Origin of the sequence: Thermomonas alba, assembly GCF_022419205.1 — a bacterium.
Lineage (GTDB): Bacteria > Pseudomonadota > Gammaproteobacteria > Xanthomonadales > Xanthomonadaceae > Thermomonas > Thermomonas alba.
On record NZ_JAJOZU010000002.1, the window covers coordinates 397,603 to 507,931 of the forward strand.

The 110,329-nt window shown below is 70.1% G+C and carries 109 protein-coding genes, 3 tRNA genes and 1 pseudogene (2 of these 113 running past the window's edge); 48 read left to right on the plus strand and 65 right to left on the minus strand.

Annotation, left to right across the window (positions count from 1 at the left end):
- The 5 genes from ML342_RS04295 to ML342_RS04315 form a co-directional block, all read right to left on the minus strand.
- Positions 1–297, minus strand: the 5' end (the start) of a protein-coding gene (locus ML342_RS04295; protein ID WP_240125693.1) for a S9 family peptidase. The gene continues 1,827 nt to the left of window position 1, outside the view; 297 of the gene's 2,124 nt are visible here — the first part of the coding sequence; its start codon is at positions 295–297; its stop codon lies off the left edge, out of view.
- A 56-nt stretch (positions 298–353) separates the two neighbouring features.
- A complete protein-coding gene (locus ML342_RS04300; protein WP_240125694.1) occupies positions 354–2,444 on the minus strand; it encodes a prolyl oligopeptidase family serine peptidase in 2,091 nt (696 codons plus the stop codon).
- Between the two features lie 72 nt (positions 2,445–2,516).
- On the minus strand, positions 2,517–2,756 hold the full coding sequence (locus ML342_RS04305) for a hypothetical protein (protein ID WP_240125695.1): 240 nt from the start codon (positions 2,754–2,756) through the stop codon (positions 2,517–2,519).
- Between the two features lie 74 nt (positions 2,757–2,830).
- The gene (locus ML342_RS04310; protein WP_240125696.1) at positions 2,831–3,766 is read right to left on the minus strand and encodes a patatin-like phospholipase family protein; all 936 of its coding nucleotides are present in this window, start codon (positions 3,764–3,766) and stop codon (positions 2,831–2,833) included.
- Complete coding sequence (locus tag ML342_RS04315) at positions 3,763–4,740, minus strand: helix-turn-helix transcriptional regulator (RefSeq protein ID WP_240125697.1); 978 nt, start codon at positions 4,738–4,740, stop codon at positions 3,763–3,765. The genes ML342_RS04310 and ML342_RS04315 overlap by 4 nt, the downstream gene beginning before the upstream one ends.
- 99 nt (positions 4,741–4,839) lie before the next feature.
- Here ML342_RS04315 and ML342_RS04320 point away from each other — a divergent pair, with 99 nt between their 5' ends.
- Entirely contained in the window at positions 4,840–5,472 is a 633-nt protein-coding gene (locus ML342_RS04320) for a DUF481 domain-containing protein (RefSeq protein WP_240125698.1), read from the plus strand.
- 25 nt (positions 5,473–5,497) lie between these two features.
- Here the strand turns inward: ML342_RS04320 and hemC are convergent, their stop codons facing one another.
- From hemC to dtd, 7 genes are all read right to left on the minus strand, one after another.
- Positions 5,498–6,412 (minus strand): hydroxymethylbilane synthase, encoded by a 915-nt coding sequence (gene hemC / locus ML342_RS04325; protein ID WP_240125699.1) that lies wholly within the window; start codon positions 6,410–6,412, stop codon positions 5,498–5,500.
- Positions 6,413–6,457: 45 nt separating this feature from the next.
- Entirely contained in the window at positions 6,458–7,192 is a 735-nt protein-coding gene (locus ML342_RS04330; protein WP_240125700.1) for a LytR/AlgR family response regulator transcription factor, read from the minus strand.
- A gap of 64 nt (positions 7,193–7,256) precedes the next feature.
- Entirely contained in the window at positions 7,257–7,928 is a 672-nt protein-coding gene (locus ML342_RS04335; protein ID WP_240125701.1) for an alpha/beta hydrolase, read from the minus strand.
- A 96-nt stretch (positions 7,929–8,024) separates the two neighbouring features.
- Positions 8,025–8,510 carry a cupin domain-containing protein gene (locus tag ML342_RS04340; RefSeq protein WP_240125702.1) on the minus strand — a complete coding sequence of 162 codons (486 nt, stop codon included), beginning with the start codon at positions 8,508–8,510 and terminating at the stop codon, positions 8,025–8,027.
- A 27-nt stretch (positions 8,511–8,537) separates the two neighbouring features.
- A tRNA-Ile gene (locus ML342_RS04345) sits at positions 8,538–8,613 on the minus strand.
- A 75-nt stretch (positions 8,614–8,688) separates the two neighbouring features.
- On the minus strand, positions 8,689–10,548 hold the full coding sequence (gene rpoD / locus ML342_RS04350) for an RNA polymerase sigma factor RpoD (protein WP_240125703.1): 1,860 nt from the start codon (positions 10,546–10,548) through the stop codon (positions 8,689–8,691).
- A 93-nt stretch (positions 10,549–10,641) separates the two neighbouring features.
- Positions 10,642–11,082, minus strand: coding sequence for a D-aminoacyl-tRNA deacylase (dtd, locus tag ML342_RS04355; protein ID WP_240125704.1), 441 nt, complete (start codon positions 11,080–11,082; stop codon positions 10,642–10,644).
- Between the two features lie 28 nt (positions 11,083–11,110).
- On the opposite strand from dtd, the gene ML342_RS04360 reads away from it, so the two are divergent.
- Positions 11,111–12,037 carry a lauroyl acyltransferase gene (locus tag ML342_RS04360; RefSeq protein ID WP_240125705.1) on the plus strand — a complete coding sequence of 309 codons (927 nt, stop codon included), beginning with the start codon at positions 11,111–11,113 and terminating at the stop codon, positions 12,035–12,037.
- Positions 12,038–12,049: 12 nt separating this feature from the next.
- Here ML342_RS04360 and ML342_RS04365 read toward each other — a convergent pair whose 3' ends face one another.
- Entirely contained in the window at positions 12,050–13,657 is a 1,608-nt protein-coding gene (locus ML342_RS04365; protein WP_240125706.1) for an ArnT family glycosyltransferase, read from the minus strand.
- 74 nt (positions 13,658–13,731) lie between these two features.
- Here ML342_RS04365 and galE point away from each other — a divergent pair, with 74 nt between their 5' ends.
- Entirely contained in the window at positions 13,732–14,721 is a 990-nt protein-coding gene (gene galE / locus ML342_RS04370; protein ID WP_240125707.1) for a UDP-glucose 4-epimerase GalE, read from the plus strand.
- A 21-nt stretch (positions 14,722–14,742) separates the two neighbouring features.
- Here the strand turns inward: galE and ML342_RS04375 are convergent, their stop codons facing one another.
- Genes ML342_RS04375 through def form a run of 8 tightly spaced genes read right to left on the minus strand, consistent with a single transcriptional unit; the run spans position 14,743 to position 23,117 of the window.
- Positions 14,743–15,888, minus strand: a complete 1,146-nt coding sequence (locus ML342_RS04375; RefSeq protein ID WP_240125708.1) for a glycosyltransferase — start codon at positions 15,886–15,888, stop codon at positions 14,743–14,745.
- A complete protein-coding gene (locus tag ML342_RS04380) occupies positions 15,885–16,688 on the minus strand; it encodes a glycosyltransferase family 25 protein (RefSeq protein WP_240125709.1) in 804 nt (267 codons plus the stop codon). Before ML342_RS04380 ends, ML342_RS04375 begins: the two co-directional genes overlap by 4 nt.
- Positions 16,685–17,518, minus strand: coding sequence for a DUF707 domain-containing protein (locus ML342_RS04385; RefSeq protein WP_240125710.1), 834 nt, complete (start codon positions 17,516–17,518; stop codon positions 16,685–16,687). The genes ML342_RS04380 and ML342_RS04385 overlap by 4 nt, the downstream gene beginning before the upstream one ends.
- Positions 17,515–18,654, minus strand: coding sequence for a UDP-galactopyranose mutase (gene glf / locus ML342_RS04390; RefSeq protein WP_240125711.1), 1,140 nt, complete (start codon positions 18,652–18,654; stop codon positions 17,515–17,517). The genes ML342_RS04385 and glf overlap by 4 nt, the downstream gene beginning before the upstream one ends.
- Complete coding sequence (locus ML342_RS04395) at positions 18,651–20,357, minus strand: glycosyltransferase family 39 protein (RefSeq protein ID WP_439655144.1); 1,707 nt, start codon at positions 20,355–20,357, stop codon at positions 18,651–18,653. The genes glf and ML342_RS04395 overlap by 4 nt, the downstream gene beginning before the upstream one ends.
- Before the next feature lie 39 nt (positions 20,358–20,396).
- Positions 20,397–21,683, minus strand: coding sequence for a 16S rRNA (cytosine(967)-C(5))-methyltransferase RsmB (gene rsmB, locus ML342_RS04400; RefSeq protein WP_240125712.1), 1,287 nt, complete (start codon positions 21,681–21,683; stop codon positions 20,397–20,399).
- Positions 21,680–22,597: a methionyl-tRNA formyltransferase gene (fmt, locus tag ML342_RS04405; protein WP_240125713.1), complete on the minus strand. Its 918-nt coding sequence runs from the start codon at positions 22,595–22,597 to the stop codon at positions 21,680–21,682. The genes rsmB and fmt overlap by 4 nt, the downstream gene beginning before the upstream one ends.
- A gap of 4 nt (positions 22,598–22,601) precedes the next feature.
- Complete coding sequence (gene def, locus ML342_RS04410; protein ID WP_240125714.1) at positions 22,602–23,117, minus strand: peptide deformylase; 516 nt, start codon at positions 23,115–23,117, stop codon at positions 22,602–22,604.
- Positions 23,118–23,275: 158 nt separating this feature from the next.
- Between def and ML342_RS04415 the strand changes: the two genes are divergently transcribed.
- The 7 genes from ML342_RS04415 (at position 23,276) to ML342_RS04445 (ending at position 30,647) form a co-directional block, all read left to right on the plus strand.
- The gene (locus ML342_RS04415) at positions 23,276–24,472 is read left to right on the plus strand and encodes a LysM peptidoglycan-binding domain-containing protein (RefSeq protein ID WP_240125715.1); all 1,197 of its coding nucleotides are present in this window, start codon (positions 23,276–23,278) and stop codon (positions 24,470–24,472) included.
- 77 nt (positions 24,473–24,549) lie between these two features.
- The gene (gene dprA, locus ML342_RS04420) at positions 24,550–25,710 is read left to right on the plus strand and encodes a DNA-processing protein DprA (protein ID WP_240125716.1); all 1,161 of its coding nucleotides are present in this window, start codon (positions 24,550–24,552) and stop codon (positions 25,708–25,710) included.
- A 63-nt stretch (positions 25,711–25,773) separates the two neighbouring features.
- Complete coding sequence (locus tag ML342_RS04425; RefSeq protein WP_240125717.1) at positions 25,774–26,262, plus strand: DUF494 family protein; 489 nt, start codon at positions 25,774–25,776, stop codon at positions 26,260–26,262.
- Between the two features lie 144 nt (positions 26,263–26,406).
- Positions 26,407–28,905, plus strand: a complete 2,499-nt coding sequence (locus ML342_RS04430; protein ID WP_240125718.1) for a DNA topoisomerase I — start codon at positions 26,407–26,409, stop codon at positions 28,903–28,905.
- A 32-nt stretch (positions 28,906–28,937) separates the two neighbouring features.
- Positions 28,938–29,276, plus strand: a complete 339-nt coding sequence (locus tag ML342_RS04435; protein WP_240125719.1) for a YrdB family protein — start codon at positions 28,938–28,940, stop codon at positions 29,274–29,276.
- 69 nt (positions 29,277–29,345) lie between these two features.
- Positions 29,346–30,011 (plus strand): DUF4124 domain-containing protein, encoded by a 666-nt coding sequence (locus tag ML342_RS04440; RefSeq protein WP_240125720.1) that lies wholly within the window; start codon positions 29,346–29,348, stop codon positions 30,009–30,011.
- Positions 30,012–30,014: 3 nt separating this feature from the next.
- Positions 30,015–30,647, plus strand: a complete 633-nt coding sequence (locus tag ML342_RS04445) for a DUF4124 domain-containing protein (protein ID WP_240125721.1) — start codon at positions 30,015–30,017, stop codon at positions 30,645–30,647.
- A 16-nt stretch (positions 30,648–30,663) separates the two neighbouring features.
- Here ML342_RS04445 and ML342_RS04450 read toward each other — a convergent pair whose 3' ends face one another.
- Together ML342_RS04450 and ML342_RS04455 are read right to left on the minus strand one after the other, a co-directional pair.
- Positions 30,664–33,993: an ankyrin repeat domain-containing protein gene (locus ML342_RS04450; RefSeq protein WP_240125722.1), complete on the minus strand. Its 3,330-nt coding sequence runs from the start codon at positions 33,991–33,993 to the stop codon at positions 30,664–30,666.
- A complete protein-coding gene (locus tag ML342_RS04455; protein ID WP_240125723.1) occupies positions 33,986–34,255 on the minus strand; it encodes a YcgL domain-containing protein in 270 nt (89 codons plus the stop codon). Before ML342_RS04455 ends, ML342_RS04450 begins: the two co-directional genes overlap by 8 nt.
- Before the next feature lie 143 nt (positions 34,256–34,398).
- Here ML342_RS04455 and ML342_RS04460 point away from each other — a divergent pair, with 143 nt between their 5' ends.
- On the plus strand, positions 34,399–36,741 hold the full coding sequence (locus ML342_RS04460; RefSeq protein ID WP_240125724.1) for a prolyl oligopeptidase family serine peptidase: 2,343 nt from the start codon (positions 34,399–34,401) through the stop codon (positions 36,739–36,741).
- 29 nt (positions 36,742–36,770) lie between these two features.
- On the plus strand, positions 36,771–37,166 hold the full coding sequence (locus ML342_RS04465; protein WP_240125725.1) for a DUF421 domain-containing protein: 396 nt from the start codon (positions 36,771–36,773) through the stop codon (positions 37,164–37,166).
- 12 nt (positions 37,167–37,178) lie between these two features.
- Here the strand turns inward: ML342_RS04465 and rpoH are convergent, their stop codons facing one another.
- The 21 genes from rpoH to ML342_RS04570 all read right to left on the minus strand — a co-directional run bounded on the left by rpoH (position 37,179) and on the right by ML342_RS04570 (position 57,312).
- Positions 37,179–38,045, minus strand: a complete 867-nt coding sequence (gene rpoH / locus ML342_RS04470; RefSeq protein WP_240125726.1) for an RNA polymerase sigma factor RpoH — start codon at positions 38,043–38,045, stop codon at positions 37,179–37,181.
- Between the two features lie 134 nt (positions 38,046–38,179).
- Positions 38,180–38,911, minus strand: coding sequence for a uracil-DNA glycosylase (gene ung, locus ML342_RS04475; protein WP_240125727.1), 732 nt, complete (start codon positions 38,909–38,911; stop codon positions 38,180–38,182).
- 5 nt (positions 38,912–38,916) lie between these two features.
- Positions 38,917–39,108 (minus strand): hypothetical protein, encoded by a 192-nt coding sequence (locus tag ML342_RS04480; RefSeq protein ID WP_240125728.1) that lies wholly within the window; start codon positions 39,106–39,108, stop codon positions 38,917–38,919.
- Positions 39,109–39,111: 3 nt separating this feature from the next.
- Positions 39,112–39,873, minus strand: a complete 762-nt coding sequence (gene ubiE / locus ML342_RS04485; protein ID WP_240125729.1) for a bifunctional demethylmenaquinone methyltransferase/2-methoxy-6-polyprenyl-1,4-benzoquinol methylase UbiE — start codon at positions 39,871–39,873, stop codon at positions 39,112–39,114.
- Positions 39,874–39,964: 91 nt separating this feature from the next.
- Positions 39,965–40,132 carry a 50S ribosomal protein L33 gene (gene rpmG / locus ML342_RS04490; protein ID WP_439655156.1) on the minus strand — a complete coding sequence of 56 codons (168 nt, stop codon included), beginning with the start codon at positions 40,130–40,132 and terminating at the stop codon, positions 39,965–39,967.
- An 11-nt stretch (positions 40,133–40,143) separates the two neighbouring features.
- Entirely contained in the window at positions 40,144–40,380 is a 237-nt protein-coding gene (rpmB, locus tag ML342_RS04495; RefSeq protein WP_072755037.1) for a 50S ribosomal protein L28, read from the minus strand.
- Positions 40,381–40,673: 293 nt separating this feature from the next.
- Positions 40,674–41,414 (minus strand): CPBP family intramembrane glutamic endopeptidase, encoded by a 741-nt coding sequence (locus ML342_RS04500; protein WP_240125730.1) that lies wholly within the window; start codon positions 41,412–41,414, stop codon positions 40,674–40,676.
- A 45-nt stretch (positions 41,415–41,459) separates the two neighbouring features.
- The gene (locus ML342_RS04505) at positions 41,460–43,265 is read right to left on the minus strand and encodes a DUF885 domain-containing protein (RefSeq protein ID WP_439655145.1); all 1,806 of its coding nucleotides are present in this window, start codon (positions 43,263–43,265) and stop codon (positions 41,460–41,462) included.
- Positions 43,266–43,358: 93 nt separating this feature from the next.
- Positions 43,359–44,621: a TolC family protein gene (locus tag ML342_RS04510; RefSeq protein WP_240125731.1), complete on the minus strand. Its 1,263-nt coding sequence runs from the start codon at positions 44,619–44,621 to the stop codon at positions 43,359–43,361.
- The gene (locus ML342_RS04515) at positions 44,618–44,920 is read right to left on the minus strand and encodes a DUF3240 family protein (protein WP_240125732.1); all 303 of its coding nucleotides are present in this window, start codon (positions 44,918–44,920) and stop codon (positions 44,618–44,620) included. The genes ML342_RS04510 and ML342_RS04515 overlap by 4 nt, the downstream gene beginning before the upstream one ends.
- Positions 44,917–48,003 (minus strand): efflux RND transporter permease subunit, encoded by a 3,087-nt coding sequence (locus ML342_RS04520; RefSeq protein ID WP_240125733.1) that lies wholly within the window; start codon positions 48,001–48,003, stop codon positions 44,917–44,919. Before ML342_RS04520 ends, ML342_RS04515 begins: the two co-directional genes overlap by 4 nt.
- Positions 48,004–48,010: 7 nt before the next feature.
- Positions 48,011–49,147: an efflux RND transporter periplasmic adaptor subunit gene (locus ML342_RS04525; RefSeq protein WP_240125734.1), complete on the minus strand. Its 1,137-nt coding sequence runs from the start codon at positions 49,145–49,147 to the stop codon at positions 48,011–48,013.
- 314 nt (positions 49,148–49,461) lie between these two features.
- On the minus strand, positions 49,462–50,838 hold the full coding sequence (locus ML342_RS04530; protein WP_240125735.1) for a sensor histidine kinase: 1,377 nt from the start codon (positions 50,836–50,838) through the stop codon (positions 49,462–49,464).
- Positions 50,839–50,845: 7 nt separating this feature from the next.
- Positions 50,846–51,511 (minus strand): response regulator transcription factor, encoded by a 666-nt coding sequence (locus ML342_RS04535; protein WP_240125736.1) that lies wholly within the window; start codon positions 51,509–51,511, stop codon positions 50,846–50,848.
- Between the two features lie 9 nt (positions 51,512–51,520).
- Positions 51,521–51,871 (minus strand): lipid-A-disaccharide synthase N-terminal domain-containing protein, encoded by a 351-nt coding sequence (locus ML342_RS04540; RefSeq protein ID WP_240125737.1) that lies wholly within the window; start codon positions 51,869–51,871, stop codon positions 51,521–51,523.
- Positions 51,868–52,599 (minus strand): glycosyltransferase family 2 protein, encoded by a 732-nt coding sequence (locus tag ML342_RS04545; RefSeq protein ID WP_240125738.1) that lies wholly within the window; start codon positions 52,597–52,599, stop codon positions 51,868–51,870. Before ML342_RS04545 ends, ML342_RS04540 begins: the two co-directional genes overlap by 4 nt.
- Before the next feature lie 22 nt (positions 52,600–52,621).
- Positions 52,622–53,560, minus strand: coding sequence for a ParB/RepB/Spo0J family partition protein (locus ML342_RS04550; protein ID WP_240125739.1), 939 nt, complete (start codon positions 53,558–53,560; stop codon positions 52,622–52,624).
- Positions 53,557–54,351, minus strand: a complete 795-nt coding sequence (locus ML342_RS04555; protein ID WP_240125740.1) for a ParA family protein — start codon at positions 54,349–54,351, stop codon at positions 53,557–53,559. Before ML342_RS04555 ends, ML342_RS04550 begins: the two co-directional genes overlap by 4 nt.
- Before the next feature lie 60 nt (positions 54,352–54,411).
- On the minus strand, positions 54,412–55,053 hold the full coding sequence (gene rsmG / locus ML342_RS04560; RefSeq protein ID WP_240125741.1) for a 16S rRNA (guanine(527)-N(7))-methyltransferase RsmG: 642 nt from the start codon (positions 55,051–55,053) through the stop codon (positions 54,412–54,414).
- A gap of 48 nt (positions 55,054–55,101) precedes the next feature.
- Complete coding sequence (gene xth, locus ML342_RS04565; RefSeq protein WP_240125742.1) at positions 55,102–55,872, minus strand: exodeoxyribonuclease III; 771 nt, start codon at positions 55,870–55,872, stop codon at positions 55,102–55,104.
- A 27-nt stretch (positions 55,873–55,899) separates the two neighbouring features.
- Positions 55,900–57,312 carry a coniferyl aldehyde dehydrogenase gene (locus ML342_RS04570; RefSeq protein ID WP_240125743.1) on the minus strand — a complete coding sequence of 471 codons (1,413 nt, stop codon included), beginning with the start codon at positions 57,310–57,312 and terminating at the stop codon, positions 55,900–55,902.
- A gap of 49 nt (positions 57,313–57,361) precedes the next feature.
- Between ML342_RS04570 and ML342_RS04575 the strand changes: the two genes are divergently transcribed.
- Positions 57,362–57,904 (plus strand): gamma carbonic anhydrase family protein, encoded by a 543-nt coding sequence (locus tag ML342_RS04575; protein ID WP_240125744.1) that lies wholly within the window; start codon positions 57,362–57,364, stop codon positions 57,902–57,904.
- Here ML342_RS04575 and aroE read toward each other — a convergent pair whose 3' ends face one another.
- Genes aroE through ML342_RS04590 form a run of 3 tightly spaced genes read right to left on the minus strand, consistent with a single transcriptional unit; the run spans position 57,905 to position 60,796 of the window.
- A complete protein-coding gene (gene aroE, locus ML342_RS04580) occupies positions 57,905–58,735 on the minus strand; it encodes a shikimate dehydrogenase (RefSeq protein ID WP_240125745.1) in 831 nt (276 codons plus the stop codon).
- Positions 58,736–58,764: 29 nt separating this feature from the next.
- Positions 58,765–59,763, minus strand: coding sequence for a porphobilinogen synthase (gene hemB / locus ML342_RS04585; RefSeq protein WP_240125746.1), 999 nt, complete (start codon positions 59,761–59,763; stop codon positions 58,765–58,767).
- 40 nt (positions 59,764–59,803) lie between these two features.
- A complete protein-coding gene (locus tag ML342_RS04590) occupies positions 59,804–60,796 on the minus strand; it encodes a chorismate transformation FkbO/Hyg5 family protein (protein ID WP_240125747.1) in 993 nt (330 codons plus the stop codon).
- A gap of 120 nt (positions 60,797–60,916) precedes the next feature.
- Here ML342_RS04590 and ML342_RS04595 point away from each other — a divergent pair, with 120 nt between their 5' ends.
- The gene (locus tag ML342_RS04595) at positions 60,917–63,238 is read left to right on the plus strand and encodes a S9 family peptidase (protein WP_240125748.1); all 2,322 of its coding nucleotides are present in this window, start codon (positions 60,917–60,919) and stop codon (positions 63,236–63,238) included.
- Between the two features lie 58 nt (positions 63,239–63,296).
- Here the strand turns inward: ML342_RS04595 and ML342_RS04600 are convergent, their stop codons facing one another.
- A complete protein-coding gene (locus ML342_RS04600; RefSeq protein WP_240125749.1) occupies positions 63,297–63,686 on the minus strand; it encodes a glutathione S-transferase N-terminal domain-containing protein in 390 nt (129 codons plus the stop codon).
- Between the two features lie 74 nt (positions 63,687–63,760).
- Positions 63,761–65,209 carry an MFS transporter gene (locus ML342_RS04605; RefSeq protein ID WP_240125750.1) on the minus strand — a complete coding sequence of 483 codons (1,449 nt, stop codon included), beginning with the start codon at positions 65,207–65,209 and terminating at the stop codon, positions 63,761–63,763.
- A 376-nt stretch (positions 65,210–65,585) separates the two neighbouring features.
- On the opposite strand from ML342_RS04605, the gene uvrD reads away from it, so the two are divergent.
- Positions 65,586–67,787, plus strand: coding sequence for a DNA helicase II (gene uvrD / locus ML342_RS04610; protein WP_240125751.1), 2,202 nt, complete (start codon positions 65,586–65,588; stop codon positions 67,785–67,787).
- A 40-nt stretch (positions 67,788–67,827) separates the two neighbouring features.
- Here uvrD and ML342_RS04615 read toward each other — a convergent pair whose 3' ends face one another.
- The 3 genes from ML342_RS04615 to acnD all read right to left on the minus strand — a co-directional run bounded on the left by ML342_RS04615 (position 67,828) and on the right by acnD (position 71,573).
- The gene (locus tag ML342_RS04615; RefSeq protein ID WP_240125752.1) at positions 67,828–68,277 is read right to left on the minus strand and encodes a hypothetical protein; all 450 of its coding nucleotides are present in this window, start codon (positions 68,275–68,277) and stop codon (positions 67,828–67,830) included.
- A gap of 242 nt (positions 68,278–68,519) precedes the next feature.
- Positions 68,520–68,801, minus strand: a complete 282-nt coding sequence (locus ML342_RS04620) for a DUF2782 domain-containing protein (RefSeq protein WP_240125753.1) — start codon at positions 68,799–68,801, stop codon at positions 68,520–68,522.
- A 141-nt stretch (positions 68,802–68,942) separates the two neighbouring features.
- The gene (gene acnD / locus ML342_RS04625) at positions 68,943–71,573 is read right to left on the minus strand and encodes a Fe/S-dependent 2-methylisocitrate dehydratase AcnD (protein ID WP_240125754.1); all 2,631 of its coding nucleotides are present in this window, start codon (positions 71,571–71,573) and stop codon (positions 68,943–68,945) included.
- Positions 71,574–71,656: 83 nt separating this feature from the next.
- Here acnD and dusA point away from each other — a divergent pair, with 83 nt between their 5' ends.
- From dusA to ML342_RS04650, 5 genes are all read left to right on the plus strand, one after another.
- Entirely contained in the window at positions 71,657–72,658 is a 1,002-nt protein-coding gene (gene dusA / locus ML342_RS04630; RefSeq protein WP_240125755.1) for a tRNA dihydrouridine(20/20a) synthase DusA, read from the plus strand.
- Positions 72,655–73,587, plus strand: coding sequence for an arginine deiminase-related protein (locus ML342_RS04635; RefSeq protein ID WP_240125756.1), 933 nt, complete (start codon positions 72,655–72,657; stop codon positions 73,585–73,587). Before dusA ends, ML342_RS04635 begins: the two co-directional genes overlap by 4 nt.
- A 117-nt stretch (positions 73,588–73,704) precedes the next feature.
- Positions 73,705–74,046 carry a PepSY domain-containing protein gene (locus ML342_RS04640; RefSeq protein WP_240125757.1) on the plus strand — a complete coding sequence of 114 codons (342 nt, stop codon included), beginning with the start codon at positions 73,705–73,707 and terminating at the stop codon, positions 74,044–74,046.
- A gap of 56 nt (positions 74,047–74,102) precedes the next feature.
- Entirely contained in the window at positions 74,103–74,786 is a 684-nt protein-coding gene (locus tag ML342_RS04645; RefSeq protein WP_240125758.1) for a response regulator transcription factor, read from the plus strand.
- Between the two features lie 114 nt (positions 74,787–74,900).
- On the plus strand, positions 74,901–76,256 hold the full coding sequence (locus ML342_RS04650) for an ATP-binding protein (RefSeq protein ID WP_240125813.1): 1,356 nt from the start codon (positions 74,901–74,903) through the stop codon (positions 76,254–76,256).
- A gap of 24 nt (positions 76,257–76,280) precedes the next feature.
- Here the strand turns inward: ML342_RS04650 and ML342_RS04655 are convergent, their stop codons facing one another.
- The gene (locus ML342_RS04655) at positions 76,281–77,039 is read right to left on the minus strand and encodes a M90 family metallopeptidase (RefSeq protein ID WP_439655146.1); all 759 of its coding nucleotides are present in this window, start codon (positions 77,037–77,039) and stop codon (positions 76,281–76,283) included.
- A gap of 13 nt (positions 77,040–77,052) precedes the next feature.
- The gene (locus ML342_RS04660) at positions 77,053–77,355 is read right to left on the minus strand and encodes a hypothetical protein (RefSeq protein ID WP_240125759.1); all 303 of its coding nucleotides are present in this window, start codon (positions 77,353–77,355) and stop codon (positions 77,053–77,055) included.
- A 127-nt stretch (positions 77,356–77,482) separates the two neighbouring features.
- Between ML342_RS04660 and ML342_RS04665 the strand changes: the two genes are divergently transcribed.
- From ML342_RS04665 to ML342_RS04705, 9 genes are all read left to right on the plus strand, one after another.
- Positions 77,483–79,309: a DegV family protein gene (locus ML342_RS04665; RefSeq protein WP_240125760.1), complete on the plus strand. Its 1,827-nt coding sequence runs from the start codon at positions 77,483–77,485 to the stop codon at positions 79,307–79,309.
- A gap of 58 nt (positions 79,310–79,367) precedes the next feature.
- Positions 79,368–79,988 carry a glycerol-3-phosphate 1-O-acyltransferase PlsY gene (gene plsY, locus ML342_RS04670; protein WP_240125761.1) on the plus strand — a complete coding sequence of 207 codons (621 nt, stop codon included), beginning with the start codon at positions 79,368–79,370 and terminating at the stop codon, positions 79,986–79,988.
- Positions 79,985–80,974 carry a bifunctional biotin--[acetyl-CoA-carboxylase] ligase/biotin operon repressor BirA gene (birA, locus tag ML342_RS04675; RefSeq protein WP_240125762.1) on the plus strand — a complete coding sequence of 330 codons (990 nt, stop codon included), beginning with the start codon at positions 79,985–79,987 and terminating at the stop codon, positions 80,972–80,974. The genes plsY and birA overlap by 4 nt, the downstream gene beginning before the upstream one ends.
- Complete coding sequence (locus tag ML342_RS04680) at positions 80,971–81,690, plus strand: type III pantothenate kinase (protein ID WP_240125763.1); 720 nt, start codon at positions 80,971–80,973, stop codon at positions 81,688–81,690. Before birA ends, ML342_RS04680 begins: the two co-directional genes overlap by 4 nt.
- Positions 81,691–81,699: 9 nt before the next feature.
- Complete coding sequence (locus tag ML342_RS04685; RefSeq protein WP_240125764.1) at positions 81,700–82,383, plus strand: hypothetical protein; 684 nt, start codon at positions 81,700–81,702, stop codon at positions 82,381–82,383.
- 43 nt (positions 82,384–82,426) lie between these two features.
- A tRNA-Thr gene (locus ML342_RS04690) sits at positions 82,427–82,502 on the plus strand.
- 50 nt (positions 82,503–82,552) lie between these two features.
- Positions 82,553–83,476, plus strand: coding sequence for an arginase (gene rocF / locus ML342_RS04695; RefSeq protein ID WP_240125765.1), 924 nt, complete (start codon positions 82,553–82,555; stop codon positions 83,474–83,476).
- An 82-nt stretch (positions 83,477–83,558) separates the two neighbouring features.
- The gene (locus ML342_RS04700) at positions 83,559–83,687 is read left to right on the plus strand and encodes an entericidin A/B family lipoprotein (protein WP_439655147.1); all 129 of its coding nucleotides are present in this window, start codon (positions 83,559–83,561) and stop codon (positions 83,685–83,687) included.
- Positions 83,688–83,810: 123 nt separating this feature from the next.
- Positions 83,811–85,130 carry a tryptophan--tRNA ligase gene (locus tag ML342_RS04705; RefSeq protein WP_240125766.1) on the plus strand — a complete coding sequence of 440 codons (1,320 nt, stop codon included), beginning with the start codon at positions 83,811–83,813 and terminating at the stop codon, positions 85,128–85,130.
- Positions 85,131–85,151: 21 nt separating this feature from the next.
- Here the strand turns inward: ML342_RS04705 and ML342_RS12035 are convergent, their stop codons facing one another.
- The 5 genes from ML342_RS12035 to pdhA form a co-directional block, all read right to left on the minus strand.
- Positions 85,152–85,310: a VOC family protein gene (locus ML342_RS12035; protein WP_439655148.1), complete on the minus strand. Its 159-nt coding sequence runs from the start codon at positions 85,308–85,310 to the stop codon at positions 85,152–85,154.
- Positions 85,235–85,540, minus strand: a complete 306-nt coding sequence (locus tag ML342_RS04710; protein WP_439655158.1) for a hypothetical protein — start codon at positions 85,538–85,540, stop codon at positions 85,235–85,237. Before ML342_RS04710 ends, ML342_RS12035 begins: the two co-directional genes overlap by 76 nt.
- A 121-nt stretch (positions 85,541–85,661) precedes the next feature.
- Positions 85,662–86,990: a dihydrolipoamide acetyltransferase family protein gene (locus ML342_RS04715; RefSeq protein ID WP_240125767.1), complete on the minus strand. Its 1,329-nt coding sequence runs from the start codon at positions 86,988–86,990 to the stop codon at positions 85,662–85,664.
- Positions 86,991–87,000: 10 nt separating this feature from the next.
- Positions 87,001–88,002 carry an alpha-ketoacid dehydrogenase subunit beta gene (locus ML342_RS04720; protein ID WP_240125768.1) on the minus strand — a complete coding sequence of 334 codons (1,002 nt, stop codon included), beginning with the start codon at positions 88,000–88,002 and terminating at the stop codon, positions 87,001–87,003.
- Positions 87,999–89,075, minus strand: coding sequence for a pyruvate dehydrogenase (acetyl-transferring) E1 component subunit alpha (gene pdhA, locus ML342_RS04725; protein WP_240125769.1), 1,077 nt, complete (start codon positions 89,073–89,075; stop codon positions 87,999–88,001). Before pdhA ends, ML342_RS04720 begins: the two co-directional genes overlap by 4 nt.
- A gap of 131 nt (positions 89,076–89,206) precedes the next feature.
- On the opposite strand from pdhA, the gene ML342_RS04730 reads away from it, so the two are divergent.
- Entirely contained in the window at positions 89,207–90,085 is an 879-nt protein-coding gene (locus ML342_RS04730) for a tryptophan 2,3-dioxygenase (RefSeq protein WP_240125770.1), read from the plus strand.
- Between the two features lie 143 nt (positions 90,086–90,228).
- The gene (locus ML342_RS04735; protein ID WP_240125771.1) at positions 90,229–91,761 is read left to right on the plus strand and encodes a peptide MFS transporter; all 1,533 of its coding nucleotides are present in this window, start codon (positions 90,229–90,231) and stop codon (positions 91,759–91,761) included.
- 89 nt (positions 91,762–91,850) lie between these two features.
- On the opposite strand, the gene ML342_RS04740 is transcribed toward ML342_RS04735, so the two are convergent.
- The gene (locus ML342_RS04740) at positions 91,851–92,318 is read right to left on the minus strand and encodes a MarR family winged helix-turn-helix transcriptional regulator (RefSeq protein WP_240125772.1); all 468 of its coding nucleotides are present in this window, start codon (positions 92,316–92,318) and stop codon (positions 91,851–91,853) included.
- Positions 92,319–92,394: 76 nt separating this feature from the next.
- Here ML342_RS04740 and hppD point away from each other — a divergent pair, with 76 nt between their 5' ends.
- Genes hppD through nhaA form a run of 3 tightly spaced genes read left to right on the plus strand, consistent with a single transcriptional unit; the run spans position 92,395 to position 96,099 of the window.
- A complete protein-coding gene (gene hppD / locus ML342_RS04745; RefSeq protein ID WP_240125773.1) occupies positions 92,395–93,480 on the plus strand; it encodes a 4-hydroxyphenylpyruvate dioxygenase in 1,086 nt (361 codons plus the stop codon).
- 51 nt (positions 93,481–93,531) lie between these two features.
- Positions 93,532–94,827, plus strand: coding sequence for a homogentisate 1,2-dioxygenase (hmgA, locus tag ML342_RS04750; RefSeq protein WP_240125774.1), 1,296 nt, complete (start codon positions 93,532–93,534; stop codon positions 94,825–94,827).
- A 60-nt stretch (positions 94,828–94,887) separates the two neighbouring features.
- Positions 94,888–96,099, plus strand: coding sequence for a Na+/H+ antiporter NhaA (gene nhaA / locus ML342_RS04755; protein WP_240125775.1), 1,212 nt, complete (start codon positions 94,888–94,890; stop codon positions 96,097–96,099).
- 43 nt (positions 96,100–96,142) lie between these two features.
- Here nhaA and ML342_RS04760 read toward each other — a convergent pair whose 3' ends face one another.
- On the minus strand, positions 96,143–97,039 hold the full coding sequence (locus ML342_RS04760) for a phosphoribosylaminoimidazolesuccinocarboxamide synthase (protein WP_240125776.1): 897 nt from the start codon (positions 97,037–97,039) through the stop codon (positions 96,143–96,145).
- A gap of 71 nt (positions 97,040–97,110) precedes the next feature.
- Here ML342_RS04760 and ML342_RS04765 point away from each other — a divergent pair, with 71 nt between their 5' ends.
- The 9 genes from ML342_RS04765 to ML342_RS04805 all read left to right on the plus strand — a co-directional run bounded on the left by ML342_RS04765 (position 97,111) and on the right by ML342_RS04805 (position 104,723).
- Positions 97,111–97,503: a J domain-containing protein gene (locus ML342_RS04765; protein WP_240125777.1), complete on the plus strand. Its 393-nt coding sequence runs from the start codon at positions 97,111–97,113 to the stop codon at positions 97,501–97,503.
- The gene (gene rpe / locus ML342_RS04770) at positions 97,500–98,183 is read left to right on the plus strand and encodes a ribulose-phosphate 3-epimerase (protein WP_439655149.1); all 684 of its coding nucleotides are present in this window, start codon (positions 97,500–97,502) and stop codon (positions 98,181–98,183) included. Before ML342_RS04765 ends, rpe begins: the two co-directional genes overlap by 4 nt.
- A 532-nt stretch (positions 98,184–98,715) precedes the next feature.
- Positions 98,716–100,122 (plus strand): anthranilate synthase component I, encoded by a 1,407-nt coding sequence (gene trpE, locus ML342_RS04775; RefSeq protein WP_439655157.1) that lies wholly within the window; start codon positions 98,716–98,718, stop codon positions 100,120–100,122.
- A gap of 128 nt (positions 100,123–100,250) precedes the next feature.
- A complete protein-coding gene (locus ML342_RS04780; RefSeq protein WP_240125779.1) occupies positions 100,251–100,937 on the plus strand; it encodes a sensor histidine kinase in 687 nt (228 codons plus the stop codon).
- Positions 100,938–101,006: 69 nt separating this feature from the next.
- On the plus strand, positions 101,007–101,585 hold the full coding sequence (locus ML342_RS04785; protein ID WP_240125780.1) for an anthranilate synthase component II: 579 nt from the start codon (positions 101,007–101,009) through the stop codon (positions 101,583–101,585).
- Position 101,586: 1 nt separating this feature from the next.
- Positions 101,587–102,129 carry a DUF1543 domain-containing protein gene (locus tag ML342_RS04790; RefSeq protein ID WP_240125781.1) on the plus strand — a complete coding sequence of 181 codons (543 nt, stop codon included), beginning with the start codon at positions 101,587–101,589 and terminating at the stop codon, positions 102,127–102,129.
- A gap of 15 nt (positions 102,130–102,144) precedes the next feature.
- Positions 102,145–103,182, plus strand: coding sequence for an anthranilate phosphoribosyltransferase (trpD, locus tag ML342_RS04795; protein ID WP_240125782.1), 1,038 nt, complete (start codon positions 102,145–102,147; stop codon positions 103,180–103,182).
- Positions 103,183–103,215: 33 nt separating this feature from the next.
- Complete coding sequence (gene trpC, locus ML342_RS04800; RefSeq protein ID WP_240125783.1) at positions 103,216–104,004, plus strand: indole-3-glycerol phosphate synthase TrpC; 789 nt, start codon at positions 103,216–103,218, stop codon at positions 104,002–104,004.
- Entirely contained in the window at positions 104,001–104,723 is a 723-nt protein-coding gene (locus ML342_RS04805; RefSeq protein WP_240125784.1) for a haloacid dehalogenase-like hydrolase, read from the plus strand. The genes trpC and ML342_RS04805 overlap by 4 nt, the downstream gene beginning before the upstream one ends.
- An 18-nt stretch (positions 104,724–104,741) precedes the next feature.
- Here ML342_RS04805 and ML342_RS04810 read toward each other — a convergent pair whose 3' ends face one another.
- Both ML342_RS04810 and crp read right to left on the minus strand, forming a co-directional pair.
- Positions 104,742–105,212, minus strand: coding sequence for a GNAT family N-acetyltransferase (locus ML342_RS04810; RefSeq protein WP_240125785.1), 471 nt, complete (start codon positions 105,210–105,212; stop codon positions 104,742–104,744).
- Positions 105,213–105,232: 20 nt separating this feature from the next.
- Entirely contained in the window at positions 105,233–105,913 is a 681-nt protein-coding gene (crp, locus tag ML342_RS04815) for a cAMP-activated global transcriptional regulator CRP (protein ID WP_240125786.1), read from the minus strand.
- Between the two features lie 178 nt (positions 105,914–106,091).
- Between crp and speD the strand changes: the two genes are divergently transcribed.
- Positions 106,092–106,883 (plus strand): adenosylmethionine decarboxylase, encoded by a 792-nt coding sequence (gene speD, locus ML342_RS04820; protein ID WP_240125787.1) that lies wholly within the window; start codon positions 106,092–106,094, stop codon positions 106,881–106,883.
- 105 nt (positions 106,884–106,988) lie between these two features.
- On the opposite strand, the gene coq7 is transcribed toward speD, so the two are convergent.
- Positions 106,989–107,633: a 2-polyprenyl-3-methyl-6-methoxy-1,4-benzoquinone monooxygenase gene (coq7, locus tag ML342_RS04825; RefSeq protein WP_240125788.1), complete on the minus strand. Its 645-nt coding sequence runs from the start codon at positions 107,631–107,633 to the stop codon at positions 106,989–106,991.
- A 190-nt stretch (positions 107,634–107,823) separates the two neighbouring features.
- Between coq7 and rplM the strand changes: the two genes are divergently transcribed.
- The 3 genes from rplM (at position 107,824) to ML342_RS04840 (ending at position 108,813) form a co-directional block, all read left to right on the plus strand.
- On the plus strand, positions 107,824–108,252 hold the full coding sequence (rplM, locus tag ML342_RS04830; RefSeq protein ID WP_240125789.1) for a 50S ribosomal protein L13: 429 nt from the start codon (positions 107,824–107,826) through the stop codon (positions 108,250–108,252).
- A gap of 12 nt (positions 108,253–108,264) precedes the next feature.
- A complete protein-coding gene (rpsI, locus tag ML342_RS04835; RefSeq protein WP_240125790.1) occupies positions 108,265–108,657 on the plus strand; it encodes a 30S ribosomal protein S9 in 393 nt (130 codons plus the stop codon).
- 81 nt (positions 108,658–108,738) lie between these two features.
- A tRNA-Gln gene (locus ML342_RS04840) sits at positions 108,739–108,813 on the plus strand.
- Between the two features lie 77 nt (positions 108,814–108,890).
- Here ML342_RS04840 and radC read toward each other — a convergent pair.
- The gene (radC, locus tag ML342_RS04845) at positions 108,891–109,565 is read right to left on the minus strand and encodes a RadC family protein (RefSeq protein ID WP_240125791.1); all 675 of its coding nucleotides are present in this window, start codon (positions 109,563–109,565) and stop codon (positions 108,891–108,893) included.
- A gap of 98 nt (positions 109,566–109,663) precedes the next feature.
- Between radC and coaBC the strand changes: the two are divergent.
- Positions 109,664–110,329 (plus strand): annotated as a pseudogene (gene coaBC / locus ML342_RS04850) (bifunctional phosphopantothenoylcysteine decarboxylase/phosphopantothenate--cysteine ligase CoaBC) (it continues 545 nt past the right edge of the window).

The window sequence follows — 110,329 nt, forward strand, 5'->3', positions numbered from 1 at the left end:
CTCGAAGCGGCTGTAATACCACCAGCCGTGCTCGCGGAACGGCACGCTGGCATCGTCCTGCTGGATGCGCCCGGTGAACTCGGCGTACAGCGCCTCCTGCAGCGGCGCCAGCGGCGCCAGCACGGCGTCGGCGTAGGCATTCTCGGCCTGCAGGTAGCCGATCACCTCGGGATCCTGGCGCGCGTCATCACGCAGCCAGTAGTAGGGGTCCTCGCGGGTGGCGCCGAACGGCGCGGTCACCGCGTGCGGGCGCTGCGGCGCGACAGGTGGCAGTGCAGTGGCAGGGGGGAAAGCCATCATCGAAGCGGAACCTCGAATGCAGGACGAGACGGGGACGGCGCGCGACCGGCGCCTCAGCGCGCCAGTCGCTGCCACAGGAAGGTGTAGGCCAGCGCGGCCATGTGCGCGGCCTGCGCGTTGTCGGCGGCGCCGCCGTGGCCACCCTCGATGTTCTCGTAGTAGTGCACGTCTTTGCCGGCCGCTTCCATCTTCGCCATCATCTTGCGCGCGTGCCCCGGGTGCACGCGGTCGTCCTTGGTCGAGGTCAGCAGCAGCGTCGGCGGGTACGTGCGCGCCGGGTCGAACAGGTGGTAGGGGCTGAAGGTCTGGATGAACTCCCAGTCCGCGGTGTCGGGATCGCCGTATTCGGCCATCCACGAGGCGCCGGCCAGCAGGTGGCTGTAGCGCTTCATGTCCAGCAGCGGCACCTGGATCACGATCGCGCCGAACTTCTCCGGGTACTGGGTGAGCATGTTGCCCATCAGCAGGCCGCCGTTGCTGCCGCCCATCGCGCCCAGGTGCGCGGGCGAGGTGATCCCGCGCGCCACCAGGTCGTCGGCGACCGCGGCGAAATCTTCGTAGGCCTTGTGGCGGTTGGCCTTGAGCGCGGCCTGGTGCCAGCGCGGGCCGTACTCGCCGCCGCCGCGGATGTTGGCCAGCACGTACACCCCGCCTTTCTCCAGCCAGCCCTTGCCGATCGCGCCGGAATAGGTTGGCGTCATCGAGATCTCGAAGCCGCCGTAGCCGTACAGCAGGGTCGGCGCCTGGCCGTCGAACTTCAAATCCTTCGGTCGCACCAGGAAGTAAGGCACGCGGGTGCCGTCCTGGCTGGTGGCGAAGTGCTGCTCGATCACGTCGCGGCTGGCGTCGAAGAAGGCGGGATTGGACTTCAGCACCTCGGGCGCCTTGCCGACCTCGGCCAGCGAGAGCGTGGTGGGGGTGAGGAAATCGGTGGCGGTCAGCCACACCGCGTTGCTGGCGTCCGGATCGACCGCGCTCACGCTCACGCTGCCGATCGCCGGCGCGCCGACGAAGGCCGAAGCCGTCCATCCGGCCTTGCCGGGCGTCAACACCGACAGGCGGTTCTTGACGTCCTCCATCACGTTGAGGATCAGATGGTCCTTGGTCCACGTGTAGCCGGCCAGCGCGGCCTTGTCGGTCGGCTCGAACAGCGCGCTGAAGTCGCGCTTGCCGGCCATGAAGTCATCGAAGCGGGTGGCGATCAGCGCGCCTGCCGGATAGGTCTTGCCACCTGCGGTGTAGGGCTCGCGCAGCTCCAGCAGCAGCCAGTCCTTGTGCACGCTCTTCTGCGCGCTGTTGGGCGCGTCGATCTTGCGCAGCCGGCCGTTCTCGTCGCGTAGATACAGTTCATCGTTGTAGAAGGCCAGGGTGCGGCTGACGAAATCGCGCTGGTAGCCCGGCGTGTGGTCGCGCAGGGCCGCGATATACATGTCGTCCGGTTTGCCCTCGTACACGACGCTGGCCGCCGCCAGCGGAGTGCCGCGCTTCCACTGCTTGACGATCCGCGGATAGCTGGAGCTCGTCAGGCTGCCAGGGCCGAAGTCGGTGTACACGTACACGGTGTCTTCGTCGATCCAGGCCAGCCCGCCCTTGGCCTCCGGGCGGAAGAAGCCGTCCTTGACGAACTGCTTGGTGGTGAGGTCGAACTCGCGGGTGACGTCGGCATCCGAGCCGCCGGGCGAGAGCGCGATCAGGCAGCGCTCGTATTTCGGACGCAGGCAGTCGGCGCCGTGCCAGACCCACTGGGTGCCTTCGGCGGCGTTCAGCGCGTCGAGGTCGAGCACCGTCTCCCAGCGCGGCGCGGGCTTGCGGTATTCCTCCAGGGTGGTGCGCCGCCACAGGCCGCGCGGATGCTCGGCGTCCTTCCAGAAGTTGTAGTAGTAGGCGCCGATCTTCTCGACCGAAGGGATCTTGGCATCGGAATCGAGGATCGCGCGGATCTGCCCCTCCAGCACCTTGAACGCGGGGGTGCCGGCGATCTCGGCTTCGGTCCTGGCGTTGCGTTCGCGCACCCAGTCCAGCGCCTTGGCCCCGTGTACGTCTTCCAGCCAGAGGTAGGGATCGTCACCGGACGACGTCTGCGCGGAAGCAGCGGTGGTCATGGCCAGGCTGGCGATCAGGGCGGCGTGGGTAAGCTGGGACATACGCAGGAATCTTCCGTTCGGCGTGGGAGCCGAACGCTAGCACAGGCCCACGTGCGTCGATGAACGCAAGGTTCAGCGGCGCCGCGCCAGCCGCCGCGCCTGCGCGCGCCGCGGTCGCGGCAGACGCAGCGAAGGCCGCGGCAAGGGGCACCCGCGCAGGCTCCACCAGGCCGCCAGCGGCATCCCCACCAGCCACAGCGGGTGCCAACCGAACAGGGCGCTGTGGCCGCGCGCGGCAGGCAGCAGCAAAACCATCGACGTGCCAAGGATGACCAGATGGCGCAGGCAGGTATCGAGATCGCGGTGGGTCATGGCAGCGGCTCCGTGGGCGATGACGCACAGGCTGCCGCGCTGCCATCTCACGGATTGCGACCGCCCACCGCTGCTCAGAATCCGGCCGCCGCCAGCGCCTTCTCCGCCTCGCGGCGGCCGATGTCGATCAGCTCGGAGGCGCGCCAGAACTCATAGAACAGGCAGGCATCGCGCGGGATCTGGATCAGCAGGTCGGGCGGATCCAGCGCCAGCTGCACGCGCGAGATGCGCCCCTGCATGGTGTCCAGTGCGCGCGCCACGACATCGGCCAGGCCCAGTCGTTGGCGTGTGCCGGCACGGCTGTCTTCGCCAAGCCGCATCTCCAGCCAGCGGCTGAGCAGCCCCGGCTCGGGTTCGGCTCGCCCGGGTTCGGCTCGCTCGAGTGCGGCGCGTTCGTGGTCGGGCAGATCCTGACGCACCGGCGGAAAGCCGTTGAGATCGACGGCGATCACCCGCCGCGAACCGAACAGGCGCGCTGCAGTGATCGGCAGTGGCGACAGCAGCCCGCCATCCACCAGCGCCATTTCGCCCATCATCAGCGGGGTGAAGATGCCGGGGATCGCGAACGAGGCGCGCAGGGCATCCCAGAGATCGCCCTGGCGTAGCCACACCTCGCGCTGCCGGTACAGGTCCACCGCCACCGCGGTGAAATCGAGCGGCAGGTCCTCGATCCGCGGCTCACCGATCAAGGCGCGCAGGGTTTGCACCAGGCGGCTGCCGGTAAACATCGCCGGCCGGCCGAGACCGGGGTCCAGCAGGCGCAGCATTTCGTTACGCGAGGTGCGGCACATCCAGTCGCGCAACAGTTCCAGCTTGCCGGCCGCGAATGCCCCGCCGACCAGCGCGCCGCACGAAGTGCCGGCGACGGCCTCGATGTACAGCCCATGCGCCTGCAGCACCTCGATCACGCCGATCTGCGCCAGACCGCGCGCGCCGCCACCGCCGAGGGCGAGCGCAACGGCCTGCTGCGGTGGGGTGGCGGGCGCGGGAGCCGATGCGGGATCGCTCATGCCTCGTCGTCCTGATGGTTCGAGAGTGCCAGCTGCAGGTGCGCGCGCAGCTGCTCGCGCAGGGCGCGCGGCTCCACGATTTCGGCGTCGGCGCCATATTGCAGCACGTCCATCAGCAGCTCGCGCGGCACCGAATACGGCAGCTTCAGCTCGTAGCGCCCGTCCGGTAAGAAGCGGCCCTGCTGCTGCGAATGCCAGCGCTCGTCCGCCACCCAGCGCGCAGCCTTGGCCGAGAAGCGGATGGTGGCCCAGCCCTTGGGCGGGCCGGAAAAGATGCCGTAGCCGGCGGCCAGGTGCGCATCCAGGGTTGCTTCGTCCACGTCGCGCGCGGCCTCGTCGAGCCGGCGCGGACTGGCGATGCGGTCGATCGAGAAGCTGCGCAGAGCGTCGCGGTCCTCGTCCCAGGCGTCGAGGTACCAGTTGTCGCGGTAGTGGGTGAGCCGCTGCGGGCTGACCCGTCGCCGGGTCGTCTCGTCGGTGGTGCGCGCGCGGTAGTCGAACGCCAGCTGATGCCGGTCCAGCACCGCCGAGGCGACGATCCGGAACACGTGCTCGTCCATCCGCCGGCCACGGTGAGGAATCACCCGCACCCGCTCCAGGGGCCAGCGCTTGCCGCCGGACTGCGCCTCCAGCAGCTTCTCCACCCGCTGCTGCAGCGGCGCCAGCGCCGACGACAGCATGCCGCCGCTGCTGCGCGCCAGCAGCTGCTGCGCGGCCAGCAGCGCGTGCAGCTCCTCCGAGCTCAGCCACAGTCCCGGCAGCTCGAAGCGCTCGGCCTCGGCCTTGTCGTAGAGAAAGCCGGCCTCGCCGTCGCCGATCACCGGCGCCATCAGCGCATCGCGCAGGAACGCGATATCGCGGTACACGGTGGCGCGCGAGCAGCCCAGGGCGTCCTGCAGATAGGCGACGGTCACCGGCCGGCGCGCGGCGCGCAGGTGACGATCCAGGGCGATGATGCGTTCGTAGCGGTCCATGCCTGGATTATGCGGCAGCCGGCAGTGGGCGCGGGGCTCAGTGGCAGGTGGTCGTGGATTCGCTAGACTCACCGGCAGTTTCCGTCCGTCGCGCGTCGCATGCCACCGCTGTTATGGCTGGTGCTGGCCGCACCGCCGACCGCCCTCGCCGCTCCCCCGTTGCCGGTGCTGCAGCCGGAGGTGGCGCAACGTCTGCTCGATCCACCGGCCTGTCTTGCGCCGCGCTGCGTGAACGGAGAATGGGTGGTGGAGGCGATGCCGGAGATTCCACGCGGCCAGCGCCGGGTCGGCCCGGACGACCTGCCCGGCGGCGGTGGCCGCCTGCACGTGCCCGGCACTGCCCGCGACTGGGTGAAGGCGCAGGGCAGCAATGCGCGGGTGGGCATGCAGTACGGCCTGCAGGCGCTGCAGACGCGCGCCACCAGCGTGAAGCTGGCGCTGGATACCGGCTATCGCCTGAAGCCGTATGCCGACGATGGCATCGCCGGCACCGGTCCGATCCTGCGCGGCCAGCTGGAATGGAGTCAGGCGTTGGGGCAGCGCGCGCGGCTATCGCAGGTGACCCGGCTGGAAGCCGGGCAGCGCGGCGCGTTCCTGCGCAACAGCCTGCTGCTGAACGTGCAGTTGCGGCCGGCGCTGACCCTGAGCTCCGGCGTCGAGCTGCGCCGCGACCGCGACCTGGCCGGGCGCGATCAGACCGACGCCACCGTGAAGCTGAAGTACGCGTTCTGAAGCAGGTGCCGCGGACGCGGTGGCCTCAGCCGACGTCGAGCAGCGCGCGCGCGCCCTGCGCCAGCAGCGCCTGCGCGACCGCCTGCCCGAGCGCCTCCGGCGCGTCCGCCGCGCCTTCCGCCTGCGCCCGCACTTGCCGGCCGTCGTCGGCGCTGCCGACCAGCCCCTGCAACTGCAGGCGGGTGCCGTGCAGGGTCGCCAGCGCCGCCACCGGCACGTGGCAGCTGCCATGCAGGGCGCGGTTCATCGCACGCTCGGCCTCCACGCAGGCGCGGGTGGGCGGATCATCCAGCGCCGCGCACAGCGCCAGGGTGGCGGCATCGTCGGCGCGGCATTCGATCGCGATCGCGCCCTGCGCCGGCGCCGGCAGCCAGTCCGGCGCGCTCAGCCGGGAGCGCACGCGCGCACCCAGCCCGAGACGCTCCAGTCCGGCGCAGGCCAGCACGATCGCGTCGTAGTCGCCGGCATCGAGCCTGGCCAGGCGGGTGTTGACGTTGCCGCGCAGGTCGCGCAGTTCGAGGTCGGGGCGCAGCGCGCGCAGCTGCGCCTGCCGGCGCAGCGAGGAGGTGCCGACCCGCGCGCCCGCCGGCAATGCCGCCAAGTCCGCGAAGCGCGGGCTGACGAAGGCATCGGCCGGGTCGTGGCGGGGCAGGATCGCGCCCAGCGCGAAGCCCGGCTCCAGCTGCATCGGCACGTCCTTGAGCGAATGCACCGCGCAGTCGGCCTCAGAGCGCAAGATTGCCAGCTCCAGCTCCTTCAGGAACAGGCCCTTGCCGCCGATCGCCGCCAGCGAGCGGTCGAGGATCTCGTCGCCGCGGGTGCTCAGCGGGACCAGTTCGATCGCAAGGCCGGGGTGCGCCTGTTGCAGGCGGGCGGCGACGTGCTCGGTCTGCCACAGGGCGAGCGGGCTCTTACGGGTGGCGATGCGCAGGCGGGTCATGCGCGGATTATCGCCCGCCGTCGCGGTTGCTGCCCGCCTTCAGGCTCACGACGGCTGCAGCTGCTGGCGTAGCTGCGCCAGGCAGCGGCGGCTGACGTCCAGCGGCTGCGCCACGTCGCGCAGGATCGCCTGCACGTGGCCATCGGGCGTGCGCCGCAGCTCCACCAGCTGCGCGCGTGCCACCAGGCAGTTGCGGTGGATGCGCAGGAAGCGGCCTTTGAACTCGGTTTCCAGCGCCTTCAGCGACTCTTCGATCAGATCCTCGCCGCGCGCGTGGTGCACGACCACGTATTTTTCATCGGCCAGCAAATAGTGGATTTCGTCCACCGGAATGCGCCGCAGGCTGCCGCGCAGGCGCGCGCACAGATGATCGCGGGACGCGGCGATGCCAGTATCGGCCCGCCCGGCGAGGAAGGTGCGCGCCTTGTCCAGCGCCTGCGCCAGGCGCTCCGCGCGCACCGGCTTGACCAGATAATCCAGCGCCCGGGCTTCGAACGCGGACAGCGCGTGCGCGTCGAATGCGGTGCAGAACACCACCGCCGGCGCCGGGGAGCACGCCGCCAGCCGGTGCGCGGTCTGGATACCGTCCAGGCCGGGCATCGCGATGTCCAGCAGCACCAGATCCGGATGCAGGCGCTGGCACGCCTCCAGCGCGGCCATGCCATCGCCCGCCTCGCCGACCACCTGCACCCCGGGCTGCGCGTCCAGCAGCGTGCGCAGCCGCGCGCGCGCCAGCGGCTCGTCATCGACGATCAAGACCTTCAGCGGTCGCGTGGCCATCCGCCCTCCCTCCGACGCCGATTGCCACTCCCGCGGCGATGGTAGCCGCAGTGCGGCGGAGACGTCATCCGGCGTGCAGGCGGGCCGTCATCCAATCGCCGAGGTCGGCGATCTCCTGCGCGCACACCGCGTGCTGCATCGGGTAGCGGTGGAAGTCGACCCTGAAGCCGAAGCTCTGCAGCGTCTGCGCGGCCTGTTCCCCGGCCGTCAGCGGCACCACCGGGTCGAACCTCCCATGCGCCATGAACACCGGCTGCGTGGTCGCCTGCGGCTGCAGGCGTTCGCGCGCGATCGGCGCCGGCAGCGGCAGGTAGGTGGACAGCGCGATCAAGCCCGCCAGCGGCGCCTGCCGCGCCAGCCCGGCCGCCAGGGTGATCGCCCCACCCTGCGAGAATCCGGCCAGCAGCAGGCGCTGCGGCGGGATCCCGCGCCCCGCCTCGCGCGCGATCAGCGCCTCCACCTGCGCGATCGAGGCCGCCACGCCGTCGAGATCGGCGCGCTGGGCGAGGTCGAGATCGCGGATGTCGTACCAGGCGCGCATGCGCATGCCGCCGTTGATCGTCACCGCGCGCAGCGGCGCGTGCGGGAACACGAAGCGCAGCGGCGGCCAGGTCGCGCGCACCAGCTCCGGCACGATCGGCGCGAAATCGTGGCCGTCGGCGCCCAGCCCGTGCAGCCACAGCACGCTCCACTGCGGATCGGGCGCGGTTTCGAGTTCGACGGTGTCCAGCGGCATGTGTGGCTCCTGCGGTTGCGGCATCTCAGCATGTCGGCGCGGCCAGGCCCGCGGTTGGCCGCGAAGCCATGGCGCTGGCGGCGCTGCGCGGCGGGCTCAATACGGCGTGCCGTCCTTGTGGGTGAACACCCAGTGGCCATCCACCTCGCGGGCGTGCAGATCATCGTCCGGATAGTGCACTTCATCGCCGGGCGTGCGGTCGCCGATTTCCAGATACAGCACGTCCTGGTCGGAGTCGTTCACCAGGTGGTGGGCATCGTTGCTGCCGGCCTTGAACCCGGCGCACATGCCGGGCGCCAGCCGCTGCGCGCCGGCATTGGTGTACAGGGTCGGGTGCCCTTCCAGCACGTAGATGAACTCGTCCTGGCGCGCATGCGCATGGCGCAGCGCGGACTTGGCGCCGGGAGCCAGGCGGGTCAGGTTGACGCCGAAATGGGTGAGCCCGAACAGCGCGCCGAGCATTTTCTTGTCGCGGCCTTCGAAGCCGCTGGCGAACGCAGCGGGGTACACGCTGCGCACGCTGCGGCTTGGGGCGTCGAGTGCGCGGATGGCGGCGGCCGGAGGGATGGCGGAATCGGACATGGTGGCGGCGTGGCGGCGAGGCGACGTTGGTGGGCCCACCAGGACTCGAACCTGGAACCAAGGGATTATGAGTCCCCTGCTCTGACCATTGAGCTATAGGCCCGTGCCGCTGATTGTAAGGGCCACCAATGCGAAACCCGCCAGTGGGCGGGTTTCGCGGGAGCGTCTGGGCGCGCTTTCAGTCGATGTCGAGGAAGCTGCGCAGCATTTCCGATCGGCTCGGGTGGCGCAGCTTGCGCAGGGCCTTGGCCTCGATCTGGCGGATGCGTTCGCGGGTGACGTCGAATTGCTTGCCGACCTCTTCCAGTGTGTGGTCGGTGTTCATGTCGATGCCAAAGCGCATGCGCAGCACCTTGGCTTCGCGCGGGGTCAGCCCGGCCAGCACGTTGCGCACGGTCTCGACCAGATTGATGTCGGTGGTGGCCTCCATCGGGGACATCGCATTGGTGTCCTCGATGAAGTCGCCGAGGTGGGAATCCTCGTCGTCGCCGATCGGCGTCTCCATCGAGATCGGCTCCTTGGCGATCTTGAGCACCTTGCGGATCTTGTCCTCGGGCATGTCCATCTCTTTGGCCAGCTCTTCCGGCGTCGGCTCACGGCCGAACTGCTGGAGCATCTGGCGCGAGATGCGGTTGAGCTTGTTGATGGTCTCGATCATGTGCACCGGGATGCGGATGGTGCGCGCCTGGTCGGCGATCGAGCGGGTGATGGCCTGGCGGATCCACCACGTGGCGTAGGTCGAGAACTTGAACCCGCGGCGGTGTTCGAACTTGTCCACCGCCTTCATCAGGCCGATGTTGCCTTCCTGGATCAGGTCGAGGAACTGCAGGCCGCGATTGGTGTATTTCTTGGCGATCGAGATCACCAGGCGCAGGTTGGCCTCGACCATCTCCTTCTTGGCCTTGCGTGCCTTGGTTTCACCCATGGTCAGCGCGCGGTTGATCTCCTTGAGCTCGGCCAGGGTGACGTGCGTGGTCTTTTCCAGCGCCAGCATGGCCTGTTGCTCGGCGATGATCTGGTCTTTCACGTCGCGCAGCGCGCTGCCCCACTTCTGCTTGCGCTTGAGCAGCTCGTCCACCCATTCGAGGTTGCCCTGATTGCCTTCCCAGGCCTTCAGGAAGTCCTTGCGCGGCATTTTCGCGACATTGGTGCACAGATCGAGGATGCGGCGCTCGTGCTCCTTGACCGCATTCACGGAGTCACGCAGGTTTTTGACCAGCGCATCGGTCAGCGGCAGCGGCAGCTTGAAGGTGACGAAGATGGCTGCCATCTCCTCGCGCGCTTTCAGGGTCGCCTTGGCGGTCGAGCCGCCCTTGGCCCAGGCTTTCTCGAAGCGCGCATAGGCGGCGGCGAGCGCTTCCATGCGGGTGGCGACTTCGGCCGGATCCGGACCGGTCGGCGCCGGCTCCTCGACCTCGCTGGGCGCCTCCTCCTCGTCCTCGTCTTCGATGTCGTCGCTGGCTTCGAGTTCGGCGATCGGGAGGTCTTCCTCCGGCGCCGGCTCTTCGTCATTGAAGCCGACCACGATCTCGACCAGGCGCTTCTTGCCGGCCTTGTGCAGCGCGTAATCCTCCAGCAGCTGCCGGATCGAGGGCGGGTAGCTGGCCAGGGCGGCGTTCATCTGCGCCAGGCCTTCCTCGATGCGCTTGGCAATGGCGATTTCACCCTCGCGGGTGAGCAGGTCCACCGTGCCCATCTCACGCATGTACATGCGCACCGGGTCGGTGGTGCGGCCGCCTTCGGCATCCAGCGAGGACAGCGCCGCTGCCGCCTCCTCGGCCGCGGTTTCGTCCACTTCGCGGCCACCGGTCTGTTGCCCGGTCAGCAGCAGGGTCTCGACATCCGGCGCCACTTCATGGACTTCGATGCCCATGCCGTTGATCATGCTGATGATGTCTTCCAGCTGTTCCGGATCCACCATGTCGTCGGACAGGTGGTCGTTGACCTCGGTGTAGGTCAGGTAGCCTTGTTCCAGACCCTTGCTGATCAGGGACTTGAGGTCGGACTGAGGGGCGGCGGACTGACGGTCGTTGGCCATGGAAGCGATACCCTGTGGACGGTCTGCGGGGACGCAGGAAAGAACCTAGTATTATACTGCGCAGTCGGCGACTTCGCTGACGCAGGCCTGAAATCACGGCCGCAGCAGAAACGTGACGGGGCCGTCGTTGACCAGGCTCACCTGCATATGGGCACCGAACCGTCCGGTTTCCACCCTGGCCGGGTGCAGGGCGCGGCAGAGCGTCACCAGGCGTTCGAACTCGCGGCGGGCCAGCTCCGGCGGCGCCGCACTGCTGAAGCTGGGGCGCATGCCGCCGCGGGTGTCGGCGGCGAGGGTGAACTGGCTGACCAGCAACAAGCCGCCGCCGGTATCGGCCAGCGAGCGGTTCATCCGGCCATCCGCATCCTCGAAGACGCGGTAGCCCAGCAGCCGCTGCGCCAGCCGGCGCGCCTGCGGCTCGCCGTCGCCGGGCTCGATCCCGACCAGCGCCAGCAATCCGGGGCCGATCGCGCCCACGACCGTGTCATCGACGGTCACCCGGGCTTCGGTCACGCGTTGGATCAGGGCCAGCATGCCGGCATTGTAGGCGCGCCCACCTACAATGCTGCCGATGACGGAATATTTGGCAGCCCTGCTATATGCCTCCGCCTGGCTGGCGGCGCGCCTGCCGTGGCCGCTGCTGCGCGCGCTGGCCGACGCCCTGGCCTGGCTGTGGCAGCGCCTGGACGCCCGCGAGGCGCGGGTGGCGCGGCGCAATCTGGAGCTCATCCGCCCGACCCTGGCGCCTGCCGAGCGCGAGCGCCTGGTGGGCGAGATCGTGCGCACCACCACCCGTCAGGCGCTGGAAACCCTGCGGCTGTGGACGCGCCCGCCCGCGCACAACCTGGCCGATATCGTCGAAGTCCACGGCGAGGCGCTGTTCGATGCCGCCCTGCGCAGCGGACGCGGGCTGATCGTGGCCGCCCCGCACCTGGGCAACTGGGAGCTGCTGAACCAGTGGCTGGCGCACAAGACCCCACTGGCGATCCTGTATCGCCCGCCGGAATCGGCCGTGGGCGAAGCCTTCCTGCGCCGGGTGCGCGCGCGCGCCGGCGGCCAGGTGGAGCAGGTCCGCGCCGAAGCGGCGGGCGTGCGTACCCTGCTCAAGCGCTTGCAGAAGGGCGGCGTGGTCGGGATCCTGCCCGACCAGCAGCCCAAGGCCGGGGAAGGCGAGTTCGCGCCGTTCTTCGGCAAGCCGGCGCTGACCATGACCCTGCTCGGGCGCCTGGCCCACCGCAGCGGGGCGCAGGTGCTGCTGGCCTGGTGCCGGCGCTTGCCGGGCAAGGGTGCGCCGCGGTTCGCCCTGCACATCGTCCCGGCGCCGGCGGAGGTGGCGGATGCGGATCCGGCGCGCGCGGTGGCGGCGCTGAACGCTGCGCTGGAGGCGGCGATCGGGCAGGACTTCACTCAGTACCAGTGGACCTACAAGCGCTACACCCTGCGTCCGCCCGGCAGCGGTGAGGACAACCCCTACCGCGACCTATATTGACGGCGACCGCCGTCAGCGCGGCTGATAGCGCAACTGGTGCGCCGCGGGTGGAAGCGGGCGCTGCTGCGCCGGCAGGCGAAGCCAGACCGCGGCCGGCCACACCTGCACCCAGCGCAGCCGCCACGGCTGCTGGAACAGCGGCGTGGGGGACTGCGCGGGCCGATCGGCCTCGATCACCAGCAGCCCCTGCGGATGCCGGCGCGCCCACTGCCGGGCGTCGGCCTCGTCCAGCGCCGCGACCGGCGTTCGCAGGCGGCCAGCGAAATGGAACTGCAGCTGATAGACGCCCACGTAGCCCAGCGGGCGGCCCTGCGCGGCGGCGTCGGCCAGCACGCGCGCGGTCGGGCCGAGGTCATACTGCGCGCGCAACAGGGGCGTCGCCGCCGCGTGGATCACCGCGACCGCCAGCATCAGCCCGGCCGCGTGCGCCGGCAGGCTGCGCCAGCGCCACAGGCCCAGCCCGAGCGCCAGCAGCGCGATGCCGCCCAGCGGCGCGCTGCGCTGCACCTCTGCCGGCAGCGGCGGCCAGCCGAAGGGTGCCGCGACCAACAGCGCGCCCAGCGTCACCAGCAGCAGGCCCGGCATCCAGCCCAGGCGCGGCTGACGCTCGGCGGCGGCCGCCAGCAGCAGCGCGAAGGCCGGGAAATCCGGCAGCAGGTAATAGGCCTGCTTGCCGCTGATCAGGCTGAACAGCAGCAGCACGCCGAGCAGCCAGGCCCATGGCAGGCGCAGCGCCGGATCGCGCCACAGGGCCGGCACCTGCCGCCACCACCAGGCCTGCCACCACCACGGCGCCAGCAGCACCACCAGCACCGGGAGATACCACCACCATGGCTCGGCGTGATCGAAGCTGTGCTGGATGCGTCCGGCCGTCTGGGTCACCAGCAGCGCGTGCCGATACTCGGGATCGCCCAGCAGCAGCGCCGGCACCAGCCACAACATGAACAGCCCGATGCCGCCGAGCACCGCGAGCGCGGCGTTGCGTGCGAAGCGGCGGCCGTCGGCGCGCGCCGCTGGATGCCACAGGCGCGCGGTGAGCAGCGGCACGCCCAGATGCAGCAGCACCACCGGTCCCTTGGCGAGCAGGCCGAGCCCCACCGCTAGCGCCAGGCCGCTCCAGTTCGGGCGCCAGCCATCGCCCTGCCGGCGGCACAGCGCCAGCAGCCCGCCGAGCACGGCCGCGGCCAGCGCCAGCTCGTACATCACCTGCCAGGAGAACAGCACGAAGTACCACAGCCCCGTCATCCCCCAGGCAGTGAAGGCCGCGATGCGTGGACGCTGCGGCAGCAAGCGCTGCGCCAGCAGCCCGCTCTGCACGATCACCAGCCCGGCCAGCAGCACCATCAGCAGGCGTGGCCAGACGTCGCTCACCCCGCCCACCGCCCAGCCGGCATGGATCAGCCACGGCAGCAGCGGAGTCTTGTGCGAGTACGGCGCGCCGTTGAACAGCGGCACCAGGTAGCTGCCGCGCGACCACATTTCCCAGGCCACCGCCAGGGTGCGGGTGGAATACAGCGGGATCGGGCCGTGCAGGAAGACCGAAGGCAGCGCGACCGCGAGCCAGGCCAGCAGCGGCAGCCGTAGGGCGCGCGCCGCGCGCAGTTCGTGCAGGAAGCTCATGCGGCAAAGATACTGCACCCGGGCTGCGGCCTGGGCGACAATCGCGCCGATCCATTCGCGCAAGGAACTCCGCGATGCCCGAATCCATCCTCGTCGTCGGCGGCGCCGGCTACATCGGTTCGCACATGGTCCAGCAGCTCGTGCGCGCGGGCTTCACGGTGGCGGTGGCCGACGATCTCTCCTCCGGCCGGCGCGAGGCGGTGCGCGGCGCCGCGCTGCACGTCGGCGACATCGGCGATGCCGCGTTCGTGGAGCAGGTGCTGCGCGCGCTGCGCCCGGCGGCGGTGATGCACTTCGCCAGCTTCATCCAGGTCGGCGAGTCGGTGGCCGATCCCGGCAAGTACTACCGCAACAACGTCGGCGCGACCCAGGTGCTGCTGGACGGGATGCGCGCGCATGGCATCGACCGCTTCATCTTCTCCTCCACCGCCGCGATCTTCGGCGACCCGCAGTACGTGCCGATCGACGAGGCGCATCCGAAGGCGCCGATCAATCCTTACGGCCGCAGCAAGTGGTTCGTCGAGCAGATGCTGGAAGACTACGACCGCGCCTATGGTCTGAAGTCGGTCTGCCTGCGCTACTTCAACGCCGCCGGCGCCGATCCCGAGGGCGCGCTGGGCGAGTGCCACGAGCCGGAGACGCACCTGATTCCGCTGGTGCTGCAGGTGGCCTCCAACCGGCGCCCGCATATCACGGTGTACGGCGAGGACTACCCGACCGCGGATGGCACCTGCATCCGCGATTACATCCACGTCGAGGACCTGTGCCAGGCGCACCTGCTGGCGCTGCGGCAGCTGCTGGCGGGCGGCGAGAGCGCGCGCTACAACCTCGGCAACGGCAATGGCTATTCGGTGCGCGAGGTCATCGCGGCGGCGCGGCGCGTCACCGGGCACCCGATTCCGGTGCAGATCGGCGCGCGCCGGGCCGGCGATCCGCCGGTGCTGGTGGCCGACGCCAGCGCGGCGCGGCGCGTGCTCGGCTGGCAGCCGCGGTATGCCGATCTCGACACCATCCTCGCCCACGCCTGGGCCTGGGAGCGCCGCCACGCCGAATGGCGGCGCTGAGCCGGCGGTTCGCGCGCCGGCTCAGGCGCTGGCGCCGTCCGCAGCGCCAGCCTGCGCGTCCGGCAGGCGCCCGGCCAGCGCCAGGCACAGCCGTTCGTAGCGGCGATGCATGCGTTCGCGCCCGTACTCGCGCAGCGCGGTCTGCCGCGCCCGTGCGGCCAGCTGCGCGGCGCGCGCCGGATCGCGCAGCAGTGCCTCCAGCACGTCCGCCAGCGCCTGCGCATCGCCTTCCGGCACCAGATGGCCGTCCACTCCGTCGCGGATCACCTCGCGCACGCCCGGCACCGCGCTGCCGACCACCGCGCAGCCGGCGGCCATGCCTTCCAGCAGCGCCAGCGGCATGCCCTCGTAATGGGTGCTGAGCACGCACAGCTGGTGCGCCATGAGCCGCTGCGGCACGTCCTGCACCACGCCCGTGAACTGCACCTGCCCGGCGATGCCCAGCTGTGCCGCCAGCCGTTCCAGCGGTCGCCGGTGCAGGGCCTTGCCGCCGCCGACCAGCTGCACCGGCACGCGCAGCCCGCGCGCGGCCAGCTGCGCCACCGCGCGCAGCAGGGTGGCGTGGTCCTTCTGCTTGGAGAAGCGCGCCACCATCACGATGCCGGGCGTGCGCGCGGCATACGCATGCGCCTCGGCCTGGGCGAAGCGGCCGAGGTCGATGCCGTTGGGGATCGCCAGCGTCCGTTCCGCCGGCATGCCCAGCGCCAGCAGCGCCTGGCGCACGCCCTCCGAACAGCCGACGATGCGGTCGCTGCGGCGCGCCAGCCAGCGGGTCTGTGCCAGTCGCCAGCGGGTGTAGCGCTCGCGCGTGTTGTGTTCGACGTGCACCAGGTGCGGCACCTTCGCCAGCAGGCCGGCGTAGCGGCCCCACAGGTGTTCGGAATAGCCGTGCGCGATCAGCACGTCGGGGCGGAACGCGCGGCACAGCTTGACCAGCGCGAAGACCGTGGCCAGGTGCGACCAGCCCGGCACCAGCGCCAGCGGCACCCCGCGCGCCTGCAGCTGGGCGATCCGCGCCGACGGCGTGCGCCGCTTGCGCCGCAGCACCAGCAGAGGCTCGATCGCCGTGCCCGCGCGCGCCGCCTCGACCAGCTGGATCGCCACCTGGGTCGCGCCGCCGGAGAACCCGCCGGTGACGAAATGCAGCACGCGCAGCGGGGCGGTCATGCGTCGGGCGCTCCCGGCGGGCAGGCGTCGCCGCGCTGCCAGCGGCGCCAGAACAGCGGCCCGTACAGGCGGCTGAAATGGCGCCAGCGCGGCCACAGCCGGCGCGCCTCGTAGCGCAGCTTGGGCCAGGGGTTGCGACTGCGCGGCTTGTGGCCGCCGATGGTGGAAGCCACCGGCTCGGCGCTGACCGGCGCCGGATGCACCGACAGGATGCGCAGCCCGAACTCCCACGGGTGCTGCAGGTCGCAGTCGATCGGGCGCGCCGCTCCGGCAAAGGCCTCCACGAAGCGCTGTGCGCCTTCCCGCGTCCACACCGCGGCGGTGGTGGTGCTGGGCACGCTGGGGCCGTATTCGACCAGGCAGTGGCGGGTGGTCAGTGGCGCCAGCGGTATCCAGCGCCGGCGCGGATTGCATAGCTTGAGCACGTCCCAGCGACGCAGGGGGTTGGTCTCCCGGCGCCGGCGCTCCAGCGCGGCGGTCAGCGCCGGCAGGAAACCGTCCGCGAAGCAGGCGTCGTCTTCCAGCAGCAGCAGGAACGTCGCCGGCGTGGCGAGGAAGGCGCGCAGCGCTTGCACATGGCCGAGATAGCAGCCGACCTCGCCCGCGCGCAGCGGCTTGTAGTAGCGATTGCGGCGGGTCAGCGCCGCCAGCTGCTCCGGCGCCAGCCGTGCTCCGTCCACGCCTTCGGTGCGGGTGAACGCAATCCCCAGCGCGGACAGCCGCGTCTGCATCGCCGCCAGCCGCTGCGGCGCGCGCGCCAGGTTCAGCACCAGGCAGAGGCAGTCGGGTGGCAGCGTCATGGCGAGTCGGCGTCCTGCGCGCGCCGGCGGTCGCGCTGCTGCAGCCGCTGGTAGTTGGCGATACGCGTTGCGCGCGAAATGCGATCTCGCAGCCGCCGCCATGCCGGCAGCTGCACCTGGCGCACGCCGCTGGAGAAGTAGCGCGCTTCCACCAGCACGCGGCGATCGAGCCCGTACTTGGCCATCACCGCCTCTTCGTCCTGCAGCGCCGCCTTCATGCCGGTTTTCTTGTACAGCTCGCCGCCGCCGACCGGACGCGAGTGGTACACGGCGGTGGCGTCGATGATCGCGATCGCCTGCTCGCCGCGCGCGGCCAGCAGGCGCGGCCAGACCGAGTCCAGGCCCCAGCCGCTGGTGCTCTCGGTGAACGTGGGCAGGCAGGTGCGCAGCGCCGCGCGGTCGAAGACCGGCGCCATCACCTCGATGAAGCGGGTGTAGCGCAGGTGGAAGCGCGCATCCTGCAGCAGCAGCGGCCAGGTGTAGTAGGAGTCGCGGGTGAGCGCCGGCTGCGCCAGCGCCAGCCGGTAGGCCGCGGCGAAGTCGAACAGGCGGTTGATGGTGGCGGCATCGGTCACCAGGTCGTCGTCCGGCAGCCAGAAATACTCGTAGCGTTCGATCAGCTCCGGATGCGCCTGCAGCAGCTCGCCCAGCACCGGCCACTTCATGCCTTTACGGTCTTCGTGGTACTCGGCGTGGTCGGCGTAGCGGCCCGGCTGGTTGCCGAAGTAGCTGACGTAGAGGTCGAAGTGGCGGTCTGCGCCGCTCAGCCAGCCCGGGTGCACCGAGTTGTCGCCGGCGCGGACGATCACCAGATTGCGGCGGTGGCTCATGCCGTTTCCTCCTGTGGCTTGCCCAGCAGGCGGTTGCACAGCGCCAGCGCGGCGCCGACCACCTGGTCCATGTTGTAGTAGCGATACTGCGCCAGGCGCCCGACGAAGCTCACATCCGGCGTCTGCTCGGCCAATGCCTTGTAGCGCTGGTACAGCGCCTCGTTCTCCGGGCGCGGGATCGGGTAGAACGGGTCGCCTTCCGCGCTGGGATATTCGCGCACGATCGAGGTGCCGGGCGCGGTCTCGCCGGTCAGATGCTTGAACTCGGTGATGCGGGTGTAGGCGTGGTCGTTGGGGTAGTTCACGGTGCCGGTCGGCTGGAACCGCTCCACCTGCGGCAGGTGCTCGTGCTCGAAGCGCAGGCTGCGGTAGGGCAGCTTGCCGTAGCAGTGGTCGAAGAAGGCGTCGATCGGGCCGGTGTAGATGGTCTGCCTGCGCGGCGGCAGGGTGCGCGCGCGCACGTAGCTGACGCCGGTGCGCACCTCGATGCCGGGATGGCCCAGCATGCGCTCGAACATCCGCGTATAGCCCTCGGCCGGCATGAACTGGAAGCTGTCGGTGAAGTAGCGGTCGTCGTCGTTGGTGCGGGTGGGGATGCGCGCGGCCACGCCAGCGGAGAGCTCGGACAGATCCAGGCCCCACTGCTTGCGGGTATAGCCGCGGAAGAACTTCTCGCACAGGTCCTCGCCCACGCTGTTGAGCACCACGTCCTCGCTGGTCCTGGCGGGCGTGCGGTCGGTGCGGCGCGCGGCCAGGAACGCTTCCACCCCGGCCTCGTCCAGGTTCAGCCCATACAGGCGGTTGATGGTGGTGCGGTTGATCGGGATCGGATACAGCGCACCGTCCACGCAGGCCAGCACCCGGTGTTCGTAGAAGCGCCAGTGGGTGAAGCGCGAAAGGTATTCGAAGATGCGCTTGCCGTTGGTGTGGAAGATGTGCGGGCCGTAGGGGTGGATCAGCAGGCCGGCGGCATCGCGGGTGTCGAAGGCATTGCCGCCGATATGCGGGCGCGCGTCCACCACCAGCACCCGCCAGCCGGCGTCCGCCAGCTGACGCGCGCACACGCTGCCGGCAAAGCCGGCGCCCACCACCAGCGCATCGAAATCGCGCGCATCCAGGAGCGGAGTTTCGGTCATCGTTCGGAGTCCTTTGCCGGAGGAGAGGAAACGGGCCGCCTGCCGCAGGCGGCCGTGGCTTGGCCGTCCAGCAGCCACCAGCGGCGGCCATTGGCCAGGCCCATGTCGCGCGCCCGCGTGCGATCCACGCAGGCAGGCAGGCCGTCGCCCTGCTCGACCAGCAGCCAGCGTGCGGCGGGCGCGGCCTGCTGCCAGCGCACGCCGTCGGTGAACTGCGCCGCGGGCGGGCGCTTGAAGCCGAAGTCGACGGCCGGGCGGTCGGCCATCAGCAGCTGCTGCTCGCGCCAGCCGACCAGGCCGAGCTGCGCGCGCGCGCCGATCGCCGCGCCGACGTCGCGCATCAGCCCGCGCGAGGAGCTGCCGTCGTTGAGCAGCACCGTGCCGACCAGCGAATACAGCACCCACAGCGCGGTCAGCGTCGCCAGCAGCGCGTGCGCCGCGCGGCGGCGCCCAAACCACAGCAGCGCGCCCAAACCGAAGGCGCCGATCGCGCAGAACATCCAGGCCAGGCCGCTCGCGATGCCCGGATCGCGGCCGTCGAGGAACTGCCGTTCGAAGCCGGGATTCCCCAGCAGCATGGCCAGCCCGGCGCCCAGCGCGCCCAGCGAGAGCAGGGCGGTGAACGCCAGCAGCAGCCGCTGCGGGTTCGGCCTGCGCAGCAGCCCGGGCAGCAGCGGTGCCAGCGCCAGCGCCAGCATCGGCAGCGCCGGCAGGATGTACATGTCGCGCTTGCCGGACGGAATGCTGAAGAACACGAACACCAGCAGCACCCAGGCCAGCGGCAGCAGATAGCGCGCATCGCGCCGGCGCAGCCGCCGCCGCCACGCCGGGATCGCCCACGGCAGCGCCAGCACGGTCGGCAGCCAGGTGGTCAGCGCCACCTCGATGAAGTACCACCACGGCTGCCCGTGGTGCCAGGAATTGGCGTAGCGGGTGACGGTCTGGCGCAGCAGGATGTCGTCCACGTAGGCGCGGTAGGCGGCGCTGCCATCGCCCAGCGCGGCCACCAGCATCGGCACCAGCCACACCCCGCAGGCGACGAGGAAAGCCAGCGGCCCGAGCCAGAAGCGGCGATCGCGCGCGTGCATGCGCACTCCCGGCCAGCCGCGCAGCGCGGCGAGCGCAGCCGGCAGCAGCATCAGCAGCGCCAGCACGCCCACGCCCTTGGTGATGGTGCCAAGACCGGCCGCGGCCCAGCCCAGCGTCCACATCCGCCAGTCCGGCCCGCGCAGCAGGTGGCGCAGCAGGCCGTAGCAGGACAGGGTGATCCAGAACACCACCAGTGGGTCGATCTGCGCGCGCTTGGCCTGGAAGGTGAACTGGAAGGCCAGCAGGGTCGCATAGCCGGCCAACACGCCCACCCGCGGCGTCCACAGCCGGCGGCCGAGGTCGAGCACGCACCACAGGGTGCCCAGCGCGGCCAGCAGCGAGGGCAGCAGGAAGGCGATGCGCAGCTGGCCGGTCAGCCACAGCAGCGCGGCCTGGATCCACATGAACAGCGGCGGCTTGTCCGAATACAGCTCGCTGCCGCGGTGCGGGAACAGCCACTGGCCGCTGTCCAGCATCTGCCGCGCGGCGAGCGCGAAGCGCGGTTCGTCGGCCGGCCACGGGTCGCGCAGGCCGAGGCCGCTGGCCAGGATCAGCAGGGCCAGCAGCCAGAACAGCCAGAGGTCGCGGCGGGTGGAGGTCATGGCGCGGGGCATGCCGATAGTGTGGCGCAACTAGTGTGGTGCAACGGGCGTTCACCCTTTGCGTAAGCGGGCATAGAAAAAGCCGTCGCGGCCTTTTTCGCCGGGCAACTGCTGGCGGCCGTGCCCGGCGACGTGGCCCAGCTCGTCCGGCAATGCCTGCGGCTGCGCATCCGGCGTGCGCGCCAGGAAGCGGTCGATCTGCGCCGCATTCTCCGCGTGCAGGATCGAGCAGGTGGCATACACCAGCGTGCCGCCGGGCGCCAGCAGCGGCCACAGGGCATCGAGCAGCGTTGCTTGCATCTGCACGAGCGCCGCGATGTCGGCCTTACGCCGGTGCAACAGCACGTCGGGCTGGCGGCGCACGATGCCGGTGGCGCTGCACGGGGCGTCGATCAGGATGGCGTCGAAACGGGTGCCGTCCCACCAGGTGTCCGGGCGGGTGGCATCGGCGGCGCGCGCATCGAGGCCGTCCAGCCGCAATCGCGCGAAAGTGTCCTGCATCCGGCGCACGCGCCGCGCATCCACGTCCAGCGCGGTGATACGCAGCGATGGATCGCGCTCGGCCAGGTGCGCGGCCTTGCCGCCGGGCGCGGCGCAGGCATCCAGCACGCGCGCGCCGGGCGCGGGCGCCAGCACGTCGGCCACGGCCTGGGCGCTGGCGTCCTGCACCGATACGAGGCCAGCATCGAACCCGGGCAGCTGCTGTACCGGTACCCCGGCATCCAGTCGCAGCGCATCGGCGAGCGAGGGATCGGGCGCGGCGTCCAGTCCGGCCTGGCGCAGCAGCGCACGGTAGTCATCACGGTGGATCCAGCGCCGGTTGACCCGCAGCCACAGCGGCGGCGGCTCCAGGCTCGCGGCGAAGATGGCCGCGGCCTGCATCGGCCAGTCTGCGCGCACCTGCGCCGCCAGCCAGTCCGGCCACGCGGCCTCGGGCGCGGCGGCCGGGAGTGGCTCGCGGGTGACCCGGCGCAGCAGCGCGTTGACCATCCCGGCCTGGTGCGCGCGGCCCAGCGCGCGCGCGGCGTCCACCGTGGCCGCCAGCGCGGCGTGCGCGGGCAGGCCGAGGTCGAGTTGCGCGAAGCCGACCAGCAGCAGCGCGCGCAGCAGGCCGTCGCGCGGGCCCAGCGGACGCGCCATCCACGCATCCAGCGCCGCGTTGTAGCGCACGCGCTGGCGCAGCGCGGCCAGCACCATCGCTTCCACCAGCGCGCGGTCGCGCATGTCGGCGAGTTCCGGCAGGCTGGCGCCGAGGGCGGCTTTCAGCGAGCGCCCGCGGTGCAGCACCGCGTCGAGCGTGCATGCCGCGACGAGGCGGGCAGCCACCCCGGCGCTCATGCGCCGAGATCGCGGCGGGCGTTGAGGTAGTCCTGCGCGGACACCGGCCTGCCGCCCTCGCGCTGTAGGGTGAGGATGCGCAGTGCGCCCTGTCCGCAAGCGATGTCGATGCCGTCGCGACCGGCGCGCAGCAGTGTGCCCGGCGCGGCGGCATGCGCCGCATCCACGGCGATCGCGGCGTGCAGGCGCACGCGCTCGCCGGCCAGCTGCGCTTCCGCCACCGGCCACGGGTGGAACGCGCGCACCTTGTTGGCTAGCTGCGTGGCCGGCTGCGACCAGTCCAGCCGGGCCTCGGCCTTGTCCAGCTTGTGCGCGTAGGTGACCCCCGCCTCCGGCTGCGGCTGCGGTACCGGCAGCAGGCCGGCGCGCAGCAGGCCCAGGCCGTCGCCCAGTACCCGCGCGCCGAGCTCGGCCAGGCGGTCGTGCAGTTGGCCGGCGGTTTCCTGCGGGCCGATCTCGGTGGCCTGCGTCAGCAGCACCGGGCCGGTGTCCAGCCCCTCATCCATCTGCATCAGGCACACCCCGGTGCGGGTGTCGCCGGCTTCGATCGCGCGCTGGATCGGCGCCGCGCCGCGCCAGCGTGGCAGCAGCGAGGCATGCACGTTCCAGCAGCCGTGCACGGGGATGCTCAGCACCGATGGCGGCAGGATCAGCCCGTAGGCGACCACCACCATCAGGTCCGGCTGCAGCGCGCGCAGCGCCGCCTTTGCGGCGGCCGTACGCAGACTCTCCGGCTGGTATACCGGGATGCCGCGCTGCACGGCTTCCAGCTTCACTGGCGAGGGCGTGAGCCCGCGCCCGCGTCCGGCCGGGCGGTCGGGCTGGGTATAGACGGCGACCACTTCGCCGCGGGCGGCGGCCGCGCGCAGACAGGGCACGGCGAACTCCGGCGTGCCGGCGAAGACGATGCGCATCGGATCAGGCGACGTTGGCGCGCTTGGCCTTGAGCAGCTTCTTGCGCACCATCTCGCGCTTGAGCGGGCTCAGGTAGTCCACGAACAGCTTGCCGTCCAGGTGGTCCATCTCGTGCTGGATGCACACCGCCAGCACGCCGTCGGCCTCCAGCGTGAACGGCTGGCCGCGGCGGTCCAGCGCGTCCACCGTGATGGTATTGCTGCGGGTGACGTCGGCATAGATGCCCGGCACCGACAGGCAGCCCTCCTTGTACACCTGTTCGCCCTCGCGCGCGGTGATGCGCGGGTTGACGAACACCAGCGGCCGGCTGCGGTCGTCGGTCACGTCGATCACCATGAAGCGCTTGTGCACGTCCACCTGGCTGGCCGCCAGACCGATCCCGGGCGCGGCGTACATGGTTTCGAACATGTCGTCGATCAGGGTCTGGAACGCAGGCGTGGCCAGATCGGCCGGATCGACTTCCACCGCCTTGGTGCGCAGGCGCGGGTCGGGAAACTCGAGGATCGGAAGCAGGGCCATGGCAGGGGGTTCCGGGATTCGGCGGCCGCGCGGGGCCGTCACATTTCCGATTGTAGCGCGCCCAGCCTGCACCGCCGCTTGCCAGATGCGCCGGATTGTGGGCTATATTGAGCGGGCTTTCAGGGGGTTTCGCCATACGCTGCGGGGAGATAGCGAACATGTTTGAACGGGTTTCCAACCTGATGCGTGCCAGCGCACCGCGTGCGCGCGGCTTGCGGGTCGTGTTGGCGGCGGCGCTGCTGACCGTGGCCAGCTATGCCGCCGCCTTGGAGCTGCGTGGCGACCATCCCGACACCTACGTCGTCAAGCGGGGCGACACGCTGTGGGACATTTCGGCCCGCTTCCTCAAGAAGCCGTGGCTGTGGCCGGAGATCTGGCAGGCCAATCCGCAGATCAAGAACCCGCATCTGATCTACCCCGGGGATGTGATCAGCCTGGCCTATCTGGATCGCGTCACCGCCAAGGTGACGCCCGGGGAGCGTACTGCCCGCCCGATCGACGCGGTGCCGCTGGCCGAAGTGGAGCCGTTCCTGAAGGATCTGCGCATCGTCGACAGCCTCGACGGGTTGCCCTACGTGGTCGGCCTGGAGGACAACCGCCTGCGCGCCAGCCGTGGCCAGGTAGCGTACGTGCGCGGGCTGGAAGGCGCCGCGCCGGGCCAGCGCTATCTGGTGGTGCGCCCCGAGAAACGCTACCGCATGCTCGAGCGCGCCGGCCTGTGCTGCGACCTGTTCCAGACCCAGGACCTGGACGCCCGCGGCCAGCCGGGCCTGAGCCAGGACTCGCCGTGGACCGCGGCAGTCTTCCCGAGCAAGAACACCGAGTTCCTCGGCTACGAGCTGATGACCCAGACCGTGGGTACGGTGACCCGCATCGAAGTCGGCGGCATCCAGGCCACGACCCTGCTGCTCGACGCCGAAGGTCGCGACGTGCGGGTGGGCGATCGCCTGATTCCGGTCCAGGCGCAGCCCTATGACCTGCAGTTCTTCCCGCATCCGCCCAAGCAGCAGGCCGAGTACGGCCGTCTGACCGTGCTTTCGGTGGCCGACGCGGCGCGCTTTGGCGGCACCCGCGACGTGATCGCGATCTCCGGCGGCAGCCGTCAGGGCATCGACAACGGCACCGTATTCTCGATCTGGCGCCGCGGCGATTCGGTGGTGGACCGCGTGCGCGACGGTCTGGATCGCGATGAGTCGCTCACCCTGCACGAATCCAAGGTGCGCCTGCCCGACGAGTTCGCCGGGCACGCCATGGTGTTCCGCACCTTCGACAACGTCAGCTACGCGCTCGTCATGAGCAGCGTCAAGCCGACGCGTATCGGCTACGAGCTCAAGCATCCGGATGCGGCCTACTGAGCGCTCCGGCGTTTTCCGAGGCATCCATGCGACGGCGCCCGAGGGCGCCGTCGTCACATTTGGACGACGCTGTCGGCATGTCGCCGAGCGTCGAGACCGCCGAACACGAAGCCCTGCTGCGCCTGCTGCTGAGCGGCGCCCCCGCCGCCAGCCTGCGTCGCCTGCTGGACAGCCACGGCAGCGGGGTGGCCGCGCTGGCGGCCGGCACGCGCGACTGGGCCAGCCACGGCCTGGACGCGGCGGCCTGTCGCGCCCTGCGCAATCCTGATCCAGACGCGTTCGGGCGGGCGCTCGCCTGGCTCTCCGCCAGCCCTGCCCATTGCCTGCTGAGCTGGGCCCACCCGGACTACCCGCCGCTGCTGCGGCGGATCGCCACCCCGCCGCCGATGCTGTTCGTGGCCGGTGACCCGGCCCTGCTGTGGCAGCCCATGGTCGCCATCGTCGGCAGTCGTGCCGCGACGGCGGGCGGCAACGCCAATGCCGCGCTGTTTGCCACCGCGCTGGCACGCGCCGGGCTGTGCATCGGCAGCGGGCTGGCCACGGGTATCGATGCCGCGGCGCATGCGGCGACCCTGGAGGCCGGCGGCGCGACGGTCGCCGTGCTGGGCACCGGGCCTGACCTCGCCTATCCGCCCAGCAATGCCGGGTTGCTCGCGCGCATCGGCAAGGCCGGCGCGGTGATTTCCGAATATCCGCCCGGCACGCCGCCGCGACGTGCGCAGTTTCCCAGCCGCAACCGGATCCTGGCCGGGCTGGCGCTCGGCGTGGTCGTGGTGGAGGCGGCGGTGCGCTCCGGCGCGCTGATCACCGCGCGGCTGGCCGGCGAGGCCGGGCGTGAGGTGTTCGCCTTGCCCGGCTCCATTCACAATCCGATGGCACGCGGCTGCCACCGCCTGATCCGCGAGGGCGCGCAGCTGGTGGAGACGCCGGAGGACGTGCTGGAGACGCTGGCACCGATGGTGCGCGACCTGGCGTGCGCCCTGCGTGGCACCTTGGCCATCGAGAGCGGCATCGAAGGCGCGCTGACGCGCGCGCCGGGGGTGGATACCGAGGCTCCCGCGGCCGATGCCGCGCAGGTGCGCCTGTGGCGGGCGTTGGGCCACGATCCGGTTGACCTGGACACCCTGGCCGAGCGCACCGGATTGACGGTGGCCGAGCTGTCGCCCATGCTGCTGGCGATGGAGCTGGAGGGCCGCGTCGCGGCAGAATACGGGCGCTATACCCGGATCGCACGCTGACGGCATGGCCATGACCAGGCGAGGCGGGTGATCCAGCATCCCCGCGCGGCGGGGCGGAGCCTAATGAAAGAGACCATCCTCGATGTCCTGCTGTATCTGTTCGAGCACTACCTGGCCGGGGAAGACCTGGCGGTTTCGGACGTGCTGGCGGCGGCCGACACCCCGTTGATGGGCGAGCTGGCGAAGGCCGGTTTTTCGCCGGCGGAGATCGGCAAGGCATTCGACTGGCTGGATGCCCTGACCCGGCAGCGCCCGCTCGCGCGCCAGCCGCGAGGCGATGGCCCGGTGCGGATCTTCCATCCCGAGGAGCTGGCGCGGCTGGACGTGCAGGCGCGTGGCTTCCTGCTCACCCTGGAGCAGCATGGCGTGCTGAACGCCGACCAGCGCGAGCTGGTGCTGGACCGTGCGCTGGCGCTGGATCAGGACGAAGTGACGCGGGACGACCTCAAATGGGTGGTGCTGATGGTGCTGTTCGACCAGCCCGGCAGTGAGGCCGCCTATGCCTGGATGGAAACCCAGATCCTGGCCGACGATCCTGAGCCGCTGCATTGAGCGGCCCGCTGCGCCTGGCGCGCTTGACAGCGCCCCTGCCGGCGTGATTCCACTATAAAAAGCGCCCGGGGCATCCGCTCCGGGCGTCGGTTTCTGCGGACGCCCTTGCTCCGCGTGGTCCCTGCGCACCGGAACGCTTCATTCATGGCCAAGAACCTGCTCATCGTCGAATCGCCGGCCAAGGCCAAGACGATCAACAAATATCTGGGCAAGGATTTCACCGTCCTGGCCAGCTACGGCCATGTGCGCGATCTGGTGCCGAAGGAAGGCGCGGTCGATCCCGAGCGCGGTTTTGCGATGCGCTACGAGACGATCGAGAAGAATGAAAAGCACATCGATGCGATCGCCAGGGCCGCCAAGACGGCCGAACATCTGTATCTGGCCACCGACCCGGACCGCGAGGGCGAGGCGATCAGCTGGCACATCGCCGAAATCCTGAAGGAGCGCAACCTGCTCGAAGGCAAGACGCTGCAGCGGGTGGTGTTCACCGAGATCACACCGCGCGCGATCAAGGAGGCGCTGCAGCATCCGCGCACGATCGCTTCCAGTCTGGTGGATGCGCAGCAGGCGCGGCGCGCGCTCGATTACCTGGTCGGCTTCAACCTGTCGCCGGTGCTGTGGCGCAAGATCAAGGCGGGCCTCTCCGCCGGACGCGTGCAGTCGCCGGCGCTGCGCATGATCGTCGAGCGCGAAGAGGAGATCGAGGCATTCGTCCCGCGCGAATACTGGACGGTCGAGGCCGAGTGCGCGCATCCGGCGCAGCCGTTCACCGCCAAGCTGGTCAGGCTGGACGGACGCAAGTTCGAACAGTTCACCCTCACCGATGGCGCCAGCGCGGAGGCTGCGCGGCAGCGCATCCAGCAGGCCGCCGGCGGGCGCCTGCACGTCACCGACGTGGCCAGCAAGGAGCGCAAGCGTCGGCCGGCGCCGCCGTTCACCACCTCCACCCTGCAGCAGGAGGCGGCGCGCAAGCTCGGCTTCACCACCCGCAAGACCATGCAGGTGGCGCAGAAGCTGTACGAGGGCGTCGCCCTGGGTGAGGAGGGCACGGTCGGTTTGATTTCGTACATGCGAACGGATTCGGTCAATCTGTCGCAGGACGCGCTGGCCGAGATCCGCGACGTGATCGCACGCGATTTCGGCACCGATGCGCTGCCGGACAGGCCCAACCTGTACCAGACCAAGTCGAAGAACGCGCAGGAGGCGCACGAAGCGATTCGCCCGACCTCCGCCCTGCGCACGCCGGCGCAGGTGGCGCGCTTTCTGAGCGAAGACGAGCGCAGGCTGTACGAGCTGATCTGGAAGCGCACGATCGCCAGCCAGATGATTCCGGCCACGCTCAATACGGTGACGGTGGAGCTGGCGGCCGGCACGCAGCACGCTTTTCGCGCCAGCGGCACCACCGTGGTCGTGCCTGGCTTTCTTGCCGTGTATGAGGAGGGCAAGGACAACAAGGACGACGAGGACGAAGCCCGCAAGCTGCCGCTGATGAAGCCCGGCGAGGACGTGCCGCTGGAGCGCCTGCATGCCGACCAGCATTTCACCCAGCCGCCGCCGCGCTACACCGAGGCCTCGCTGGTGAAGGCGTTGGAGGAATATGGCATCGGCCGCCCGTCCACCTACGCCGCCATCATCCAGACCCTGCTGGGCAAGCAGTACGCCGTGCTCGAAGGCCGCGCCTTCAAGCCGACCGACATCGGCCGCGCGGTCAGCAAGTTCCTGTCCAGCCATTTTGGCAAGTACGTCGATTACGACTTCACCGCCAACCTCGAGGACGAGCTGGACGCCGTCAGCCGCGGCGAGGAGGACTGGATCCCGCTGATGGAGAAATTCTGGGGCCCGTTCAAGGCGCTGGTGGACGACAAGAAGGCCAGCCTCGACAAGGCCGATGCCGGCAGCGTGCGCGTGCTCGGCATTGATCCCGCCAGCGGCCGCCCGGTCAGCGCGCGGATCGGTAAGTTCGGCCCGCTGGTGCAGATCGGCACCGTCGAGGATGCGGAGAAGCCGCGCTTCGCATCGCTGCGGCCGGGCCAAAGCATCTACAGCATCAGTCTGGAGGAGGCGCTGAAGCTGTTCGAGATGCCGCGCCGGCTGGGCGTGGACGCCAATGGCGCGGAGGTGAGCGTGGGCATCGGCCGCTTTGGTCCGTTCGTCAAGCGCGGCAGCACCTATGCGTCGCTGAAGAAGGAGGACGACCCCTACACCATCGATCTGGCGCGCGCGCTGTTCCTGATCGAAGAGAAGGAAGCGATCGCGCGCAACCGTGTCATCAAGGAATGGCCGGATCACGGGGTGCAGGTGCTCAACGGCCGCTTCGGCCCCTACCTCAGCGACGGCAAGCGCAACGGCAAGATCCCCAAAGACCGCGATCCGGCCTCGCTCACCCTCGCCGAGGCCCTGCAGCTGCTGGAGGAAACCGGCAAGCCGGTGCGCAAGGCGCTTTCGGCGCAAAAGACGCCAGCGAAGAAAACGGCCGCGAAGAAAACCACTGCGAAGAAGGCGGCCGCCAAGAAGGCGGCGAGTGACGCGCCGGCGGTCAAGAAAGCCGCGACGAAAACGACCAAGGCCAAGAGCGCGGCGGCGAAAAAAGCAGCGAAGAAAAGCGCCGGCGTGAAGAGGGCGCCATCCCAGGCGCCATTCTGATGGCCATCACTTGAGCAGCAAAGGCGCCTTGCATGAGCCCGGGCAACCTCGCCCTGCGCTTCCTGCTGGAACTTGCGGCGCTGGCCGCGTTTTCGGTGTGGGGCCTGCGCGTGGGCACCACGATGGGCGCCTCGTTTGCGCTGGCCGTGTTCGCGCCGCTGGCTGCCGGCGCGCTGTGGGGTCTATGCGTCTCGCCCAGAGCGCGGTTGTCCTTGCCGATGCCGGCGCGCTTGGGGGTCGAACTGGGGCTGTTCGCGCTGGCCGTGCTGGCGCTGCTTCAAGCCGGCGCCTACGGCTGGGCGTGGACGCTGGCCGCAGCGGTCGCGCTGCACCAGGGCTGGCGCGCGCTGGAACGGCCATGGCGGGGATGAGATGAGGCGCGCCTGAAGCGCCTGAGCGCGGGGGTTTCGTCCCCCGTTGCGGCGCGCCAAGATAGCGGCATGCGCGTTGCCGCCGCCCTGCTCTTCTGCCTGCTGCCCGCCGTCGCCGGTGCGACACAGGCGCCCCCCGCGACCGCATCGCCGCCGGTCACCGTGTACCGATGTACCGATGCTGCCGGTAAGGTCAGCCTGCAAGACGCGCCCTGCCCGCGCGGGCAGCGCCAGCAGGAGCGCCTGATGCAGCGCCCGCAGGATGCGTCGCGCACGCTCGTGTCGCCGCCGCGCCGTTCTGATCCTGCGCCGCCGCCTCCGCCGCGCACGGTCTACCTGGCGCCGCCGCAGCCGCTGTACGAATGCGTCACGCCCGACGGTACCCGCTATACCAGCGACGATGGCCGCGGCAATCCGCGCTGGGTGCCGCTGTGGACGCTGGGCTACCGCCTGCCGCGGCCCGCCGCCGCGGGCGGGTCCGATCCCGCCGCGCCGGCTCCTTCCGACCCGGTCGGCGGTCACCATCACTGGCCATTTTTGGTCGGTGGCGGCGGCACTTGGGTGCGCGATGACTGCGTCATGCTGCCGCCGCAGGAGGCCTGCGCGCGTCTGCGCGATCGTCGCGCCGAGCTGCGCACCCGCTTCTTCAACGCGCAGGAAAAGGAGCGCGATGTCCTGCGTCGCGAAGAGCGCGCGCTCAACGCGCGCCTCGACAACGATTGCGGCGGGCACTGAAGGATGCGCCGGCTCGCCTGCCTGCTCTGGCTGTACACGCTGGCGGCGCCGGCGCTGGCGCAGGAAACCGTGTTCTACAAATGCACCGACGCCCAGGGCCGGGTGTCGATGCAGAACGGCACCCCGTGTGCGCCGGGGCTGCGCCAAGAGGTTCGCCGGGTAGGCGAGGTCAAGGCCATACCCGCAGCGCCGCCCAAGCCGGCTGCCTCCGCGCCGTCGCCGCCGCAGTATGGAGAGTTCATCCAGGTCGGCGGCCCGCCCACGCGCCGCGCTCCGGCGGCGGAGGCCGCCGCGCTGCCGGCGCCGCCGCCGCTGTATCAATGCCGGACCTGGGACGGCGCGACCTACTACGGCGAGGAGGCCAACCCGCCTGCGCGCTGCGCGCCGCTGCAGGTGGTCGGCATCGACGGCCGTCCGGGACAGGGCCTGGCCGCGGCCTGCGAGGTCAGGCACGACGCGTGCACCGAAGTGCCCGCCGATCAGCTATGCGCGGCCTGGTATCGACGGCTGGACGAAGCCGAGTTCAGGCTGCGCTATGCCGACGACGACAGCCGCCGTGCGCGCCAGACCGAGCTGAACGCGATCGCGGCCAAGGTCGAGGCCAGCCGCTGCGCCACCCGCGCGCCTGCGCCCTGATCGGCATTACCGCGACTTACTCGCGCAGGAAGCGCGCCATCGACACCCCGCCGCCAGGCGGTGGTATCCGGGTGCTGTCGAGCTCCGTCGCCACGTCCACGTAGCCGCGCATCAGCGCGATGTCGCGCGGGCTGCGGTTGAGGTTGTCGCGCAGGTCGGGGTTGGCGCCGGCGTCCAGCAGCGCGCGCGCCACCCGCTGCAGGCCATGCAGCGCGGCCAGGTGCAGCGGACCGTAGCCGCGGCTGTCGCGGTCGTCCAGGCGCACGTCTTCGTCCAGCAGGCGCTGCAGCGCGCCCAGCAGCACGTCCTCGTTGGCTGGGGTGCCGGGCTCGGCGCGCGCGCCCAGCAGCAGCAGCAGCGGGGTGAGCCCGGCGCGGGTGGCGGCGTGCGGGTCGGCACCGGCCAGCAGCAGCGTGTCCAGCAGCGCCATCAGGCGCGGGCGCTCGCGCGCGGTGAAGCCGTAGATCGCCGCGCAGTGCAGGGCGGACTGCCCCTGCGCATCCACCGCGTGCAGATCGGCCCCGGCTTGCAGCAGGCGCGCCACCACGTCGGGCAAACCGAGTGCGGCCGCCAGCATCAGCACGGTCACCGCGCCGGGCAGCCGCTGCTCCAGTCCTGCGTTTGCCTGCAGCAGCCGATCCACGATCTGCAGATGGCGCATGCTCACCGCCGCCGACAGCGGAGTGGCACCGGTGCTGGCGGCCAGCGCAGGGTCCGCGCCCTGCGCCAGCAGGAACTCCACCAGCGCGAGGTGGCCGCCGCCGGCGGCGCGCAGCAGGGCGGTGCAGCCTTGCGCGTCGGTGGCATTCACCGGCAGCCCCAGCGCGAGCAGCCGGCGTACCGCGTCGAGGTCGCCGACGATGGCCGCGGCGGGCAGGTCGGAGGGGTGCAGCGGCCGTCGCGGCAGGCGCCAGCTGCGCCAGTCCAGCCACTCGGCCAGATCCCGTCGGCCCATGGATAGCGCGATTCCCAGCGGGGTCTGGCCATCGGCTGCGCGGCGGCCGGGGTCGGCGCCGGCCAGTATCAGCGCCTTGACCAGATCGGCGCGGCCGAGCATGGCGGCGTGATGCAGGGCGGCCATGCCGCGCGGATCGCTCGCGTCCGGATCCAGACCGCGCGCCAGCAGCGCCTGCAGCAGGCGCGACCAGCCCAGGCGTGCGGCCAGCGCCAGCGGCGGAACCCCGCGGTCGCTGCCGGCAAAGGGATCGGCGCCGCGTTCCAGCAGCTCCAGCGCGAAAGTCTCGGCGTCCGCCGCTGCAGTCTCGCCCGCCCCAGGTTCGGCCAGGCAGGCGGCCAGAAAACGCGCCAGGCCGCCGGCACCGGCGGGAGACGCGCCGTAGGCGCACAGGCGGTGAATGCTGGCGATACCGGCCTGCCCGCGTGCCAGCAGCCGCATCGCGGGGGTGTCGCCGGATCCATCGCGCGTTTCCGGGTCCGCGCCGTGGCGCAGCAGCCAGTCCAGCCGCTGCGGATCCAGGATCAGCGCATCGTCCTGCAGCAGCAGGTCGAGATCGCGCGGCGTGATCAGCGCGGCGAGCGAGGCCAGGCGTGCGGCCGGGGCGCCGGCGAGCAGACACTCGCGCAGCAGCACCGGCGGCGGGCGCTCGATCTGGGCGGCATCGTCCAGCGATACCGGCAGCGGACGCTTGGGGTCGAGCGCGGCCACCAGCGCCCAGCGTCCGGCGGCGGTGGCCAGATCCAGTGCGCTGGCACCTTGGGCATCCGGCGCGTGCGGATCGACTCCCAGATCACGCAGGTCGCGCACCAGGTCCAGGCGCGGGGTTTCGCTGAGGCAGGCCAGGTGCAGGGCATTCGCGCCGGCGGCGTCCTGCGCGTGCACGCTGGCGCCCGCCGCGAGCAGCACTTCCAGTGCGTGCATGGCGCCATTGCGCACCGCCTCCAGCAGCGGCGTGCGGCCTTGGCCATCGCGCGCATCCACCTCCGCGCCAGCCTCCAGCAGCACCCGGCAGATCTCGGCGTGGTCGAGCGCGGCGGCCTCGTGCAGCGCGCTGCGCCCGCGCGCGTCGCGGGCGTCGACACGCGCCTTGTGGCGCAGCAGCAGCTGCACCCCGACCGGATCGTCGTCCTCGCCAGCGGCGGCGCACAGCAGCGCCGGCTGGCCGCCGGGCGGTTCCGGGCGCGCGCCGCGTTCCAGCAGAAACCGCGCCAGCCGCCAGTTACCGGCCAGGCAGGCGCTGCCCAGCGGGGAGATGCCCTCGTGGTTGCAGGCGTCCACCTCCGCGCCGGCGTCGCGCAGCAGCGCGGCCACCCCAGGGTCCACGCTGCGCGCGGCGTGGTGCAGCGGGGTATTGCCCTCGGCATCGGTCTGGCGCGGATCGGCGCCGTTCGCCAGCAGGGTCATGACCGCTTCCGGGCGGCCATGCCAGCTATCGCGGGTGGCTGCCAGCAGCGGGCTCATCCCGGCCTGCATCGCGTTCACGTCCACGCCGCGGGCGATCAGGGCGCGCAGCAGGCGCAGATCGGGCAACAGCGCCGCCAGTATCGTCAGGCTGCGACGGTCGCGGGCATCGGGCTCCGGGAGCGCGTGCGGATCGGCGCCCTGCTCCAGCAGCGCCAGCGCCTGTTCCACCCGCCCGTTGCGCGCGGCGGCATACAGCGCCCGATTGAGCGCCTCTGGATCAGGGGTGACGGCCGCCTGCGCGCCGTCCGCCATCGCCGCGACCGAGCTCGCGTGCGTTGGCGATGCTTCTGCGGCAGCAGGTGCCATCTCGACCACCGGCAGGCCGTGCAGGGTCTGCGGCGGCGCCGCGGTCTGGATCAGCAGATGCAGCAGCGGCATCAGCACGAGGCTGCCGCCCAGCAGCAGCCAGCGCGCCGCGCCGGCCAGCAGGCCGGGCCACGCCAGCAGCAGGCTGCTCGCCAGCAGCAGCGCCATCGGCAGCGCGACCCGCAGCAGCCCGCGCCAGGCATCGCGCGGCAGCGGCGTCTGGCGCCACGCGCGCAGCGGCCTGCCGCCGCCCTCGCGCGCCAGCCGGTGCAGGTCCGGCCAGTGCCACCACAGCCCGATCAGCAGCGCGCCGGTGCCGCCGGCCAGCAGCAGCGCATGGCCCAGGCTCGGCTGCGCCAGCAGCCAGCGCAGCGGTCCGCCCACCAGCACCGTGGCCGCCACTGCGGCCGCCAGCCAGCGCAGCAGCAGGCGTCCGGCATCGGCCAACAGCCCGGCGCGCGCGCGGGTGCCGCGCAGCAGGCTCAGGCCCAGCGCCATCGGGACCTGCGCCAGCAGCAGGCAGACCGCTGCCGGCGCCTCGCCCAGCGCGGCACTCGCGGCCAACGCCAGCCCGGTTGCGAGCAGCGCCGCGCCGTTGCGGGTCGCACGTTCAGGCATCGGTGCCCCAGTCGTCCAGCAGCGGATCCTGCACCCGGGGCGGCAGCTGCAGATGGAATCCGCAGCTGGCCAGGTTGCGGCGCACGACCTCGGGGTTCTCACGCGCCAGCCGGCGTTCCGGGGTCAGCGCTACTTCCAGCACGAAGCGCAGCTCGCCCAGCTGCGCGCGCACCGCTGCCGGCAGGCATGCGAAATCGTCGCGTGCGGCCAGGTACACGTAGGTGTCGGCCTTTTTCAGGCTCTTGTAGACGAAGGCAAGCATGGCAGCCCGGGGGATCGAATGGCGGCGTCGCGGCGATTGTGCGGGAAAGCGCGGCGCGGCGGAACCCGACGGGACTTTGGGCACAAGCAAGCCCGGCAATGACTGCTAACCTCGCAGCGGCTGACCTTTTTCGGAGTATCGCGATGCGCGCCCTCTCATGCCTGTTTGCTTGGTTGATCCTTGCCGCTTCGGCGCATGCGGCCGATCCGCCGCGGGTGACGCTCGAACAGGCGATGGCCGATCCCGACTGGATCGGCCCGCCGGTGGAGCTGGCCTGGTGGCGCTGGGATGGCAAGGCCGCCTACTTCCTGCAAAAGCGTTCCGGGTCGTCGATCCGCGACGTGTGGACGGTGGCCACGGAGGGCGCCGCATCGCCGCGCAAGCTGGAGGATGCCGCCCGCGCGGACATGGATGCTGGCAATCCGGTGCTGGCGCCCGACCGCACGCGCATGGCCTTCGTGCGCAACGGCGACGTATTCCTGCGCGACCTGCGCAGCGGCGCGTTGACCCAGCTCAGCCGCGGCCTGGGCGGCGCCTCGCGCCTGCAGTGGGGCAGCGCCGGCCTGGTGTGGCAGGCCGATGGCCGCTGGTACCGCTGGGACGGCGCGCTGATCACCCAGGCGGCGCAGGCGCGTGCCGAGGATGCCCCGGGCACGCCGCTGCCCGCGGATGCCCTGCGCGAGCAGCAGCTGCGCCTGATCGACACCCTGCGCCGCGACCGCGAAACGCGCGACGCCGCGCGCCTGCAGGCCGAGGCCTGGCAGCGCCAGGACCCGACGCGCGCGCCGGCGCCGGTGTACCTGGGCAAGGACGTGCAGATCGCCGATTCCGCGCTGTCGCCGGACGGGCGCTGGCTGCTGGTGGTCACCAGCCCCAAGGGCGCCGATGGCGGGCGTGCCGGCAAGATGCCGATGTACGTCACCGAATCCGGCTACGAGGAGTTCGAGGACGTGCGCACCCGGGTCGGCCGTAACCCGCCGGCGCCGCAGCGGCTGTGGCTGGCCGAGCTGGCCACCGGCACCCTGCGCGAGCTGGCGTTCGACCCGCTGCCCGGCCTGCGCGACGACCCGCTGGCCGACCTGCGCAAGGCGGCCGGCAAGCCGCCGCTGGACGGTCCGCGCCCGCTGCAGGTGGTCGAGATCCGCTGGCGCGGCGACGGTGGCAGCGCGGCGGTGATGCTGCGCGCGATCGACAATAAGGACCGCTGGATCGCCACCGTCGATCCCGCCGCCGGCCGCCTGCAGCCGCGCCACCGCCTGCACGATCCGGCCTGGATCAACTGGAGCTTCAACGAGTTCGGCTGGCTGCCGGACGAGCGCACGCTGTGGTACCTCAGCGAGGAAAGCGGCTACTCGCACCTGTATGTGCTCGACGGCGCGCGCCGCCGGCAGCTCACCGACGGCCGCTGGGAAACCTCGCAGGTGGCGGTATCGCCAGAGGGCGCGACCTTCTACTTCCTGTGCAACCGCACCGCGCCCGGCGATTACGAAGTGTGCGCGGTGCCCGCGCGCGGCGGCGACGTGCGCGAGCTGACCGCGCTGGACGGGGTGGAGGATTTCAGCCTGTCGCCGCGCGGCGACGCCCTGCTGGTGCGCTATTCCGGCGCCTACCTGCCGCCGCAGCTGGCGCAGGTGGCGGCCAGCGGCGGACAGGCGCGCATCCTCACCGATACCCGCAGCGCGGCTTACAAGGCGATCCACTGGATCCCGCCGAAGCTCGTGCAGGTGCCCAGCCAGCACGGCGCCGGCGTGATCTGGGGCAAGCTCTACGGGCCGGAGCGGCTGCAGCCCGACCGCAAGTACCCGATCGTGATGTTCGTGCACGGCGCCGGTTATTTGCAGAACGTCTCCGCGCGCTATCCCAACTATTTCCGCGAGCAGATGTTCCACAACCTGCTGGTGGACGAGGGCTATATCGTTCTCGACCTGGACTATCGCGGAAGCGAAGGCTACGGCCGCGACTGGCGCACCGCGATCTACCGTTGGATGGGCCAGCCGGAGCTGGAGGATTACCTCGACGGCCTCGACTGGCTGGTGGCCCACCAGCAGGGCGACCGCGACCGCGCTGGCATCTACGGCGGCAGCTACGGCGGCTTCATGACCTACGTGGCGATGTTCAAGGCGCCCGGCGTGTTCAAGGCCGGCGCCGCGCTGCGCCCGGTGGCCGACTGGAGCCAGTACAACCACGAATACACCAGCAACATCCTCAACACGCCCGAGCTCGATCCCGAGGCCTACAAGCGTTCCAGCCCGATCGAGTTCGCCGCCGGGCTCAAGGACCGCCTGCTGATCGCGCACGGCATGATCGACGACAACGTGTTCTTCCGTGATTCGGTGATGATGGCGCAGAAGCTGATCGAGCTGCGCAAGGCCGGCTGGGAGCTGGCGCCGTATCCGCTGGAGCGGCACGGCTTCGTGCACCCCGACAGCTGGTACGACGAGTACCGCCGCATCCACGCGCTGTTCCGGCAAACCCTGCAACCGTGACCGCGCCCCGCGCGGCGGGAGACGAAACGATGAGCGCCCTGTTCCAGCTGTCCGCGCCGTGGTGGGTGTTCGTGCTGCGCGCGCTGGTGGTGTACGTGCTGGTGATGGTGTTGATGCGGCTGTCGGGCAAGCGCTCGGTCGGCCAGTTCACCCCGTTCGACCTGGTGTTGCTGGTGCTGCTCGGCAACTCGGTGCAGAACGGCATCAACGGCGGCGACAACTCGCTGACCGGCGCCGCGATCATGGCGAGCACCCTGATCGCGGTGAACTCCCTGGTCGCGCTGGCGACCGCCCGCAGCCGCCTGGCTGAACACCTGCTGGAAACCAACGGCCACATCACCATTCTCAGAAACACTCCACAGGCCACGGACGACCGAAAACACAGCGGCCCGGGATGTGCCGGGCCGCTGGAGAGGAGCGAGTGACGCCGCGCAGGCTCAGGCCGCAAACAGCGCCTTCATTTTCTTCAGCGCATTGGCCTCGATCTGGCGGATGCGCTCGGCGGAGACGCCGTATTCGTCGGCCAGCTCCTGCAGCGTCACCTTGCTGTCCGGATCCAGCCAGCGGCGCTGGATGATGTCGCGCGCGCGGGCGTCCAGCTTGGAGAGGCCCTCGCGCAGCACCTCGAGCTGGTCGGCCTCGCTGTCGGCAGATTCGTAGACCAGCGCGGGGTCGGCATCCTGCGCGACCAGGTAGTTCGCCGGGGCCGGCGGCGCGTGCTCGTCGTCGGCATCCTCGGGAGCCTCGAAGCCGATGTCGTGGCCAGACAGGCGCGACTCCATTTCCAGCACCTCGCGCTCGGACACGTTCAGATCGCGAGCCACGGCGCTGACTTCCTCGGCATTGAGCCAGCCCAGGCGCGTCTTGCTCTTGCGCAGGTTGAAGAACAGCTTGCGCTGCGCCTTGGTGGTGGCGATCTTGACGATCCGCCAGTTGCGGATGATGAAGTCGTGCATCTCGGCGCGGATCCAGTGCACCGCGAAGCTGACCAGGCGCACGCCGACCGCCGGGTCGAAGCGCTTGACCGCCTTCATCAGGCCGATGTTGCCCTCCTGGATCAAATCGCCCAGCGGCAGGCCGTAGCCGGAATAGCCGCGCGCCACGTGCACCACGAAGCGCAGGTGCGACAGGATCAGCTCCTGCGCGGCCGCGAGGTCGTTGTGTTCACGCAAGCGGCGCGCCAGCCGCTGTTCCTCGTCGGCGGAGAGCATGGGAATCTGGTTCACGGCGCTGATGTACGCCTCCAGCGATCCCATGGCGCTTGGGATCGGCAGGTTGTGAGCGACGAGCGCAGTGGATGTCATGGCAAGGTTCCCCTTTATCAGTGCTGCAATCCTAGCAGTCGCTCGCTTCGACTGCTAAGCCTGCTGGAAGTTCCTGAATGTTCCGAAGGTGAAACGATTGCCGTTCAAGATGGATTAATGTGACGAAAACATGATCAAAATGCGGCCGTAACCCCGGATTTCAAGCCCTGCGCCGGCGGCAGCGACCAGTCGATCGGGGTCTGGCCGGTACGCGCCAGGTACTGGTTGGCGGCGGAGAAATGCCCGCAGCCGAGAAAGCCGCGGTGGGCCGACAGCGGCGAAGGATGCGGCGCCTTCAGCACCCGGTGCCGGCGCGGATCGATCACCGCGCCCTTCTTCTGCGCGTAGCTGCCCCAAAGCAGGAAGACCAGATGCTCGCGCTCGCGGTTGAGCACGTCCACCACATGGTCGGTGAAGCCTTCCCAGCCCTTGCCCTGGTGCGAGCCGGGACGGCCGGCCTCGACCGTCAGCACGCTGTTGAGCAGCAGCACCCCGCGGCGCGCCCACGGCAGCAGGCAGCCGTGGTCGGGGCGGGCGAAGCCGGTGTCGCGCGCCAGCTCTTTGTAGATGTTGTCCAGCGAGGGCGGCACCGGCACGCCCGGGCGCACCGAGAAGCACAGCCCGTGCGCCTGGCCGGGCCCGTGGTACGGGTCCTGGCCGAGGATCACCACCTTCACCGCATCGAACGGAGTGGCGTCGAACGCGGCGAAGATCTCGCCGCCGGGCGGGTAGATGGTGGCGCCGGCGGCCTTGCGCTGGCGCAGGAACGCGGACAGTGCGCGCATCTCCTCGCGTGCGAACCAGTCGCCCACGCGGGCCTTCCAGCTCGGTTCCAGGCGGACCTCGGGTGCGGCAGGGGCGTCCATCGCGGTCAGATCACGCCGCGCTTCTTCTCAAGCAGCAGGTAGCCCACGCCGACCGCCGCGCCGATGCCCAGCGCCGCCGGCCAGCCCAGCGGGCTCAGCCATTTCACCAGCCCGGCCGCGATCAGCCCGAGAATGACGAACTGCGAATAGCGCCAGCGGCTTTCGCGGAAGCTCTTCAGCGACGGCGGTGTGGTCATGGATCAGACCTTGTAGCCGGTGTGGATGGCGACGATCCCGGCGCTCAGGTTGCGGTAGCTGCAGCGGGACAGCCCCGCCGCCTCCATCATCGCCTTGAGCGCCTCCTGCGGCGGGTGCCGGCGGATCGACTCGGCCAGGTAGCGGTAGCTATCGGCGTCGTTGGCCAGCAGCCGGCCCAGGCGCGGCAGCACCTGGAACGAGTGGAAGTCGTACAGCGGCCGGAACCACTCGGCCTTCACTTCCGAGAACTCCAGCACCCGCGCCTGCCCGCCGGGTTTCAGCACCCGCGCGATCTCGCGCAGAGCGGCGTCCTTGTCGGTGACGTTGCGCAGGCCGAAGGCCATCGTGACCAGGTCGAAACTGGCGTCGGGGAAGGGCAGGCGCTCGGCGTTGCACTGCACGTACTCCAAGCCGCGCACCAGGCCGCGGTCGGTCAGACGGTCGCGGCCCACGCGCAGCATGTCGCCGTTGATGTCGCCGAGCACGATGGTGCCGCCCTCGCCCACGCGGTCCTTCAGCAGCGCGGCGATGTCGCCGGTGCCACCGGCCAGGTCCAGCACGTGATCACCGCGGCGGACCTGCGCGGTGGCGACGAAGAAGCGCTTCCAGACCCGGTGGATGCCCAGGCTCATGGCATCGTTCATCAGGTCGTACTTGCGCGCGACCGACGAGAACACCTCGCCGACCAGTTTCTGCTTTTCCGTCACCGGCACTTCGCGGAAGCCGAAGTGGGTGGTGCCGGTCTTGCCTGCCGATTCGTCCATGCCGCGATTATCGCATCGCGATGCTGCGCAACACGACCCAGCAAAAAGCCCGCCGGGTGGCGGGCTTTGCGGTGAACTGCCGAACGCAGGCTTACTTGATCTTGCCTTCCTTGTAGATCACGTGCTTGCGAACGACGGGATCGAACTTCTTGATCTCCATCTTGTTCGGCGTGTTCTTCTTGTTTTTGTCGGTGGTGTAGAAGTGGCCGGTGCCGGCCGAGGAGATCAGGCGGATCTTGTCGCGCTTGGAAGCCATGATGTGATCCTCCCTTAGACCTTCAGACCCTGCTTGCGCAGGTCGGCGAGCACGGCGTCGATGCCGTTCTTGTCGATGGTGCGCAGCGCGGCGGTGGAAACACGGAGCTTGACCCAACGATTTTCCGAGGCGACCCAGAAGCGGCGCTCGTGGAGGTTGGGCTGGAAGCGACGACGCGTCTTGCGGTTGGAGTGCGAGACGTTATTGCCGGTCGTCGTGCGCTTGCCGGTGACTTGGCAGACTTTGGACATTGGGCACCTTCGGTATGGCGTTGGGGCCTCCCATGGCCCGGGAGGCGACGGCCCCGGCGAACACGCAGCCGGGAGGTCGCTGCAACACGCAGCGAGCCGCGCATTATGCCGGCCGCGCAAATCCGTCGCAACCTGTCCTAGGGAAGGTCTGAACAACGCCATCCAGGCGTTGTCAGCCCACGCCGAGTCCGGTACAGGCCCGGACTCGGCTCACACGCATCAATCACTTGCGTGATTGATGCGTGGCCGGCCCTCCATGGCCGGCAGGAACCTCTGGGTTGATCAGAGGTTCCCTAGCGGATGGGCGGGCTGACGGACGGGCGTGGCCAGGCCAGCACGATCGCCAGCAGCGCCAGGTGGATGGCCGCCGAGAGCAGGCGGTTGCCGGTCACCTCCAGCACCGCGCCAGGCCAGGCTTGGGACAGCAGGGCGTTGCCGAGATTCCAGCCCCAGTGCAGGCCGACCGCGGCCCACAGCGAGCCGAAGCGCCAGGCGGCCGCCGCATAGGCCAGCCCGAGACAGAACAGCCGCAGCTGCTCGCTCAGGCCCCAATCGAAGCGCCAGACGTGGTTGAGGGTGTACAGCAGCGCCGAGCCGAGCACGTAGCCCCAGGGCCCCAGCGGACGCGGAGTGAGGCGCAGCAGGACGCCGCGGGTGAGGATGTCCTCGGCCAGCGAGGGCACGAAGGTGCTGACCACCGCGAGCGCGACCGCCGGCGCCGTCAGCGCCAGCATCGGGGTGAAGCGCTCCAGGCCCAGCCCCAGCGCCAGCGCCTCGCCGGCCAGCTTCGCCAGCAGCGCGAGCAGGAGCATCGCCAGCAGCAGGCGGGCACCCTGGGGGCCGTGCAGGCCGAACGCGCGGTAGCCGCTGCCGTCGATCCAGCGCCCCACCGGCCAGGCCAGCAGCAGCGCGGCCAGCATCAACGCCGGCCCCAGCGGGTTGCCGGGCGCGATCACGGTCTGCAGGCCTTCCGAGGCCTGGTACACGACGAACAGCAGCAGGAAGCCGGCCAGCAGCCGGGCGTGTGCGCGCATGTGGGAACCTTGTCGAACGTCCGGCCCGAGGGATTGAAGGCGATCCTAGCGCGCCGCGGGGTCCGGCGTGACGGTGGTGGGCGCGGCCTGCTGCGCGGCGATCCAGGCCCGCACCTGCGCCTGCAGCACCGGCAGCGGCAGCGCGCCCTGGCCGAGCACCGCATCGTGAAAGGCGCGTTCGTCGAAGCGCGGGCCCAGCGCGGTTTCTGCCTCGCGCCGTAGATCACGAATCACGATCTCGCCCAGCTTGTAGCTCAGCGCCTGCGCCGGCCAGCTGATGTAGCGGTCCACCTCGGTAGTGATTTCATGCTCGGACAGCGCGGTGTTGTCGCGCAGATAGGCGAGTGCGCGCTGCCGGCTCCAGCCATAGTGGTGGATGCCGGTGTCGATCACCAGGCGGCAGGCGCGCCACATGGCATAGGTCAGGCGGCCGAACTCCTCGTAGGGCGTCTGGTAGATGCCCATCTCCTCGCCCAGCCACTCGCTGTACAGCGCCCAGCCTTCGCCGTAGGCGCTGATGTACTCCTTGCGAAAGCCCGGCAGCGCGCCCTGCTCGCGCACCAGCATCTGCTGCAGCGAATGCCCGGGAGCGGATTCGTGCAGGGTCAGCGCCGGCAGGTTGTACAGCGGACGGCTGGGCAGATCGTAGGTGTTGACCCAGTACACGTCGGCGCTGCCGCGGCCGGCGGTCCAGTACGGCGCGATCGCATCCGGCACCGGCGCGATGGTGAAGCGCCCGCGCGGCAGGGTGCCAATCCGTTTGCCGAGTTCGCCATCCACCCGCTTGCTGATCCAGGCCGCGCGGTCCAGCAGCTGCTGCGGGGTCTGCGCGTAGAACTGCGGGTCGGTGCGCAGGAAAGCGATGAAATCGGCGAACCGCGTCTGCGGCGAACGTCCTTGAAAGCCGAGGCGGTCGATGATGGCCTCCATCTGTACGCGCAGCTCGGTGACCTCGCGCAGGCCGATCGCGTGGATCTGCTCGGGCGTCAGGTCGAGCGTGGTGTAGCGGCGGATCTGCTCGCGGTAGTACGCCTTGCCGTCGGGCAGGGCCTCGGCGGCCAGGGTGGTGCGCGCGCGCGGCAGGTACTCATCGCGGAAGAACGCCAGCAGCCGGCGATAGGCCGGAATCACCGCCTCGGCGATCGCCGCGCGGCCTTCCGCGCGCAGCGCGGCCTGCTCGGCGGGTGCGATGCTGTCCGGCATCTTGAGGTAAGGCGCATACAGCGCGGCCGCCTCTGGGTCCTGCAGTGCGGCTACTGCGGCGATCGCGCCGTCGCGCCCGGCCAGCACCGCGCGCGGCACCGAAAACCCGCGCGCCAGCCCGGCGCGCATGTTGGCGATCTGCTGCTCGAAATAGCGCGGCACGTCGCGCAACCGCGCGGCATAGGCGCGATAGGCGGCGGCGTCGCGCAGATCGGCGCGCGCCATGAAGTCCAGATCCGACCAGAACGCGCTGTCGGAGTTGAACGGCATTTCATAGTCGCGAAAACGCAGCGCGGCGATGCGATGCTCGATCTGCGGCCGGTACACCGCGTAGTTCAGACGTTCGCCGGGCGAAAGCGTGCTCACGTCGATCGCATCCAGTCGCCGCAGCACGTCCTGTAGGTAGGCCAGACGCGCCGCCTGCGCGGCCGGGCCGACGTCGGGCAGATGCGGTTGCCGCGCGGCATCCGCGCCGCCGTCGCTGTCTTCGTCCCAGCCCGCGGCCTGCTGCGTGCGCCAGGCCCATTCCGACTGGTAGATCGCACGCAAGGCGGCGTCGGCGTCGGTGGCCTGCGCCGACGCCTGCGCGCGCGCCAGCGCGGGGAGCAGGCACAGGACGAGCATGAGCGTGCGTAGCGGTGCAGTCACGGTGCGGATTCCGAGTGAACGGGCCAGGGATCGTAGCACCGGCCTCCGCGCCTCAGCCCGATGCGGGCGGTCGCCTGCGGCGTGCCCGCGGATTCATTCGCGCGGCGTGCCGCCCGCCTCGTCCTCGTTGTCGTGCCAGAGTTCGTGGCTGTCGATCCGCACCAGCAGCGCGGCTTCCAGCGCATCCACCCGTGCCTGCACTTCCTGTGCGCGGGCTTGGCGCGCGCTGCGTGCGGCCAGCAGCCACTCACCGAGACCGGCCTCGCCCAGCTCCCAGGCGCGCCGAGTCCGCGCGCTGGCCGTTTCCTGGGCTGCCGCGGCGGCGTGCATGGCTTGCCATTGGGCGTAGCGCGCCATCGCCAGATCGGCGGTGGCCTGAGCTTCGCGGGCGATCGTCAGGGCCACGCCGTCGGCATCCGCAGCAGCCATTTGTGCGCGGGATTCCTCACGTGCGGCGATGTCGCGCCGGTAACGGTAGCCAAGCGGGACGGATACCACCACGCCCACGGCGCGCTCGGCGCCACCGCGATCGTCCAGCACGCGCACCCCGATGCTGGGGTCCGGACGGCGATCGGCGCGCGCGCGCGCGGCCATCTCCTGCTGGCGCTGGGCCTCTTCGCGCGCGATTCCGATCTTGTGACTGCGGGAGATGATCAGGTCGCGCCAGTAAGCAGCGCCGCCCGGCAGTGGCGCCGGGTCTGGCAGCGGTGGCGGTGCGGCCGGCAACGGTAGCTGCGGATAGGTGACGACCAGCGCCTTGCGTGCAGCGTCGGCCTCGGCGTGAGCGCGCAGCGCTTCGGCGTCCAGCTGGGCCAGCTCAGCCTGCATCAGGTCGAGATCGCGCTGGGCGGCATCGCCGAGCTGAACCCGGCGCTCCAGCGCCTGTTTGGCCTGTCGCAGCAGCGTCTGCTGGGCATCGGCCTGCTCGCTGAGCAGGCTGGCGCGAAGCCAGGCCATCCAGTCGTGGCCGAGCCGACGTGCCGCCTGATGGGTGGCATCGTCGATCCGCAGGCGTGCCGCCGTCACGGTGTGCATCCCGATGCGGGCATCGATCGCGGCCTTTCCGGGCAGGCGGATGCGGCGGCTGAGCTGGCCTTCGAACTCGCGGTAGCGCAGATTGGGTTGCACCGTGCGTTGCTGTGGAATCAACACGGCCTCCCATTCGTAACTGCCGGCGGTCAGGCTGTGCGCCTCGGCTTCGGCCGCCTGGGCCGCGGCGCTGGCGGCACGGACTTCCGGTTGTGCCGCGAGTGCGCGCATGGCCAATGCCTCCGGCGGCAGGTAGCCGATATCCTGGGCGTGCGCGGACAGCCCGACCAGCAGCGCCAGAGCGGCCAGCATGCGGCGCATGCTCATGCCAGCCTCCCCGTGGCGAGCACCGGCTCGGTCCACCAGCGCACATCGCGCGAGGCGGTGACCGCACGCACCGCATTGAGTGCGGCTTCCAGCTGCGCCGCATCGAGCAGCATCCACAGCACCCGCCGCTGCACCCGGCCGCGCACCTGCTCGGCGGCGGAGGCGCGCGCCAGGTCGCTGGTGTGCCCTTCGGCGTGTAGCAGCGTGAAGCCTGGCAGGCCGGCGCACGCGCTCAGCGCCTCGGTCACCGGATCTTCCAGCGCGGGGGGGAATATCAAAGTCAGACGGATCTGCGTCATGGGTGGTCTCCGGTCGCGGCAGCGGGCTGCCCGAAGCGGCGGTACAGCAGTGGCAGCAGCAGCAAGGTCAAGCCGGTCGAGCTCACCAGGCCGCCGATCACCACGATCGCCAGCGGGCGCTGGATCTCCGCGCCGGGGCCGCTGGCCAGCAGCAGCGGAACCAGTCCGAAGGCGGTGATGCTGGCCGTCATCAGCACCGGGCGCAGGCGCCGCAGCGCGCCTTCGCGCACCACCCGCTCCAGCGGCAGCCCCAGCGCGTGCAGCTGGTTGAAATGCGCGACCAGGACCAATCCATTGAGCACGGCGATGCCGAGCAGGGCGATGAAGCCAACCGAGGCCGGTACCGACAGGTACTGCCCCGACAGCCATAGCGCGAGGATGCCGCCGACCAGGGCGAACGGGATGTTGCCCAGGATCAGCAGCGCCTGCCGCACCGAGCCGAAGCTCATGAACAGCACCACGAAAATCAGCCCCAGCGCGACCGGTATCACCAATGCCAGGCGCGCGGCGGCGCGCTGCTGGTTTTCGAACTGCCCGCCCCACATCAGTCGATAGCCAGGCGGCAGCGGCACCTGGCGTGCTACCGCCTTGCGTGCTTCATCCACGAATCCCACCAGGTCGCGGCCGCGCACGTTGACCTGGATCAGCGCAAAGCGCGAGCCCCCTTCGCGGCGCACGGCCACGGGACCTGTGCCAGGTTGAATGTGCGCCAGTGCCGCCAGCGGGATGTCGCCAGCGCCATCTCCGCGCGCCAGGGTCGCAGAGGCGAAGCGTTCGGCCGATGCGTGCAGCGCGGGTGCGCCGCGCACCAGGATCGGCGTGCGCCGATCGGGCTCGATCACGCTTCCGGCGCGCATGCCTTCCAGCTGCGCGCGCAGCTCGTCCTGCACGGCGGTGACGCTCAGTCCGGCGCGGCCTGCGGCCTGTGGGTCCACCCGCACTTGCAGATACTGCACCTGGTCGGCGGCTTGGGTGAGCACGTCCTGGGCGCCGCGCAGTCCTTCGAGGACGCCTGCGATGCGGCCCGCGAGTTCGCCCAGGGTGTCCAGATCCGGACCGAACACCTTGATCGCCACGTCGCCGCGACTGCCGGTGAGCATCTCCGATACCCGCATTTCGATCGGTTGCGTGAAGCCATATTCGAGCCCGGGGAAATCCGACATCACCGCCCGGATGCGATCGGCCAGTGCCTCCTTGTCGGGCACCTGCCACTGATCGCGTGGCGCCAGCTGCATGAACATGTCGGTTTCGTTCAGACCCATCGGGTCCAGGCCGAGCTCGTCCGAGCCGGCGCGCGCGATGATGTGGCGTACTTCCGGCACCCGCCGCAGGATGGCGCGCGCCACCGCCTCGTCGGTCGCCAGCGAGGCGGCCAGGCTGACCGAGGCCGGTTTTTGCAGCTGCAGCAGGATGTCACCCTCGTCCATGGTGGGCATGAAGGTCTTGCCGGTGCCCAGCCAGGCCAGCGCGCCCAGCAGCAGGCCGCCAGCAGCAGCGCCCAGGGCGATCCGCGGATGCGCCAGGGTGCGCTCCAGCAGGGGTTGATAGAACGCATGTAGACGGCGCATCAGCCAGGGCTCGCCATGCGAACGTTCCTGCAGCAGCAGCGAGGCCAGCACCGGCACCACGCTCAGCGACAGCAGCAGTGAAGCGCCCAGTGCGAATACGATGGTCAGCGCGACCGGCGCGAACAGCTTGCCTTCCAGGCCTTGCAAGGTCAGCAGCGGCATGAAGGTCAGGCAGATGATGAGGATGCCGGCGGCGACCGGCAGCGCCACTTCGCGGGTGGCGGCATACACCCGGTGCAGACGCGGCAGGTGCGCGCCGGGCGCGCGTGGATCGAGCCGGCTGACGGCGTTCTCCACCACCACGACCGCCGCATCCACCAGCATGCCGATCGCGATCGCCAGCCCGCCCAGGCTCATCAGGTTGGCGCTCATGCCGGTCAGCTGCATCAGCAGGAAGGTGGCCAGCGCTGCCAGCGGCAACATCAGCGCGACCACCAGCGCCGCGCGCAGCTCACCCAGGAACAGCAACAGCAGCAGTACCACCAGCACGGTGGCTTCCAGCAGCGCGTGTTCCACCGTGCCGACCGCGCGCTCGATCAGCGCACTGCGGTCATAGAATGGGACGATCCGCACCCCCGCAGGCAAGGTCGGGGCGAGTTCATCGAGACGCTGGCGCACCGCCTTGATCAGCGCGGAGGCATCACTGCCGCGCAGCGCCACGACGATGCCCTCCACCGCCTCGCCGCGGCCGTCGCGCGTCACTGCGCCGTAGCGGGTCAGGGCATCCACCCGCACCTGCGCCACATCGCCCACACGTACGGGGTGTGCGCCGTCACGCAGCGGCAGCGCGGCGATGTCGGCGGCATTTTGCAGCGCCCCTTCCACCCGCACGATCAGGGTTTCCTCACCGGCCTCCACCCGGCCGGCGCCATCGTTGCGGTTGTTGCGCTCGATCGCCTGCGCGAGATCGGCCAGGCTCAGCCCTGCCTGCGTCAGTTTGGCCGGATCCGGCACCACCACGAAGCTGCGGACGGCGCCGCCCAGGGCATTGACGTCGGCCACGCCGGGCAGGGTGCGCAGCGCCGGGCGCAGGGTCCAGTCCAGCAGGGTGCGGCGCTGCGCCAGGCTCAGATCGCCCCCTTCGATGGTGAACATGAACACGTCCGAGAGCGGGGTGGAGATCGGGGCCAGCCCGCCTTCGACCCCGGCTGGCAGGCTTGGCGCCACCGCGGCGTAACGCTCCGCGACCTGCTGCCGCGCCCAGTAGAGGTCGGTGCCGGCGTCGAAATCCAAGGTGATGTCGGCAATCGCGTATTTGGCGGTAGCGCGCAGGATGCTGGCGCGCGGAGTGCCCAAAAGCTCCATCTCCAGCGGCGCGATCACCCGGGTTTCCACTTCCTCGGGTGTCATCCCCGGGGCTTTCAGGATCAGCTTGACCTGGGTTGGAGAGATGTCCGGGAAGGCATCGATCGGCAGGCGTGCGAACGCCCATGCACCGGCGGCGACCAGCCCGAGCGCGGCCAGCAGAACCAGGAGGCGCTGGCGTAGGGAAAATTCGGTCAGACGGCTGAGCATGGCGGCCTCAGCGCGCTGTGGAGGATGTCGGCGTGGGCAGCAGCGCCTTCAAGGCCGCAGTGCCACGGATGGCGACTTCCGCTCCTGGCGTAAGCCCCGGTGCCATGACCACCACGGTATCGCCTGCACTGCCCAGCACCTGGGCGATGCGCACCGCGTGGAAACGGTCGCCATTGCGCCAATAGGCCAGGTGCGCCTCGCCATCCGGAAGCAGCGCGCTGCGCGGCAGCGCCAGCGCCGCAGGCGGGGCCGGCAACAGCAGGGTCACTTCGAAGCGCTCGCCGGCCACGTGGGTGCCGGGCGTCTGCAGGCGCGCGCGCACGGGGATTTGCTGGCTGGCCGGATCGAGATCGGCGCCGATGGCGACCACTTGCGCATGGCTGCCATCTGCCAGCTGTAGCGGCAGCCCCGGACGCAGGGCGCCACGCAGCGAGGCCGGCACTCCGAAACGGATCTCGAGCTGGTCAGGATCGGCGATCTGCAGCGCCGGCTGCTGCGGGGTGAGCGCATCTCCGGGAGCGACGAACCGGCGCAGTACGCGCCCCGAAATGGGAGCCAGCAGCTCGATCTCGCCATGACCCCCCAGCGAGGCACGCACTCCGCTCAGCGCCTCGCGTGCGCGCGCGAGTTCGGCTTGCGCGGCCTGTGCTTGCGCTTGGCTCTGCTGCTGGCGCGCCGCCGCGATGATGCCTTCCGCCAACAGCTGGGCATCGCGCTGCGCCTGCCGCTGCGCGAGCGCTGCATCGCTGCGTGCACGCGCAAGGTCGGCGGCGGCACGCAGTCCTTCCGGGCTGCGTAGGCGCAGCACCGGCTGACCGGCCTGCACGATCTCGCCTTCCTGCACCAGCACCGCGCTGACCGTGCCGGCCCAGGGTGAGCTGACTTGTTGGCTGGCGCCCAGCGGGGCCTGGGTTTGTGCCAGCAGCCCCGGCAGCGGCACATGGGAGGCGCGCTCCGCCCGCCCCAGCGCGATGCCCAGTGCCTGGATCTGCGAGGCGGCTAGTTGCACGCTGCCATCCGCAGCAGCGACCGGTGTGTTGGCGCCGATGCTGGCCTCACCGCGTGGCCACAGTCGCCAGACCAGCAGGGCGAGGATGAGTGCGCCGGCAATCATTGCCGCGGCGCGGCGCAGATTCGAGCTCATGCGCTGCCTCCGACGCGGCAGCAGAAGTCCGGAACGAGAGCTGGAAACGGCATGGGCGCTCCTCGGAACGACACGATGCCAGCAGTTTGCAGGGACAAGCTTGGAAAACCCTTAAGGAGGGCCTGAACAACGCCATCCAGGCGTTGTCAGTCCCCGTCGAGTCGGGTATCGGCCTGGACTCGGCGCACACGCATTCATCACGTGCATGATGGATGCGTGGCCGGCCATTCGTGGCCGGCGGGAACCTCTGGAGTTGATCAGAGGTTCTTGAGGGCCTCGGGGCGCAGGGCGGCATCCCCCCGGGTGGCGATCGGTCACAGCGGAGGTAGTGGGCCGAGCCGCACCTGCAGGCGTCCTGAGATCAGCTGAAACGTCAGCGGGGCCGCGATCGCCTCCGCCAGCGCCCGACATAGCGCCAGCCCGAGCCCGGTATGCGGGCCATTGCCGGCTTCGCCCTGGCGACGCCAGAAGCGTTGGCCGAAGTGAGCCAGGTCTGCAGCCTCCAGCTCCGGCGCCGGGTTGTCGAGGCTGAGCATGATGCCGTGCGGGGTCTGCCAGATGTGGCAATGGATGTCCCCACCCGGCGGGGTGTAGTCGAGCGCGTTGTCCAACAGATTGGTCAGTAGGCGCTCGAGCATCCCGGCGTCGCTTCGGCACCACAGCTCGTCCGGCGCGGAGCAAGACAGGGTGAGGCGGCGCCCGGCGGCACGGGCGGCGGCGGGCTCCAGCAGGCTGCGCAGCAGAGCCACCAGATCGAAAGGATCGGCGGCGGCGTGTTCCAGCCCGGATTCGATTCGCACCAGCGTCAGCAGTGACTCGATCCCACGCTGCATGCGCCGGCTGCTGTGCAGGGTGGCGGTGAGCGCTGCGCGCGCGGCGGTGTCCCGGGTGTTGGGGAGTGCCGCTTCTGCGATGGTCTGGATCTCTGCGACCGGCGTGCGTAGCTCGTGCGCGACGTCGCTGGCGAAACGGCGCTCGCGCATGAGGGCGCGGCGCAGGCGTTCCACTCCCGCCTGCAGCGCCTGCGCGAACGGGATCAGTTCGCGCGGCAATGAGCCTGGCAGTTGGGGCGGGGTATCGGCATCCACGCGATCGAGCTGTGCGCGCAGCTGGTCGAGCAGGCCGAAGCTGCGTCCGACCAGCCACACGCCAAGCCCGATCACCGCTAGCAGCGCCAGCCCGATCCCGCCGATCAGCAGCCCATGCACGCGGCGTTCGACGGCATCCCAGTGGGTGCGTTCGGTGCCAGTCACCAGCAGCCCCTGCGCGGGATCGCTCGGGTCGAGGGCGCGCGCCAGCAGCCGCCCGGGATGGCCGTCTGGTAGCCGCGCGTCGTAGTAGCAAAAGATGCGGCAGTCTTGCGAAGGAGGTCTCGGCAAGGTCAAGCCGCGGCTGTTGGGGGAAGTGGCCAGCACGCGGCCGTCGCGGGCGTATACCGTGAAAAACTCGGTGTGCCCGTCCTCACGGTAATCTGGCAGCGGCAGATCGGCACCATGCTGCTGCAGGGTGTGCGCGATGACATTCGCGCGCAGGGCCAGGCCCTGGTCGAGGTGGGCATAGATCTCGCGATCGATCAGGGTGTCCAGCAGCACGAACAGCAGGGTCAGCACCGCGCCGGCGGCCACGGTCAGCTGCCAGGCAAGGCGCCGGCGCAGCGACCATGGACGCGGATGGATGGTAGAGGCGGTCATGGCCGTGTCAGGCGATGGTGTAGCCGAAGCCGCGCCGGGTCTGGATCGGATTGCCGGCGCCGGCGCGCGCCAGTTTGCTGCGTAGCGTGCTCAGGATCACCTCGATCACCTTGTCCGAGGCGGAACTGCCGTGATCGTACAGGCGCTCGAACAGCTGCGCGCGCGAGAGCACCTGGCCGCGCTCGCGCAGCAGCACTTCCAGCAGCGCATATTCCTTGGGCGAAAGGTCCAACTCGCGTCCGGCGTGGTGGGCGCGGCGAGTGCGCGGGTCCAAGGTCAACTCGCCCAGACGCAGCACCGGCGGCTGGGTGCGCGGCGGTCGCCGCAACAGGGCGCGCAGCCGCGCCAGAAGTTCGTCCAGCGCGAATGGTTTGACCAGGTAATCGTCGGCGCCGGCATCCAGCGCGCGTACGCGATCGGCCACCTGATCACGCGCCGACAGCACCAGCACCGGCACGCCGTCGCCGCGCGCGCGCAGGCGCTCGAGCACGGCAACGCCATCCAGGCGCGGCAGCATCAGATCCAGTATCACCGCGTCGTAGCTGTGGTCACGCAGGTGGGACAGGGCGGCGGCGCCGTCGCCGGCCAGATCGCAGGCATGCCCTTGCTGCTGCAGATGGTTGAGCAGCGCGTGACCGAGGATGGGGGAATCTTCCACCAACAGTACGCGCATGGACGGGCCTCAATGTGGATTGCGGTCGCGATGCCAGCCGCGGTGGCGGATGTCCAGATACAGGCTGTAGCAGGCGGTGAAGGTGGGAAACAGGTTCTGCAGGATGCCCACCGCGTCGTTCTTGCCGAAGATGAAATAGCTCAAGGTCATCACGCTGCCGAGGATGCTCATGTACCAGAACAGGCGTGGGATCACCGGCTTGCCATGACGGCGGCTGGCGATGAACTGCACCAGCCAGCGCCCGCCGAACATCAGCGCGCCGATCAGCCCGATCAGCTTCCACGGCGTCATGTGGATGCCGGTCCAGGCCAGCGCGGCCAGTGGAGTGTCCATGAACCCGGCGGGCGCAGGGGCGATCATCGCGCAAGCTCCTCGACCGCGGTGCGCCGGCTGCGCGCGATCAGCCAGGCCACGCCCATGAGATCGCGGATTCCGACCACGGCGCGTCCGAGATTGGTGTATTTGGAGACGCCCGCAGTGCGCTGGCGATGGTTCACCGGCACGCTCACGGTCTGCCAGCCGGCGCGCTGCATCAGTGCCGGCAGGTAGCGATGCATGTGATCGAAATAGGGCAGGTCGAGGAATGCCTCGCGTTCGAACAGCTTGATGCCACAGCCGGTGTCCGGAGTGGCATCGCGCAGCAGGCGGGCGCGGATGGCATTGGCAAACTTCGAGGCCCAGCGCTTGCTGCCGCTGTCCTGGCGGTTGACGCGCCAGCCGGCGAACAGCTTGACCTCGGGCGGCGAGGCGTCGCGCCTGGCCAGCAGGGCCGGGATGTCGGCGGGATCGTTCTGGCCGTCACCGTCGAGGGTGGCGATCCACGGCGCGCGCGCGGCCTTCACGCCGTTGCGCACCGCGGTGCTCTGGCCGGCGTTGGTCAGGTGGCGAATCACCCGCAGTTCGGGGACGCGCGCTTGGATTTCGCGCAGGCGCGCCAGGGTGGCGTCGCGCGAGGCGTCATCGACATAGACGATCTCGAACGCGAGGCGGGGGCGCAGGGCGGCGCAGATTTCCTCGATCAGCGGCGCGACGTTGTCTTCCTCGTTGTGCACGGGGACGACCACGGAAAGCTGTGGGTGTTGGCTCATGTCGGTGTCTGCTGCGGGAAGTTCAGGAACGCTTGCGAAGGCGCTCCAGGACGCCGTCCAGGGCATCCAGATTGGCGTAGTGGATCACCAGCTTGCCCCTGTTGCCGCGGCCGTTGAGGATGTTGACCTTGCTGCCCAGGGTTTCCGACAGCTCGCGCTCCAGCGCGGCGATGTCGGCCTGCGGAGGCTTCTTTGGCGCCGGCTTGCGCGGCGCGGAGGGCACCTTGCCGGCCAACAGTTGCTGCACCTGATGCTCGACCTGGCGCACCGACCAGCCTTCGGCGGCGGCCTGCTTGGCCAGGGTGATCGCCATCGCCTCGGCCAGCGGCAGCAGCGCGCGCGCATGGCCCATCTCCAGCGCCCCGGTTTGCACCAGTGCCCGCACGGGTTCGGGGAGTTCGAGCAGGCGCAACAGGTTGGACACCGCGGCGCGCGAGCGGCCCACGGCCTCCGCGGCGGCGGCGTGGGTGAGGTCGAACTCGTCGATCAGGCGCTGCAGCGCCTGCGCTTCCTCCAGCGGGTTGAGATCTTCGCGCTGGATGTTCTCGATCAGCGCCATCGCCACCACGGTGCGGTCGTCCACTTCGCGGATGACCACCGGCACTTCGGTCAAACCGGCGCGCTGGCTGGCGCGCCAGCGCCGCTCGCCGGCGATGATTTCGTAAGTGCGGCCGCCGCGGCCGTGGGCATCGCGGCGTTCACGCACCACGATCGGCTGGATCACGCCCTGGGTGCGGATCGACGCGGCCAGCTCCTCCAGCTTGGCGTCGTCCATGGTCCGCCGCGGCTGGTACTTGCCCGGGACCATCGCGTCCACTGGCAGCGTGCGTAGCACGTCGCCCGGCTGCGCTTCCAGTGCCGGCGCTTCGGCGGCCGCCTTGGGGCCCAGCAGCGCCTCCAGGCCACGTCCCAGGCCGCGCTTCCTGGCGCCGGCCTTCGTCCCGTCCTTGCCTGCCGTCATGCCGCCTGCTCCTTCTGCTTCTGTTCGCGCTCGCGCTGCCGGCGCAGCACCTCGCCGGCCAGGCCAAGATAGGCCACGCTGCCACGGCTGGCCTTGTCGTAGCCGAGGATGCTTTGGCCGTGGCTGGGGGCTTCGGCCAGGCGCACGTTGCGCGGGATGATGGTGCGGAACACGCGATCGCCGAAGTGATGGGTCAGCTCGGCCGACACCGCATTGGCGAGGTTGTTGCGCACGTCGAACATGGTGCGCAGCACGCCTTCGATCTCCAGCCCGGGGTTGAAGCGGCCCTTGATGCCCTCGATGGTGTCCAGCAGCGCCGACAGCCCTTCCAGCGCGTAGTACTCGCACTGCATCGGCACCAGCACCGAGTCGGCGGCGGTCAGCGCATTGAGGGTGAGCACCGACAGCGACGGCGGGCAGTCGATCAGGATGAAGTCGTAGTCGCCGCGCACCTGTTCCAGCGCGGTTTTGAGCCGGCCCTCGCGGCCGCTGGCATCGAGCAGGCGGATTTCGGCGGCGGTCAGGTCGATGTTGCCGGGCAGCAGGGAAAAGCCATCTTCACAGCGCACGATCGCCTCGGCCGGCGCGGCCTCTCCGAGCAGCACGTCGGTCACCGAGGCGTCCAGCTCGCGCTTGTCGATCCCGCAGCCCATGGTGGCGTTGCCCTGCGGGTCGAGGTCCACCAGCAGCACGCGCTTGGGCGTGCGTGCCAGCGCCGCGGCGAGATTGACGGCGGTGGTGGTCTTGCCGACCCCGCCCTTCTGATTGGCGATGGCGATGATGCGGGCCATGCGGTGTCTGTTCCCGGGACTGGGCCTGCGTCGGGGCGGCAGGCGACGGACGATTATGCCTTATGCCTGCGCGCGCGCGATTTCCAGCAGGTGGCGCTCGGCCGCGAGCCCGGGCACGCGCAGGGGGTGGATCGCCGTCACCCGCCAGGGCGGCGGCAGCGCGGCGATCTCGTCGGTTGGAAGCACGCCCTTCATCGCCAGCAGGCGCCCGCCGGGGGCGAGCAGATGCCCGCCCAGCGCCAGGATCTGCGGCAGGGTGGCCAGCGCGCGCGCGGTGATGGCGGCGTATGCGGCGGGAGGACGCAACGCCTCGATGCGTGACTCGGCCACCTGCGCATTGTCCAGACCGAGTCGGCGTACCGCCTCGCGCAGGAAGCGCGCCTTCTTGCCATTGCTTTCCACCAGCGTCACCCGCAGCCCGGGCGTGGCGATCGCCAGCGGGATGCCGGGCAGCCCCGGCCCGGTGCCGAGGTCAGCCAGGGTGGGAAGGTCGCGCACGAACGGCTGCATCGCCAGCGAATCCAGCAGGTGCTTGGCCAGCATCTCGCGCACGTCGCGGATCGCAGTCAGGTTGTAGGTGGCGTTCCAGCGCGCCAGCAGCGCGAGGTAGTCGAGCAGCGGCCCGGCCAGCGCAGGCGCCAGCGAGAGCTGCGCCAGCCCGGCTTCGAGCTCGGGGCGCAGGGAGGCGGTGTCCACGGTCATGCCGTCAGTATGCACTGCGATCGCTGATCGGATGGGCGGATGCGTCCGTCAGTGCAGACGAATCCAGGCCGGGGCATGGTCGCTCGGGCGCTCCCAGGTGCGCGGGGTGCGGTCGATCCCGGCCTCGACGGTGGCCCCGCGCAGCGCCTCCGAGACCAGGGTCAGGTCGATGCGCAGGCCCAGGTTGCGGCGGAACGCGGCCTGCCGGTAGTCCCACCAGCTGAACAGGCCGCCGTCCTCGCGGTGCAGGCGCAGGCCGTCGTGCAGGCCCAGCGCCAGCAGCCGGCGCAGCGCGTCGCGCTCGAGCCTGGATGTGAGGATGTGGTCGTCGTTCCAGATGGCCGGATCGTGCACGTCGCGGTCGTCGGGCGCGATGTTGAAATCACCCAGCACCACCAGCTTCGGATGGCGCTGCAACTCCTGCGCGATCCAGTCCCGCGCCGCCTCCAGCCAGCGCAGCTTGTAGGCGTATTTCTCGGTGCCGACGTCCTGCCCGTTGACCACGTACAGGTTGACGATGCGCACGCCGTCCACCGTCGCCGCGATCGCGCGCGCCTGCGTGTCCTCGAAGCCCGGGATGCCCGCCTGCACGTCCTCGAGCGCGTGCCCGCGTGCCAGGATCGCCACGCCGTTGTAGGTCTTCTGGCCGTGGAAGACACTGCGGTAGCCGGCCTCCAGCAGCGCCGTGTCCGGGAAGCGGTGGTCCTCCAGCTTGGTCTCTTGCAGGCCCACCACGTCGGGCTTGAACTCCGCCAGCCATTGCTGCAGTTGCGGCAGGCGCACGTTGAGCGAGTTGACGTTCCAGCTGGCGATCTTCATCCGTGGACTTCCGGCACGCGGCGATGGTCAGCGGATGATACGGTCCAGCAGCCAGCGCACCTTCGCGTACGGGGGCTTGAGCAGGTCGCCGGCGCTCCAGCGGGCCTGGCGGAACACCGGAAGCGGCTTGCTCATGGCGTCGAAGCCGGCGCGCGCGTGGTAGGCGCCCATGCCGCTGGGGCCGACCCCGCCGAACGGCAGGCTGCCGATCGCGAAGTGGAACAGGGTGTCGTTGATGCTCACCCCGCCGGCTAGGGTGGCGTCGAGGATGCGACGCACCGTGGCGCGGTCTTCGCTGAAGGGATACAGCGCCAGCGGGCGGTCGTGCGCGTTGACGTAGGCGATCGCCTCGTCCAGCGCGCGGTAGCTTTTGACCGGCAGGATCGGCCCGAAGATTTCCTCCTGCATCACCCGCGCCTGGTCATCCGGGTCCAGCAGCACGGTCGGCGGCAGCAGGCGATCCGCCGGGTCGGCGCTACCGGCGAGGGTGACGGCCTCGACACCGCGTGCGCGCGCATCGTCGAGATAGCCCTGCAGGCGCGCGTACTGGCCGGCGTTGATGATGCGGGTGTAGTCGTCGCGGTTGTCGAGGCCGGCGCCGTAGCGGGCCTGCACCTCGCGCCGCAGGGCGTCCACGAAGGCGTCGCGCCGGTCCGCCGGGACCAGCACGTAGTCGGGCGCGATGCAGGTCTGGCCGCCGTTGAACCACTTGCCGGTGGCGATCCGCGCGGCCGCCTTCTCCAGCGGGAAGTCGGCGCACACGATCGCCGGCGACTTGCCGCCCAGCTCCAGGGTCAGCGGCGTCAGGTTGGGCGCGGCGGCGGCCATCACCTTGCGTCCGACCGCGGTGGAGCCGGTGAACACCAGGTGATCGAACGGCAGGCCGGCGAAGGCCGCGCCCACGTCCGCGCCGCCGGTGGCGACGGCGACGCGCTCGGCCGGGAACACTTCCGCCAGCAGCTCGCGCAGGAACGCGCTGGTGCGGGGGGTGTGCTCGGACGGCTTGAGATAGACGTGGTTGCCGGCGGCAATGGCCGTCGCCAGCGGGATCAGCGCGAGGTTGACCGGGTAGTTCCACGGCGCGATCACCCCGACTACGCCCAGCGGATGCGGCTCGATCCACGCCCGCCCCGGCCAGAACCGCCAGCCCACCGCCACCCGCCGCGGGCGCATCCAGGCGCGTAGGTGCGCCAGCAGGTGGTCGATGTCGTTGAGCACGGTCATGCCGTCGGCGATCTTGCTCTCGTCCAGCGCGCGGTGGCCGAAGTCGGCGGCGATGGTGCGCGCCATCTCGTCCAGCCGCGGCTTGAGCGCCGCGCGCAGGCGGCGCAGGTCGTCGCGGCGCTGGGCATAGTCCGGCTTGCGCTGTTGCCAGGCGGCGCGCAGGCGGTCGAGGGTGGGGCGCAGGTCGGCGGTCGGGGTATCGGCGGCGGTGTCCATACGGGCCAGTGTAGTGCGGCCGGTGGCGGAATCCAGCGATAATCCAGGCATGACCGACGCTCTGGACATCCGGCCCTACCGCGGCGTTTTCCCCACGCTCGGCGCGCGCGCCTATATCGATCCGCGCGCCAGCGTGATCGGCGACGTGGTGCTGGGCGAGGATGTCTCCGTCTGGCCGTATACGGTGATCCGCGGCGACGTCAACTTCGTGCGCATCGGCGATCGCACCAATATCCAGGACGGCAGCGTGATCCACGTCAGCCACGATGGCCCGCACGCCAAGCTGGGCGGCTTCGCCACCCGCATCGGCAGCGACGTCACCATCGGCCACAAGGCGATCATCCACGCCTGCACGATCGAGGACGCGGTGCTGATCGGCATGGGCGCGATCGTGCTGGACGGCGCGGTGGTGAAGAAGCACGCCTTCGTCGGCGCCGGCGCGCTGGTGCCGCCGGGCAAGGTGGTGGGCGAGGGCGAGCTGTGGCTGGGCAACCCGGCGCGCAAGGCGCGCATGCTCAGCGATGCCGAGATCGAGGCGCTGTACTACAGCGCCGCGCACTACGTGCGGCTGAAGGACGCGTATCTGGGGTGATCAGTCCGCGCTGACCAGCGCGTCGGCCTGCGCGCGCAGCTGCGCATAGACCGGGTCGGTGTCCGGGCGCACGCCGTGCCAGAGCAGGAAGCTCTCCGCCGCCTGCTCCACCAGCATGCCCAGCCCGTCCAGCGCCTGCGCGCAGCCGGCGGCGCGGGCCCAGGCCAGGAAAGCCACCGCCGCCTCGCCGTAGCCCAGGTCCACCGCCACGCTGCGCGGGCCGGCCAGCGCCATCGGCAGCGCCGGCAGCGCGCCGCCACGGGTGGCGGAGGTGGCATTGATCAGCAGGTCGAATTCGCCGAGGCCGGGCAGGTCGTCCCAGGCGCGCGGATGCACCCGCGCCGGATCGCCCAGGGCGTCCGCCAGCGCGTCGGCGCGCGCCGCGGTGCGGTTGACGATGTAGAGCGAGTGGATGCCGGCGTCCAGCAGCGCGGGCGCCACGCCGCGGGCGGCGCCACCGGCGCCCAGCAGCAGCACCCGGCGTTCGCGCAGGTCCAGGCCGTGGCGCTCGGTCAGGTCGCGCACCAGGCCGAGGCCGTCGGTGTTGTCGCCGCGCCAGTGCTCGCCCTCGCGGATCAGCGTATTCACCGCGCCGGCGCGCTGCGCGCGGGCACTGACGGAACGGCACAGGGCGAAGGCATCCTCCTTCAGCGGCAGGGTGACATTGGCCCCGTCCACCCCGCTGGCGGCAAGCTTCGCCGGGAAATCGCCATGCCCGGCCTCGATCGCGACGTACTCCAGCGCGATTCCGGTCTGGCGCGCGAACGCGGCGTGGATGCGCGGCGACTGCGAATGCGCGACGGGCGATCCGAACACGGCATAGCGGCGCATGGGCGTCTCCTGGCGGGTGCGCTCGGGGGTCACTCGCGCAGCCAGCGCGCGGCGTCCAGCGCGAAGTAGGTGAGGATGCCGTCGGCGCCCGCTCGCTTGAACGCCAGCAGCGCTTCCAGCGCAACTTTCCTGCCATCGACCCAGCCATTGGCGGCAGCGGCCTGGATCATCGCGTACTCGCCGCTGACCTGGTAGGCGAAGGTGGGACGCCTGAAGTGCTGCTTCACCCGGTAGAGCACGTCGAGATAGGGCAGGCCGGGCTTGACCATCACCATGTCGGCGCCTTCGGCGAGGTCGAGGCCGACTTCGTGCAGCGCCTCGTCGGAATTGGCCGGGTCCATCTGATAGGTGAACTTGTCGGCTTTGCCGAGGTTGCCGGCGCTGCCCACTGCATCCCGGAACGGGCCGTAGAACGCGCTGGCGTATTTGGCGCTGTAGGCCATGATGCGGGTGTGGATGAAGCCGGCCGCTTCCAGCGCGGCGCGGATCGCGCCGATGCGGCCGTCCATCATGTCGCTGGGCGAGAGGATGTCGGCACCGGCCGCGGCGTGCACCAGCGACTGCTTGACCAGCGCCGCCACGGTCTCATCGTTGAGGATGTAGCCGGATTCGTCGATCAGCCCATCCTGGCCGTGGGTGGTGTAGGGGTCGAGCGCCTGGTCGGTCATGACCCCGAGTTCGGGGAAGCGCGATTTCAGCGCGCGGATGGCGCGTGGGACGATGCCGTTCTCGTCCCAGGCGATGCGGCCGTCGGCGGTCTTGCTTGCCGGGTCTGGAACGCCGAACAGGTCGATCACGGGCACGCCGAGTTCCAGCGCCTGCTCGCCCACCCGCAGCAGTTCGTCGATCGACAGCCGCGCAACGCCCGGCATCGAGGGCACCGGCACGCGGCCGTGGCCTTCATGCACGAACACCGGGTAGATCAAATCGTTGGAGGTAAGCACGGTTTCGCGCATCAAACGGCGCGAGAACTCGTCGCGGCGCATGCGCCGCGGGCGGATCGGAAGCTGGAGTGCGGTGTCGTTCATGCCGAAAGTGTACGCCTGCGCCGGCCCCCCGCCGCGGCATTCAGCGCAGGCAGCCGTCGATCTCCACCTGCAGCTCACGCCGACAGACGTGGCCGTGCAGCACGATCACCGGGACCTCCGGCAGCTGCGCCTGCAGCCAGGCAGCCACCTGCGGCAGAGCCTGGGCGTCGCGCACGTACGCCTTCAGGCGCGCGCCGGGGCCGGGCTGCGCCGGCAGCGTCGGGCGCAGCCCGCGCGCGGTGGCGATCAGGCTGCGCAGGTTGGTCATGATTTCCTGCAGCTGCCCGTGCAGGGAGTCGTCGTGCTGAGAGGCGTGTCCGACCACCGCGGCGGTGCCGGACAGCAGCAGCGGCATCGCGCTGGACGCCGGCAGCAGCGCGCGCGCGAAGCCGGGCGGCTGCGGGCCGTACTGGCGCGGGTAGCGCCAGGCTTCCAGCTGGCGCGGGTTTTCCAGCGGCGTGCCGGCCTCGCGCGCCGCCAGCCAGTACAGCTGGAAGCGGCCGGTGCGCTGCGGATGCCCGATCGCGGTGGCCGCCGGCAGCTCGCTCGGCGCCAGCGCGCGTCCGATGCCGCGCGCGCGGCCCACGCAGAAACGGCGGTAGCGCTCGGCGTCGCCTTCGCCTGCGGTGATTGCGTCCATGTAGTTCCAGATCCGCAGCGGATGCGGGTGGTCGCTTTGCGCCAGCCAGCGGCGCAGGCGGGCATAGGCTGCCGCGGCCGCCGCTTCGGCGTCGCCGTCGTCAGGCACATGGAGCGCGCCGAACTGCAGCCCGCCGCCAGCGCTCCAGGCGATGCCGTCGTCGCGCCCGTGGACCACTTCGGCCTCGACCCGCCAGCATTCCAGCGGCGCCATTCCGAACGCGGGCAGGGCCACGTGCAAATGGCGCGGATCGGTCTGCCGTCCGGTCGGCGCGGTGGCACCGAACCCGAACACCGCCAGCGTGCGTGGGTCGGCCAGCGCAGCGTCCGGCGACGCGTACAGGTAGTCGATCCGCAGCGCGGCGGGAGCAGGAGCGGTGGAGGGCAGAGGCATCAGGCCGCGAATGATAGCGCGCGGCCCGGCGGTCCCCGACCATCGGCACGGGTCGCCGTGGCGCCGACGCGCTAGGATCTCCGGCATTGCGCCTGGGCGCGAGGATCGGATGAGGATGCGATGGGACGAATCGACATGGCGGCCTGCCTGCTGGCGGGGGGACTGCTGATGGCGGGCGGGGCTGCCGCGCAGACGGTGACCGCGGCCGACTACGCACGTGCGGCCAGCATGCTGGGCGACCGCACCGCGCCGCTGGTGGACCATCTGGTCAGCGGCGGGCAGTGGCTGGACGATGGCACCCTGGTCTACCGCGAGCAGACCGACGGCAAGACCCGCGTGCTGCGGTTCGATCCTGCCACCGGCACGTCCGCGCCCGCGTTCGATCCGCAGGCTCTGGCCGACGCCATCAACCTGGCCGCCGGCGGCAAGGGCCGGCCAGTGACGCCGGAGCGGCTGCCGCCGCTGCAGATCAAGCGCACCGCCGACGGCGCGTTGCTGCTGACCAGCGCGTTCGGTACCGGCACGTTCCGTTGTGATGCCGCCGGCTGCAAGGCGGTGGCGCGCGCCGCGTCCGGCAGCGAGCCGGGCGCGCCGTCGCCGGACGGCACCCGCGAAGTTTTCATCCGCGACTGGAACCTGTGGCTGCGCGACGTCGCCAGCGGCAAGGAAACCCAGCTCACCTTCGACGGGGTGCCCGACTACGGCTATGCCACCGACAACGCCGGCTGGAAGCACACCGACAATGCGATCGTGGTGTGGTCGCCGGACGGCAAGAAGATCGCCACCTTCCGCCAGGACCAGCGCAAGACCAGCACCATGACCCTGGTCGCCACCAACGTCGGCGCGCCCAAGGTCGAGCAGTGGAAATACCCGTTCGCGGGCGACAAGGACGTGACCCTGATCGAGCGTGTCATCATCGATCTGTCCGGTGACGCGCCGCGCATCATCCGCCTGCAGATGCCGCCCGACCAGCACCGTTCCACCTGCGCCGACGACATCGTCTGCGGCGACGGCTGGGAAGACGTGCAGTGGGCGCGCGACGGCAAGACCCTGGCCTTCGTCAGCACCGACCGCGGGCACAAGTCCGCCACCCTGCGCGTGGCCGACGCCGCGACCGGCAAGGTGCGCGACGTGTACACCGAGACCGTGGCCACCCAGTACCAGAGCGCGCCGGCGCTGGACTCGGTGAACTGGCGTTACCTGCCGGAGCGCAACGAGTTCCTGTGGTTCAGCCAGAAGTCCAACTGGGGCCACCTGTACCTGCACGACCTGACCACCGGCAAAGAGAAGCGCCAGCTCACCCGCGGCGAGTGGAACGTCACCCGCATCCTGCACCTGGATGCCGCCGCGCGCCGCCTGCTGGTCGCCGGCGTCGGCCGCGAGCCCGGGCGCGATCCGTACTACGTGCACGTGTACGCGGTCGGCATGGACGATGGCCGCGTGCGTCTGCTGACCCCGGAGAACGCCAACCACGCCGCAACCGTCTCGGCCGATGGCAGGTACTTCCTGGATGTGCACTCCACCATCGACAGCGCGCCGGTGGCGGTGGTGCGCGATGCCGCTGGCAAGCAGGTGGCGGAGCTCGCGCGCGCCGACCTCACCCGCCTGAAGGCCGCCGGCTGGGTGCCGCCGCAGGCGTTCACGGTGAAGGCGCGCGACGGCAAGACCGACCTCTACGGCCAGATGTTCAAGCCGTCGCACTTCGACCCGAGCAAGAAATACCCGATCATCACCTACATCTACCCGGGCCCGCAGGTCGGCTCGGTGCGCAGCCGCAGTTTCCAGCCCGCGCACGGCGACCACCAGGCGCTGGCCGAGCTGGGCTTCGTGGTGATCGCGCTGGACGGCATGTGCACCCCCCTGCGCAGCAAGGCGTTCCAGGACAGCTGCTACGGCAACATGGCCGACAACACCCTGCCCGACCAGGTGGCCGCGCTGAAGCAGCTGGGCCAGCGCTATCCGTGGATCGACACGACGCGCGCTGGCATCTGGGGCCACTCCGGCGGCGGCAACGCCACCGCGGCGGCGATGTTCCGCTATCCGGACGTGTACAAGGTGGGCATCGCCGAATCCGGCAACCACGACAATCTCAGCTACGAGGACGACTGGGGCGAGCGCTACCAGGGCCTGCTGGAGACAAAGCCGGACGGCACCACCAACTACACCGGCCAGGACAACGCCTCGCTGGCGAAGAACCTCAAAGGCAAGCTGTTCCTGCTGCACGGCATGATGGACGACAACGTGCCGCCGCAGTCCACCCTGCTGGTGGTGGATGCGCTGATCAAGGCCAACAAGGACTTCGACCTGCTGCTGCTGCCGCACGCGCGCCACGGCTACGGCGCGGACAGCTACTACGTGATGCGCCGGCGCTGGGACTACTTCGTGAAGCACCTGCTCGGCGTCGAGCCGCCGAAGGAGTTCGAGCTGAAGCCGCAGTCCTGACGGCCTTGCTCGGAGCGCACGGCACGCCGGCGCCATGGGCGCCGGCATCGCTGCGGGCTCAGCGCGTGCCCTGCCCAAACAGGATCTTCTTCTCCTCGTCCGACAGCGGCTGGCCGGCGTTCGGGTTGGCCTGCCGCGCCAGCGCATGGGCGCGCGCGGTGGCGGCAGCGGCGCCCGCGGCCACGCCGTCGAAGCGGCCGGTCTTCTCGGCCAGGTAGCGCAGGATCGCGCCGGATTCGAACACCGAAATGGGCGCGCCGCCGTCGCCCGGCGCGTGGTCGATGATCGCCGGCATCTTGTTGTTGGGCGAGATGGCGAGGAACTCCGGGGCGAACTGCGCCCCCTTGCCGATGTCCACCGGCACGATCCGGTAGTCGAGGCCGGCCTCTTCCAGGAACAGGGTGATCTTGTGGCCGTTCGGGGTGGGCCAGTAGTACAGGTCGATCATGGCAAGGCGCTCGCGGTGGGGAGCGCCACTCCAGCGCCGCCACCGTTGCGATGGCGGCAACGCGGCGTTGCGCCTCAGTGCCCGCGCTGCGCGGCCAGGCGGTCGAGGTCGATGCCCTGCGCGCGCAGCGCCCGCGCAGTGCGCAGCGCGTAGAACGCAAGGTAGGCGAAGCAGGCCACCCCGACCCAGAAGCTGGCGTGCACGCCCACCGCATCGGCCAGCGCCCCCTGCGCCCAGCTCACCAGCCCGCCGCCCATGATCATCATGATCAGCAGGCTGCTGCCCTGGTTGGTGTGGCGGCCCAGGCCGGTGATCGCCAGCGCGAAGATGCACGGCCACATCGTGCTGCAGAACAGGCCCACGCTGATGAAGGCGAAGATGCTGATCTTGCCCGTCGTGGCCATGCCGACCAGCAGGGCGGCGATCCCGCACAGCGCGAAGTACAGCAGCATCCGCGCCGGGTTGCCGCGGCTGAGCAGGGTGGCCGCGATCATCACCACGATCACCCCGGCATAGCCGAAGAACTGCGAGACGTCGTGGCGGGCGATCGCGTTCACCGCCAGGTACACCCCAAACGCGAGGAACGGCAGCACCAGCGTGAGCAGCCGGCGCGCAGTCGCGCCGACCTCGAACGCACCGGCCGCGCCGGTCCAGCGGCCGATCATCAGGCTGGCCCAGTACAGCGACACATAGGGGGCCAGGCGGTGGGTCTGGATGCCTAGCCCTTCGTGCAGATAGGCCGGCAGGTTGCTGATGGTGGAGACTTCCACGCCGACGTACACGAAGATCGCCAGCATCCCCAGCGCCAGCTGCGGATACGCGAAGGCCGAGCCGCGATCCGCGGGCGGCGCGGCGGCAACGGCTTCCTCGCGCGCCAGCGCGTCCAGGTCGATGTGGTCGGGCACGGCCGATAGCCACAGCAGCAGCGCCACCAGTACGAACGCCGCGCCCAGCACCAGATACGGGACCTTGACGCTCTCGATGCTGGCCACGTCGTTGTTGGCGGTCACGCTGCCGAAGATCGCCAGGCTCACCAGCAGCGGCCCGACCGTGGTGCCGAGGTTGTTGATGCCGCCGGCCAGGGTCAGCCGCTGCGCGCCGGTCGCCGGGTTGCCCATCACGATCGCCAGCGGGTTGGCGGCGATCTGCTGCAGCGCGAAGCCCAGTCCGACGATGAACAGCCCCGACAGCATCAGCGCGAACGAGCCGCTGTTGGCGGCCGGGTAGAACAGCAGGGTGCCCGCCGCGGAGAGCAGCAGCCCGAGGACGATGCCGCGGCGGTAGCCGATCCGCTGCAGCAGGTCGCCTCCGCTGGCGCGCGAAACGCCGGAATAGAGCAGCGCGCCCACCGTATAGGCCACGTAGAACGAGACGGATACCAGCTGGCTCTGCGCCTGGCTGAGCGCGAACGCCTTCTTGAACACTGGGATCAGGATGTCATTGCTGGCGGCGATGAAGCCCCAGAAGAAGAACACGGTGATGAGGACGCCGAACTGCGCCCATCGGGTCTGCGGCTGTGCCATGGTGCCCCGCCGGTTGCGTATGGTCGTTTGAAGGGCGCCGCTCGCGGCGCGCTTGCCTACCGGCAGTACAGCAGCCGCGGCGGTCGCCTGTATAGGCCCATCAGGGGGACTGCAAACGATTTCCCAGGGTAAGGTCTGCCCTACGGGCGTTGTCAGCCTATGTCGAGTCCAGTACCAGCCGGGACTCGGCGCACACGCATCCATCACTCGTGTGATTGATGCGTGGCCAGCCCTCCATGCCGGCGGAAACCTGATGTGATCGGAGGTTCCCCAGGCAAGCCGTCGCGCCAAGACGAACAGTTCCGGCAGCCGCGAGTTGTGGAAATCGCGGGAGAGCAGTGGGGCGCGGGCGGAGCGCGCGGTTAGAATCCGTGCGATGGATGTCTCCCACCTCCTCGACGGGCTGAACCCGGCCCAGCGCGAGGCCGTTTCCGCCGCGCCCGGCCACTATCTCGTGCTGGCGGGCGCCGGCTCCGGCAAGACCCGCGTGCTCACCCACCGCATCGCCTGGCTGCACGAGGTATTCGGGGTGCCGCTGCACGGCATCCTCGCGGTGACCTTCACCAACAAGGCCGCCGGCGAAATGCGCGCGCGCATCGCCGCGCAGCTGGGCGGCGAGGTGCGCGGCGCCTGGATCGGCACCTTCCACGGCTTGGCCCACCGCCTGCTGCGCCTGCACTGGCAGGAAGCGAAGCTGCCCGAAGGTTTCCAGGTGCTGGACAGCGACGACCAGCTGCGCCTGGTCAAGCGCGTGGCGCAGCAGCTGGAGCTGGACGAGGGCCGGTTCCCGCCGCGCCAGATCGCGTGGTGGATCAACGCGCAGAAGGACGAAGGCCGCCGCCCGCAGCACATCCAGCCGGCGGCGAACGATCCGTGGAACGACGCCCTGCTGCGCGCCTACGCCGCCTACCAGGAACGCTGCGAGCGCGCCGGGCTGGTGGACTTCGCCGAGCTGCTGCTGCGCGCGCACGAGCTGCTGCGCGAGCATCCGGCGCTGCTGGCGCACTACCGCCACCGCTTCGGTCAGATCCTGGTGGACGAGTTCCAGGACACCAACGCCATCCAGTACGGTTTCGTGCGCCTGCTGGCCGGCAGCGGTACTGAAGAAAGCTGCGGGCAGGTGTTCGTGGTCGGCGACGATGATCAGGCCATCTACGGTTGGCGCGGCGCCAAGGTGGAGAATATGCAGCGCTTCCTGCGGGATTTTCCCGGCGTGCAGACCATTCGGCTGGAGCAGAACTACCGCTCCACCAGCAACATCCTCAACGCGGCCAACGCGGTGATCGCCCACAACGAGGACCGCCTCGGCAAGAAGCTGTGGACCGAGGCGGGCGAGGGCGAGCCGATCGACCTGTACGCCGCCTACAACGAGATGGACGAGGCCGCCTACGTGGTGGAGCGGATCGCGCAGTGGGTACAGGGCGGCGGTAGCTGGGGCGACGCTGCCATCCTCTACCGTAGCAACGCGCAGTCGCGCGTGTTCGAAGAAGAACTGCTGAAGCGGCAGATCCCGTACCGCGTCTACGGCGGCATGCGCTTCTTCGAGCGCGCCGAGATCAAGGACGCCCTGGCCTACCTGCGCCTGCTGGCCAACCGCGACGACGACGCCGCGTTCGAGCGCGCGGTCAACACGCCCGCCCGCGGCATCGGCGAGCGCACCCTGGACGAGATCCGCCGCGCCGCGCGCGAACATCGCGAGTCGCTGTGGCGGGCCGCGCGCCGGCTGTGCGAGCACGCCACGCTGGCGGCGCGCGCGCGCAACGCGGTGGCGGGCTTCCTGCAGCTGGTCGATGCGCTGGCCGGCGAAACCGCCTTGATGCCGCTGGCGGAGAAAATCGACCACGTGCTGGCGCGCTCCGGATTGCGCGTGCATTACGAGAACGAATCGCGCGGCCAGCAGGATTCGCGTACCGACAACCTCGACGAACTGGTCTCGGTGGCCTCGCGCTTCGCGCCGGGTGATGAGGAAGACGCCGCGTCGATGCCGGAGCTGGTCGCCTTCCTCGCCTATGCGGCGCTGGAGGCCGGCGAAGGCCAGGCGCAGGCCGGCGAGGACGGCGTGCAGCTGATGACGCTGCACAGCGCCAAGGGCCTGGAGTTCCCGCTGGTGTTCCTGGTCGGGCTGGAGGAGGGGCTGTTCCCCAATCTGCGCTCGGCCGAGGAGCCGGGCCGCATGGCCGAGGAGCGCCGGCTGGCGTACGTGGGCATCACCCGCGCGCGCCAGCAGCTGGTGCTCTGCCACGCCGAGCGCCGGCGCATCCATGGCAGCGACCTGTACGGACTGCCGTCGCGCTTCCTGCGGGAGATCCCCAAGACCCTGCTGCGCGAGATCCGCCCGAAGCCGCAGCCGGCATTCGGCATGCGCGATGCGGCCGCCGCGTTGCGTCGCGAGACCGGCCGCGCCGCGCTGGAAGCACCACCGATCCGGCTGGGTGCGCGCGTCCGCCACCCGACCTTCGGCGCCGGTGTCGTCACCGACGCGGAGGGCAGCGGCGCGCACGCGCGGGTGCAGGTGAACTTCGACGACGTGGGCAGCAAATGGCTGGTGCTGGCCTACGCCAATCTCACGCTCGCCTGAACCCAGGCGCCGGGCCAGGCCGCGGGCGGGCGTGCGCAGTTCAGGGGAACTGCTGCGCGTCGGACGCCTCCAGGCAAGCCAGGCACCACCAGCGCCAGACATCCTCGTGGGGCGGGTATGGCAACTCGACTTCCACGGCGATCAGCCTGACATCGTTGGCATCATCTTCCGGGCGCCCACACTCTGCGCAGATCGGGTCGTAGTCATTGGTGACATCGCTGCGCGGATCGTCGTACCAGCGGTACGGGCCTGCGGTCGCGTGTGCCTTTGACCACGGCGAAGGCGTCGCCGGTTCGGGCCGGTGTCCGAATGCAGCGGTGGCCGCCTCCGGACACTCCACGCGTATGCCGCAGGTGTCGCAGAACTGGGTCGGCCGCGCGTAGCCCGGAAATCGGCGCGCGCAGGCGCGCGCGACTGCGCGCACGCGGCCGCAGGGACAATGGCGCTGCGCGGTGTGGAGGTAGGCAATGGAAGGAGGCTTGGCTGGCATGGACATCTCCGCAGTGCTTCCGTGGCAGCAGCGGCGGAAAGCGGGATCGGCAGGTTCCCGGCATGAGCGCCGCGCCGGGAGATGCCGCGATGACACGGCGGGTGGCCGAATCAGCGCCTGCTCTTCCAGCATACCGAAATCAGGCAAAAACCAAAGCGCAGGCGCACGGGACGTGCAAGTTCAAAACCGGCATCACCTGTCGCCTGCGCGCGGCCAGCGCTGCGCGGCGTGTCAGCCGGCGCTCACCAGCTGAACAGCTTGTAGTAGGTCATCGGGCCGCCGCGGTTGTCGCGCTCGTCGACGATGCCATCGCCGTTGCGGTCGTAGATGTAGTAGGTCGGCCCGCGCAGCGGCACCACCTTGACCATGACCAGGCGGCCGCCGTTGCGGTATTCGGTGATGACATCGCCATTGGGCGCGGTATAGGTGGCGGGCGTGGCGCTGCGCGCGAGCATGTCCTCCGGCGGCACCGTGGTGCAGGCGGACAGGGCGAGCAGGAGGGCGGTGGTCAGGGCGCGGCGCATGGCGGAGTCCTCGGCGGCGATGCCTGCAGTATGCGCGATGGCGCGTGCGCCTGTCGCGGGCGCAAGGTGCGCGTCTGCGTCCCGCCGGCTCGCCACCGGCACGCAGCGGGCGCCGCCGCGGATGCGGCGGCGGGCCGGTCCTCAGTGCGCGGCGTTGGCCTCCAGAAAGTCCTGCGCGAACCGCTGCAGCACGCCGCCGGCCTGGTAGATCGCCACTTCCTCGGCGGTGTCCAGGCGGCAGGTGACCGGGACTTCGATCCGCTGGCCATCCTTGCGCAGGATCACCAGGGTCAGGGTCGCGCCCGGCGCCGGCTGGCCTTCGACGGCGAACACCTCGCTGCCGTCGATGCCCAGCGTCAGGCGGGTGGTGCCCGGCTGGAACTGCAGCGGGAGCACGCCCATGCCGATCAGGTTGGTGCGATGGATGCGTTCGAAGCCCTCGGCCACGACCGCCTCCACCCCGGCCAGGCGCACGCCCTTGGCTGCCCAGTCGCGCGAGCTGCCCTGGCCGTAGTCCTTGCCGGCGATCACGATCAACGGCTGGCGGCGCGCGATGTAGGTCTCGATCGCTTCCCACATGCGCATCACCGTGCCCTCCGGCTCCAGCCGCGTCAGCGAGCCCTGGCGGATGCTGCCGTCGGGATTGCGCGCCATTTCGTTGAGCAGCTTGGGGTTGGCGAACGTGGCGCGCATCGCGGTTAGGTGGTCGCCGCGATGGGTGGCGTAGGAGTTGAAGTCCTCCTCCGGCAGACCCATGCGCGCCAGATATTCGCCGGCCGCGCTGTCGGGCAGGATCGCGTTGCTGGGCGAGAGATGGTCGGTGGTGATGTTGTCGCCCAGCACCGCCAGCGCGCGCATCCCGCGCAGGGTGCGCGGGTAGGCCGCCAGCGCGCCCACGCCCTCGCGGTCCCAGTACGGCGGGCGGCGGATGTAGGTGCTCTGCGGGCGCCAGGCGTACAGCGGCGCGGCGCGTTCGGTCTGCGCGCGCGGCGCGAACATCGGCCCGTACACCGCGCGGAACTGCTCCGGCTTCACGCTGGCCTGCACCACCGCGTCGATCTCTTCATCGCTCGGCCAGATGTCCTTCAGCCGCACCGGCCGGCCTTCGGCATCGGTGCCGAGCACGTCGCGCTCGATGTCGAAGCGGATGGTGCCGGCGAGCGCATAGGCGATCACCAGCGGCGGGCTGGCCAGGAACGCCTGCTTGGCATAGGGGTGGATGCGGCCGTCGAAGTTGCGGTTGCCCGACAGCACCGCCACCGCGTACAGGTCGCGGTCGATGATCTCCTGCTGGATCGCAGGATCCAGCGCGCCGCTCATGCCGTTGCAGGTGGTGCAGGCGAAGCCGACGATGCCGAAGCCGAGCTGCTCCAGCGCCGGCAGCAGGCCGGCGTCCTTCAGGTAGGCCTCCACCACCCGCGAGCCCGGGGCCAGCGAGGTCTTCACCCACGGCTTGCGGGCGAGGCCGCGGGCGACGGCATTGCGCGCCAGCAGCCCGGCGGCGATCACGTTGCGCGGATTGCTGGTATTGGTGCAGCTGGTAATGGCGGCGATGATCACCGCGCCATCCGGCAGCCGGCCTGCGGCCTCGTCGGCGCGCGCGGCAGCCAGCTTGCCCGCATCGGCGATCCCGCGTTCGGCCAGCGCCGTCACCGGCAGCTTGCGGTGCGGGTTGGACGGACCGGCCAGGGTGCGTTCCACCGTGGACAGATCGAAATGCAGGGTGCGCTCGTACTGCGCGTGCGTCAGATCGTCGGCCCACAGGCCCAGGGTCTTGGCATAGCGCTCGACCAGGGCCACCTGGGCATCGCTGCGGCCGGTCAGGCGCAGGTAGTCCAGGGTGTTGTCGTCGATGAAGAACAGCGCCGCGGTCGCGCCGTACTCGGGCGCCATGTTGCTGATGGTGGCGCGGTCGCCGATGCTCAGCGCCGCCGCGCCGGCGCCGCGGAACTCCAGGTAGGCGCCGACCACCTTCTCCTTGCGCAGGAACTCGGTCAGCGTGAGCACGATGTCGGTGGCGGTGATGCCGGGGCCGGGGCGGCCGCTGAGTTCCACCGCCACGATCTCGGGCAGGCGCATCATCGAGGCGCGGCCCAGCATCACGCTCTCCGCCTCCAGCCCGCCGACACCGACGGCGATCACGCCCAGCGCGTCCACGTGCGGGGTGTGCGAGTCGGTGCCGACGCAAGTGTCCGGAAAGGCCACGCCGTCGCGGGCATCGATCACCGGCGACATCTTTTCCAGGTTGATCTGATGCATGATGCCGTTGCCGGCTGGGATCACGTCCACGTTGTCGAATGCGCGCCGGCACCACTCGATGAAATCGAAGCGGTCGGCGTTGCGGCGGTCCTCGATCGCGCGGTTCTTGGCGAATGCCTGCGGGTCGAAGCCCGGCGCCTCCACCGCCAGCGAGTGGTCCACGATCAGCTGCACCGGCACCACCGGATTCACCCGCGCCGGGTCGCCGCCAGCCGCGGCGATCGCCTCGCGCAGGCCGGCCAGGTCCACCAGCGCGGTCAGGCCGAGGATGTCGTGGCAGACCACGCGGCCGGGGAACCACGGGAAATCGAGATCGCGGCGGCGTTCGATCAGCTGGCGCAGATAGGCCTCGATGTGGGCCGGCTCGGCCCGGCGCACGATGTTTTCGGCATGCACCCGCGCGGTGTACGGCAGCCTTGCCCAGGCGCCCGGCTGCAGCGCCTCCACCGCCTCGCGGGCGTCGAAATAGTCGAAGGCGGTGCCGGGCAGGGGCTTGCGGTAGCTGGTGTTCATCATGACGGGAACCGGATCTGGAACCGAACGGCTATTCTCGCCCATCGCGGCCGCTTCCGCCCCAGCCCGTACAATGCGCCGCCATGTCTGCCGCGCCCGCCATCCCCGTCGATCAGTTGCGCCTGTCCGTCGCCCCGATGATGGACTGGACCGACACCCATTGCCGCGCCTTCCACCGCGTGCTGGCGCCGCATGCGCGGCTGTATACCGAAATGGTGCATGCCAATGCGGTGATCCACGGCGACCGCGCGCGGTTGCTGGCGATGGATGCGAGTGAACATCCGGTGGCGTTGCAGCTGGGCGGCAGCGAGCCTGAGCTGCTGGCGCAGGCGGCGCGGATTGCCGCCGAGGCGGGGTTCGACGAGATCAATCTCAACTGCGGCTGCCCGTCCGACCGCGTACAGGCCGGGCGCTTCGGCGCCTGCCTGATGCGCGAGCCGGCGCTGGTGGCGGAGAGCGTGGCGGCGATGATCGCTGCCGTACCGGGCGTGCCGGTGACGGTCAAATGCAGGCTCGGCGTGGATGACGACCACGAATGGGAGCGCTTTCTCGGCTTCATCGACACCGTCGCCGCGGCCGGCTGCCAAACGTTCATCGTGCATGCGCGCAACGCCTGGCTGCAGGGCCTATCGCCCAAGGAGAATCGCGAGGTGCCGCCGCTGCGCTACGACTGGGCCTACCGGCTCAAGCGCGAGCGGCCGGCGCTGCAGGTGGTGGTGAACGGCGGCATCGCGGATGCGGCGGAGGCGACCGCGCACCTCGCCCACGTCGATGGCGCGATGCTCGGCCGCGCCGCCTACCACACGCCCTACCTGCTGCATGAGCTCGACGCGCAGTGGTTTGGCGGCCTCCGGCGCACGCGCGCCGAGCTGCTGCGCGCCTATCGACCCTACGTGGAAGCGCAGCTCGCGCAGGGCGTGTTCCTCAAGCACATCGTCCGCCACGTGCTCGGCCTGTTCGCCGGCCAGCCGGGCGGGCGCGCGTTCCGGCAGGTGCTCAGCGAAGGCGCGCACAAGCCGGGCGCCGGCTGGGCGCTGGTCGAGCAGGCGTTGGCCCTCACCGGGCGCGGGGCGCAGGCGGCATGATCACCCGCGACCCCGATGCCTTCTTCGCCTTCGCGCGTGGCGTCAAGGCCGACTTCGGTCCGGCCACGCCGCGCGCGGCGTTCCTGGTCGCGCCGGACGGCTTCCGCCTGGCCGAACAGTCGGCCCGCGACAACGCCTACATGGCCGACGCGGCGGCGTTCGACGCCGCGCGCGCCTCGGCCCAGCACCGCGACCTGCACCGCGCGATCTCCGCCGTGTTGCCGACGGTCTGCTTCGCCGGCGACCCGGCCACCCCGGACGCGGTGTTTCCCAACAACGTGTTCGGCACCGCGGCCGGGCGCTACGTGGTCGGCCGCATGCGCCATCCGGTGCGCCAGCGCGAAGCGGCCCGCGCCGATATTCGCGCGTTCTTCCGCGACGTCCTCGGCATGACCGAAGTCGACCTGTCCAGCCAGCCGCATGCATGCGAGCTCACGGGTTCGCTGGTGATCGACCGCGCGCGCGGGCTCGGCTACTGCGGCCTGTCCGAGCGCTGCGACGAGGCCGGCGCGCGCCTCATGCACGCGGCGTTCGGCCTGCGCGCCACCCTGCTGTTCGACCTCGCCCCCGGCGAGTACCACGCGAACGTCGTGCTGGCGGTGCTGGCCGGGCGGGCCGCCGTGGTGTGCCCGGCGGGCTTCGCCGATCCCGCGGTGGCGGAGGCCATCGCCGGCATCTACGCCCCGCACGCGGTGGTGTGCGACGCCGCCGAGCACGCGGCGTTCGTCGCCAACTGCATCGCCCTCTCGCCGGAGACGGTGTGGATGAGCGCGACGGCCGGCCGGGCGCTGGCGCCCGTGCACCGGGCGGTGCTGGCCGAGGCTGGGTTTCGGGTCGAGACGGTCGAACTGGACGCCATCGAGGCGGCTGGCGGCTCGCTGCGCTGCTGCATCGGCGAGCTCTTCACGGGCCCGTCGGCAGGAAGCTGAACGCCGCGGTATCCTGTTCAGGAAACTTCAGGGGGGGTTCACCCCTGGATTTCAAGAATGCCCGTCACCGCCGTGGATGATCGAACTGCCCCGATGTCTCGCTTTCCGCATGTCCCGATGAATCTGTTGGCCGCCGCCGTGCTGGGCGCGCTGCCGACGGCCTCGGCCTGGGCGCAGCAGCTGCCACCGTGGATGCAGCAGGGTGCCCCGCGCGAGCGCGCGCAGCCGGCGATGGAAATGCCGCCGCGGCGTGACACTCTGTCGGAGGCGATCCGGCGCGCCGAGCGCGACACCCGCGGCGAAGTGCTGTCGGCCGAGCGCGTCCAGTTCGACGGTCGCGACATGCACCGGGTGAAGGTGGTGGACGACCAGGGTCGGGTGCGTGTCTACATGCAGGATCCCGCTCGCCGCGGCGATGGCGGGCGACGGCCGCCGTCCGCCGCGGATGGCGGCGACTGACGCCTCGCCGTATGCGATTGCCCTCTTCTCATTTCAGCGATTCCTAAGGAGTGACCATGCGTATCCTGCTCGTCGAAGACGAAGCCCCGCTGCGTGAGACGCTGGCAGCCCGCCTGAAGCGCGAAGGCTATGCAGTGGATGCCGCCCAGGATGGCGAAGAGGGTCTGTACATGGGACGCGAGGTGCCGTTCGACGTCGGCATCATCGACCTTGGCTTGCCCAAGATGAGCGGCATGGAGCTGATCAAGGCCCTGCGCGACGAGGGCAAGAAGTTCCCGATCCTGATCCTCACCGCGCGCTCCAGCTGGCAGGACAAGGTGGACGGCCTCAAGCAGGGCGCCGACGACTATCTGGTCAAGCCGTTCCACGTCGAGGAGCTGCTGGCACGCATCAACGCGCTGATGCGCCGCGCCGCCGGCTGGAGCAAGCCGACCCTGGAATGCGGGCCGGTGACCCTGGATCTGGCCGCGCAGACGGTCAGCGTCAACGGCAGCAACGTGGACCTGACCAGCTATGAGTACAAAGTACTCGAATACCTGATGATGCATGCCGGCGAGCTGGTCTCGAAGGCCGACCTCACCGAGCACATCTACCAGCAGGACTTCGACCGCGATTCCAACGTGCTCGAGGTCTTCATCGGCCGCCTGCGCAAGAAGCTGGACCCGGATGGCACCCTCAAGCCGATCGAGACCGTGCGCGGCCGCGGCTACCGTTTCGCCATACCGCGTAGCGGCGAGTGAGCTCGCAGCGGGGCGCGCATGACGACCGCGCCGGTCGACGCTGACGGAGAGACCACACCGTCGCGCAGGTACCGCTTGCGCATCGCGCAGCCGCGCTCGCTGCGCTCACGCCAGATGTGGGCGGCCAGCCTGGGCCTGGTCGCCTTCCTGGCGCTGGCCGGCTTCGCCCTCGACGGCGCGTTCCAGCGCACCGCGCAAAGCGGACTGCGCGAACGCCTGCATAGCTATGCGCTGGCGTATGCCAACAGTGATTTTGCCCGCGACGGCAGCGTGATTCCGCCGTGGGATCCGCCGGATGCGCGCTTCCGGCGTCCCGGCAGCGGGCTGTATGCGCAGATCGTGCTCAAGGATGGGCGGTGGGAATCGGAATCCGCGCAGGGGCCGGAACTGCCGCCGGCACCGATGCTGCCGCCCGGCAAGCAGGTGTTCGAGGGGCCGCTGCCGTTTAGGCAGATCAACGGTGCGCCCGGCCTTGCCTATCGCTTCGGCTACGGGTTGACCCTGAGCGACGACGAGGGCGGCGGCCGCGAGATCCCGTACACGGTGTACATCCTCGAGGACAGCACCGCGCTGGCGCGCCAGGTCGCGGCATTCCGCGCCGCGCTGTGGTGGTATCTCGGCGGCGCCGGCCTGGTGTTGCTGCTGCTGCAGACGTTCGTGCTGCGCTGGAGCCTGCGGCCGCTTGGGGATGTGATCGAGGAGCTCGAGCGGGTCCAGCGCGGCGAGGCGGCGGGCATGAGCCAGGCGCATCCGCGTGAGCTGGAGCCGCTGACCGAGAGCATCAATGCCTTCATCCGCAGCGAGCGCGAGAACCTCGAGCGCCAGCGCAACACCCTGGCGGATCTCGCGCATAGCCTGAAGACGCCGCTGGCGGTGCTGCGCGCGCGCCTGGACAGCGATGCCAGCGAGGCCGAGCTGCGCCAGGAACTGGATACGCAGCTGCGGCGGATGAATGATCTGGTGAGCTATCAGCTGGCGCGCGCCGCGCGTTCCGGCCACGTGCTGTTCTCCGCGCCGGTGGAGATCGAGCCGCAGGCTGAGCAGATCGTGGTCGGTCTGGAGAAGGTGTACGCCCGCAAAGGGGTGCTGTGCGAGTTCGACATCGCGCCGGAAGCGCGTTTCCACGGCGAGCTCGGTGACCTCCAGGAGCTGCTCGGCAATCTGCTGGAGAATGCGTTCAAGTGGGCGAAGGCGCGCGTGTTGCTCAGCGTGCGCGAGATTCCAGGGCCGGCGGGGCAGCGGCCGGGGCTGCGGATCGTGGTCGAGGACGACGGCCCGGGAATCGAGGAGGCGCGCATTCCGCTGATCCTGCAGCGCGGCGTGCGTGGCGACGAGCGCGTGCAGGGTCACGGGATCGGTCTGTCGATCGTGCAGGACATCATCAAGAGCTACCGGGGGCAGCTGCACGTCGGTCGTTCCGAAGAGCTGGGCGGCGCGCGCTTCGAAGTCGAACTGCCGGGCGGGCTGTAGTGCCCGGGGTGAACGGCGGAGCTTTCAGCGCGTCAGCAGCGGCTTGCCGTAGAAGCGTTCGAGGTGCTCGGCCACCTGCGGCATCGCCGCGCGCAGGGTGGATGGGTCGCTGAAATGGTACTCGCTGCAGACGGCAAAGAACTCTTCCGGGGCTTCCGCCGCGTAGGGATCGATCGCCGTGTCGCGCCCGGCATCGACGGCGTCGCACAGCGCATCGTAGGCACGCTGGAAGTCGGCCGCCCATTGTCGCTGCCAGGCACGCGGCAGCGGTGGAGTGCCGTCCATCACGCCATCCAGGGCGTCGAGCTTGTGCGCCATTTCGTGCACTGCCACGCAATATCCATCGGTCGGGGCGGCGATGTCGGCGCACACATCCGCCCAGGACAGAACCAGCGGACCGTGCATCCAGGCCTCGCCGATCAGCTCCTGCTCGCCTTCGTGCAGCACGCCGTAGGCATCCATGTGGCTGCGGCGGGCGCGAAACGCGCCCGGATACACCACCAGTTCGTGCCAGCCGTGCAGGCCTTCGGCGCCAAACTCGAGCAGCGGCATGCAGCACAGCAGGGCCAGGCGCAGGCGCTGCACCGGGTTCAGGGTCAAGCCCGCGAGCGGGGTGATGGTCTTATCCTGCAGAAACTTCGCCGCCAGGATGCGCAGGCGCTGCTGGTACGTGGGATCCAAGCCGCGTAGCCACGGCAGTCCCGCACTGGCCTGGCGCAGCAGGGCTGGATCGAGTTCGGGCGTGGAAGCGGCGCGTTGGCGACGGCGGAACGGCCAGATCACGACAGCCGTGGGGTCAACGGAACATGCCCGGCAGGAAGCTGTGGAAGCGCGAGGGCAGCATGCGGCTGTCGCCGCTGTCGCCACTGCGGGCCGGCGCCGTGGGCGCGGCCTTCGGCCTGGGTGCGCGCGCCGGATGGCTGGCAGCCACCGCGCCGTCGATGTCCACCTCGTCCAGGCGGTCGAGCTGCGCGGGCGCCGGATCGGCGGGCGGAGCGCTCTCCGGCGCCGGATGCCGCATGTCGGCGGCCGCAGCCGGGCCGAACGCGCCCGTCAGGGCAAGGCAGACCAGCAGCTGGCGCGGGGAGGGCAGGCGCATGGACGGTCACCGGGCGAGGGCGGACGATGCGGATGCATTGTCCGGCTCTCGACTATAACAGTGCTGGCGGACGCGCGCTGCTGCGTCGCAGCAAGCATAGAAGCGGGCCTCTCTGCACACTGGTGGCATGCACGATGCCGTTTTCGATCCCGCCCTGCCCGCGCCTGCTGCTACTGTCATCACCGCCGCCGCCTTGCGCCGCGCCCTGATCGCCGGCGCGCGCCGGGTGATCGCCGCGCGCGAGGAGCTCAATCGCATCAACGTGTTCCCGGTGCCCGATGGCGATACCGGCAGCAATCTCGCCTCGACCCTTGGCAGCGTGCTGCACGGCGTGCTCGGGCGGCGCAGCCGGCATGCCGGCGAGTTGCTGGTGCAGGTCGGCAACCAAGCGATCGACGGCGCGCGCGGCAATTCCGGGGCGATCATGGCGCAGTTCCTGGTGGGCCTGGGCGAGCACGTGCGCAGTCTGCCGCGGCTGGACGCGCCGGCGCTGGCGCAGGCGGTGCGGCGTGGCGCCGACAGCGCGCGCGCGGCGCTGGCGCAGCCGGTGGAGGGCACCATCCTGAGCGTGATCGCGGCCTTTGCCGACGCTCTGGACGAGCGCGCGCGGCGTCCTGGCTGCGGTCTGCGCGAAGCGTTTGCCGCAGGGCTGCAGCGTGCGCGGCAGGCGCTGGCCGAGACGCCGCGCCAGATGCCGATGCTGCAGAAGGCCGGGGTGGTGGATGCCGGCGCGCGCGGCTTCGTGGACTGGCTGGAAGGCATCGCCGACTACGCCGAGGCTGGTCCGCGCGCGCTGCGCGCCGGCGCGGCGGCGGTCCACATCGAGGCCGAGCCGGTGGCGCACGTGCACGAGGACATCGACCCGCAGCGCCGGTTCTGCACCGAGTGCCTGGTGGTTGGGGAGGCGATCGACCGCGCGGCCCTGCGCGCGGCGCTGGAGGCGCAGGGCATCGATTCCCTGGTGGTGGCGGGCAGCCGCAGCCGGGTGCGCGTGCACGGCCATGCCGGCGCGCCGCAGACGCTGTTCGACGTGTGCGCCGGATTCGGCCGGGTGGAGGCGATGAAGGCCGACGACATGCTGCTGCAGCAGCGCAGCGTGGAATCACCGGGGCAGGTGGCGGTGCTCACCGACAGCGCCGCCGACCTTCCGCAGGAGTTGGCCGACCGCTACGGCATCCACGTGGTGCCGGTGCGGGTGAGCCTGGACGGGCGCGATTATCTCGACCGGCTGGGGCTGACCGCAGCCGAGTTCTATCGGCGCATGGCGGCCTCGGCGCAGCTGCCGCAGACCAGCCAGCCGCCGCCGGGCGATTTTCGGCGTGTGTTCGAGCACGTGCTGGCCTACCAGCCGGCGGCGGTGTACGTGGGCCTGTCGCGGCCGCTGTCGGGCACGTTGCAGTCGGCCGAGACCGCCGCGCGCGCGCAGGCGCGGCCGCTGCGGTGCGTGGACAGCGGGCAGGTCAGCGCCGGGCAGGCGCTCTTGGCCTGGCGCGCCGGCGAACTGGCGCAGGCCGGCGCGGATGCCGAGGCGATCGCCGCCGAGATCCGGCGGTTGCGCCCGCTCACCCGCACCTGGGCGATGGCACGCGACATCCGCCACGCCGTGCGCGGCGGCCGCATTCCGCGCTGGGCCGGCCCGCTGGTGCGCTGGACCGGGCTGACCCCGATCGCCAAGGTCAGCCCCGAGGGCCTGCTGAAGGTGGCCGGCGGGCTGCTGGCGCGGCGGCGCGCGCCGGAGGCCTTCGCCCGCCACGTCGCGCGGCGGGTGCCAGCCGGCCAGCGCTGGCGGCTGATCGTCGGGCATGCCGATGCCCTGGCCGACGGCGAGCGCCTGCTGGCGGCGCTGCGGCAGCGCCTGGACGTGGCGGAAGCGTATCTGGTCGAAGTGGGGCCGGCGGTCGGCGCGCATGCCGGCCAGGGCACCCTGGTGGTGGGGCTGCAGCCGGCGCCGTGAGTCCGCAGGCCGCGCCGCGCAGGTGCGGGCCGCGCGCGCGGCTGCGTATCATCCGCGCATGACGATGACGCTTGCCGATGCCGGCGTGCTGCTGGCCGCCTACCTGCTGGGCTCGCTGTCTGGCAGCCTGCTGCTGGGCCGCCTGCGCGGAGTGGACATCCGCCGTCACGGCAGCGGCAACGCCGGCGGCACCAATGCGCTGCGCACCCTGGGCTGGCGCTTCGCGCTGGGAGTGGTGGCGATCGATGTCGGCAAGGGCGCGCTCGCGGCCTGGCTGGGCCTGCGCCTGGCGCCGGGCTGGGCGTATCCGGCGGCGGCGCTGGCGGTGGTCGGCCACGTGTGGCCGTTGTGGCATGGCTTCCGCGGCGGCAAAGGCGCCGCCACCGCGGTCGGCGCGCTGCTGGTGCTGTGGCCGCAAGCGGTTCTGCCGCTGCTTGCTGTGTGGGGGTTGGTGTTGCTGAGTAGCGGCTATGTCGGCCTGTCCACCGTGCTGGCCGGGCTCAGCCTGCCACTGCTCGCCTACTGGCAGGCGGCGGCGTCTGCGCGAATGGTGTTTGCGCTTGCCCTGGCGCTGTTTTTGCTGTTCACCCATCGCAGCAATCTGCAGCGGCTGTGGCGCGGCACCGAATCCCGCTTCGAACGGGCGCGCCTGTGGCACCGCTGGCGGTCGCGCGCATGAGCGAGGGGCGTGACGAGCGCGCGCTGCTGCAGCGGCTGGCGCAAGGGCCGGTCAGCGGCGACGTGCTGGCCGGCGAGCTCGGGCTGACCCGCGCGGCGGTGTGGAAGCGGATCGAGGCCCTGCGCGCGGCCGGCCTGGCGATCACCGCGCTGCCCGGGCGCGGCTACCATCTGGCACAGGCGCTGGATCTGCTGGAGGCGGACGCCATCCGCGCCGCGCTGCCCGCCGCCGTGCGCGCCGAGCTGGCCGCGCTGGAGGTGGCGTGGACGCTGGACTCCACCAACACCTGCCTGCTGCAGCGCGAGACCCCGGCGCGCGGCTGCGCGGTGCTGCTGGCCGAACGCCAGACCGCCGGGCGTGGGCGCCGCGGCCGCCGCTGGGCATCGCCGCTGGCGGCGCATGTGTACCTGTCGCTGGCGCGCCGCTTCGAAGGCGGGCTGGCGCGCCTGGCGGGCTTGAGCCTGGTGGCCGGGATCGCCGCCGCGGAGGCGCTGCAGGCGCTGGGATTCGCGCCGGTGCGCCTGAAGTGGCCGAACGACCTGGTGGTGGCCGAGGGCGCCGGGCTGCGCAAGCTCGGCGGGCTGCTGGTGGAAGGCGGCGGCGAGGCCGGCGGCGCGGCGCGTGCGGTGGTCGGGCTGGGCCTGAACGTGCGCATGCCGCCCGCCTTCGCCGCGGCCATCGACCAGCCCTGGATCGACCTGGCGGCCCTCGCGTCGCCGCCGCCGCCGCGCAACGCGGTGGTGGCGCAGCTGCTGCGGCACCTGCTGCCCGCGCTGGCGCAGTTCGATGCCGAAGGCCTGGCGCCATTCCTGCCGCGCTATGCCGCGCTGGATGCGCTCGCCGGGCGCCGGATATGGCTGCACGAGGCGGCCGGAACCTCTTCCGCGCAGGCGTTGGGGCTGGCCGCCGACGGCGCGCTGCGGGTGCGCGGCGAGGACGGCCGCGAGCGCTTGCTGCACGCCGGCGAAGTGAGCGTGCGCGCATGAGCACCTGGCTGTTCGATCTCGGCAATACTCGCCTGAAATGCGCCCCGCTGCTGGAGGAGGGACAGATCGGCGCGGTGCGCGCACTGGCGCACGACGAGGGCGAGGCCTGGCTGCAGGGGCTGCCGTCCGGCGCGGTGGCCTGCATCGCCAGCGTGGCCTCCGATACGCGCCGGGTGGCGCTGCTGGAATCGCTGCTGCCGCGCTTCGCGCGGATACATCTGGTCGCCACCGAGGCCGCGCTGGGCCCGCTGCGGATCGCCTATGCCGCCCCGCAGCGGTTGGGCGTGGATCGCTTCCTGGCCATGCTCGGCCAATGCGACGGACAGGCCATGCTGGTGGTGGGGGTCGGCACCGCGCTCACCCTCGACCTGGTGGATGCCGCGGGGCGCCATCGCGGCGGCCGCATCGCGCCATCCCCCGAGCTGATGCGCGCATCGCTGCACGCGCGCGCCGCGCAGCTGCCGGAGTGCGGCGGCGCGTATGCCGAGTTCGCGGACGATACCGCCGCTGCGCTGGCTTCCGGCTGCGAGGGCGCGGCGCTGGCGCTGATCGAGCGCAGTCTGCGCGCCGCGCGCGATCTGCTGGGAAAGACGCCGACGCTGCGCCTGCACGGCGGCGGCGCCGAGGCGCTGCGCGCGCACCTGCCCACGCATGTGTGGGTGCCGGATGCGGTGCTGCAGGGGCTGGCGCGCTGGCACGCGCTGCGGATCGCATAAACTGCGGCGATGCTGCTGCGCGCCGCCATCGTCATGCTGGTCATGCTCAACCTCGGCGCCGCCGGCTGGTGGGCCTTCGCGCCCGCGCCGCCGGTGGATGCCCCGGTGCGCGAGGGTCCGGGCTTGCGCCTGCTGACGGAAGCTACGCCTTCCGCCGCGGGGGCGACCAGCGCGCTGCCTGCACCCGCCACGCCCTCCACCACAGCCGCCGCGACGGCCGCGCCCCCTGCGGTCGCATCCCCGGCAGCGGCCTCCTGCCTGCGCTTCGGTCCGTTCGCGGACACGACCGCGCGCGATGCCGCGCAGGTGGCGCTGGCTGCGCTCGGGGCGTCGGTGCGCGTGGTGCCGGCCGCCGCCGGCAAGGCGCGCGGCTGGAAGGTGTTCCTGCCGCCGCAGCCCTCGCGCGAGCAAGCGCAGGCGCTGGCCGAGCGCCTGCAGGCCTCCGGCGTGCGCGACCTGTTCGTGCTGACGGCAGGCGAGGACGCCAACGGCATCGCGCTGGGGCGTTTCAGCAGCGAAGCCGGCGCGCGCCGGCGAGTGGAAGAACTGGCCGGCAAGGGCGTGCAGGCGCAGATGGCCCCGGTGGAACCGGCCGCTGGAGTGGGCTGGCTGGACGCGCGCATCCCCGCTGGCGTGGAGCCGGCGCGGGTGGCGGCGATTGCGCCCGCGAAGGCCTGCCCTGCGGCGCGCTGAGCCGCGGCCAGCGCCGGTCGTGGCTGCTAGAATCCACCATCCTGCCGCTTTAGCTCAGTCGGTAGAGCAGCTGTCTTGTAAACAGCAGGTCGTCCGTTCGATCCGGACAAGCGGCACCAGCGTCGAGGCCCGTGATGTGCCGGCATCTGGCATCACTCCAGGAGGATTCATGAGCCGTTCCTATCTACCCGTCTCTGTGTTCGGCGCTCCCACCGACATCGGCGCCTCCCGGCGCGGGGCTTCGATGGGGCCGGAAGCCCTGCGCGTGGCCGGTTTGGTGGAGGCGTTGGCTGCGCGCGGCGTCGATGTGCGCGATGTCGGCGATGTGCAAGGCCCGCGCAATCCGATGGCGCCGCCTCAAGGCGGCTATCGCCATCTCGAAGAAGTGGCGGCCTGGAATCGCGCGGTGTTCGACTGCGCCACTCGCGAGCTGCAGGATGGCCGCCTGCCGATCCTGCTCGGCGGCGACCATTGCCTGGCGATCGGCTCGATCGCCGCGGTGGCCGCGCACTGCCGCGCCAGCGGCAAGCGCCTGCGCGTGCTGTGGCTGGACGCGCACGCCGATTTCAACACCTCCGAAATCACCCCCAGCGGCAACATCCACGGCATGCCGGTGGCCTGCCTGTGCGGGCTGGGCCCGGAGGCGCTGACTCGCCTTGGCGGGGTGACCCCCGCGATCACGCCGGATCAGGTGCGCCAGATCGGCATCCGCTCGGTCGATCCGGGCGAGAAGCGGCTGGTCAAGGACTATGGGCTCGATATCTACGACATGCGCTACATCGACGAGGTCGGCATGCGCCGCGCGATGGAAGAGGCGCTGGAAGGGGTGGATGCGGACACCCACCTGCACGTGAGTTTCGACGTGGACATGCTGGACCCGGCCATCGCCCCCGGAACCGGCACCCGGGTGCCGGGCGGGATCAACTACCGCGAGGCGCAGCTGATCATGGAGATGGTGGCGGATACCGGCCGCCTGGGCTCGCTCGACGTGGTCGAGATCAACCCGACCCTGGACAAGCGCAACGCCACCGCGAAGCTGGCGGTCGATCTGGTCGAGAGCCTGTTCGGCAAATCCACCCTGATGCGCGACTGAGCGGGGTGTCGCGCGGACATTGCGCCGCTGCCGGCCTGCTTCTAAGCTGCCGCCGTCGTTTCACCGCAGGAGAGTTTCGATGATGCGTATCGGCAAGTGGGTACTGACCATGCTGGCGTGCACGCTGCTTTTGTCTGCCTGCAATACGGTCGAAGGCATTGGCAAGGATGTGAAGAAGGCCGGCGAAGCGATCGAGCGCGCCGGTAAGTAAGCGGGCACAGGGCAAGGCGCACGGGGCGGAGATATGTAGGCCCCGTGCACGGCTTGGGCGCGGTTGTATCGCGCCGCGCCGGTTAGAATGCGGCGCTCTGTCCGTGCCAGCGCACACCGTCGAATGAGCAAGCTCCGCGTCCTGACCGGCATCACCACCTCCGGCACCCCCCATCTCGGCAACTATGTCGGCGCGATCCGGCCGGCGATCGCCGCCTCGCGCGGGCCAGAGGTGGAAAGCTTCTACTTCCTGGCCGACTACCACAGCCTGATCAAGGCGCAGGACCCGGCGCGCACCCAGCGCAGCACGCTCGAAATCGCCGCCGCCTGGCTGGCCTGCGGGCTAGAGCCGGACAAGGTCTGGTTCTACCGCCAGAGCGACATTCCCGAGATCCCCGAGCTCACCTGGCTGCTCACCTGCGTGGCCGCCAAGGGCATCCTCAACCGCGCGCATGCCTACAAGGCAGCGGTGGACAAGAACCGCGCCGAGGGTGAGGACGATGACGCCGGCATCACCGCCGGGCTGTTCATGTATCCGGTGCTGATGGCGGCCGACATCCTGCTGTTCAACGCGCAGCGGGTGCCGGTCGGGCGCGACCAGATCCAGCACATCGAGATGGCGCGCGACTTCGGCCAGCGTTTCAACCATGTGTATGGCGGCGATTACTTCGTGCTGCCGGAGGCGGTGGTAGACGAACAGGTGGCCACCTTGCCGGGCCTGGACGGCCGCAAGATGAGCAAGAGCTACGGCAACACCATTCCGCTGTTCGCGCCGCGCGCCGAGCTGAAGAAGCTGATCGCCGGCATCGTCACCGACTCGCGCGTCCCCGGCGAGCCCAAGCCCACCGAAGGCTCGGCGATCTTCCAGCTCTACCAGGCCTTCGCCTCGCGCGAGGAGACCGCCGCCTTCGCCCGCGCATTCGCCGCCGGCATCGCCTGGGGCGAGGCCAAGCAGGCGCTGTTCGAGCGGATCGACGCCGAAATCGCGCCGCTGCGCGAACGTTATGAGGCGCTGATGGCGCGCCCCGGCGAGATCGAGGCGATCCTGCGCGACGGCGCCGCGCGCCTGCGCGAGGCCTATGCGCGGCCCATGATCGCGCGCCTGCGCGAGGCGGTGGGCCTGCGCGATCTGTCGCGGGTCAGTGTGCCGGCGGCCGCCGAGCGCCCGCGCAAGGCCGGCGAGGCGCCGACCTTCAAGCAGTACCGCGATGCCGACGGCAAGTTCTATTTCAAGCTGGTGCAGGGCGAGCGCGTGCTGCTGCAGAGCATCGGCTTCGACTCTCCACGTGATGCCGGCCAGCGCCTGGCGGCGCTCAAGCAGGGCGAGGTCGGAGAGCCGGGCAGCGATTTCATGCTGGGCGAGGGCGTCACCACCGAGGAGGTGAACGCCGCGCTGGCGGCATTCGTGGCGGCGGCGCTGGAGGGCGCGTCAGGCAAGCCATAGGCGCGCCGCAGGCGGGAGGGATCAATCCCAGGTTCGCGGCGGAAGCCCGCGCTCGGGATGTGCCATCGGCACCGCGCAGAACCGCTGGCCGGTCGGTGCTTCCATCACCCACCAGCGTTCGTGCACGAAGGCGATCTTCTTCGCGCCCAGCGCTTCCAGCCGGGCAGCCTTGGCGTGCACGTCGTCCGTCTCGATGGCGAGTGCACGCGCGAGGCGTGCTCCACCTGTTGCACCTCGATGTGCAGGTCGCCGGACGTCTCGCCCAGCCGCTGGTAGCGCGCGGCGGCGTCGCCCGCATCGCGCTCGGCGACGGTGCACCCCAGGGCCTGCGCCCGGAAGTCGGTGGCGGCGTCGAGCCCGTCGGTCCTGCAGTCGATGATGAAGCCGGCCAGGCGGCTGCGATGGGCCATGGCGGGAGCTCCAGTGGGCGAGCCGTCATGCGAGCGCCAGCCTGCATCTGCAGGCGCAGCAGGCGGCATCAACGACGACGGCGGGCCGGGGCCCGCCGCCGAGGGGATCATTGTCGCGGGATCACTGTGGCAGCGCCAGGTCGTCCAGCAGCGCCTTGAGGAAGCGCGCCGCCTCGCCACCGGTGCAGGCGCGGTGGTCGAAGGTCAGCGAGATCGGCAGGCGGCGGTGCACCTCGATGCCGCCGATCACCGCCACAACGTCGTGGCACAGCTTGCCGGCGCCGACGATGGCGACGCACGGCGGGACCACCACCGGCGTGGCGTAGCGGCCGGCGAACATCCCGAAGTTGGACAGCGAGATGGTGTAGCCGGTGAGCTCGCTGGCCGGGATGGTGCGGCTCTCCACCTGCGAGCGCAGGCGGTTGATGCCTTCACGGATGCCGCGCGCGTCCAGCATGTCGGCATTGCGCAGGGCCGGCACGAACAGACCGTCGTCGGTGTCCACCGCGATGCCGATGTCCACGTGTGGATGCAGCGTGCGGCTCAGCGCCTCGCCATCGAACCAGGCGTTCAGCGCCGGCACTGCCTTGCAGGCAGCCACGATCGCCCGCACCAGGCGCGCGGTGATGTCCTGCTTGCCGATCCAGGCGTGCAGGTCGGCGTCGTCCACCAGGGTGGTAGGCACCACTTTGGCGTGGGCATCGGCCATCACCCGCGCCATGTTGCGGCGCACGCCCTTGAGCTGCTCGGGCTGGCCGGAGGCGGCCACGCCCGGCGGCTGGGTGCGCATCGGCTTGCCGGACTGCGACAGCGCGCTGCGCTGTAACGGGGCGGCGGCGGTCACGGGCGCCGCCGCGGCGACGCTACGGGCAGGCGTGGCGCCAGCCTTGGCCGAGCCGTCCGCGGCGGCGCGCTTGACGTCGTCCATGGTCACCGTGCCGTCCGGGCCGCTGGGACGCACGCGGGCGAGGTCCACGCCCAGCTTGCGCGCCATCGCCCGCACGGCGGGCACGGCCTTGACCCCGCCCACTGCGACCGCGGCTTCGCTCACCACCGTATCGCCGACCTGCATCGCGCCGACGACGGTGCCGGCATCTTGCGGCTGCGCCTTGGCGGCGGGCGCCGGCGCGGGTGCCGCAGGCGCCGCGGGTTCCGTCGCGGCGTGGTGGTGATGGCCGGTGTCCTGCCCTTCCGCGCGCTGCGGCAGGCTGGGGTCGATCTCGAACTCGGCCAGCAGGGCGCCGGTGGCGATCACATCGCCGGGGCCGCCGGCGAGCTTGAGCACCTTGCCGGACACCGGCGAGGGGACGTCCACGACCGCCTTGGCGGTTTCCATCGAGACCAGGTTCTCGTCCAGACGGATGATGTCGCCTTCCTTGACGTACCACTCCACGATGGTGGCGTCCGGCAGGCCTTCGCCGAGATCGGGCAGAAAGAACTTCTTGCTCATGGGGCGTCCTTTACGAGTAGGTCAGCGCGCGCTTGGCGGCGGCAACGATCTTGTCCACGCTGGGCAGGTACTTCATTTCCAGGCGGAACAGCGGGATGTGGGTGTCGTAACCGGTCACGCGTTCGACCGGCGCCAGCAGGTCGAACAGGCATTCCTCGGCAATGCGGGCGGCTACCTCGGCGCCGAAGCCCGCCGTCTTGGCAGCTTCATGCACGATCACGCAGCGGCCGGTCTTGGCCACCGACTCGGCGATGGTGGCAAAGTCCAGCGGCTTGAGCGTGGCCACGTCGATGACTTCCGCGCTGATGCCTTCGGTGGCCAGCTTGTCGGCGGCTTCCAGGGTTTCCTTCACCTGTGCGCCCCAGGTCACCAGGGTGATGTCGTGACCATCGCGCAGCACGTAGCACACGTCCAGCGGCAGCGCCTGGCCGTCGTCTGGCACCAGCTCCTTGTACTGACGGTAGATCCGCTTGGGCTCCATGTAGATCACCGGATCCGGGTCGCGGATCGCGGCCAGCAGCAGGCCATAGGCGCGCTGCGGGGAGCTGGGCATCACCACGCGCAGGCCCGGCACGTTGGTGAAGATGGCCTCGTTGGCTTCGCTGTGGTGCTCGGGCGCGCGGATGCCACCGCCCCACGGCACGCGCAGCACCATCGGGCAGGTCAGGCGGCCGCGGGTGCGGTAGCGCATGCGCGCGGCGTGGCAGACGATGAAATCCACCATCGGGTACATGAAGCCGTCGAACTGCGCCTCGGCGACCGGCTTCATCCCCTGGCTGGCCATGCCCACGGTCAGGCCGGCGATCGTGGTTTCATCCAGCGGGGTATCCAGCACGCGGGTGGCGCCGAACTGCTGCTGCAGGCCGGCGGTGGCGCGGAACACGCCGCCGTTGACGCCCACGTCCTCGCCCAGCACGACCACGCTGTCGTCGTGGCGCAGCTCATAGGCCAGCGCCTGGGTGATCGCCTCGATGAGCGTGATAGGAGCAGGGGTGATGGGTTGCGCGCTCATGCCCGGCCCTCCAGCGCGATCGCGGCATTCCGCTGCGCCAGCAGGTCGGCCGGCATGTCCCCGTACAGGTAATCGAACATCGCTTCCACCGGCTGCACCGGGGTTTCCAGATAGGCGTTGATTTCGGCATCCACCTGCTTGCTGCACTCCTCGATCCAGGCCTGCTCCTGCGCCTCGTCCCACAGGCCGGCAGCGGTCAGGAACGCGCGCAGGCGGATGAACGGCTCGTTCTGCCATGCCGCCTTCACTTCCTCTTCGCTGCGATAGCGGCGGGCGTCGTCGGCGGTGGTGTGATCGTGCAGGCGGTAGGTCAGGAACTCGATGACGCTGCCGCCTTCGCCACTGCGCGCGCGTTCGGTGGCGCGGCGCATCGCTTCCAATACTGCGACCAGGTCATTGCCGTCGGCCTGCAGGCAGTACAGGCCGCCAGCCAGCCCCTTCTGCGCCAGCGTCTGCGCGCCGGTCTGGGCCTTGCGCGGCACGCTGATGGCCCAGCCGTTGTTGATCACGCACAGCACCAGCGGCAGGGTGTAGGCGCCGGCCGAGTTGACCGCCGCGTAGAAGTCGGTTTTGGAGCTGCCGCCGTCACCGCAGCAGGCCACCGCGATCCGGTTTTGTCCGCGCAGCTTGAAGCTCAGCGCCGCGCCCGAGGCCATCAGGCACTGGGTGGAAATCGGCACGCACCAGGGATAGTCGTGCGCCGGGCCGCCGGTGAGCAGGTTGCCGCGCTCGTCGCCGCCCCAGTACAGCAGCACCTCGCGCGGACGCACGCCGCGCATGAATTGCGCGCCGTATTCGCGATAGCTGGGCGCGAACACGTCCTCGGGGCGGAGCGATGCGCCAATCCCGACATGGGTGGCCTCATGCCCCAGGCAACTGGCATAGGTGCCCAGCTTGCCGGTGCGCTGCAGGGCGATCGCCTTGCCGTCGAAGGTACGCACCAGCAGCATCTGCTTGAACAGCGGCAGCAGGGCGCTGGCATCGGGCACCGCCGGTGGCAGCGGGCCGGCCAGAGTGCCGTCCGGTTTGAGGTATTGCAGGTATTCGATCTCGAAGTGGGCGGCCGTGCTCATATTCGCCTGGGAGTTGGAGCAATCGCTCTATGATAACGGGTGGCCCATGACGGTTCGTTGCGCGCTGCGGCATCGCCATGGGTTTGACCACGATCAGGCGTCGCGCTGCGGCCGCATGCGACAATCCCAAGATGACCAGCGAACACGACACTGCGGGCGCCAACCGGCGCGATCTCGAAGCCGACATCCACACCGACCTCGCCGGGCGCCTCACCTACGGTGGCTATCTGCGGCTGGATCGCCTGCTGTCGGCCCAGCAGCCGCTGTCGAATCCGCCGCACCACGACGAGATGCTGTTCATCATCCAGCATCAGACCAGCGAGCTGTGGTTGAAACTGTTGATCCATGAGCTGACCGCGGCGATCGCGCACCTGCGCAACGATCGCGTCTGGCAGTTCGGCAAGGTGGCTGCGCGCTGCAAGCGCGTGCTGGACCAGCTCACCGCGCAATGGTCGGTGCTGGAGACGCTGACGCCTTCGGAGTACATGGAATTCCGCGACGTGCTGGGCCCGGCGTCGGGCTTTCAGTCGCTGCAGTACCGCACCCTGGAGTTTCTGCTTGGAAACAAGAATGCGGCGATGCTCAAGGTGTTCGCGCACGATCCGGCCGCGCATGCGGCGCTGGAGGCGGTGCTGCGTGCGCCCAGCCTGTACGACGAGTTCCTGCGCTATCTGGCGCGCTGGGGTCACGCGGTGCCGGATGCGCATCTGGTGCGCGACTTCAGCCAGCCGCATGCGCTCGACCGCGCGCTGCTGCCGGTGTTCGAGCGCATCTACGCGGATACCACCCGCTATTGGCGCGAATACCAGCTATGCGAAGACCTGGTGGACCTGGAAACCCAGTTCCAGCTATGGCGCTTCCGCCACATGCGCACGGTGCAGCGGATCATCGGCTTCAGGCGTGGCACCGGCGGCTCCAGCGGCGTGGCTTTCCTCAAGCGTGCGTTGGACCTGAGCTTCTTCCCCGAGCTGTTCGAAGTGCGCACCACGATCGGCTCTGGCGCGTCCTGACGTCTCGAAGTTTGTTGCGCTGCAATAGCGGCCGGGTTTGACGGCAGCGCATCGGCTCGGCCATCCTCGCGCGGTTCCGTGCCCGTGATGGCCCGGTTCACATCCTTTGCAATCCACATGAGTGACGACGAGAGGGACGCCGCATGAGCGGAGCCGTAGACACGCCCACCCCGGTGAATCCACCGGAATTTCCGCAGCTGATGGGGCATCCGCGCCCGCTGTGGATGCTGTTCATGTCGGAGTTTTGGGAACGCTTCGCGTTCTATGGCATCCGCTGGGCGATGGTGCTGTACATCGTGGCCCAGTTTTACGGAGGTGATGCTGCCGGCGAAAAACCGGCAAGCGAGCTTTACGGCGCATATCTGGCGCTGGTGTATGCGGGGGCCATTTTCGGCGGATATGTTGCCGATAAGCTGATCGGGTATCAGCGCTCGATCCTGCTGGGCGCGATCGTGATGTCGGCCGGGCTATTCCTGCTGGCAGTGCCGGATGAGCGTGTGTTCAAGCTCGGGTTGGCGACCATCATCGTTGGCAACGGCCTGTTCAAGCCGATCATCTCCACCATGGTCGGCAAGCTGTACGCGCAGGGCGACGCACGCCGCGATTCCGGCTTCACCATCTTCTACATGGGCATCAATCTCGGTGCGCTCCTGGCGCCGCTGGTGACCCAGTACCTGGCCAAGAAGATCTTCGGCATCGAGGACATGCCGGCCTACAAGATCGTGTTCATCTCCGCCGGTATCGGCATGCTGCTGAGCCTGGTGTGGTTCTGGTTCGGCCGCCGCCAGCTCAAGGGCATCGGCCTGCCGGCCGCGCACCAGGCCGGGTTGCGCAACGTCAGCCTGGTGTTGGTGTTTGGCGTGATCATCGGCATTCCGCTGTTCTATGCCCTGCTGACCATCGACGCCAGCCTGCTGCAGGCGATCCTGATGGCGCTGTTCGTGATCCCGGCAGTGATGCTGGTGCGCGAGGGCGTGGTCGAAGGCCAGGTAGCACGCGACAAGGTGATGGCGATGCTGACCATCTTCGTGTTCAACGTGTTGTTCTGGATGTTCTTCGAGCAGGCCGGCAGTTCGTTCAACTTCCTGGCCGACAAGATCGTCAACCGCGACCTCGGCATGCCGGGCCTGTTCCAGGCGCTGGCCGGCACCAATGACTTCCCGGTGTCCTGGTTCCAGTCGGTGAACTCGGTGGCGATCATCGTGCTGGCGCCGGTCATGGCCTGGTTGTGGGTGAAGATGGGCAAGTACAACCCAATCATCCCGCGCAAGTTCGGACTCGGCCTGATCTTCAACGGCCTGGCCTTCCTGCTGCTGATGGTGGCCTTGTCCAGCATGCTCGACGCCAACGGCAAGATCCCGTTCTGGACATTGTTCATGGTGTACGTGATCCAGTCGGTGGGCGAGCTGTGCCTGTCGCCCATCGGTCTGTCGATGACCACCAAGCTGGCGCCTTCGCGGCTGGCGGGCCTGGCGATGGGCTGCTGGTTCCTGTCGATCGCGATCGGCAACAACCTGGCGGGCATTTTCGCCGGCCACGTCAGTGGCGAAGGCGGCATGACCGTGGCCTCGGCGCACGCCGGTTACACCTTCGGCTTCTATGCGCTGGTGGGCTCGGGCGTGCTGCTGTTCCTCATCGCTCCGCTGATCCAGCGCTGGATGCACGGGGTGAAGTAAGTCCGGATCGTCGCATCCGTCCGCGGATGCGATCCGGCGCGATGTGCGGCGGCGGCCTGCGGGCCGCCGTTTGCGTGTGCGGCGTAGCTTCAGCCCGTGAAATGCGCGGATTCGGCGCGCAGCTCCAGCTCATCCAGCCGGTCGAGCAGGCGGAACAGCAGCGCGCGTTCGTCGGCCGAGAGCTCGTCCAGCACCTGGCGCTCGAATGCCAGTGCCAGCGGCACGATCTGGTCGTAGATGGCATAGCCTGATTCCGACAGGCGCAATACCGAGCGGCGGCGGTCGTCCTCATCGAACTCGCGCTCGATTCGGCCGGCTGCCAGTAGACGCGCCACCGCGCGGCTCACCGCCACTTTGTCCATGGCCGTGCGCTGTGCCACCTGGTTGGCCGACAGGTCCGGGGTGCGGCCGAGGATCGCCATGACCCGCCACTCGTTCACGCTAAGGTCGAAGCGCTGCGAGTACTCGCGCGCGATCGCGTTGCTGAGGCGATTGGTCAGCACGCTCAGGCGGTACGGCAAGAAACGTTCGAGGATGAGTTGGGCGTGTTCGGGCATGGCGGTGGGCAGGGTGCCTTGAAAATGGTTGCAATTGCAACTATAAAACGGACTCCCCGATGCTGAGGCCCTTCACATGAGCGCGCAACCGAATCTTGGCATGCAGCCGACTACCTTCGAAAACCCGATGGGTATCAACGGGTTCGAGTTCGTCGAGTTCGCCGCGCCGGCCGGGCAAGGCCCGCGCATGCGCGACTATCTGGAGAGGCTGGGCTTCACCGCGGTGGCGCGGCACAAGGCGCGGCCGATCACCCTGTTCCGTCAGGGCGCCATCAACTTCCTGCTGAACGAATCGGAAGATTCCTTCGCGGCCGACTTCGCGGCTCAGCATGGCCCGTCCGCCTGTGGCTTTGCGATCCGCTTCAAGAAACCCACCGCCGAGGTGCTGGCGCACGTGCTGGCCAACGGTGGCGCCAAGGCCGACCACAAGCCGGAGACCGCCGCGGTGGACACGCCGGCGATCAAGGGCATCGGCGACTGCATGCTGTATCTGGTCGATGACGGGCGCGCCGACCTGTACGCCGACTACGAGCCGCTGCCGGGCGTGGACCAGCATCCGAAGGGCTTCGGCCTGACCTTCATCGACCACCTCACCCACAACCTGTACGTGGGCAACATGCAGAAGTGGTCGGAGTACTACGAGAAGCTGTTCAACTTCCGCGAGATCCGCTACTTCGACATCAAAGGCGCCAAGACCGGCCTGCTGTCGAAGGCGATGACCGCGCCGGACGGCGTGGTGCGCATCCCGCTGAACGAGTCGTCCGACGAGAAGAGCCAGATCAACGAATACCTGCGCGAGTACAAGGGTGAGGGCATCCAGCACATCGCCCTGTTTACCGACGATATCTACACCACCGTCGAGCAGATGCGCGCTGCCGGGGTCGAGTTCCTCGACACGCCCGATACCTATTTCGAAGTGATCGATCAGCGCATCCCCAATCACGGCGAGGATGTGCCGCGCCTGGCCAGGAACAAGATCCTGATCGACGCCGACCCGGAGACCAAGACGCGCAAGCTGCTGCAGATCTTCACCCAAAACGCGTTCGGCCCGATCTTCTTCGAGATCATCCAGCGCAAGGGCAACGAAGGTTTCGGCGAAGGCAACTTCCAGGCCCTGTTCGAGAGCATCGAGCGCGACCAGATGCGGCGCGGCGTGCTGTAACCGCGGTGATTTCCGCCCGCCGCGCGGCGGGACCTCCAGAGCGAGCAGACCATGGTGATCCAGAGCAACGGCTACCAGAGCGGTTTCGGCAACGAGTTCGCCAGCGAGGCGATTCCCGGCACGCTGCCGGTCGGGCGCAACTCCCCGCAGCGTGTCGCGCACGGCCTGTACGCCGAGCAGCTCACCGGCACCGCGTTCACCGCGCCGCGCCACGCCAATCGCCGCAGCTGGCTGTACCGCATCCGCCCGGCGGCAGTCCACGGCCGTTTCGCGTTGCTGCCGCATCCGACCTTTCACAACGACTTCGGTAGCGGCGCGGTGACCCCGGAGCAGCTGCGCTGGAACCCGCTGCCGCTGCCCGAGGCGCCCACCGATTTCGTCGCGGGCCTGTTCACCATGGGCGGCAACGGCGGCCCGCAGGCGGGCACCGGCGTCGGCATCCACCTGTATGCAGCCAACCGCGACATGCAGGGCCGCTTCTTCTACGACGCCGATGGCGAGCTGCTGGTCGTCCCACAGCTGGGCCGCCTGCACATCGAGACCGAGCTGGGCGTGCTGGACGTGGAGCCACAGGAGATCGCGGTGATTCCGCGTGGCGTGCGCTTCCGCGTCACGCTGCCGGACGGGACGGCGCGTGGCTATGTGTGCGAGAACTTCGGCGCGCTGCTGCGCCTGCCCGACCTTGGGCCGATCGGCAGCAACGGCCTGGCCAATCCGCGCGATTTCCTGACCCCGCACGCAGCCTTCGAGGACGTGGAGGGCGAGTTCGAGCTGATCGCCAAGTTCCAGGGTCACCTGTGGCGCGCGCCGATCGACCACTCGCCGCTGGACGTGGTCGGCTGGCACGGCAACTACACGCCGTACAAGTACGACCTGCGTCGCTTCAACACCATCGGCTCGATCAGCTTTGATCATCCGGATCCGTCGATCTTCCTGGTGCTGCATTCGCCCAGCGACACGCCGGGCACCAGCAACATGGATTTCGTGATCTTCCCGCCGCGCATCCTGGCCATGCGCGACACCTTCCGTCCGCCGTGGTTCCACCGCAATGTCGCCAGCGAGTTCATGGGTCTGATCCACGGCGTCTACGACGCCAAGGCCGACGGCTTCGTGCCTGGCGGCTGCTCGCTGCACAACTGCATGACCGGGCATGGGCCGGATGCGGCCACCTTCGAGAAGGCCAGCGCCGCCGACACATCGAAACCGGACTACATCGAAGACACCATGGCCTTCATGTTCGAGACCCGCGCGGTGATTCGCCCGACCGCGCAAGCGCTGGACGCTGCGCATCGCCAGCAGGATTACCCTGACTGCTGGGCTGGTCTGGTGCGGCATTTCCTGGCGTAAGCGGCCGCCTGTGCGCGGCCTCCGGCGCGCTCGATCGCGGCCGGATGGCATACTTGCGCGATGAACGTCCCTATCCGCGTACTTGCGCGCGCCCAGCGCGCGCTGAGCGAATTCTTCCGCCTCGAAGCCGCTGGCGGCATCGTGCTGATCGTGGCGGCGCTGCTGGCGATGCTAGCGGCCAACTCGCCGCTGGCCGAGGCCTATGCGGCGTTCCGGGAGACGCCGTTGGGGCACGGTGACTGGGGCAAATCGCTGCACTGGTGGGTCAACGACGGCCTGATGGCGATCTTCTTCCTGCTGGTGGCGCTGGAGATCAAGCGCGAGGTGATCTCCGGGCAGTTGTCCAGCCGCGCGCAGCTGGCGCTGCCGGTGGTGTGCGCGAGCGGCGGCGTGCTGGTGCCGGCCCTGCTGTACGTCGCGCTGAACCATGCCGACGCCGAGGCCATGCGTGGCTGGGCCGTGCCCACCGCCACCGACATCGCGTTCGCGCTGGGCGTGCTGGCACTGCTCGGGTCGCGGGTGCCGCTGGGAATGAAGCTGCTGCTGTCCACCATCGCCGTCGCCGATGATCTGATCGCGATTCTGATCATCGCCCTGTTCTACACCCAGGGCCTGCAGTGGACGGCGCTGGCCGGCGCGGGGGCGGTGGTGCTGGCGATGGCCGTGCTCAATCGGCGCCAGGTGGTCTCGCTGTGGCCCTATCTCGTGCTCGGTGCCGTGCTGTGGGGGCTGGTGCTGGCCTCAGGTGTGCACGCCACCCTGGCCGGGGTGGTGACCGGGCTGATGATCCCGCATTACGACCGCCGCAATGCGATCGACGACGCCAGCGAGCATTCGCCTTTGGAGACGCTGGAACATGCTCTGCATCCGTGGGTGGCCTACGCCATCCTGCCGCTGTTCGCCTTCGTCAATGCCGGGCTGCCGCTGGTGGGCTTGCAGCCCGGCGCGCTGCTCGCGCCGCTGCCGGCCGGGATCGGGCTGGGGCTGGTGCTGGGCAAGCCGGTCGGGATCGTCGGCGCGGCGCTGCTGATGCGCGCGCTGGGGCTGGCGCGCTTCCCCGAGGGCATGGACCTGCGCGCGATGCTGGGCCTGGGCCTGCTGTGCGGCATCGGCTTCACCATGAGCCTGTTCATCGCGGGGCTGGCGTTCGGCGGGCAGGGGCTGCACTACACCGAAAGCGTGCTTGGCGTGCTCGGCGCCTCGGTGGTGGCGGCGTTGGCCGGCCTGCTGTGGCTGGCGCTGGTGCTGCCGCGCGCGCAGGCCGCCCGCTAGGCGCGCGGGGCGGCGGCATCACGGTTCCGGGGGTGCCGGCGCTTCAGTCGATGCGCAGGCCGGCCAGTTTTTCCAGCGCCTCCGCGTACTTGGCGCGGGTCTTGGCGATCACCTCCGGCGGCAGGCGCGGGCCGGGCGGGGTCTTGTCCCAGTCCAGCGTCTCCAGGTAGTCGCGCACGAACTGTTTGTCGTAGCTCGGAGGGCTGATGCCGACGGCGTACTGCTCCGCCGGCCAGTAGCGCGAGGAGTCCGGCGTCAGCATCTCGTCCATCACGTAGAGCCTGCCGTCGGCATCGGTGCCGAACTCGAACTTGGTGTCAGCGAGGATGATCCCGCGCTGCGCGGCGTAGTCGCGGGCGTAGGCATAGATCGCCAGGGTGGCGTCGCGCACGGCTTCGGCCAGCTCGCGGCCGATCAGGTTCACCATTTGCGCAAAGCTGATGTTCTCGTCGTGGTCGCCCACCGCTGCCTTGGTCGAAGGCGTGAAGATCGGCTCGGGCAGCTGCTGCGCTTGCTGCAAGCCGGCGGGCAGCGCGATGCCGCTGACCGCCCCGGTGCGCTGGTAGTCCTTCCAGCCGCTGCCGATCAGATAGCCGCGCGCGATGCATTCCACCGGCACCGGCTTGAGCTTCTTCGTCACCACCGCGCGCCTGGCGTATAGCGCCGCGTCCACGCCCGCCGGCAGCACCGAGGCGACGTCGATGCCGGTCAGGTGGTTGGGGATGATGTGGGCGGTCTTGTCGAACCAGAAGTTGCTGATCTGGCAGAGCATCTCGCCCTTGCCGGGGATCGGGTCGGGCAGCACCACGTCGAACGCGGAGAGGCGGTCGGTGGCGACCATCAGCAGCGTGCCGTCGCCGAGGTCGAACACGTCGCGGACCTTGCCGCGGTGGATCAGGTTCAGGCCGGGCAGATCGGACTGGAGCAGGGTGGTGGTCATGAGCGCGCGCACAGGGGATGGGGCGCCTAGTTTAAGGCCGGCACCCCCGGCGCGCCCTGTACACTGCGCGGATGCGACGCTGGTACGGACAATTCCTGGGCTTCATCGCCGGCTGGCTGCTGCTGCGGCATCCGGTGGGGGGGCTGATCGGGTGGCTGGTCGGCTACTGGTTCGATCACGATGCCTTCGTGCGGCCGCGGCGCCGCGCGCGCAACCGCGAGGCGCCCCCCAGCGCCGACGCCCGTGACGATGCCGACACCGTGGACTGGGCCTACCGCGTGCTTGGCGTGCGCGAGGATGCCAGCGATGCCCAGATCGACCGCGCCTATCGCCGCTTGATCAGCCAGTACCATCCCGACCGCGTGGCCGGCGCCGCGCCCGAGCTGCGCAGGATCGCCGAACAGAAATCACGCGAGATCAACGCCGCTTACGACCGAATCCAGACACTGCGCAGGAAGCCATGAGCATGCAGCCCACCGTGATCGCCCCGTCCATCCTGTCCGCCAACTTCGCGAAACTGGGCGAAGAGGTGGATGCCGTGATCAAAGCCGGCGCCGACTGGGTGCACTTCGACGTGATGGACAACCACTACGTGCCCAACCTCACCATCGGCCCGCTGGTGTGCGAGGCGCTGCGCAAGCACGGCGTCACCGCGCCGATCGACGTGCACCTGATGGTGGAGCCGGTCGACCGCATCGTGCCCGACTTCGCCAAGGCCGGGGCCAGCCTGATCAGCTTCCATCCCGAGGCCAGCCGCCACGTGCACCGCACGCTCCAGCTGATCAAGGCGCAGGGCTGCCAGGCCGGGCTGGTGCTCAACCCGGCCACCCCGGTGGAGGTGCTGGACTGGGTGCTGGAGGAGCTCGACCTGGTGCTGGTGATGTCGGTCAACCCCGGCTTCGGTGGGCAGGCGTTCATCCCGTCCGCGCTGGACAAACTGCGGCGGGTGCGCGAAAGGATCGATGCCTGCGGCAAGCCGATCCGGCTGGAGATCGACGGCGGCGTGAAGCCGGACAACATCGGCGAGATCGCGGCCGCCGGCGCCGATACCTTCGTCGCCGGCAGCGCCATCTTCGGCCAGCCCGACTACGCCGCGATCATCGCGCGCATGAAGCAGGCGGTGGCGCAGGCGCGCGGCGGCTGAGCCGCCGGACTCACCCCGCCGCGCCCACCGGCTGGCGCGGCTTCCACATCAGCAGCTCCACGGTCTGCAGCCCCTGGCGCCGGCTGCCCGGGTCGTGCACGCGCCATTGCAGGGTGCGGGTCTGGTCGGGTGGCCCGAACAGGGCGGTCGCGCGCGCCGGGCGGGCACGAAAAAAACCGGCGCCGCGAGGGGGCGCGCGGCGCCGGTCGTCACAAAGATTTGGGCGTCCTGCCCGTCCGCCATCCCTGCGATGGACTCCCATGCTGCCCACCGTCGGTGACGGGCAGATGACGGAGGCGCGTTTGCGTGCGGGCGGCGGCTGCCGCTAGAGTGCGCGGCATGGAGCGGACGGGCACTTCGACGGGCACTTCCTGCGGGCATGGCGGGCGATGGTGGCGTGGCGATGCCGCCGCGTCCGCCCCTGCCGTATCGTCCAAGGAATCCCCCCGTGACCGTCCCCGCTTCGTCCCCGCAACAACGCTTCGCCCAGGCCGCTGCTGACGGCTACACCCTGGTCCCGGTGGTGCGCGAGGTGCTGTCCGACCTCGACACCCCGCTGTCGGTCTATCTCAAGCTGGCGGACGGCCCGCACACCTACCTGTTCGAGTCGGTGGAAGGCGGCGAGCGCTTCGGGCGCTATTCGATCATCGGCCTGCCGGCGCGGCGGGTGTACGAGTTCCGCGGTCATGCCCTGACCGTGCGCGAGCACGGCGAGGTGGTGGAGACGCGCGAAGTGGCCGATCCGCTGGCCGAGGTCGAGCGCCTGCGCGCGCAGCAGCGGGTGCCGGAGATCCCCGGCCTGCCGGGCTTCACCGGCGGTCTGGTCGGCTGGTTCGGCTTCGAATGCATCGAGTACATCGAACCGCGCCTGCGCGCCAACGCCAAGCCCGACGAGCTGGGCACGCCCGACATCCTGCTGATGCTCAGCGACGAGCTGGCGGTGTTCGACAACCTCAAGGGCCGGCTGTACCTCATCGTCCACGCCGACCCGCGCGCGCCGCAGGCGTGGGCGCGCGCCAACCGCCGGCTGGATGCGCTCACCCATCGCCTGCGCCACGGCGGCGCGCCGTATCCGGAAGTCTTGCAGCCGGCGGCGCTGGACGAGGCCGACTTCGTCAGCGGCTTCACCCGCGAGGGTTTCATCGCCGCGGTTGAGCAGGTGAAGGACTACATCCGCGCCGGCGATGCGTTCCAGGTGGTGCTCAGCCAGCGCATGAGCGTGCCGTTCCGCGCGCGCCCGGTGGATGTGTACCGCGCGCTGCGCGCGCTCAATCCGTCGCCGTACATGTATTTCCTCGACGTCGGCGGCACCCAGGTGGTCGGCTCCTCGCCCGAGATCCTGGTGCGCCAGCAGGGCGGCAAGATCACGGTGCGCCCGATCGCCGGCACCCGCCCGCGCGGGCGCACGCCGGAGGAAGATGCGGCGCTGGAGGCCGAGCTGCTGGCCGACCCCAAGGAGCGCGCCGAGCACCTGATGCTGATCGACCTCGGCCGCAACGATGCCGGGCGGGTGTCGCAGGCGGGCAGCGTGGAGGTGCGCGAGCGCTTCGTGATCGAACGCTACAGCCACGTCATGCACATCGTCAGCGAGGTCACCGGCCGCCTGCAGGAGGGCCTGAGCTATACTGACGTGCTGCGCGCCACCTTCCCTGCCGGTACCGTGTCCGGCGCGCCCAAGATCCGCGCGCTGGAGATCATCCGCCAGCTCGAGCCGGTCAAGCGCAACGTGTACGCCGGCGCGATCGGCTACATCGGCTGGCACGGCGATGCCGATACTGCCATCGCCATCCGCACCGCGGTGATCCAGGACGGCCGCCTGCACGTGCAGGCCGGTGCCGGCATCGTCTACGACTCCGATCCCGCGAAAGAGTGGGAAGAGACCATGAACAAGGGCCGCGCCCTGTTCCGCGCGGTGGCGCAGGCGGCCCGCGGCCTGTAGCCGCGGCGCGCCGGCTGCGCGGCCTGGATGCCACCGCGGCCCGGGTCAGCGCCGGCGAGCTCGGCCTGCGCGCGCCGCTCGACCACAGCGGCGACGCGTTCGACCGGGTGGCGTCGCGTTTCAACGCCATGCTCGATCGCATCGAGGAGCTGCTGGATGGCGTGCGGCATGCCACCGACCACATCGCGCACGACCTGCGCACCCCGCTGACGCGGCTGCGCAATCGCCTGGAAGACTTGCGCCAGCAGGTCAGGCAGCCGGAGCTGCTGGCGCACCTGGATCGCGCAGTGGCCGAGACCGATCAGCTGTTGCAGTCGTTCGGTGCCCTGCTGCGGCTGGCGCGGATCGAAGCGCAGACGCTGGATGCGGATGCGCCGCCGGTGGCGCTCGCCGAAGTGGTCGAGGATGCGGTCGATCTGTATGCGCCGATCGGTAGCGAGCGCGGGATCCGGCTGCGGGTGCAGCTGGCGGAGGCGCGCGTGCGAGGCGATCGCGACCAGCTGTTCCAGCTGACGGTGAACCTGCTCGACAATGCCTTGAAATATGCGCATCCCGCCAGTGAGGTCGAGGTGACGCTGGAGACGCTCGCAAACGAGGTGTGCCTGCAAGTCGCCGATCATGGCCCGGGCATCCCCGCGAGCGAGCGCGAGCGCGTGTTCGACCGTTTCCAGCGGCTGGAGGAGCATCGCGGCTCGCCCGGCATCGGACTGGGGCTGAGCCTGGTGCGCGCGATCGTGCGCCACCACGGTGGGCGCGTGCTGCTGCTGGACAATGCCCCCGGACTGCGGGTGCAGGTGCTGCTGCCGGTGGCCTGACGCGGTCGCCCGGGCGCTTGCGCTATTCTGGGCGATTCTTGAATCACCCGTCGCGAGGCGCAGGCCGGCATGCTGCTGATGATCGACAACTACGACAGCTTCACCTACAACCTCGTGCAGTATCTGCAGGAGCTGGGGGCCGAGGTGCGGGTGGAGCGCAACGATGCGCTGAGCGTGGCCGAGATCGAAGCGCTGGCGCCGGAAAAGATCGTGATCTCGCCGGGGCCGTGCACCCCGAACGAGGCCGGGGTGTCGCTGCAGGTGATCGCGCAGCTGGGCGCGCGCATTCCGATCCTCGGCGTCTGCCTCGGGCACCAGAGCATCGGTCAGGCTTATGGTGGGAGGGTGGTGCGCGCCGGGCGCATCATGCATGGCAAAACCTCGCTGATCCGGCACCGCGGACAGGGCGTGTTCGCGGGCCTGCCGGACGGGTTCGAGGCGACCCGCTATCACTCCTTGGTGGTGGATGGCGCAAGCCTGCCGGCTTGCCTGGAAGTCACCGCGTGGACCGAACACGAAGATGGTTCGAGGGAGGAGATCATGGGTCTACGCCATCGTGAGCATCCGGTGGAGGGCGTGCAGTTCCATCCCGAATCCATCCTCACCCAGCATGGGCACGCCATGCTGAAAAACTTTCTGGAGCGTTGAGATGGTGGCCTCGCCTGCTGTCGCTGCCGGCGCCCAGCCGCCCGCGCTGCGGCTGTTCGTGGTGCTGCTGGGTGGGCGCCATGCGCGCGCCAATACCGAAGTGCACGACGTGGTGTTCGCGGTCGCGCCGGAGATCGGCGCTACCCATACCCAGCTGCGCGCGCAATGGTTCGGCGCGCCCGAAGGGCTGCATATCGATGCCTGGATGATGGTGCACGGGGTGGAGGACCGCCAGGTACGCTTGCTGCCGGAGCCGCCGGCGGCCGATGCGCCGCGCCTTTACTTCGCCAATCTCGGCGGCTACCAGGCCGGGGTGTTCGGCGAGGACCATCGCTATCTGCTGGTGGTGGCCCATGATCTGGCCGAGGCCAAGCGCAAGGCGCTGCGCCAGGCCGCAGCGGACTGGGTGCAGCCGCACCGCGACGCCCTGTTCGAGGTGGATGCCTGCGTGCCGCTGGGCCCGATCGGCGGCCTGCACCTCCACCTGCTGCCTGGCCCACACGCTGGCATCGAAAGCCATAGCGCCTACATTCCATTGTCCTGAAACGTTTTTTGCCGCATGTCGATCACTCCCCAGCAAGCCCTGCAGCGCACCATCGAGCACCGCGAGATCTTCTTCGACGAGATGGTGGATTTGATGCGCCAGATCATGCGCGGCGAGGTCAGCCCGGCGATGACCGCAGCCATCCTCACGGGCCTGCGCGTCAAGAAGGAGACGGTGGACGAGATCGCTGCCGCGGCTACGGTGATGCGCGAGTTCGCGCTGCCGGTGGAGGTGGCCGACAAGACCCATCTGGTGGACATCGTCGGCACCGGCGGCGACGGCGCGCATACGTTCAACATCTCCACCTGTGCGATGTTCGTCGCCGCCGCCGCAGGCGCGCGCGTGGCCAAGCACGGCAACCGCAGCGTGTCCTCGAAGTCCGGCAGCGCCGATGCGCTGGAAGCGCTGGGTGCGGTGATCGAGCTGTCTCCCGAGCAGGTCGCGCAGACGATTGCGCAGACCGGCATCGGCTTCATGTTCGCGCCCATCCATCACCCGGCGATGAAGGTAGTGGCGCCGGTGCGGCGTGAGATGGGCGTGCGCACCATCTTCAACATCCTGGGGCCCCTGACCAATCCGGCAGGCGCCCCCAACATCCTGATGGGCGTGTTCCACCCCGACCTGGTTGGCATCCAGGCGCGCGTGCTGCGTGAACTGGGCGCCGAGCGCGCGCTGGTGGTCTGGGGGCGCGACAACATGGACGAGATCACGCTGGGCGCCGCGACTCTGGTCGGCGAGCTGCGCGACGGGGTGGTGCGCGAGTACGACATCCATCCCGAGGATTTCGGGATTTCGATGTCGGCCAGCCGCAACCTGCGGGTGGCCGATCCTGGCGAGTCGATCGCGATGCTGCACGGCGTGCTGGATGACCAGCCCGGCCCCGCCAGCGACATCGTCGCGCTCAATGCCGGCGCCGCCTTGTACGTGGCCGGAGTGGCCGACGATATTGCCGACGGCCTCGCCCGCGCCCGCGCGGCGATCGCCGACGGCAGCGCGCGCGCACGCATGCAGCAGTACGTGGCCGCCACCCGCGCGCTGGCTGGCCACGCCTGATTACCGCCACCTCAATCGACGGAAGCAATCGCCGTGACCACCATCCTCGACACCATCCTCGCCCGCAAGCACGAAGAGGTGGCCGCGCGCCGCGCGCGGCTGCCGCTGGATGAGCTGCGCGCGCGCGTCGTCGATGCTCCGCCGCTGCGCGGCTTCGCCGATGCGGTCGCCGCCAAGATCGCATCCGGCCAGCCAGCGGTGATCGCCGAAGTGAAGAAGGCCAGCCCGAGCAAGGGCGTGATCCGCGCCGACTTCGACCCGGCCGCCATCGCACGCAGCTACGAAGCCGGCGGTGCGGCCTGTCTGTCGGTGTTGACCGACGTCGATTTTTTCCAGGGCAGCGACGACTACCTGCGGCAGGCGCGCGCCGCCTGCGCGCTGCCGGTGCTGCGCAAGGACTTCGTGGTCGATGCCTACCAGCTGTATGAGGCGCGCGCGCTGGGCGCGGACTGCGTGCTGCTGATCGCCGCCGCGCTCGACGATGCGCGCCTGTCGGAGTTCGCTTTCCTTGCCGCCGAGCTGGGTCTGGACGTGCTGCTGGAAGTGCACGATCTGGACGAGCTGGAGCGCGCGCTGCCGGTCCCGGCGCGCCTGTTGGGCATCAACAACCGCAATCTGAAGACCTTCGACGTCTCGCTGCAGACCACGCTCGACCTGAAACTTGCAGTACCAGCAGACCGCGTGCTGGTCACCGAAAGCGGCATCCACACGCCGGACGACGTGGCGCGGATGCGCGCGGCCGGCGTGCATGCCTTCCTGGTGGGTGAGGCCTTCATGCGCCAGCCCGATCCGGGCGCGGCGTTGCGGGCCTTGTTCGCATGACGGCGACATACCCGGCCCCGCGGGACGGTGCGCCGCTGGTGGTGTTCGACTTCGATCACACCCTGTACGACGGCGATTCCGGCAGCCATCTATTCAAGTGGCTGATCGTGCGCGCCTGGTGGCGGCGGCTGTTGGCGCTGCTGCTCGCGCCATTCGCAGGGCCGCTGGTGGCGTTTTTGCCGACTCGGCGCGCGGGTATCTCCGCGTTCGTCTGGGCCGGAACCCTCGGCGTGCGCGACCGCGCCGCGCTGGATGCCTTGATCGACCGTTACGTGGCGCTGCATGCGGGCGCGATCCGGGCGCGGCTGCTGCCGGTCGCGCTGGACGTGTTCCGGCAGCACCGCGCGCGCGGGGACCGCGTGGTGGTCGCCACCGGCGCGCCGCCCGAGCTGGCGAGGGCGATCCTCGCTCTGGCCGGGCATGGCGACGTGCCGGTGATCGGCACCCTGCTGGCGCCGCGACTGGGCGGCTTTTGCGCGCGGCGGCACTGCCACCACGCGATGAAGATGGCCATGATCCGTGAAGCCGGCTATACCCAGCCGGTGGCGCAGGCCTATTCCGACAGCAGCGCCGACCTGCCGCTGCTGCAGGCCGCGGCGCAGCCAGTGGTGGTCAATCCGAAGCGCGCACGGGTGGCGATGTTCCGGCGCGTGCTGCCGCCGGGCACGCCGATCCTCAACTGGGGTTGCCCCGGCCGTGGCGGTGACCGCGTCGCCTGAGCTGCCCGCGAGCCCGGCTCAGGCCGAGCCCAGCAACTTGACGAAGCGCACCGAGCTGTCGCTGTAGCCGCAGGCGCGGTAGAACGCGTGCGCCTCGGTGCGCTGGGCGCCGGAGGTCAGCTCGATCCGCGCAGCGCCGCCGGCGCGCGCACGGCGCTCGGCTTCCTTCAGCAGGGCGCGGCCCAGCCCCTGCCCTTGAGCGCCGGCGCTCACCACCAGCGCGGTGACGCGGCAGGTGGTCGTGCCCAGCGGCAGGTAATACATGAAGTCCAGCGCCACCAGGCCGCACACCGCGCCATTGCGGCGCGCCAGGATCAGCGCTTGACGCTCGTTGGCGAGGATCGCGCTGATGCGTTCGCTGGCCTCGGCCGTATCGCAAGGGTAGCCCAGCTCGCACAGCAGCCGGGCGACGTCGTCGGCGTCGCCGAGTACGGCCGGACGCAGATCCACATCGAGCGCGCCGGGGCCGGGAGAAAAAGCATGGCTCATGCGCGCATCACTCCCTGGGGCTAGCGGGTGCCGTACACCACCACGGTCTTGCCGCGGGCGTGCAGTTTGCCGTCCGCCTGCAGCTTCTTCAGGACCCGCCCGGCCATCTCGCGCGAGCAGCCCACCAACCGCGCCAGCTCCTGGCGCGAGACGCGCAGCTGGGTGCCCAGCGGGTGGCTCATCGCGTCCGGTTCGCGGGCGAGGTCGAACAGGGTGCGGTAGATGCGGTCGGAGACGTCCAGGAACGCGAGCCGGCCTGCCTTGCGGCTGGTGTCCAGCAGGCGCTGGCTGATCTGCGCGCCGATCGAGTAGAGCAGGCGGGTGGCGTCGTTGGCCTGCGCCGCGAGCAGCGCCTGCAGACGCTCGTGGCTGATCTCGGCCAGCTCGCAGGCGGTGCGAGTACGCAGGGCCACGCCGCGCTGATCGGTATGCACGAACAGGCCCATCTCGCCGACGAACTCGCCCGGACCGATATAGCCGAGCACCAGTTCGCGCTCATCGCTCTCTCTCGCGATGATGCTGACCGAACCGGAGAGGACGTAGTACAGCGTGCCGGCCGGGTCGCCAGGACTGAAGACCTCGGCGCGCGCCGGATATCGGCGGCGGTGGCAGTTGGCGATGAAGCGCTCGATGGTGCCGGCATCCGCCAGCAGCGGGCTGGTCGCGGGCGTCTTGGCGGGCTTCGGGAAAGTGCTGCTCATATGGATGGGCGCCTGTGAATGCGCAAGCTTAGGCACAACCGGCGCGGCGGCACAACCGGCGCGGCCGGGCAAATCCCCACGCCCTGCAGTGGTCTGGCGGCGTGCGCTGGCCCATGCCGATCGCGCTCTTTTGCCGCATAATCTCGCCTTCTGTCTCGTTCCTGCCGGATCCAATGCCGTGGTCAAGCCGTTGCCGCGCCTGAAGCTCCAGGGCTTCAACAACCTTACCAAGTCGCTGTCCTTCAATATCTACGACGTGTGCTACGCGGCGTCTGAAGACGAGCGTCGCCGCTACATCGAGTACATCGACGAGGAATACAACGCCGACCGCCTGACCCAGATCCTCACCGACGTGGCGGAGATCATCGGCGCGAACATTCTCAACATCGCGCGCCAGGATTACGACCCGCAGGGCGCCTCGGTCACCATCCTGATCTCCGAGCAGCCGGTGATCGACAAGGCCGATGCCAAAGGCGTGATCTCGGACGCGGTGGTGGCGCACCTGGACAAGTCGCACATCACCGTGCACACCTACCCGGAGACCCATCCGGACAACGGCATCGCCACCTTCCGCGCCGACATCGACGTGTCCACCTGCGGCGTGATTTCGCCGCTGAAAGCGCTGAACTACCTGATCGAGAGCTTCGAATCCGACATCGTGGTGATGGACTACCGCGTGCGCGGTTTCACCCGCGACATCAAGGGCAAGAAGCACTACATCGATCACAAGATCAACTCGATCCAGGATTACCTGGCCAAGAACGTGCGGTCACGCTACGAGATGCTGGACGTGAACGTCTATCAGGAAAACATCTTCCATACCAAGATGCACCTGAAAGACTTCGACCTCGATCAATACCTGTTCGAGGAGAAGGCGCGCAACCTGTCGTTCAAGGAGCGCATGAAGATCGAGGCGCGGCTCAAGCGCGAGATCGAGGAGCTCTACCACGGCCGCAATCTGCTCGATTGACGGCCCTGAAGGCGGTGCCGCGCGCCCGGCCGGCGGCGTGAGCTGGCGTGTACAGTTCCGAGCGCGGCCGGCGCATTCCGCGCGCTAGTCGCGCACGTGGCGCGGTCAGATCCGGTATGCCACCGCCTTCATCACTTTCGACATGCCCGCCATCAGCGCCGGGATCGGCATCGGCAGGCGGCGTGCTCCCGCCGCCCGTGCGTTGTCGGCGTGGCGGGCTTCGTCGTCCTTCATCACTGCCAGGATCGCGCGGCTGCGCGTATCGGCCGGCGGCAGCGTCTGCAGGTGCTCGGCCAGGTGCGCTTCGACCTGGCGCTCGGTCTCGACCACGAATCCGAGGTTCCAGCCGTCGCCGCGCAGGCCGGCGGCGACGCCGATCGCAAAACTGCCGGCGTACCACAGTGGATTGAGCAGACTGGGGCGGCTGTGCAGTTCACGCAGGCGATCCGCGCACCAGGCCAGATGATCGGTTTCTTCCTGCGCGGCTTGCAGCAGGTGGGCGCACGTGGCCGCATCGCGTGCCACCGCAGCCTGGCCGACGTACAGCGCCTGCGCGCAGACTTCGCCGGTGTGGTTGATCCGCATCAGCCCGGCGGCATGCTGGCGCTGGCGGTCATCCAGCACGGGCTCAGGCTCGCTCTGGCCGGGGTTGGGACGCGTCGCGCGCGGTGAGCCCAGCAGGGTAGACAGGGCGTTCTGGGCCGCGTCCAGCAGGCGATCCAGGGGGTCGAGGTGGCGACAGGCATTCATCCTCACATTTTAGCCGGGCCGCCCGGAACGCTTGCCCGGCAGATGGGGGACTTGCGCTGGCCGGCGCGAGGACGTATATTTCCGCTTCTTTCCCGCCTGGGCTTTGGTCAGCGGCCGGCGTGAAAAACAACGCGAGGCGACGTTCCGGCGACCGGAACCAGCCCGACCAGGCACCCTAGAAGAGTTCGTCATGAAGACTTTCATCGCCAAAAACGAGACCGTCCAGCGCGACTGGTACGTCGTCGACGCCACCGGCAAGACCCTGGGGCGTCTGGCCGCAGCCCTGGCTTACCGCCTGCGCGGCAAGCACAAGCCCGAGTTCACCCCGCACGTCGATACCGGCGATTACCTGGTCGTGATCAACGCCGACAAGATTGCGGTCACCGGCAAGAAGCTGCAGGACAAGCTGTATCACCGCTTCACCGGCTATGTCGGCAACCTCAAGACCGAGACCCTGGCGCAGGCGCTGGAGCGCCATCCCGAACGCGTGATCGAGATCGCGGTCAAGGGCATGCTGCCGAAGGGCCCGCTGGGCCGCGCCATGTACCGCAAGCTCAAGGTCTATGCCGGCCCTGAGCACCCGCACGCTGCCCAGCAGCCGCAGCCGCTCGACATCTAAGGTCCGATCATCATGGCTATCACCCAGAATTACGGCACCGGCCGCCGCAAGTCCTCCACCGCTCGCGTGTTTCTGCGCAAGGGCAGCGGCAACATCACCATCAACGACCGTCCGCTGGACGAGTACTTCGGCCGCGAGACGGCGCGCATGATCGTGCGCCAGCCGCTCGAGCTGACCCAGACCACCGACAAGTTCGACGTCATCGTCACCGCCAGCGGCGGCGGCACCACCGGTCAGGCCGGTGCGATCCGCCTGGGCATCGCCCGCGCGCTGGTCGAGTACGACGAGAACCTGAAGCCCGAACTGCGCAAGGCCGGGTTCATGACCCGCGATGCGCGCGAGGTCGAGCGCAAGAAGGTCGGTCTGCACAAGGCCCGTCGCGCCACCCAGTACTCCAAGCGCTAAGCCTGGCATTTATGATGGAGCTCCCGCGCCCGCGCGGGGAGTTCATCCATCGGGTGCATTTGAGGGTACAATCTGCTGCATAGCCCCGTCGCCAAGTGGTAAGGCACCTGACTCTGACTCAGGCATTCGGTGGTTCGAATCCATCCGGGGCTGCCATCTTCGAAGCCAAAGCCCGCCGCAAGGCGGGCTTTGGCTTCGTAGCGACCGCGCGTGCGGCTGGCGCCGGACCGCGCTCACAGCAGGCCGCGTTCGGCCAGCGAGGTCGGGGCGCCGTCGCCGATCACGAAATGATCGAGCAGGCGGACGTCCACCAGCGCCAGCGCCTGCCGCAGGCGTGCGGTCAAGGCACAGTCGGCCGCGCTGGGCTCGGGATTGCCGCTGGGATGGTTGTGGCCCACGATCGCGGCGGCCGCGCCGTGCGCCAGCGCGCGCTGTACCACGATGCGCGGATGCACCTCGGCGCCGTCGATGGTGCCGCGGAAGAGTTCCTCGAACGCCAGTGCGCGATGCCGGCTGTCGAGATACAGCACCGCGAACACCTCATGACCCAGTCCACGCAGGCGCTGGGCAAAGTAGCGCCCGGCCGCGCCAGGATCGGTGAGCGCCTCGCCGCGTTCCAGCCGCGCCGCCAGATGGCGTTGCCCCAGTTCCAGCGCCGCCGTCAGCAGGCATGCGCGGGCCGGGCCGATCCCGCGCAGACGCAGCAGGGTCTTGGGGTCATGATCCAGCAGCCGGCGCAGGCCGCCGTGCTCGGCGAGCAGCCGACGGGCGGCGCCGACCGCATCCTCGCCGGCCGTGCCCGAGCCGAGGAAGAGCGCCAGCAGTTCGGCGTCCGACAGCGCACTTGCGCCGCGTGCGAGCAGCTTTTCGCGGGGACGTTCTGTGCTGGGCCAGTCGCGGATGCGCATGGCGGCACAGCCTGCGCCGGTGTCTGCCCTCCCGCTAGCAGAAGAAGGCGCAGCATCGGGTAAGCTGGCGTCCGGTGAAACTGTCGGGAAATGGCCTGATGCAGGTTCAGGATGCTCACGAAGGCTCCCTGCGCGTGCTGCTGTGCGTATGCGGTGGAATCGCCGCCTACAAGGCGGCCGAGCTGGTGCGCCGTCTGCGCGATGCCGGCGCCGAGGTGCAGGTCGCGATGACCGAGAACGCGCAGCGCTTCGTCAGTGCGCAGACTTTCCAGGCGCTCTCGCATCGGCCGGTGCGCACCTCGCTATGGGATGCCCAGGCGGAAGCCGCGATGGGGCATCTGGAGCTGGCGGGCTGGGCGCAGCGGGTGGTGGTGGCGCCGGCCACCGCCAACATGCTCGCCAAGCTGGCGCATGGGCTGGCAGATGATCTGGTCAGCACCCTGTGCCTGGCCAGCGAGGCGCCGCTGCTGCTGGCGCCGGCGATGAACCACCGCATGTGGCGGCATCCGGCGACCCAGGCCAATGTCGCGACCCTGCGTGCGCGCGGCGTGCGTCTGGTCGGGCCCAATGACGGGCCGCTGGCCGAAGGGGAGTCCGGCCCCGGACGCATGGCCGAGCCCGCCGAGATCGTGGCCGCGCTGGGAGCGTCGGCATGAGCGGGGCGCTTGCCGGGCGCCGGCTGCTGGTCAGCGCCGGCCCGACCTACGAAGACCTCGACCCGGCGCGTTTTCTGGGCAACCGCAGCAGCGGCAAGATGGGGTTTG

Coding starts and splice junctions, on each gene's coding strand:
- hemC (WP_240125699.1), bottom strand. CDS start 6,412: ATGACCCGCCTGCGCATCGCCACCCGTAAGAGCCCGCTCGCCCTGTGG.
- ML342_RS04705 (WP_240125766.1), top strand. CDS start 83,811: ATGAGCAAGCTCCGCGTCCTGACCGGCATCACCACCTCCGGCACCCCC.
- ML342_RS04590 (WP_240125747.1), bottom strand. CDS start 60,796: ATGCCTCTGCCCTCCACCGCTCCTGCTCCCGCCGCGCTGCGGATCGAC.
- ML342_RS04730 (WP_240125770.1), top strand. CDS start 89,207: ATGACCAGCGAACACGACACTGCGGGCGCCAACCGGCGCGATCTCGAA.
- ML342_RS04645 (WP_240125758.1), top strand. CDS start 74,103: ATGCGTATCCTGCTCGTCGAAGACGAAGCCCCGCTGCGTGAGACGCTG.
- hemB (WP_240125746.1), bottom strand. CDS start 59,763: ATGAACGACACCGCACTCCAGCTTCCGATCCGCCCGCGGCGCATGCGC.
- acnD (WP_240125754.1), bottom strand. CDS start 71,573: ATGAACACCAGCTACCGCAAGCCCCTGCCCGGCACCGCCTTCGACTAT.
- ML342_RS04595 (WP_240125748.1), top strand. CDS start 60,917: ATGGGACGAATCGACATGGCGGCCTGCCTGCTGGCGGGGGGACTGCTG.
- ML342_RS04415 (WP_240125715.1), top strand. CDS start 23,276: ATGTTTGAACGGGTTTCCAACCTGATGCGTGCCAGCGCACCGCGTGCG.
- rplM (WP_240125789.1), top strand. CDS start 107,824: ATGAAGACTTTCATCGCCAAAAACGAGACCGTCCAGCGCGACTGGTAC.
- def (WP_240125714.1), bottom strand. CDS start 23,117: ATGGCCCTGCTTCCGATCCTCGAGTTTCCCGACCCGCGCCTGCGCACC.
- ML342_RS04520 (WP_240125733.1), bottom strand. CDS start 48,003: ATGCTCAGCCGTCTGACCGAATTTTCCCTACGCCAGCGCCTCCTGGTT.
- pdhA (WP_240125769.1), bottom strand. CDS start 89,075: ATGAGCACGGCCGCCCACTTCGAGATCGAATACCTGCAATACCTCAAA.
- ML342_RS04315 (WP_240125697.1), bottom strand. CDS start 4,740: ATGGACCGCTACGAACGCATCATCGCCCTGGATCGTCACCTGCGCGCC.
- ung (WP_240125727.1), bottom strand. CDS start 38,911: ATGGACGCCCCTGCCGCACCCGAGGTCCGCCTGGAACCGAGCTGGAAG.
- ML342_RS04305 (WP_240125695.1), bottom strand. CDS start 2,756: ATGACCCACCGCGATCTCGATACCTGCCTGCGCCATCTGGTCATCCTT.
- ML342_RS04635 (WP_240125756.1), top strand. CDS start 72,655: ATGATCACCCGCGACCCCGATGCCTTCTTCGCCTTCGCGCGTGGCGTC.
- ML342_RS04710 (WP_439655158.1), bottom strand. CDS start 85,540: ATGGCCCATCGCAGCCGCCTGGCCGGCTTCATCATCGACTGCAGGACC.
- ML342_RS04805 (WP_240125784.1), top strand. CDS start 104,001: ATGACGGCGACATACCCGGCCCCGCGGGACGGTGCGCCGCTGGTGGTG.
- ML342_RS04330 (WP_240125700.1), bottom strand. CDS start 7,192: ATGGCCACGCGACCGCTGAAGGTCTTGATCGTCGATGACGAGCCGCTG.
- ML342_RS04530 (WP_240125735.1), bottom strand. CDS start 50,838: ATGACCGCCTCTACCATCCATCCGCGTCCATGGTCGCTGCGCCGGCGC.
- galE (WP_240125707.1), top strand. CDS start 13,732: ATGCCCGAATCCATCCTCGTCGTCGGCGGCGCCGGCTACATCGGTTCG.
- ML342_RS04310 (WP_240125696.1), bottom strand. CDS start 3,766: ATGAGCGATCCCGCATCGGCTCCCGCGCCCGCCACCCCACCGCAGCAG.
- plsY (WP_240125761.1), top strand. CDS start 79,368: ATGACGATGACGCTTGCCGATGCCGGCGTGCTGCTGGCCGCCTACCTG.
- rsmG (WP_240125741.1), bottom strand. CDS start 55,053: ATGACCGTGGACACCGCCTCCCTGCGCCCCGAGCTCGAAGCCGGGCTG.
- coq7 (WP_240125788.1), bottom strand. CDS start 107,633: ATGAATGCCTGTCGCCACCTCGACCCCCTGGATCGCCTGCTGGACGCG.
- ML342_RS04680 (WP_240125763.1), top strand. CDS start 80,971: ATGAGCACCTGGCTGTTCGATCTCGGCAATACTCGCCTGAAATGCGCC.
- ML342_RS04715 (WP_240125767.1), bottom strand. CDS start 86,990: ATGAGCAAGAAGTTCTTTCTGCCCGATCTCGGCGAAGGCCTGCCGGAC.
- ML342_RS04735 (WP_240125771.1), top strand. CDS start 90,229: ATGAGCGGAGCCGTAGACACGCCCACCCCGGTGAATCCACCGGAATTT.
- ML342_RS04720 (WP_240125768.1), bottom strand. CDS start 88,002: ATGAGCGCGCAACCCATCACCCCTGCTCCTATCACGCTCATCGAGGCG.
- ML342_RS04515 (WP_240125732.1), bottom strand. CDS start 44,920: ATGACGCAGATCCGTCTGACTTTGATATTCCCCCCCGCGCTGGAAGAT.
- ML342_RS04790 (WP_240125781.1), top strand. CDS start 101,587: ATGGTGGCCTCGCCTGCTGTCGCTGCCGGCGCCCAGCCGCCCGCGCTG.
- ML342_RS04555 (WP_240125740.1), bottom strand. CDS start 54,351: ATGGCCCGCATCATCGCCATCGCCAATCAGAAGGGCGGGGTCGGCAAG.
- rsmB (WP_240125712.1), bottom strand. CDS start 21,683: ATGAGCGCCGGGGTGGCTGCCCGCCTCGTCGCGGCATGCACGCTCGAC.
- ML342_RS04340 (WP_240125702.1), bottom strand. CDS start 8,510: ATGTCCGATTCCGCCATCCCTCCGGCCGCCGCCATCCGCGCACTCGAC.
- glf (WP_240125711.1), bottom strand. CDS start 18,654: ATGACCGAAACTCCGCTCCTGGATGCGCGCGATTTCGATGCGCTGGTG.
- ML342_RS04365 (WP_240125706.1), bottom strand. CDS start 13,657: ATGAGCTTCCTGCACGAACTGCGCGCGGCGCGCGCCCTACGGCTGCCG.
- ML342_RS04740 (WP_240125772.1), bottom strand. CDS start 92,318: ATGCCCGAACACGCCCAACTCATCCTCGAACGTTTCTTGCCGTACCGC.
- nhaA (WP_240125775.1), top strand. CDS start 94,888: ATGAACGTCCCTATCCGCGTACTTGCGCGCGCCCAGCGCGCGCTGAGC.
- ML342_RS04430 (WP_240125718.1), top strand. CDS start 26,407: ATGGCCAAGAACCTGCTCATCGTCGAATCGCCGGCCAAGGCCAAGACG.
- hmgA (WP_240125774.1), top strand. CDS start 93,532: ATGGTGATCCAGAGCAACGGCTACCAGAGCGGTTTCGGCAACGAGTTC.
- dusA (WP_240125755.1), top strand. CDS start 71,657: ATGTCTGCCGCGCCCGCCATCCCCGTCGATCAGTTGCGCCTGTCCGTC.
- ubiE (WP_240125729.1), bottom strand. CDS start 39,873: ATGGACGAATCGGCAGGCAAGACCGGCACCACCCACTTCGGCTTCCGC.
- ML342_RS04550 (WP_240125739.1), bottom strand. CDS start 53,560: ATGACGGCAGGCAAGGACGGGACGAAGGCCGGCGCCAGGAAGCGCGGC.
- ML342_RS04605 (WP_240125750.1), bottom strand. CDS start 65,209: ATGGCACAGCCGCAGACCCGATGGGCGCAGTTCGGCGTCCTCATCACC.
- rpmB (WP_072755037.1), bottom strand. CDS start 40,380: ATGTCCAAAGTCTGCCAAGTCACCGGCAAGCGCACGACGACCGGCAAT.
- ML342_RS04760 (WP_240125776.1), bottom strand. CDS start 97,039: ATGACCACCACCCTGCTCCAGTCCGATCTGCCCGGCCTGAACCTGATC.
- rpoD (WP_240125703.1), bottom strand. CDS start 10,548: ATGGCCAACGACCGTCAGTCCGCCGCCCCTCAGTCCGACCTCAAGTCC.
- radC (WP_240125791.1), bottom strand. CDS start 109,565: ATGCGCATCCGCGACTGGCCCAGCACAGAACGTCCCCGCGAAAAGCTG.
- birA (WP_240125762.1), top strand. CDS start 79,985: ATGAGCGAGGGGCGTGACGAGCGCGCGCTGCTGCAGCGGCTGGCGCAA.
- ML342_RS04640 (WP_240125757.1), top strand. CDS start 73,705: ATGAATCTGTTGGCCGCCGCCGTGCTGGGCGCGCTGCCGACGGCCTCG.
- ML342_RS04525 (WP_240125734.1), bottom strand. CDS start 49,147: ATGAGCTCGAATCTGCGCCGCGCCGCGGCAATGATTGCCGGCGCACTC.
- ML342_RS04810 (WP_240125785.1), bottom strand. CDS start 105,212: ATGAGCCATGCTTTTTCTCCCGGCCCCGGCGCGCTCGATGTGGATCTG.
- xth (WP_240125742.1), bottom strand. CDS start 55,872: ATGAAGATCGCCAGCTGGAACGTCAACTCGCTCAACGTGCGCCTGCCG.
- ML342_RS04500 (WP_240125730.1), bottom strand. CDS start 41,414: ATGCGCGCACACGCCCGGCTGCTGGCCGGCTTCCTGCTGCTGTTCGTC.
- ML342_RS04395 (WP_439655144.1), bottom strand. CDS start 20,357: ATGCCCCGCGCCATGACCTCCACCCGCCGCGACCTCTGGCTGTTCTGG.
- ML342_RS04480 (WP_240125728.1), bottom strand. CDS start 39,108: ATGACCACACCGCCGTCGCTGAAGAGCTTCCGCGAAAGCCGCTGGCGC.
- ML342_RS04460 (WP_240125724.1), top strand. CDS start 34,399: ATGCGCGCCCTCTCATGCCTGTTTGCTTGGTTGATCCTTGCCGCTTCG.
- ML342_RS04335 (WP_240125701.1), bottom strand. CDS start 7,928: ATGCCGCTGGACACCGTCGAACTCGAAACCGCGCCCGATCCGCAGTGG.
- rpe (WP_439655149.1), top strand. CDS start 97,500: ATGAGCATGCAGCCCACCGTGATCGCCCCGTCCATCCTGTCCGCCAAC.
- rpoH (WP_240125726.1), bottom strand. CDS start 38,045: ATGACATCCACTGCGCTCGTCGCTCACAACCTGCCGATCCCAAGCGCC.
- ML342_RS04665 (WP_240125760.1), top strand. CDS start 77,483: ATGCACGATGCCGTTTTCGATCCCGCCCTGCCCGCGCCTGCTGCTACT.
- ML342_RS04785 (WP_240125780.1), top strand. CDS start 101,007: ATGCTGCTGATGATCGACAACTACGACAGCTTCACCTACAACCTCGTG.
- ML342_RS04660 (WP_240125759.1), bottom strand. CDS start 77,355: ATGCGCCTGCCCTCCCCGCGCCAGCTGCTGGTCTGCCTTGCCCTGACG.
- aroE (WP_240125745.1), bottom strand. CDS start 58,735: ATGCGCCGCTATGCCGTGTTCGGATCGCCCGTCGCGCATTCGCAGTCG.
- ML342_RS04615 (WP_240125752.1), bottom strand. CDS start 68,277: ATGCCAGCCAAGCCTCCTTCCATTGCCTACCTCCACACCGCGCAGCGC.
- ML342_RS04465 (WP_240125725.1), top strand. CDS start 36,771: ATGAGCGCCCTGTTCCAGCTGTCCGCGCCGTGGTGGGTGTTCGTGCTG.
- rpsI (WP_240125790.1), top strand. CDS start 108,265: ATGGCTATCACCCAGAATTACGGCACCGGCCGCCGCAAGTCCTCCACC.
- ML342_RS04375 (WP_240125708.1), bottom strand. CDS start 15,888: ATGACCGCCCCGCTGCGCGTGCTGCATTTCGTCACCGGCGGGTTCTCC.
- ML342_RS04570 (WP_240125743.1), bottom strand. CDS start 57,312: ATGGACACCGCCGCCGATACCCCGACCGCCGACCTGCGCCCCACCCTC.
- ML342_RS04380 (WP_240125709.1), bottom strand. CDS start 16,688: ATGACGCTGCCACCCGACTGCCTCTGCCTGGTGCTGAACCTGGCGCGC.
- ML342_RS04700 (WP_439655147.1), top strand. CDS start 83,559: ATGCGTATCGGCAAGTGGGTACTGACCATGCTGGCGTGCACGCTGCTT.
- ML342_RS04575 (WP_240125744.1), top strand. CDS start 57,362: ATGACCGACGCTCTGGACATCCGGCCCTACCGCGGCGTTTTCCCCACG.
- ML342_RS04385 (WP_240125710.1), bottom strand. CDS start 17,518: ATGAGCCACCGCCGCAATCTGGTGATCGTCCGCGCCGGCGACAACTCG.
- ML342_RS04765 (WP_240125777.1), top strand. CDS start 97,111: ATGCGACGCTGGTACGGACAATTCCTGGGCTTCATCGCCGGCTGGCTG.
- trpD (WP_240125782.1), top strand. CDS start 102,145: ATGTCGATCACTCCCCAGCAAGCCCTGCAGCGCACCATCGAGCACCGC.
- ML342_RS04510 (WP_240125731.1), bottom strand. CDS start 44,621: ATGAGCATGCGCCGCATGCTGGCCGCTCTGGCGCTGCTGGTCGGGCTG.
- rocF (WP_240125765.1), top strand. CDS start 82,553: ATGAGCCGTTCCTATCTACCCGTCTCTGTGTTCGGCGCTCCCACCGAC.
- ML342_RS04780 (WP_240125779.1), top strand. CDS start 100,251: ATGCTCGATCGCATCGAGGAGCTGCTGGATGGCGTGCGGCATGCCACC.
- ML342_RS04445 (WP_240125721.1), top strand. CDS start 30,015: ATGCGCCGGCTCGCCTGCCTGCTCTGGCTGTACACGCTGGCGGCGCCG.
- ML342_RS04540 (WP_240125737.1), bottom strand. CDS start 51,871: ATGATCGCCCCTGCGCCCGCCGGGTTCATGGACACTCCACTGGCCGCG.
- ML342_RS04450 (WP_240125722.1), bottom strand. CDS start 33,993: ATGCCTGAACGTGCGACCCGCAACGGCGCGGCGCTGCTCGCAACCGGG.
- ML342_RS04620 (WP_240125753.1), bottom strand. CDS start 68,801: ATGCGCCGCGCCCTGACCACCGCCCTCCTGCTCGCCCTGTCCGCCTGC.
- hppD (WP_240125773.1), top strand. CDS start 92,395: ATGAGCGCGCAACCGAATCTTGGCATGCAGCCGACTACCTTCGAAAAC.
- ML342_RS04545 (WP_240125738.1), bottom strand. CDS start 52,599: ATGAGCCAACACCCACAGCTTTCCGTGGTCGTCCCCGTGCACAACGAG.
- ML342_RS04600 (WP_240125749.1), bottom strand. CDS start 63,686: ATGATCGACCTGTACTACTGGCCCACCCCGAACGGCCACAAGATCACC.
- ML342_RS04435 (WP_240125719.1), top strand. CDS start 28,938: ATGAGCCCGGGCAACCTCGCCCTGCGCTTCCTGCTGGAACTTGCGGCG.
- ML342_RS04440 (WP_240125720.1), top strand. CDS start 29,346: ATGCGCGTTGCCGCCGCCCTGCTCTTCTGCCTGCTGCCCGCCGTCGCC.
- ML342_RS04300 (WP_240125694.1), bottom strand. CDS start 2,444: ATGTCCCAGCTTACCCACGCCGCCCTGATCGCCAGCCTGGCCATGACC.
- ML342_RS04455 (WP_240125723.1), bottom strand. CDS start 34,255: ATGCTTGCCTTCGTCTACAAGAGCCTGAAAAAGGCCGACACCTACGTG.
- ML342_RS04360 (WP_240125705.1), top strand. CDS start 11,111: ATGCTGCCGATGACGGAATATTTGGCAGCCCTGCTATATGCCTCCGCC.
- crp (WP_240125786.1), bottom strand. CDS start 105,913: ATGAGCAGCACTTTCCCGAAGCCCGCCAAGACGCCCGCGACCAGCCCG.
- dprA (WP_240125716.1), top strand. CDS start 24,550: ATGTCGCCGAGCGTCGAGACCGCCGAACACGAAGCCCTGCTGCGCCTG.
- ML342_RS04650 (WP_240125813.1), top strand. CDS start 74,901: ATGTGGGCGGCCAGCCTGGGCCTGGTCGCCTTCCTGGCGCTGGCCGGC.
- uvrD (WP_240125751.1), top strand. CDS start 65,586: ATGGATGTCTCCCACCTCCTCGACGGGCTGAACCCGGCCCAGCGCGAG.
- ML342_RS04320 (WP_240125698.1), top strand. CDS start 4,840: ATGCCACCGCTGTTATGGCTGGTGCTGGCCGCACCGCCGACCGCCCTC.
- fmt (WP_240125713.1), bottom strand. CDS start 22,597: ATGCGCATCGTCTTCGCCGGCACGCCGGAGTTCGCCGTGCCCTGTCTG.
- ML342_RS04535 (WP_240125736.1), bottom strand. CDS start 51,511: ATGCGCGTACTGTTGGTGGAAGATTCCCCCATCCTCGGTCACGCGCTG.
- ML342_RS04425 (WP_240125717.1), top strand. CDS start 25,774: ATGAAAGAGACCATCCTCGATGTCCTGCTGTATCTGTTCGAGCACTAC.
- dtd (WP_240125704.1), bottom strand. CDS start 11,082: ATGCTGGCCCTGATCCAACGCGTGACCGAAGCCCGGGTGACCGTCGAT.
- ML342_RS04685 (WP_240125764.1), top strand. CDS start 81,700: ATGCTGCTGCGCGCCGCCATCGTCATGCTGGTCATGCTCAACCTCGGC.